This is a genomic window from Marinobacterium sp. xm-g-48 (assembly GCF_013282925.1).
GTDB lineage: Bacteria > Pseudomonadota > Gammaproteobacteria > Pseudomonadales > Balneatricaceae > Marinobacterium_E.
Genome location: NZ_WBYQ01000004.1, coordinates 115,343 through 214,014, shown reverse-complemented (window position 1 = coordinate 214,014; position 98,672 = coordinate 115,343). Strand labels below are relative to the sequence as shown.

Here is a 98,672-nt window from a genome sequence, read left to right as displayed (position 1 = left end):
GTAATACCGGTACGGGGCTGAGTGTCTCTAACCCGATCTCTATCGATACCCTGGGTCCTGTCGCAGAGCTTAGCTCTAGCGTGCTCTACAACGGTAACCGTCTGATCACCATCGATTTTGGTGAGCAGGTCACTGACTTCGATGTGAACGACATTGTCGTGACTAACGGCATTAAAGTGACCAGTGGCTTTACTGAAGTTCAAGCCGGTCAGGTCTACACCCTGGAAGTCGCTCCCACCGCGGCAGCACAGGATAACCCTACCGGCGATGTGACTGTCACGCTGCGCAAAGGCACGATGACCGATAGCCTGGGTAACCTCAATGCAGAGCAGTCGATTGCGCGTCCTTGGGATATCCGTGCGCCTGAAATTACTCGTATCAATGCCGAGAGTGGTTCCTACACTGCCGGCGATACCATCGCGATTGCCGTCACATATGACGAAGTGGTGAACGTTGATGCCGTCAACGGCACACCCTTCCTTGCCCTAAACAACGGCCAGGTGGCTGAGTACGTTCGCGGAAGTGAGTCCAACACACTGGTGTTTGAGTACACCGTGGTACAGAACGATCAGGTCGATGCGCTGAATGTGCAGGCACTGGTTAAAGACGGTGCCAACATTACCGACAATGCGGGTAACGACGCAAAAACATACATCACGCCGGGTGCCAACCTCTCGAACCATGCAGTGGTTGAAATTGATGGCGTTGCGCCAACGATTGTCACCATCTCTGCGGTTGAAGATGCACTTTACTTGGCGGGTGATAGCGTAGAACTGACCGTTCAGTTCAGCGAAAACGTCTACATCGACTTTACCAACGGTTCACCGATCCTTGCACTGAGCAACGGTGCGGTTGCTGAGTATGTGGATGGCGATGGTTCAAGCTTCCTGAACTTCCGCTACACCGTTCAGCCAAATGACTTTGATACAACCGATCTGGATGTACATGCTCTGATCACTAACGGATCGGTGTTCAGGGACATCTCCGGCAACGAAGCCAATATGGCGATCCTGAGTGATAACAGCCGATTGGCGTACCGCTCGGATGTGGTGGTTGATGCAGCGACACCTTACATCAAAACCATCTCTGCCAATGCCGGTCACTACAACGAAGGCGAGATCATCGATATCGCCCTGGGTTGGAACAAGCCGGTTGAGATGAACGATGCGCTGGGTACCCCAGAGCTGAAACTAAGCAATGGCGAAATCGCCACCTACAACGCCGCAGCCTCTACACCAACACGCCTAGTCTTCAGCTATGCCGTTCAAGCGACTGATTTTGAGTCGGACGCACTGGCGATTGCTGAACTGCGCACCAACTACGCCACCTTCAACGGCGTTGTTGCTGGTGAATCTGCGGATCTGACCCTGCCAAATGGCGGTGCGATTGCGCAGGCTGAGGGTGGGATCTTTATCGATCTGACGCTACCAGAAGTAGAGTCTATCAGCGTTCTCGACGAGAACGGTTCCGCAGATCTGAGTGCAGGCGAAGCTGCAACGCTGACAATTACGTTCAACGGTGCAGTGAAAGAGCTGCGCCCAGAGTTCTTCAATGTAGAAAACGGTTCAATCGGCGAGTTTGAAACAACTGACAACGTCACTTGGACTGCCGTATTCACGCCACTCAAAGATACTCAAGCCGGTGAACAATCTCTCAGCTTGAATCTCAATCTGGTCTCAGACCTAGCCGGTAACTTCGGCGAAGGCGATTCGCCAGCGGCTAGCTACACCTTGGATAGCGCTTACCCAACCGTGACCATCCGCTCGGATGCGGACGGCATCGTTAATGGCGATGTGCGCATGGTGGTGAACTTCTCTGAATCGGTACAGGATTTTGACCTGACTAAACTGTCAGTCGAAGGCGGTACCATTGATCAGTTAAGCCTGGAGACCCCCGATAACTCGGGTCGTCCTGAAGGCGAATACAGCTTTGTTGTGACCCCCGATCGCAATAGCACGCAGCCGATTAAAGTGCGCGTGATGGATGGCGTTGTCACTGATGAGGCCGGCAACCCCAACAAAGCGTCGGATGTTCTGCTACAGCCAGTCGATACGGTAAAAGCCAAGATCGAAGGTATCCATGCAGAGGCCGGTGCCTATGCGGTGGGTGATACCGTTCAGTTGACCGTGAAGTTTACTGAAGAAGTGGCACTCGAGGACCGTCCGGACGATCCGGATAGCCCGCGTCTGCCGACCCTTTTCCTCAATAATGGTGAGCTCGCGACGTATGTCTCAGGTTCAGGTTCTGATGAGTGGGTGTTCGAATACACCTACAGCGCAGACCACGCGGAAGGTCACCCACTGCAGGTGATCACCTTCCTTGAGAATGACAAACTGGTGGTGGATGAGGCCGGTAATCGCGCTAACACCATCTTAGGTTCGAATAACCGTCTGCAGGAATCGGTAGTCGTAGATGGTACCGAGCCCGTGGTACTGGGCTTTAGCTCAGTCGAAGCGACCTACAACAGCACCGAAGCGTCTGAAAATGGCATGTACAACATCGGTGATGTGATCTGGATTAAATTGACCGCTTCAGAGTGGCTCAATGTGGATACCACCGAAGGGCGTCCAACGTTACTGCTCGAAAACGGCGGCACCGCGACCTACGTATCGGGTACCGGTTCGAACACACTGCTGTTCCGCTACGACGTGCAGGATGATGATCTGTCGACAGACTCATTGACGGTTGCGTCGGTCAGCTTCAATGACGGGCTAATTACTGATGCTGCGGGCAACGCACTGGTCGCCGATAGCTTCAACAATGCGATTGTTGCAGGCCATGTGAAACCTCAGGTTGAAGTGGATACCGATGCACCGATTGTTGAGACGGTTAGCATTGTTGAGACAGTAGCTATTAACGATACTGGCGCCACTGTTGACGCAACCAACGACGGTTACTACAGCGCCGGCACCACCATCGCCTTCGAAGTGAAATTTGATGATGTGATCAATGTCGATACCTCTGAAGCGATCGATGGCAGTCCAGTACTGGCACTGAGCAACGGTCAGCTCGCCACCTATGTGGAGGGCGATGGCACCGATACGCTGCGCTTTGAGTACACCGTATCCGCAGACGATATCAATACCACCGATCTTGAAGTCCTGGGTCTTGCCGAGCAGGGCGCCGTACTCACCGATGATGCAGGTAACCCTGCACTCGTTGAGATGGTCACTGACCGTCGCAACTACACTACGGCGGTGGTGGATACCCATGGCCCAGAGTCTGTAGGTACGAGTGATAGCTTTACCGAAAACGCGGATGGTGAGGACATTGTTCGCACCCTCGAGACGCTCAGCTACACCTTCGAATTTAACGAGATGATGGATCTGCTGCTGGCCACTGTTGCGGGCGTTGATCCAAGCATTGATCCAGCGGATACCGCCACCATTGAGCAGATCGTGGCGGACAATCAGGCGGAGATCCTGAGCTACTTCAGTGTCACCCTCGAAGAGGTTGATCCTGCTATTCACGTGCGTGTGGATGGCGATGGCGATCTGCTGTCAGACGTAAATGACGGTCTAGTGGCGACTAACTTCCGCTTCGAGAGCAACGAAGATGGCACGCTGGATCTGACCAAGTTTACTGTCGATGTGACAACCCCAGACCGTACTTATGCCGATCTGCATGTAGGACTCAATACCGAGAAGTTCGTCGACTTCGCACAGAACGAGCCGATGGATGCGACCATTGTGGCGACTCAGCGCGTGGATACTCAGTCATTCGATCTGACTGCGATTCCTGTGGCGGGTCTATTCATAACCGATACTTCAACCGTACGAGTATTGGATGCCAATGGCGAAGAACTCGTCGCTCAGGTCATCCTGAATCCAGAAACCGGACAAGCCTCGGTTCGGGTGTCACCGAATGAAGCCTACCCAGGTGGCTACCGTGGTCCAGTGTTAGTGGAAGTTATTGATAGCGATCCTGACGCAGACTACATAGACGAATTCACTGGTCAGGGCGTCTCGCTGGCGAAAGAGGGTGAAACCGTTGCTATGCGCGCGATGTTCAACATCGTTGAGCCAGGCGAAGTGACTGTAACCGTATCACCGGTTACTGAGCTAGCTGTGAAAAAACTGCAAGAGACCATGGCCTCCGAGAGTGTTAGCACTTTTGATGTGGCCAAGGTAAATGAATATAACAGTGGTATCGGCCGAATCTTTGGCATAGACGATATCGTTAAAACTGCGGCGACCGTGGTTAACTCAGCGACTGTTGAAGCTCAGACCGGTGTTGATGTCACGGACTTTAATGCTACTGACGGTATTGATGCGTCTGAGAAGTACGGCCAGGTGCTGGCGATGCTGTCTGCGCGTGACAGCGCCACAGGTTCACTCACCAACACGATCACTGACCTTGCGGCTGACATTAAAGTTGCCAGCCTGGGCAAGAGCACCGCGATTGCAATTACACAGTCCGGCGCTGACAAACTGGCGGATACGCTCAAGTCGATTGAGACTGCAGCGGTTACTGCAGATCCTGAAGTTGTTGATCAGAGCGTAGAGCTTAATGATTCAGGCGTTAACACGGGCCTTATCGATGTCTCCTACATCGAGTCCGCAGCGGGTAACAGCTACGGTATTAACCTCGATGAAGCGAAAGAGACGCGCGTGCCCGTTAAAGGCGCAGCTGAAGGTGATACCGTGTTTGTTCAGTGGGGTGTTAACACCGCGACTGGCGAACCGAATCTAATCGAATACGTTGTCACAGCTGACGACGTCGCAGAAGATGGAGCAGTTACTGTTCCTGTCAGTATCGATGCTATTGCGCTGCAGATGGACTCGAAAGAGGTACCCATCCGCACGGCAGTGATCAAACCGGATGCGGTTGATATCGAGGGTAACCCGGTTACAGCGCCGAGTGAATCTGACTTCACGGCACCGGTATTGTTACAGGTCGATATCATTCCACCTGAAACGACGGTTGAGGCTCCAACTGCCGAGACTCCATTTGAGGTGTCCGGTGCCATTGAGGGTCTTAACGCGGGTGATGACTTCTTCATCCTGATCAACAACAGTGCTGACGAGCGCTTCAAGTACAAGGTCGAAAGCACATTCTTGGGCGATGAAGATGCCGAGCTCCCAGCGGGCTTGAGCCTTGAGAACATCGTCTACGACGAGATCGGCGATACTTGGGCGTTTGACTGGTCGTTTGACCTGACTCAGGCGATCTCCGTCGCTGAATTGGCTGCTGCTGAAGCGGACCCAGATTACACGCCGGTACCTACTTTCTCTGAAGAGAGCGAGACAGCGGTCTTCCAGGTCGATGCAGCAACTTCAGACTTGGTGGGTAACGCCGCCGAAGATAATTCACGCAACGAGTTCATCATCGGTACCGCGAGCGATCTAGTTGATAGCGACACCGAAGTCACCTTTATGGATCAGGTGCTCGATCGCCTGACTGAGCGCTATGAAGATGAGGCAGTCGATACGCGCTCTGAAATTCAGACCATTGCGAATGCCGTTAACAATCTGGAGGCGATTGCCGCTTTTGATGCGGCGGCTCTTTCAGGCAGTTTAGTAGCCGAACGCCAGAGTTTAGTGCTATCCGCAGACGGTTCCGTTGCTCCTGGTCAGTTTGCGCTGAACCTTGGCGGTGACGCCGTTGACGTTGATCTGTCAGGTGTCGCGAACCCAAGCGTATTGGACATTGTCGATGCGATCCGTGCTGAGTCCGGTTACGCCGATAAGAACTACACCGTCGCGCTGAGCGCTGATGGTAATAGCGTTGAAATTAGCTACAAAGCCTTTGGCCCACAGCCAGAGTCGAGTGCTATTTCAACACTGACTGAGACACTTTCTGCCGCTCCGATCGATTCAACCATCGATGTGGCCGGTGATATCGCTAATTTTGCGGTTCAAAGCATTGCGGTGGACGGTGCCGCTGTCGAAAACGGCTTTGCCGTTTCCCCAGGACAAATCCGTCTATCGTTTGGTGGTGTCAACCTTGATCTGACCGCTGCTGAAGGCGATCTGATTACTGATCTACTGGCCGATGCGCAAGCCGCTCCGGCGTATGCAGACCTGCCATTTACCCTAGCGGTTAATGATGCCGGTGATAGTTTGGTAGGCACATGGAAGCAGGTCGGTACGATCAGCGACACCCTGTCCCTGAACCGTGACTATGAACAGACCACTGAGACCTCAGTGGACGCGACCAGCAGCACCGATGGTGATGCGGGTATCAGCACGGCAGAGTTGCAGTCACTCGATATCCAGAATGTCGATGACTCTAAACTGCGCGCGATTAACAAAGCACTGGCTGAGAACCTGGCGCAGATTAAATCTGAGCCGAGCATCACCTTTGCTGACCAGACACTGGCTGCCGGTGATGACACTACCGTTACGCTGAGTTTCCCAACTCGTGTGGGACAGGTGCCCGATGATGTCCTGGCCCTGGTGGGTGGTGACCTGAGCACGGAAGGGGTAGAGGGTGCACCGATCTGGAGTACTGTTGACGGTATTAACTGGACAGCCACCTTTACTGCCAGCATTGCGATCAACAACACTTCACTGCGCTACGAGCCGGTGCTCGATGAGGACGGCGTGCAGGTGCTGGATGCCAATGGCGATCCTAAACTGGCGGTGATTCCAACCGTCGATGCCGATGGAAACCCAACCGGTGAGTATGAATCGATCGGTCTCAACGATCTGCGTCAGGTATCACTGGTGGAAGCACTGGTGAACCGTGTGACCGATGCGTCGGATACGGTGAAAGCCTTTGCCAGCGAGCAGGGTGATACCCCTGCGGCATTGCCGTCGGTGCAGGACTTCGCTGATATGTCAGTAGAAGGCGTGGCCGATGACAACCTCAGCGCGGTACAAGATGCCCTGAGCACCGTACGTGATCGCTTTGAGGGCGAGGGTGACCTCTTTACCCAGATCGAAACCGTTGTGGATAGCTACAACGCGGTATTCGATACCGTGTATGCCGAAACAGAACAACCGACCCCTGTCGATCTGATTGAAGATCTAAACAACATTGGTGTTAGTAACCTGAGCAGCGATGCTGCGCGTGCTGAAGACCAGACCACGCTGTTGCAGGGCGCCCTGCGTGAAGTTGCCGCAGCTAAAACAGATATTACTGACGGTGCGACTGCAGCCGAACAACAAGCAGACATGATCAACTCGGTAGCGAAGCTCGAGAGCTTTGTGACTAGCGTTGAGAACGTCCTTGCCCGTGCCAACGGTGAAACCGTGGATGTCGACGGCACAGCTACGCCTGTGGCTGTTAGCGATGCAGACCTGACTGCGCTGGGCTTTGGAGACCTGTTACAGGATGAGTCCGCCAATAGTCGACTGAGCGCCTTGCAGAAAGTCCTGCTGGATCAGTCTGAAGGCGAGGGCAGCGACGCCATCGTTAACTACGCGGATCTGAAAGCGGTTCTTAACACTGCTTCGGATGCCTTCGATGCGATCGTGGGTCTCACTGCAACTGCTCAAGATACAACCCATGCAGATGCCGATGCGCGTGCAGCGGCAGTTACTGCAGCCTTGGCTGAGGTCGATGCCGACAGCTTCCAGAACATGGGTATCGATGGTGTGACCGATGTAAATATCGGGTCGATGACCGGCGATGAGATGGCAGCGGCCGTTAAAGACGCGCTGTCCAATACCCCGAATGACATTGTCAGCCTTGAAGCGATTCAAGCGGTGGTGGATAGCTACAGCGATATTTTGGCAACCGCACAGGATGATGCGGGCACCATTGAGGTGGTCGATCTGACTAACATTGGTGTCACGCTTGAAGCGGGTACCGAAGAGGCCGTGGCGGAACTAGCCAGCGGCATCATTGCGACCTTCGGTACGGCGGATGTGTCAAGCGTCAGCGACGTACAGGCGAAGATCGATGCGATCAACTCGGTGTTTGCGAATACCCTGCGTACGTCTGATACAGACACTGAGAACACTACAGTTGTGTCAAAAGACGAGCTACATACACTTGGCTTTGATGGCGCAACCGATGATAACCTGGATGCGATCCAGCGCGTGCTGAGCGATCAGAGCGATGAGTCTGACGTGAAGTCGTACGCGGATCTGAAACAGTTGATCGACAATGCTGTAAATGCGCATGCCGATATTCTTGCAGCGGCAACAACTGATGATCTGACCGATATCGACACCACCGACTACACCAACATGGGTATCGACGGTGTTAGCGGCGACCTATCTGATGGTGATGACACCAACGACGGTAACCTCGCAGCAATCAACGATGCGTTGATCAATACCGATAACAGCCTCACTACTGCCGAAAGCGTGCAAGAGGTAGTAGACAGCTACAACACCATCCTTGAGACCGCGACCAACGACAGCGGCACCATTGACGTGGCCGATCTGACTAATATCGGTGTCGAGCTAGAAGCTGGCACTGAAGCGGCTGTGGCAGAACTCACCTCTGGCGTGATTGCGAGTCTGGGTTACTCAGAAGTTGATACTGTGGCAGAGACGCAGGACATCGTGGATGCGATCGATGCGGTGTTTGCCAACACGCTGCGCACTTCAGACGATGATGCGACACACACTACGGTTGTCTCTAAAGAGCAGCTGCATACGCTGGGCTTTGTCGGTGCGACCGATGACAACCTGGATGCCATCCAGCGCGTATTGAGCGATCAGACCGATGAGTCTGATGTGAAAGATTACGCAGCCCTAAAACAGCTGATCGACGCTGCGATTGCAGCACACAGTGACATTCTCACTGCTGCATCGACCGATGACCTTACCGGCATTGACGAGGCTGATTATGCGGCAATGGGCATCGATGGGGTTGATACCGACAACCTCAGCTCGATCAACGATGCGCTGATCAATACTACGAATACACTGGATACTGCTGCCTCAATCCAAGAGGTGGTGGATAGCTACAACCACATTCTGGATCTGCGTGCCGATGGCAGCGGTATCACGCTGGATGCGGCTGACTTTACCGACCTGGGTGTGACACTGAAAGCGGATAACGCGAATCAGGCTGAACAGCTAGCTTACCTGCAAGAGATCGTCGCAAGTGATCTGGGAAGCGGTGATATCACGACTGTATCGGGTCTGCAGGCGCTGGCTAACGCTACTTCTGATCTGATCGATCTGATCCAGGGCAACAGCCCCGATAGCGATGGCACTGAGGGTCTGACTATTGAGCAGTGGGCACTCTTGGGTGTGACGGCGGCTGATGCCGAAGAGGTGGCGATGCTGAATGCTCGCTTGGCTCTGACCGCAGATGATCTGTCTGATGTCACTAACCTGGCGACTGATCTTGCGGCACGCGTGGAGGAGTCACGCAATGCACTGGCGAAGATCGAAGCCTACGCGAACGCCGATGGTGCGTCTGATTTTGATGCGGATGGTACCACGTCACCAACAGATACAGACGATATACCGACTGTCCAAGACTACAGCTTTATCGGTGTAGTCGACTATGATGCGGGCAACAGTACGCGCGTTTCCATCGATGCGACGAACATCGCGACCATCAACGAACTCTTTGCCGCAGCCCTTGTGGGTGCTGATGAGGGTGATGACCCAGCCTCAACCCGCACTGAAGTACAGGCAGTCATCGATGGCGCAGCGGATCGCTTAGGCGCGTTTGCGAAGATCGTCGCCTACGCCGAAGCGAATGTGCTAACTCCAGCAGATAGCTCGCTGATCCCAACCGCGGCCGACTTTGCGCTCTGTGGCGCAAGCGGTGTGGCGGATAACAACAACATTCCAGCGCTGCTGACTAAGTTGGCAGCGATGGGTTCTAGCAGCAACGGTCTAGCGGTGGATACCACCCCAGAACTGCAGGCCTTCGTGAAACAGGTGGCGATCGAGAAGATCAAAGCCTGGACCGATACTGATGGCGGCAACGGTGCTGCACCGATCCTGCAGGATTACCTCAACGCGGATCTGGTAAGCTACGACGACAGCGCGATCACTGAAGCGATGGTGCCTGCACTGAACGAACTCTTTGCCGGTAGCCTAACCGCTGCAGGCGATGCCGATGACCAAGCTGAACAGCAGCAGGTTATCGATGGTGCAGCGGCCATGCTCGCCGCGATGGCGAAGATCGCCAACTACGCTGAAGCAGATGGCGCGATCGACCTTGATGGCGATGCCGATACCGGCGATGCCAACGGTTACGATCACCTCACCGTCGCTGACTTTGAAGCGGCGGGTATCAGCGGTGTAGCTGACGGAACTGACCTCTCTGTAGGGACAGGTACGTCTACATCAGCGAGCGGTTACAACAACCTCGAGGCTGTACTGAATAAACTGGCTGACAGCGGTATTAAGTACCTCAATGCTGACACACTTGAAGAGGTGCAGGCATTGGTCGCGAATGTTGCGGCTGAGAAGATCGCTTACTACGCCGATCAAGATGGTCAGTGGCCAGCGGTTAGCGAGAGTTATGCGCTCTACACAGATGTGCGAGCAGATGCTGGTGGCAACGCCTTCTTCATTGATGGCACAGAAGCGCCAACACTGGATCTGAAACCGGGTACTTACACCTTCGATCTGTCACAGGCTTCGATGGCCGGTACCGATCTGGCCTTTAGTATCAACGCTGATGGCTCTGGCGGTCTGCCAGCCGGTGTTACCTTGGTTACCACGGGCACCGCTGGTCAAGCGGGTGCCTCTGCCGTACTGACCGTGCCACAGGGCTATGAAGGTACGCTGCACTACATTGATGCTAACTCAATGGTCACTGGCGGTAGCGCCGTTGCTGAGAAGCTCTACTTTGCTCCTGAGGTGCAGGACTACACCAACGCAGGCCTTGTCGATCCAAACGACAATGCGATCACAGCGCAGCACCTGCCGTTCGTGAACGCGATCTTTGCCAAAGATAGCGTTGGTCACACCGACGATGCACCGAACAACCTGTTCGATGCCGATGACGCCACCAGCCAACAGGCGGCGATCGACGCTTACGGCGCCAATATGCTGTCGCTGATGAAGTTCGTCGACTACATGCTGACCGAAAATGGCGTGGTTAAAGCGGACTTCAGCCTGGCTGACTTCACCAATGCAGGGCTATTGCGTGTCGATGGCAGCAGCATGAGCGGTGTGCTGGATCGTCTGCCGGGTTATGAAGTGTCCGACACCTTGGACCGCGATGCACTGAACTCAGTGGATAAGATCCAAGCGTTTATCTCGCGCGCGATTATCGCTGAGTACAATGATGATCCTGCCAACAATCAGGCGCCAGTGGGTGCAGACTATGTGGCAGCGGGTATCAACGGTGCTGATGACGATAACGCAGCGGCGATGAACTACCAGGTAGCGCAGATAGCTTCCGGTAGCTACAGCGATAGCATCTCTGCGATCGAAGCACTGGTTACACCTGCAAACACCGCCATCAACAAGCTGGCAACCTTCGATCTCGATCATATTGATCCGATCAGCAACGATAGCCAGATCGTTATCGGTCGCAGCCATGACGGCACCAACTTTGTCGCACAGACCCTGACACTGGCGGACTTCGGTGATTACGCCGATCCAAGCAGCGATGCGCAGGCGTCAATCAAAATTACTGCGCTGCCTGCAGCGGGAACGCTTGAGCTTGATGGTACAGTAGTATCTCAAAATGACAGCATCAGTGTGGCTGACATTAACGATGGCAAACTGACTTACACACCAGCGAGTACAAATGCTGCAACCTCACTCGACTTCTCAGTCATTGATGCTGATGGCAACGAGAGCGCTGAAGACTACACCTTGTCGATCGATCGCGAGGACTTCAGTCCTGCAGTCGGTATTGCAAACTCGGGTCTGGTACAAGCAGATACCGGTGTATACAGCGGTGGTCTTTATGTTAACGATGCGCTAACTGGCTTTGAAAGTATGAGCAGCCTGCGTGTGGTGATCACCGCCACAGGTGGCGATGTGAAGATCGGTAACCTGAGTGGGGCTACTCAAATTCAAATTGGCTTCGATTACGCGACAACCGGCGGCGATGAGATCTGTATTGAAGGTACACAGGCACAGATCAATGCGGCACTGAAAACCTTGCAGACCAAGATCACCAGCGGTAACGAGAAGGTCGATATCTCGATTGATGTTCAGCCGGGTGGCATGGTTTACAACCCTGAGAATGACCATTTCTATGAGTACGTCGCGAGCTCAGGTATCACCTGGGATAACGCTAAAGCGGCGGCTGAAGGTCGAACATTCGAGGGTATGACAGGGTATCTGGCCACTCCAACTAGTGCGAATGAAAATGCGTTTATCGCGTCAAAAGTGAGTGCGCAAGCCTGGATTGGCGCCAGTGACGTGGCTAGTGAGGGCGTTTGGAAGTGGATGACCGGTCCTGAGGCTGGGACTCAATTTTGGCAAGGCGCCTCAGGCGGTTCAGCAGTCAATGGCGAGTACGCGAACTGGGCGAGTGGTGAACCGAACGATTCAGGTGGCGAGGACCATGCACACTACCTGAGCAGTGGGATGTGGAACGATTTCCGCTTTAACAATAGCTCAATTCAGGGCTACATGGTTGAATACGGCGGTATGCCAAACGACGTCCCGACCGTTAAAGCAGGTGTTAAAACACTGACCGTTTATGCCACCGAAGCACTCGGCAACGTCTCTATGACCGTTTCAGACTTCGAGCAAGCGGGCGTAACCGGCGTGACGACTGACAATCTAGCCTCTATCAACCAGGTGTTGAGTGGTAAGTCAGCAGCAGACGTAGATACCAACCCAGAGCTGCAGTCTGTGGTGAATGGTGTCATCTCCGCGATCGCGAAGATCGAAGATTTCAATAACGGCGCTAATGGTGTCACAACACTTGATGTGGCTGACTATGAAGCTGCGGGTATCGTGGGCGTTGCAGCCGGCAACAAAGATGCGTTTAACAGCGCTATCCAGGCTCTGAACACGGGTGGCGCGAACACGACCGCTGAAATTCAGGCTGCCGTGGCACAGGTGCGTATTGAAACCTATGCCGATGCGACTGACGCCACTGGCCTGGAAGTACCTACAGTTGCGGATTACCACGCGCTGGGCATCTATGCCGTAGATGCATCTAACCTTGCGTGGGTGAATAGCTTCGCCCTTGATGCAGCATCGGACCTTGCAGACAACACCGCTGAGATCGAGCTACTGGTACAAGAAGCGCTTGAGATGAAACCGTACTTCGATGCGGTCGCTAAGATCAGTGCTTACGCTGACTCTGACGGTAATGGCACGGTACCGACACTTGAAGATTACGTGGCGGCACAAGTTAAGGGTGTCAACGAGTACAACCTCGGCATGGCGAACGCACTCTTTGCTGATAGCGCAGTGGGTACTGGCGACACAACGCTGGCAGGCACTCAGTCTGAGCAGCAGTCGGTGATTAACGCCGCATCCACAGAGCTCTCGTCTTACGCGAAGATTGTCTCTTACGCAGCCAATAATGGTGGCGAAATTCCAACGGCGACTGACTACAGCAATATTGGCCTGGCAGCATTCCCGTCCGAGTATGTGGCTAAACTCAATGCGCTACTTCTCACTCAGCCAATTGGCCGTGCCGAAGTAGATGAGCTGTCTGAGATCGAGGCCTTGGCGTCTCGCATCAAGATTACCGAATACGCTAACGCCAATGGTTTTGCCATTGATGGTACAACCGACCTGGCTGGCGACTTCGTACCTTCTATTACCGATTACGAAAATCTGGGGATTACTCAGATATTCAACGGTACTCAGATGGTCGATATCGATGCCAATAACCTCGAGCAGGTCAACGACGTGATGCGTATGCGCTACGTTGGTGACGGCGCTCGTGTCGATGTGATCGACAACGCTACCGATGCTGCGAGCAACGAAACCAACCTGGCGTACGCAAATACTGTTGATACTGCAGCAGAGATTGAGGATGCCATCCGTCTAGCGATGGGTGAGACGGTCGATTCTGGCAACAGCAGTTTCGGCTTGCGTGCGGCGGCACTCGATAAGATCGCTGCATTCGCAGAAACGGTCAGCAACCTTGCTGATCAAGCGGCTTACGATGCCTATGTGGCTGACAGCGGTAATGCTGCCAGCATTCCATCAGCCGATGACTACAACAATGCCGGTGTACTAGGTATTACCAACAGTACCGCCGAAATCAATGAATCGCTCGCAGCAGCAATTAACACCAAACTCTTTACTGGTGGTGCCAACGGCACGGTGAACACGGTCGTTGAATTGCAGCCGTTTGTCGATTCTGCTAATGAGATCGTCAACAAAATTGGCGCTTGGGCTGAGCCTGACTTGTCTGGAATTATGGGCACGGTTCAGAACTTTATCTCTCTAATACCTGAATTTGAAAACGCAGGCTTTGATACTGTCTCGGGTAATGATATCAATGGTTGGACAACCTATATCGGAGAGGTGAACCTTGGTGTAACTGTTTTGGCAGGTTTTGTGTCACCTGTGGAGTCGAATGTTGGGGCAGATACAACTGCGATAGGTAAAAATGGCACTAACTACCTGACTGATTTGCCTTATGACTGGAACCAAGACGGTCCTGCGACGGTAAGCGTTGTAGATGATCCGGATGCCTCGGGTCGCGGTAATGTCTTGTCAGTAGATACTGGTGTACAGTCCTTGGGTACCAGCTTGGTTAGAAGCGGCTATGTAGGCTCGACACAATACACGACGGGCACGAACGGAAATTATCCTTACGGAATTATTCACGGCCCAGCGATCTACAGTAATGAAGCAATTGAGCTTACTGCAGGTGCGACAATATCGGTAGATTGGAAGGCGACTGCTGCAGGTGATGCCGCGGACGTTTTGGGTTATTTGGTGAACGTTAACGATGGTTCAACTATCAAGCTGCTTGATTACACCAGCCCGAACGATACGACTGAAACATCTTGGCAAACCAAAACTGTTACTGTTCCTGCTGATGCAACTGGTAGCTACAAGTTTGTGTTTGTTGGTGGTTCTTTCGACTACTCTGGAGGCCAAGGCGTAGGCGCAGAATTCCTTATTGATAACATTGATGTTCGTTACATCACCTCACCCTACGAATTTAATGGCCTGGTAAATTCAAACGGTGCAGATGATTGGCAGGCAGCACAGGCGCTATTCGATAAGCTGGCTTACAGTGATAACTCGGATGCACTTGTATATTCATCATCAGTAGATCCAAGCCAGGATAACCCGCTGCAGGTGGGTTGGTATGACATGGGTGATATGGGTGTTGAGCCATCAGTACTCGATCACTTCATAATTCATGCAGCGAACACTACGGGTGATTACAGCAAACTGCCTGCTGATTTCGATATTATGGGTTGGGATAACAACGCTGGTGAATGGGAAGTTATTAAGACCTTCAGCAGTGATCTGACCTCAGCGACGCAAACAACCGTAGGTAGCCTGTCTGCTGCCGAAATACAGCAGATTGTATTGCCCGCACTTAAAGCAAACACGATCTACGACCTGAATGTGGGCGGCGTTACGCTATCGATCACATCAGATACTGATCCGACCGTTGCTGAAATAGCTGCGGCGTTCAATAGCGCGGCGACTTCTGCCTCAGCGGCCTTTACGGTAACTGAGTCAGCGTCTGGAACAGGCTTAGATATCACATGGACAGCAGCAGGTGTCGTTACAGATACCGCACGCTTCATGATGTCTGCTGATAACTACGAAGCTTCAAATGGATCATCACTGACATTTGATGTTTCAGATGTCGACGCCAAGGCTTATACGGGCTTTAAGATCAATGTTCGAGAGGCCTTCGGTGGTGCTGGCATTGAGATGACCGAGCTAGAGTTGAAGGCTGCGGCGATAGACTATGCGGATCTTCCGTCTGGTTCTGAACCCACTTATCAGGACTATAACGCCATCGGCTTCACCGAGGTGGATGCTAATAATGTTGCCGATATCAACGCACTGGTCTTTGCCAAAGAGAGCGCGGCCGATGTGTCTACCTTGCCGCAGATCAAGCCGGTCATTGATACCTACTTGGATGCCATGGGCCGCATTGAGGCTTTCGCGAATGGCGATGGTGCAGCCGACACAGATGGCGATTTCACTGCTGATACAGGTGAAACAGGCGTACCGACCGTAGCGGATTATCAGGCTATTGGTATGCGCTTCGTTGTGAACAGCGATGGCCTCAATGTGCCAATCTCAAACGACAATATAGCAGCCATCAATGAGGTCATCGCTGGTGCGAGCTACGGCGACGATTCTGGCGATACCGCCATCACAACAGCTGCCGAACTGCGTGCCGTATTGAATTCAGGTGCTATTGCTGCTCGCTTAGCTGCGATTGCAAAAATCTCTGAGTTGGCGACGGTTATCCCTAACAGTGTTACCCTCGCAGACGACACGACTACACCAACTGTGGGCAATACTGATACGGTAAATCTGACGCTCACGGGTCCTTATGGGGCAGCCCAAGTTCTGACGGCAACGATGACCTCTGAGAGTGGCTGGGGTGGCATAGCTGCCGAGCTATCGGCAGACCTTGGTGCCAACTCAGGTTTTGTCATCACTGCTGCAGCAACCGGAGGTCTTACGATTACCCGGGCTGACGGCGCAACCTTCAGTGTTGCTGTCAACGACGGTACAGGCGATTGGTCGCTCAGTGACGGTAATTCGAACACGTTGAGTCTGTCCTCAGGCACGGCTGCGGGTATTGTTACGGTCAACGGCGATGGGTCGGCTCCGTCAGTAGCGGACTTCACTGCTGCTGGTGTCACAACTGTAAGCATTGCGAATATTGCTGAAGTTGTTGAATACATAGTTGCTGGTAGTGCTGATAGTGAGTTTGATACATCGAAGGAGATCAGCTCAGTTGTCACTGCACTTGATGCATTAAAACTCATTACTGATTACGCCGAAGCAGACGGCACAGGTACCGCACCAGATGCGAATGACTTCGCCTCTATAGGTGTTTCCAGCTATGACTCTGCCGGTACGGCTAAAACTATTGATGCTAGCAACATTGACGCGATCAGAGAGTTACTCAAAGAGACGTCAGTGGGTACGCAGGGATCGGATACTTATACTCTGACTGACGCAGCCAGCATTCAGTCAATGCTTAATTCTGCATCGATTGTCGCGAGGCTGGATGCCATCGCTAAGATCGCGGCCTATGCCGAGGATAGTATTACTAACGCAATCCCAGATGTGGCGGATTATGCAGCCTTGGGTATTACTTTGGATAGCAATGCGCTTAATTCTGCTAATGCTAGCATTGAAGTAGCGACCGCTGCGACGGCAGATACCTTGGCTGAAATCAGTGCGTTGATGCCGGCAGTCCCCTACATCGGAATGATCGGGAGTTTTGTTGACCCTAGCGAGACCGTAACGTTGAACGTTGGCGACAGCATTGAGTTCGTTGTCATGACTACAACACCGCTTGATCACACTGCAGGTGGTGTTGTGCAAGCAACACTAGACAACGGTGCGACTGTTTTGATGCGTCCCGAATACGACCAAGAATTCGGTAGGACAGCTCTATTTGGCGTTTACACAGTAGCGGTAGGTGATGGCACATCTACTGATCTTGATATTACTGGGTTTAGTGCTGTTAACGGACAATCACTCCCTGTCTCAAGTAATGGCACGCCGTTGGAGCTCGCTATTCCAGCAGGGGTTGCATCTCTTGCAAGCCGATTTGATATCGTTGTAACTGACTACGAGCCACCAAGAATTGAATCGCTCAGTTTCGCTTCAGATACAGGTCTGTTTAATGACGACCTTGTGACTGCAACGGCGTATCAAAGCGACACAACGAACGGCGCGCTCACGGGTAGCTTCAGCCCTGTATTGGACGCTGCGAATAAATTCGTAGCCATAAGTACAGTTTTCGACGGGCAGACGGTTTACGATGCTGACTCGAGTTTTAAGAACTCTCTAAGCGCGTTGGATAATGGAGATGATCAGCTTTTCTCGGATCCGCTGTTAGGGCAGTGGTTGTCCGACAGTAGCAGTTTTCAGATTGTTGTAGACAACGAGAATGCAACTATTGCTGACGGGACATATAGTCTGACATTCAGTGTTGGATCGGGTACGTCTCAAACTCTGTCCTACACTTCTTCTAGTGGCACTGTTGGCGACTTATTGGATGGTCTATTCGTAACCAATAATACGTTGAATACAGTCGGGTTTGAGACTACTCGTGGAAGTAGTGGCTTTAATGTTCAGCGCTTCTCTGGTGAAGACTTTACCGTGAGCCTGTCTCAAGACTTGCTTAATTTGGGGGTTTTGAAACAACGTGAGTTTGTTCAAAACACTGGTGAAGTTGACACACTGATTACTGGTTCAGTCTCGGTAACTAATGGAGCAACGGACTACAATGCGTCATTTACCACAGAGGTCAAACAAGGGGCATTGGCGACTGTGACCCAACATGGCGACGGCAGCAACCCGGAAATTCAAACAGTCAACTTCCAGGTTGACATTGGGGGGGATGGACGACGCCAGTTTACGGGGGACCTTCGTTTTGGTTCCACTATTGTGGAGCTGGCATGGGGATTCAATTCTACAAGCACAGATAGCGATATTGTCTCCGCGTTGCAAGGTTCACTGGATACAGCTTTTGGTGCTAACAATCCAGATCGACCTACGTTGACACTTGGGTCAATAGGGGCTGCTGATTCGAACGGTCATGCTTTGGTTGATATGACATTTACTTGGAATCATAACAGTAATGCAAACGTCGGCTATCAGCTGCTAGTTGACGATGGTAGATCAGAAGTGGTCGTTGAACAGAGCTTTGATTTCACCCTTGATCAAACTGCTGCTAATTCACCAGTTCTTAGTGGTGCGAGTTCAAATGCTTTGACAGCCAGCGAAGGCACAAGTATCGATATTACCGGCGTTGAAACCGGCGAATATCTGTACTTCATTGAGGCGAATGCATATGCAGGGCTCACTGATGTTTCAACAAACTCAGACCAACACATGCAAGACATATTTGCGCTTTCTTCAGAGAAGTGGACGCGTGTTCTAGTGGGTGAAAACGTCACGACAACTGATACGGTAAGCTTTACAGTGGATGGATTAATGGACGGTAGTTATAAGCTAGTTGCGATGGATCTGGCGGGTAATTTCAGTGCTGTATCGTCAGATACATTAACTGTCACTGGAAGCTCCGCTGTGAATACTGACCTTGATGTTGCTATGAACGCCATTACTGACACTAGTGATGGTGACGGCTCAACCGTCGAGCTATTGCTCGATATCAACGAAGCTGTCGCTGGTGATACTGTCGAGATATGGATCGATGGTGTTAAGGTTGACGAGCATGAATTGACAGCAGCAGAAGTGACCGTTGGATCAGCAAGCGTTGCTATTGATGTCGATGCTAACGGCGCTGATACAGGTACATTGAATGATGTTAATGTACAGATTGCAGTTCGACACGGTAGTTTTGATACACAAACTGAAACAGAGGACTCGACTGTTAATTACACTTGGAGTTGATGAGAAAAGACGGAGCTCTCGGATTAAAAGCCCACCTGAAAAGGTGGGCTTTTTTATTTATATCAATGACTTGATGGTAGTAATGGCGTTTTGATTACCGCGTGACAATCTGTCAAAATAATCTGTGACATATTTGACACAAATGACAAAAAGGAGTATTTTTTGTCACAATCGTGTCAATTTATATTGACTCAGTTAAACCCGCTTCGGCGGCCTAAACCGAGTGTTGGATATGTTTTTTAGAACTGTTTTGTCAGGTGTAACAGCGTCGCTGCTTTTGGTTGGTGCAACCCATGTCTCGGCGCAGACAATGGATGAGTTGCTCGCCGAACTGCGTTCATGCTCGCCGGAGCTGATTTCGAGAGATGCAGCGGTGAGTGTTGCTGCCGGTAATGTCGAGGCGGAAAAAGCTAAACGTCTGCCCAGTTTCTCGCTCTCCGCTAACGGCAAATACTTGGCTGACAGCTCCAATGACAACAGTTTGGATGCGTCAGCGCGCTACACGCTGATGTCTTTTGGTAAGTTTGAAGCGAACGAGGCTTTTGCCGAGCGTAAGTTGCAGGTTGAGCAGCTAAATAGCTATGAGACGGGTCTGCAGAAACTTGCAGAGCTGCTGCAACGCAAGTCCAGTTTCAACCGACTCTCGAACGATATATCTACGCTACAAACCATCGTCGGTATGCAGCAAGAGGTGTTAGATAGGGTAGAGCGTCGCTCCAACGTGGCACTCTCATCTGAGAGCGATAAGAATGCGGTGTTCTCCAAGGTTTGGCAGAACAAAAACCGAATCAATGAGAATCGTCTGCAGCAGCAGTTGGTAAAAACTGAACTGGATCTGCTGGCCTGCACCGAGAATCTGCAGCTGCTAACGCTGGATGTACTGCCCATGGAAGACGGGCTGGCAGACCCGTTGACGCAAGAGTTTGTAAACAGCTCTATCGCCGCGCTGGACGCTCGTTTAGAGAGCAAAGTAGCTGAGCTGGAAGCCAATAAACTGTCGCTACGACCCGACGTGGATCTCGTTGGGTCAGTACCTGTTGATGATACTGCCAAGGACAATTCCAGCCTCGGTATTGAGATGAATGTCTCATACGGCAACATGGGGCGGGTAGAAGCCGCACGTGCTGTGGCGTTGGAAGCGGAAGTGGAGGCGTTGCGCTTTGAACGTGAGGTGAGTAACGCACGTCGTATCCGCAACCTTGTAAGCCTAGAGCAGCGTATTATGGCGTTGCGTGACGAGGTCATCCCGAATCAGCAACTCGCGATTGATACCGTCGGCATGAAACTCGCCTCAAAAGAGCGTCTTTTCAAAGCGGGGCGTGTCTCCCTGTTTGAGTTGCTATCGGCCTATGATGAGCTGCTAAGCGCCCAGCTCGATCTCAATAAATTCCAAGCAGAGCTGCAGCAGGCGCAGATTGATCGTGCCAGCTCGCTGGACTTCATCTACCGCTAGGGTCTGATATGAAGCGCCTCTCTGCTCGCCTCAACCTTCTGCTAGCACTGCTGTTTTCAGCAGTGCCAAGTGCTGTGTGGGCACTGGAGCAGGGCTTTGCCGTAGAGGCGAACTCAGAGGTGCGTCTGAGTGTGAATGGCGAAACGCTGAGCGTTGAGCAACTCTCTGATATGTTCTCGATTGAGCGCGTCGGTGACTTTGATAAATATCTTGCCCTGGAGGGAGCCTTTAATGGCTCTGAAGTGCTCGAACTCCAGGCCTTTGCAGTTGACGCCGCCGGTAACCGATCTGCAGAGCCGTCTCGATTAGAGTTAGCCTCGCTAGACACCACAGCTCCGGAAGCGCCTGAAATCGCACAGATCGCAAACAACTTCTCTGAACGATACACCAACGGTTTTGAACTGCCGGCTGGTTCAGTACCGATTCTCAGTGTTAATGGACTTCTGGTTGAGCAGCAGCACCATAGCGATTGGTTTGAGATTACTCAGGGTGCTGAAGTAGAGCAGTATGTCGCGCGTCCGGGGCTGTTTGATGGCACCGAAGTGGTTGAAGTTGCAGCCTATCAAGTAGACACAATGGGCAATGAGAGCCCAGTCTCTGAGACGCTGACGTTGCTACCCATCGATACGCTATCGCCGGGTGCCCCCAGAATTTTGACGCTTGATCAACTGCTGGCTGAATCGGCGCCGGCTTTTGAATCGGAGCCGCTAGAGATCGTGGTTAGTGCCGATTTGCCGGTGCAGAAGCCGGTTGTTTCCGCTCAATCTGTTATTGCTGAGTCCGTGACAGAAGATGCTGTTGATCTTGCCCCACAGCTTAAGTCAGAAAAACAGTCTGTAATCGCGAAGATGCCACAGCCTGAAGCTGACACAGCTGAGGATCTGCAAGTGGTTGAATCGGCACCTGCTGGCGCGCCAACCAAGCAACTTGACGAACTCGAAGATATCGACGCGCTGGTCGCTCGAATTCTTGATGAGGCGCCAAAAGTTCAGAGCGAAGCCGCTCCAGCAGAGCCTATCGAACTGAATACTCAGGTGCACAAAGCACAGTTGACGGTGACTGCTGTAAGCGCAGTGAAACAGGCTGTTGACCTACCTGTTGAAGCCTTTCAGGCACAAGAGGGGAGGGGAGAGTCTGCAAGTGAAAATCTAGAGCTTATCGACGCCTCCACGACGATTCTGCCCGAGGCTAGGCTTGCAGCACCTGCAGAAACGCAGAACGAGCTCTCGATAACAACCCATACTCCACCAAGCGGTATCAGCCTTATTCAATCCGAGGTGCCCGGCGAAATGTTAGCCGCGACTAACGGCATCGATCCGTTTGAGGTATTGAACGTTCCATATACACCGCCTGAGGTTGATTTAAAGCCCAAACTACCGCCACTTAAACCTGCGCCGATAACTCGGGTGTTCGATCTTCGCACAGCTGACGATACCCAGCGCTTAATCGACTGGATGCGGCTTGAATCAGATGAAATCAGTTGCCCGATATTAGAGACGGCCGACGGTGGAACGCTTGACGAGATTCTTAGTTGCCTCGATCGTTTGGGTTACCCGCAAGCGCAGACGGTTGAGTTACCAGACGGAATACGGATCGATACCGGACAGAAGATGCGCATTGAATCGGTCGGCATCCATCAAGTGCTGGATGCCGAGATTGCGTTGAGTCCTGATTTTCTTGCTGACCTTAACGGTAAACCCCTCAGTAAAGCCGAGCATGTTAAGGCGATAGATCGCCTTGACTATCTCGGTTTTGTGCGTGACGGATCATTTGATTATTACGCGCGCATTCCGGGTGTCTACGATGCGGAAGTCGTCGGTGAGGCGGGGGAGAGCGACCTCAGCGTTGGGGCAAGTTTAACAACAGGCGGTAAGCTTTTTGGGGCGCTCGACGGGCGCCATTTTTTCGATTACCAAGGCTTACGCTACCTCGACTACCGAGTTGGCAGTAATATCGACGGGCAGTATGAGATTGATCTGGCCGTCCCTGTCTATTACAACCTGAACAACCAGCTTGATTTGGAGTTTAGTACCCGCCCACAAGAGTTCCGCTTTTTCGATTCACGAGCGACAGAGCTCAGTTCGCGATGGCGTGATTTTTCAGGTGGAGATGGCCTACATCTGACTGAGATAAAAGTTAGTGGCGAGGTCCATCAGACAGAGGTTAAATCGCAAGCAGCATCGGCAGGGCAATCCGTGGCCGACCAGATGCTGCTCAGCGCAAAAGCGGTCTTTGAGGCGCGGCCCGGTTGGACAGAGGGTGACGGACTGACACTGTCCATCGGGCTCGCCCAGAATTTGGATCGCGGTTCCGGATACGGGCGTACGGATATCGACTACGACACCGGATCTATCCCGCTTGCTGATACTGGCCTAGCTCTGAATGCACGAGTAGGGGCTTCGGCGATTAGCGGTGATATGGCTTCAGTGCCTCTGAGTCAGCGTCTCTATTTAGGGGGCGCTGATTCTGTACGTGGGGTGACCGCCTCATATCTGGGCGGGGAGACAAATCTAGCGTCGAGCGGCGGCTCTACGCGGGTTGTTTCGCAAGTTGAGCTCTCCAAACCGGTTACCCTCTTCGACCAGCAAGTTGACTTAGGCGTGCATCTGGACGCGGGCAGTGTAAGTGGTGGAAATCTATCGCGTGACCGTTCAGCAATCTCTGCAGGCTTATTCGGGCGGGTTAATATCAGTGAGGATACTTCGGTCTATGCTCATCTCAGTCGAGCGAACGTTGATCAGAACGAGCGCTCAGCTTTTGGGCTCGCAATTGTTAAAAAGTTCTAACCTCGCGGCTGTACAATTTCACTTCGGTCAAAATACTTTAGTGGTTCTTGAACGCTCTCTCGCTCATCCTTTGTCCCCCTGAAAACCTGAACTACCTCTACATACTCCAGTCGGTTATAGCTTACTCGCATGGCGAGTTTAGCGTAGGCATCGAAGGGGTTTAGCGCGGGCACATCATACTGAAATTTGCGTGCCTCTTTGCTCGGGGAGAGGGTGAATACATCAATCGAGAAGGACTTCGAGCGTGCCAGTTTTCTGCGCTGCTCGTTACTCTCTGGGAAGAGTTGTCGCTCTATCTCGTGCTGCGATTCCGCGCGTAGATGACCGGTGGCGACTAACGCGCTCACAAAGCCATTTAGCTCCCAGCGCCAATTCTGATCATCAAGTGAACGGGGACACTTATCCAACAGAGATCGAAGGATTTCAGACGATTCAACCCTAAGGTGTTGTCGGATCAATTTGACGATAGCAATCGGTGAAATCATGTAGCCCCCAGACGCACTACCTCCAGATTAGTACAGATTTTTAAAAAGCGCGTTGTGGTAATTACACGTTGATATTTTTCATGGGGTTGGGTCACACTATGGCCCTATCAATGAAGGATTGAGCCCACATGACCCAAGCTATAAAGATACTCGCTGTTGATGACGATGAACTCATCCTAAACTATATCAAGAGTACACTCTCTCCAAACTATCAAGTGATTACGACGCCTAGCGCTCACCAAGCGTTTGAGATGATCATCCGCTTCCGGCCAGATCTGCTCATTACGGACATTGTTATGGATGAGTTAGATGGACTTGCTCTTTCGTCCTTAGTTCGAGTGGCGCGGGGCAGCTCAGATATCCCTATCATTGTCTTGTCAGCGCATGACAATGACGAGATTCGTGCTGAGCTTGCTGAGAACGAGATCAATCTCTTCCTGCAGAAGCCTTGCCGTGCATCTGAGCTGCTTGAGTCTGTGAAAGCGCTTATAGAGGGATGAGCCTTTGAGTGCCGCTAAGTCTCCGCCAAGATCACAGATTACAAGCTACTTATACAAACATCCCTATCTCTTTGTACTGTTAATCGTCGCTGCCTCTATTGCTCTGTCTGTAGCACTCACCCTGCTGGTAGGTGTCGATATCGGCACAAAAACAATACTGTTGCCCGCGATCATTTCGTCGCTAGTAGGCGGGGTTTCTGTTGGATACTCGAGGAAATATATTGAGAAAACTGCACTTTTGTCGTCTCAAGTTGAACTTCTTGACCGGGTAGCGGACTCCCTTAATTTCGCGGTCGATATCATCAAGAATCCAAATGATTCAGCGGAGGTTCTCGGAGATCAGGTTCATCGTTTCCTCGGCGAGCCGGCAGAGTCGCAACTGACCTTTGCGGATTTGGTTGATCGTATTCACCCGAATGACATAGAGGCTTTTACTGTCCGGAATGAAGAGTTTTTCAACTCTGAGCTTCAGGAAGACGGAGTGTTAACGGACGAGTTGGAGTGTCGTATTCGTCGTGTCGACGGTGAGTACAGATGTACACGTATCAACCGTGTGTTGACTGTTCGGGTTGACACACGATTTTGTTACGTTCAGTACTCCGACATTGAGGAACTGAGGCAACGGGCAGCCGAACTTGAAAAGCTGGCCCACGATCGAGCAGATAACCTTGTAACCGTTAGCCACGAGATTCGAACACCGCTCAACGCAATTCTAGGGCTAACGGATCTGATGTTGGCTACACGGCTCACCAAAACACAACAAGAGTACCTCTCGAAGATATCGGGTGCGGCCGACACGCTGGAGTCATTAGTGCGCAACCTGCTGGACTTGCGTCGTTTAGAGAGTGGGCAGTTGCATGTAGAGCCGGAACCCGAGCTAGTTGAAAACTTGCTGGACAACTTTGTGGCGCTGCATCAACCGGTTGCTGAGAACAGCGGACTGCGATTTATGGTCGACTTTTCTCCCATGCTTCCGCGAAAAATCGAGATAGATGCCCAGCTTTTAGGCCAGATCGTCAATAACCTGCTGCGCAATGCGGTAAAGTTTACCGACGAGGGCTTGGTAATGCTCTCTGCCGGCTTCAAAAAGAGCTCAGCCTCTCAAGGAGACCTGGTTATCGAGGTAAGTGATACGGGTGTAGGTATAAAACCCTCGCGTCACGAATCTATTTTCGAGCAGTTTGAACGCGGCGGTGCTGGTAATACAACTGAGGGGGCTGGGCTTGGTTTGGCACTTGTAAAGAGACTCTGTAAGTTGATGGACGGGGAGGTAAGGCTGCAATCTGAATTGGGAGTAGGATCTAAATTCAGTATCAGCATCCCAGTTAAAGTCAGCTATGCCGAACCGATCGTGGATAAAGCTTATCTAAAGTCGATCAAGCGTGTGACGGTGTTATTGGTTGAGCGACGTGGGCTCGCCGCAGATCACATAAAAGCGGTGCTCAAACCTTGGGTTGCAGACGTGCAGGTTGTAGTTGACCTTGATGAAGCGACGGGTGCCCTGGCAAAGCAAGCATTTGATGTGGTTCTCTTTGGACATGTTCTCGGATTGGACCAGTTGGAGCAGTTTATCAACGATCTACAAAGGCAGTTTGGGAATAGGCTGCGTCTGGTTGCGATTTCCAAGCTCGAAGGCTTGAATCCCCGCTTATTCAGTCTAGTAACGGGTGTTGTTGTAGCCCCGTTCAGTCTAAAACAGTTCGCCTGTATTTTGGGCGATACGAGACAGGCTGGCCCACTTGTAGCAGAATGTCATGCCAATCTGGCTGCTGAGGTCAGTTCACTTATTTTGCTGAGAGATCTACGCATCCTTGTGGCTGAGGATAACGAGATCAATCAGCAAGTGATTAGCGAACATTTGCGTCAGCGCGGTGCAGAGGTCACTTTAGTTGGCGATGGTAAGCAAGCAATTGACGCGCTGACTCGCAGCGATTACGACCTTATATTGATGGATATCGAAATGCCTGTGCTCGATGGCTTTGAGGCGACTGAGCGCATCAAAGCAGAGCCGGGTTGGAAAAACATCCCCATTATCCCCGTATCTGCTGGAGTAACTGCCTCGCAGAAAGAGCGGGCCACCAGCGTTGGTATGCAAGGCTTTGTGGGTAAGCCCTACAAAATCGATGAGCTTCTGAGGGCTATTGAAACTGTGATGGTGGACAAAGATTTTGCACCGGTGCAGGCAGATTTGGGCTTTGAAGATGATTCAAACCTCTCTTCTCCTGAATCTAAGGTGTTCGAATTCGCTGAATTCGATTTCGAAGAGGCGCGAGATTACTGGCCGACGTCCGAATCACTAATCTCTAACTTACAACTCTTTATCGAGAAGTACCCTGTTGCTAATGATTTGTTTGATGGCGTGAGTGATGAAGAGTCTGGCAAGCTCGCACACACGTTGAAGGGTGCCGCCGGCTTTCTTGGTATGGCGCGCTACTCAAACCGGCTGAATGAACTGAGCTTGGCCTTCAAAAACGGATCTGCCACTGCTGACATGGTTTCGGATGTTAGGGCACAGCATAAGCGAGTTCTTTCAGAGGTTGAGTCGTTTTTGTCCATGCTTGAGTAGGCATTCGTGACTTTTGCTGTATGTGGTTAGCGACGTTGGCACAAAAGTACGCGAGATCCTCGCTTTTGGCATAAACTGTGCTAAGTTTGTCATATGTCCCTGAAATAGGGCGGCTTAACATGAAATATTGGGGGTTTTCATGTCAACTCAGTCATCACTCGATTACGTAGCAGTTCTTTCTAAAGTTGCTCAGACACCTGACCGAGTCCTCTTGTTGGGCGATCTCGGATCAGGACAAGCCGTAGCAGCCTTTACCCTACACCGCGGCAGCGCTCGCAAAGATCAAGCCTTTGAAGTCATCCGCTGTACTGGACTCACTGAAGAACAGTTTGCTGCAGAGCTCTGCGGTGTTGCCGATCGCTCTGGCGACATTGTTCGTTTGGGTGCTCTGGCAAAATCTGACGGTGGTACCCTTTGTTTGATCGGCGTGGACGATCTTTCCCAGCAGTCTCAAGCTGTGTTGGTACGCGCGCTGGAAGAGTCGACTTATTACCCTGTCGGGGGGGCGTAGCCTGAATTTTTTGACACGCGTATTGTTACCGCACCAACACACAACTTGCGTGCCAAGATCGAGAGTGGGCAGTTTCGCATGGATCTGTACCACCTCCTTAACGAGCAGATTATTCACATTCCAAGTCTTAATGACCGTCGCTCTGAGATGGCTACACTAGTTAGCCATCTGCTCTCAGAACTCGGTGCTGCTGGTCGTATGCTGAGCAGTGATGCGATCGAGCTTCTCAAAGCGCACAAATTTACTGGAGGTTTCCGTGAACTGCGCAACATCCTGAAGCGCGCAACTAGCTGGTTTGATGATGCAGAAATTGATGCAAACATGCTGAGTTACGTCATGTTTGATGGCAAGGATGAGAGCGCTGCGCGCACTGTCTCATCCAATGACTTCCGTCGTGAGCGTGTCGTTAAAAGCATCGAACCGACTGCCAACGCTGAACCGATCTCGGCCAGGCCTGTACCACCGCCTGCTACTGGATCACTGAGCTTGAAAGAGCAGGAGCGTCAGTACTGGGAGGGCTTGATGCACCAGGTGCAGGGCAATAAGCAGAAAGCTGCTGACATCGCCGGCATTAGTCTTCGGACGCTCTACCGTCGATTGGAGTCTGCGGGGCTTTAATTCATAGGGGTTAGACCCCGTTTTTCGCTAAACCAATTTCTTAGAAGCCGAATTAAGCGGATATTGAAGGTAATAAGGCTCTATAAATAGTTTTAAAGGTAATTAGGGGGATTACAAGTACCTTAGCCGCACACACTAAGCTAGCAAGAACGATAATAAAACTGCAAATAAAAATTGGAAGAAAGACTTTCCCGAGACCTCATAACAAGATTACCAACGCGGTGCCCGCTATAACGACATTAATGCCCGCAATGTGCCGACTCCAGTAGATCACACCTTCCGTCCGCTTTAGGGAAATCTCTCCGGTTGCGAAAGAGCTGCTATGTGCGCCTTGCAGCTATCAGAAAAATGGCAGCTAATGTCCGGAATTTGCGCAGTCGTTCCCAAATTTATCGAGATCACTTGTTCACGCGGTTCCAGGGGTTAAAGCACGTTCTTCAATTCCGAGCAGCTAAATGCCAATCCCGATACTTGAAGTCATTTGTTTCGCTTCGTTCGTTAGCTGGGCTAACGTCCGCTTCTGAGGATTTTTTCAGTAGCCTTTGGGTCGCTGTTTACACTTTGCAACTATTCGTTGTTTTAGGATAGGGTCTGGAATGTGCCGGTTTCAGCCTTTTATTTAATGAAAAAATTTACTACTGAATCAGTGTCTAGTCTTACCAAAGAAAGCATAGCGAGCAGCTAATTCGCTAGGTTAATTACTTCTGCTTGGTTTCTGAGTCATTCTGATAGTAGCTATCTTCATAGTACCTCCCCTTGATGGCTAGTACCTTTTCTAACCAGCGGTTGTAGTGTTTCCATATGAAGAAACCAGGTGTCATTACCACCATGATAGCGACCATTAAGCCTGCGCCTTTATGAGATTCTGGGAACTGTTCTGTAATCAGACTGAATAGTGATAGTCGCTCAGCGACTAGGTACCAACAGCCCAAGCCAATCAGGCCAACGGCTATTCCAATGTGGTGAAGTTTTTTACTGTCGAGCATGTTTTTCAGAACCCCAAAGATAAGCTGTGCTGAGAATAGAGGTTTCAAGGGCGATTTTAAATGTTAATCGCGAAATACTCCCTGAATTAGGTTCACTCAAGCGGTCAGAATTGTTAACTTATGCTTCAATTCATTATCCAGGAAATCGCCAGTCGATGTTCAATCCCTTTTCTCTTTTTGTTGGCTGGCGCTACACCCGAGCAAACCGCTCGAACTACTTCATATCCTTTATCAGTTTAGTTTCTACGCTCGGACTGATGCTCGGTGTGGCCGCATTGATTCTAGTACTGAGTGTCATGAACGGCTTTGATCGTGAGTTGAAAGAGCGGATACTTGGTATGGTTCCACAGGCTACTATCAATGGTTACAACGCTCCGTTAGATAAATGGCAACCACTACGTGAAACGCTTTTGACTGCGTCTGACGTCGAGGGGGTGGCACCCTTTGTTCAGGCACAAGGGATGCTGACCGCCTCCGGTCGTGTCCAGCCTGTATTGGTATCGGGTATTGATCCAAAACTGGAAGAGAGTGTTTCGATAGCCGCCGGTCAGATGACTCTTGGTGACCTGAACTCACTTGAAGCTGGGAAATATCAGATTGTTTTGGGGGAGCTTCTTGCTAAGTTTTTAGGCGTATCGGTCGGTGATAAGGTCAATCTGGTTTTGCCTGAAGCGTCAGTGAGTGTGGCCGGTGTTATTCCGCGTTTAAAACGCTTTACTGTGTCCGGTATTTTCTCAGTCGGTGCTGAGTTAGATGCCAATTTTGCTTTTGTTCACCTTCAGGATGCAGCCCGCTTGAAACGAATTAAGGGTGACGCCGTTGAAGGGCTTAGGATTAAATTCAATGACCTGTTCAGTGCGCCTACACGAGTCTATGAACTTGCCCGAGAGTTGAACCATCCAGTCTACACCTCTGACTGGACTCGAACTCATGGCAATCTATTTCAAGCGATTCAGCTAGAGAAACGAATGATCGGACTGCTTCTGTTTCTGATCGTCTTTGTTGCCGGCTTTAACATCGTCTCGACGCTGGTTATGGTCGTTACCGATAAGCGCTCCGACATCGCAATATTGCGCACTCTGGGCGCGAAGCCAGGGATGATATTGAGGATCTTTATGATTCAAGGATCCCTTATAGGGTTGCTAGGGACTCTGCTTGGAGCCATTTTAGGCATTATTTTAGCGCTGACTGTCTCTGATCTGGTGGCTTGGATAGAGTCGGTGTTAGGTATTCAATTCCTCTCTTCGGAGGTCTACTTCATCAGCTATCTACCCTCTGAGCTTCAATTAGGGGATGTCTCGCTGGTGATTGGTGTGACTCTTGCGATGAGCTTCCTAGCCACGCTCTATCCTGCTTGGCGCGCGGCTAAGGTTGAACCTGCGGAGGCGCTTCGATATGAGTAATGTCTTGGTTGCAAACCAGCTATGCCGCTCTTTTGATGAAGCGGAGCGTCAATTGATCATCATTAATGATCTGAACCTGTCTGTAGCTGCCGGTGAGCGTCTGGCCATCATCGGCTCCTCGGGTAGTGGTAAGAGTACGTTGCTCAACCTATTGGCGGGGCTGGATACACCAACCGCTGGTGAGGTGGTTATCGCAGGTGAATCGATTGGTCGGCTTTCCGAGCATCGCCGCGCTGAACTGCGTAACTCGCAACTCGGTTTTGTGTTTCAGTTTCACCACCTGCTGCCGGAGTTTTCTGCGTTAGAGAACATTGCCATACCTCAACTGTTGGCGGGGGTATCTGTTGATGCCGCTCAGAAGCGTGCAGCTTATCTTCTTGATCAGGTAGGTCTCTCATCACGTGCTCAACATAAACCCGCCAAGTTGAGTGGGGGAGAGCGCCAACGCGTCGCGATTGCCCGTGCTTTGGCAAACACACCCGCCTGTGTTTTGATGGATGAACCTACCGGTAATCTTGATCCTCATACCGCCGAAGATGTTGAGCAGCATCTACTGAGACTCAATCAGGAGCAGGGCGTGGCACAGATTGTCGTCACTCATGATCATGCGTTGGCAAAACGGATGGATCGTGTGCTTGAATTGAAAGAGGGGCGTTTAGTCGAGACTAGTGTTTGCTAGCACGAGCCTTTAGTAAACGTTTCTGCCAACGGCGTCGCACTTGCCAAATCCACAAGCGGTTGATGGCTATATAACTGATCCCAGACAATAGCAATCCACAGATAAGAGAGCCCGTCAGCAGGGGCCACCAGATCGTTGCGAGCTCTGAGTGGATGGTGTGTAACTCCCAACTGATGTTGACCGGCGGCGTTCCTAAAATCCAAGCCCCAATCTTATAGGTCGTATAAAAAATAGGTGGCATGGTGATAGGGTTGGTTAACCAAACGAGCCCGATCGAAATGGGTAGGTTTGAGCCAATCCAGAGTGCCAAAAAAGCGGCCACAAGCATCTGACCAGGAATGGGAAGAAAAGCACAGAAAATACCCACCAAGAACGCTTTAGCGGCGGACTTTCGAGTCAAATGGAATAGGTCTGGGTTGTGCAGATGTTCACCAAGCCATTTAAGATGCTTATGACTTTTTAAAGCATCCTGTTTCGGCATGTAACGCTTTAACAGCTTACGTGGCATCCCTGAACAACCTATGAAATTATTTGGAAGTCAGATTATGCCCTTCGATTATTAATAAACCAACCTGCTATTACTGAAACTTCTGCTAGATTGAATAAATAATTTGGCTTGGATCAAGGATGATCAGTTTTCTCTTAGCAGTGCTCGGGCACGCCTATCTACCCTCTATCAGTTGGGGATCCTATTTTTTTATTATCTTAACCCTAGGAACGGTTGGCCTGTGGTGGGGCTCTACTACACTTAGATCTCATCTGCTGTTTGCTCTAATAGGTTTTGTGGTGGCCCAGTGGCATGCAGTCGATGGGCTCTCTAAAACCTTACCAATAAGCGTTGAGCCAGAAGAGTTTGAGATTGAAGGGACAGTCATCAACTTACAGCCTCAGGGTTCAGGGGGCTTTCAATCGCTGCTATTGGATATAGAGAGTGCACCTGTTCAATTGATGAGAGTCGAGCGTGTGCGACTTGGGCTATACGACTCTGAGGTGAGAATAGCGGCTGGCGATCGCATTAAAGTGCTGGCCAAGGTGGGTCCACTGAATGCCTACCAAAATGAGTTCAGTCCGGATCGACGCAGAAGAGAGTTTGCACAGGGGATCGGCGGGTCAGGGTATGTCAAACAGCTGATAAAACATGAGCAGAATAGTTCCATTCGGCAACGGGTACATGATTGGCTACATCATAATATGAGCCAATCGACATCCGCTCTGATGTCCGCCCTTGTTTTGGGTTACAGAGGAGATCTAGATGACAGTCAGTGGGAGCTTCTTAGGGTCAGTGGAACCGTCCATTTAGCGGTTGTTAGCGGATTACATCTAGGGGTGATGTGTTTAACAGGCCTTCTATTGGGTAGGTTGGTTGTGGTGACGATCCAGTACTTGGGTGTTAGGCCCAACTCGATAATACAAACCCTGCCCGTTTTATGTGCGATCAGTTTAGCCTCTTTTTATCTCTGGTTTGGTGGCTTTGGTGTGCCGCTTCAGAGAGCTTGGATCATGGCGATCTGCTTGTTGCTGCCGCAGTTGTTTGCAAGGCGAATAGACCCCATGAAACGACTTAAAATTGCACTTTTTTTGGTACTGGTTTATGAGCCTCTATCGATTTTAGAGATCGGCTTTTGGCTTTCGTTCAGTCTGGTAGGGTTGTTGATTCAGTTCGCCAATTGGCGCAATGGCTACTCAAGGCTGATACAGATCTTCGCAGTACAGCTCTTTTTAACCCTATTAATGTTGCCAATTCTGCTCTTTGGCTTAGGGCAGTTTAACTTGGGTGGTGCACTGTCCAACCTTTGGGCGATCCCCTATGTCTCACTCTTTGTTGCACTGTTACCCCTAACGCTAGCGCTGGTTGGAATCTTTGAGCCGATCTTGGCGTTCTATGAAATTTGGGCTTCAGGGTTTTGGCATGGACTCTCTTTCCATTCGCTAGTTGGTTTGCATGCTCAGTGGCAAACTCCCGCGATATTTGGACTCTTCGTGAGTTTGCTTGCTCTGGTTTTGCTGTTTCTACCTGGACGTCTCAAAGTGTTGAGTCTACTGCTTCTGCTGCCGTTGCTCACTCCCAAACAGAATCGGCCCGATGCGAGTGAGTTTGTCGTTCGTCTACTGGATGTGGGACAGGGTCTATCAATCTTAATTGAGACCCGAGAGGGAGTGACGGTCTATGATTTAGCGGCTAAAAGTCGAAGCGGTTGGATCGCAGCTCAAGCTACTCTCTTTCCAACTCTCAGGGCTCTAGGCTACAGAGAGTTAGACCTGATTGTTAGTCATTCAGACGTTGATCACAGTGGAGGCTTAGAGAGAACCTTGAAGCAGTTTTCAGTACCACGATTCTATTCAGGCCAGCCCGCTTTAACGGGAGGCACTGCCTGTGCATCACAAAACTGGAAAAAGGGGGAGGTTCGTTTTCAGCTCTATGCCCTAAAGAACCAGCAATCCGATAATGATCAAAGTTGTGTTCTGCACATCGAAAATGGTCGTTGCTCAATATTGATTGCAGGAGATATGTCCAGCCGTGCAGAAATCGAGTTGCTCAATCAGCATCGATTAGCCCCTGTGACTTGGTTGGTCTTATCCCACCACGGTAGCCATAGCTCTTCTTCAGGTGTCTGGTTGGATCAACTTTTGCCGGAGGCTGCGATCGCATCGCGAGGCAAACACAATCGTTTTGGGCATCCTAATGAGTCAGTAAAACAGCGATTGGCCGATCGAGGCATCACCCTTTTGGATACAGCGGAGCAGGGTGAAATAGTATTAACAGCGACCCAAGATCAGTGTCTAAGTGACTCTTTTGCAAACTTATATCCCCGTTATTGGCGAACTCATTAATGCTGCGATACTATGGGATTTTTATAGGCCGTCTAGGCTGGTCAATCTGTCTTTTTGAGGTTTTTCGTTGTTAGAGTTAATTTCCGCTGGTGGTTGGTTGATGCTACCGATTTTAGCCTGTTCAATTCTTGCACTTGCTATCACGGTTGAGCGTTTGATGGCCTTAAGGGCTGATAGGATTTTACCACCGGGTCTGCTAGCCGATGTCTGGGGGCTCTATAAAGGTGGGCAGCTGACTAATGATCGTCTCAAAGAGATCAGAGAGGCGAGTGCATTAGGATCACTGATTGTCGCTGGATTGATTAACGCGGGCTCCGGTCGCGATGTGATGAAAGAGTCCATTACCGATGCAGCCAGTGACGCCATTCATCAGATGGATAGATTTTTAAACAGTCTAGGTACTGTCGCGGTCATTACCCCTCTGTTGGGTCTGTTAGGGACTGTGATCGGCATGATTAAAGTCTTCTCCCAGATCATGATTTCCGGCACGGGTAACGCTAACCTTTTGGCCGGAGGTATCTCCGAAGCCCTGATCACAACAGCAGCCGGTTTGACAGTTGCCATCCCTGCGTTGGTAGCGCACCGCTTCTTGCAACGTCGTGTATCGACGCTGGTGTTGGCAATGGAGCAGGAGTCGGTCAAGTTGGTCGATATTATCCATGGTGATCGCAAAGTGGATCTTAAATAGGGCGCTCTGTGAATTTTCCAAGACCTCAATCGGAAGAGATATCCATCAACCTAACCCCATTGATTGATGTGGTCTTCCTGCTGCTGATCTTTTTTATGGTGTCGACCACCTTTACTAAAGAGACCCAGCTTAAAGTGGACCTCCCTCAAGCAACGACAGACCAGATGGCTCAGGTCGATATGCTTGAGATCATCATCAAGGCCGATGGTAGCTTCGCAATCAACGATAAAGCATTGGTCAATGCGCAGCCTAAAACTCTTAGGGCGGCAGTGCTAAAAGAGAGTGGTGGTGATCTTACAACCCCTCTAAAGATTTCCGCCGATGCATCGACTCCTCACCAAGCGGTCATTACCGCCATGGATGTAGCAGCAAACTTAGGGTTTTCTCAATTGAGTCTTACGACCAGAGAGATCGACTAAGTTGATTGAGAATGCTTGGTATCAGAAAGCAGGCTGGCTAGTTCTACTGCGTCCCTTATCACTGCTCTATCGTTTCATCTCTAAACGCCGCCGTGTGCGTCTGACCGAGCAGGCGGTCACAATGGATGTGCCGGTTGTCGTGGTCGGTAATATCAGTGTCGGTGGTACCGGTAAAACTCCCCTCTTAATCTATTTGGTAACCCTAGCAAAATCCTTGGGGTTCAACCCCGGTGTGGTCAGTCGTGGATACGGTGGTCAGGCAACAAGTTATCCTATGCAAGTGTCTGACCAGACCTCGCCAGAGTTGGTGGGGGATGAGCCGCAGATGATCTTCGAGAAGACAGGCGTGCCTGTCGTCGTTGATCCGAATCGAGTCTCTGCATGCCAGCATCTTCTTGACCAACACTCGGTCGATATCATCTTCAGTGATGATGGTCTGCAGCATTATCTAATGGGACGCCAGTTCGAAATTGCGGTGATCGACTCTGTGCGAGGGTTAGGTAACCAACAGTTGATGCCGGAAGGGCCTTTAAGAGAAGAGCTGTCGCGCTTAAATGAAGTTGATCTGGTTGTGTTGAATGGTGAAGGCCCTTTTAGCTATCCAGGTGCGCTTACCTATCGTCTAAGCCCTACTGCGTTTAGACATCTAGCATCGGGTGAACAAAAATCGCTTCAGATCGATCAATTTGGTAGCAAAACAGTCTATGCATTAGCGGGTATCGGTAACCCTTCACGGTTTTTTGATACCCTAATGGGGCTGGGCTTAGAGCTTAAAACCATCCCTTTAAGGGATCACGCACCGATTACTCAAGAGCTGCTCGATCAATACCGCTCATTGCCATTGGTGATGACCGATAAAGATGCAGTAAAATGTCACTCTATCGCCCCAGATAATTGTTGGGCGCTTTCAGTAGAGGCGGAATTTGCACCCAAAGAGGCGGAGCACTTGGCCCAATTACTGAAACGTGTTGTTAACCCTAACGGAGAATAAAATGGATCCTAAACTTCTCGATATCCTTGTTTGCCCTGTCAGCAAAGCCCCTTTGGAGTGGGATAAGGAGAGTGATGAGTTAGTCTGTCGCACCAGTGGTTTAGCTTATCCTATCCGTGATGGCATTCCGGTGATGCTTGAGAGCGAAGCTCGCACTCTAAGCAGCGAAGAGCGTCTTCCGGAGTAGCCTTAATGAGTTTCACTGTCGTTATTCCGGCGCGCTATGCATCTACCCGTTTTCCAGGTAAGCCTTTGGTTGAGCTGGCCGGTAAAACGATGGTGCAACACGTCTATGAACGGTCACTGGAGAGTGGTGCTAGCCGTGTCATCGTCGCAACCGATGACCCAAGAATTGAGTCGGTAGCCAAAGGCTTTGGTGCTGAGGTCTGTATGACCTCGGCGGATCACCCTTCAGGCACCGATAGACTTCAAGAGGTCGTTAATAAAATTGGTTTGGCGGATCATGAAATTGTCGTCAATGTTCAGGGTGATGAGCCTCTAATTCCAGCAAAGTTGATCGATCAAGTTGCGGATAACCTTGCGGCACATCAAGATGCAGGCATCTCAACATTAGCAGAACCTATCGAGACGAAAACCGACCTTTTGAATCCTAATGTGGTCAAGGTTGTGACGGACATTCGCGGCATGGCGCTCTATTTTTCGCGAGCTCCGATCGCTTGGCCGCGAGATAGGATGGCCAATGATGAGCTACCTGAAACTCTGCCTTCTCTATTTGCTTGGCGCCGTCATATTGGTATCTACGCCTACCGTGTAGGATTTCTTAATGCTTATGTTCAATGGTCACCTGCACCCATTGAAAAGACAGAATCCCTTGAGCAATTGCGTGCTCTATTCAATGGTGTTTCGATTCATGTAGCCAACGCCGTCGAGGCTCCACCAGCGGGCGTTGATACCCCTGAGGACCTTGAAAGACTTAAGCGGATAATGGAAGGCCAGTAGGTTATTTGCATCAGTAAGGGTGGTGTTTGCAATGATTAGAGTGTTGTTTGTCTGTTTAGGTAATATTTGCCGCTCCCCATCAGCTGACGCTATTTTTCGTAAAAAATTGGATGATCACCCTTGGTTAGCCAATCGAGTTGAAGTCGATTCAGCGGGAACCGCTGCATGGCATGTGGGCAACCCGCCAGACCCTCGCTCTGTCAAAGTGGGGGCTGAGCGTGGATACGATTTAACGCCTTTGCGTGCAAGGCAAGCGACACCTGCTGACTTTGAACGCTTTGACTACATCCTGGCAATGGATGAGACCAATCTGGATAACTTGCAGGCTATTGCGCCGAATCACTACTCTGGCCACCTGAGCCTGTTTCTCGATTTTGCAGGGAAGAGTGGGGCAGAAGTACCAGACCCCTATTATGGTGAGGGTGACTCAGGTTTTCATGAGGTGGTTGATCTGATTGAAGCGGCATCCGATGGCTTAATCAAGCAGTTAGAGGTGAGACTCGCCTAATGCTCACCATACACTCCTGGCATGATTTAACGGCGTTCAACACTTTGGCGATGCCGGCTAAAGCTCAATTTTTTGCTGAGTTATCTGACTTAAATGACCTCCCTGAACTGCTCGATTTTATTGCTCAGCAGGATCTTCCCACTCTGTGGATAGGCGGTGGCAGTAACCTGGTGTTGGCAGATAAAGTGCCGGGTTGCGTTGTTCATATTTCAACGAAAGGCATTGAGATACTATCAGACTCAGAAGAGTCGGTTTTAATTAAAGTGGCCGCTGGAGAGAGCTGGCATAGCCTAGTGACTCACTGTCTGGAAAATGAGTGGTATGGTCTAGAGAATCTTGCACTGATTCCAGGTTCGGTCGGTGCATCTCCTGTGCAAAACATCGGAGCCTATGGTGTTGAAGTAGCGGATTTGATCGATCAGGTAGAGGTGTTTGATACGCTATCCAACTCCTTTAAAGTCATGCAGAAAGCGGACTGTCAGTTTGCCTACCGTGACTCGCTGTTCAAGCGAAACCCAGGCCGTTTCATTATCACTTCAGTGCTTTTCAGCCTATCTAAACAATTTGAAGCTAAATGTTCTTATGCGGCACTTCAAGGTTGGTTAGATGCCCAAGGGGTTAAAAAGCTGAGCGCTCATGCGATTTTTGACGCAGTGGTTGCTGTGCGCCAATCTAAACTGCCGAATCCTGAAGAGCTCCCTAATGCGGGCAGTTTCTTTAAGAATCCTGTTGTCTCAATTGAGTGCTTTGAGAGTTTGCGTCAAATCTATCCAGAGATTCCAAACTACCCAGATGCTTCTGGAGTTAAGCTTGCTGCGGGTTGGTTGATCGATCAGTGCGGTTGGAAAGGTCTCTATCGTGAACGAGTGGGTGTTCATAAGGATCAGGCCCTCGTGATCGTAAATCATGCGGGTGGGTCGCGTCAGGATATTGATGAACTAGCCGATGATATTAAACAGAGCGTGTTGGATCGTTTCTCTGTGCGCCTAGAGCAAGAGCCGATCGCCTATCCCTAGCGTGAGCAGAAATTAAACCCAAAAAAAAGCAGCCCATGGGCTGCTTTTCTATTGGAATTGTGCGGTTATTCAGCGGCCTCTGCTTGACGACGCTTCAATCGAGGATCGTTTGCAGCGCGACGGCGGCGACGAGGTTTTTCCTCCTCTTCGCTCGCTTCTGCTTCAGCAGGTGCTTCTTCAACCGCTTCTTCTACTGCTGCTGCGGGCTCTTCATTAGCTGAAGGCTCTTCATTGGCTGAGGGCTCTTCATTGGCTGAGGGCTCTTCATTGGCTGAAGGCTCTACAGCAGGAGTAAGATCCAACTCAACCTGTGTCTCAGTGACTGTTTCAGTCGTAGCTTCAACTTCATTGGCTGCGTTTTCAGCTGGCTCGTCAGCAGTTACTTCCGGATCTTGTTCACCTGCCGTTGTATTTTCTGCAGGCTCTTCAACAGCAGTTTCAGTAGCTTGGCTCTCTGTCTCAGTAGCAGCTGTTTGCTCTACAGTGGTTTCTGGCACTTCTTTAGCGGCTGGCGCTTCAGTAGAGATCGCTGTTTCAGATGCTTTTGGGGTTTCAGCTGAGGCTTCCACAGTAACTTCTTCTGATACGGCTTCTAGCGGTGCATTGAGTAACTCCTCTGGGATAGGGTTGCTACGTTCAGCACTGCGCTCTTCATTCGCGCGGCGACGACGGCCACGGTTTTTACTGCGTGGTGGCAGTTCCGTTTCGCTATTGTTGTTAGAGTTGAACTCTTCATTGCCATTTTCTGAACGACGATCACGATCACGATCACGGCCACCGCGACGGCGACGGCGTGAACGGCCAGAGCGCTGCTCGTCACTCGATGAACTTTTGTCGTTATCACCGATGGTCGGCAGGTTGTTCTCCGTCTCAACCGTAATGACTTCGTCCGAATCACGACGCTCACGACGATCGTTACGGCGATTGTTGCCACGGCGGCGATCGTTACGGTTGTTGTTGCGACGACGGTTGTTGCGGTTGCCATCGCGGTCAGAACCTTTCTTGTCATCACGGCGAGTGCTCTTTTTATCGTCCTCTTTGTCAGAATCGGATAGACCAAACAGATCTTTAATCGCTGCAATAATACGCTCGCCCAATGACTTGTTAGCGACGGGCTTGCGACTAGTCTGCTGACGTTTCTGTTGGCGAGCTGGCTCCGCTTTTACTTCAGAGCTTTCGCTCTTCGGTGCTGGTGGGGCAGACGAGTTTAAAACGCCTTGCACAGCGGCTTGCTCACGCGGAACGACCGGAAGTGGTTTGTCGGTAGGATCTTCGACTGGCTGTTCTGGTTGCAGCGTGTAGCTTGCATCATTCACGGTAGTAATGGTGTGATCATCGCGCAAACGAACTACTTCGTAGTGTGGTGTTTCCATATTTGGATTAGGGACCACAACGATGCGAACATTTTGACGCAATTCAACAGCGTGCACTTGATGACGCTTCTCGTTAAGTAGGAAGGTCGCTACGCTGACTGGAAGAATCGCGCGAATCTGAGAGGTGCGATCTTTAGACGCTTCCTCTTCAAGAATACGCAGAATAGAGAGTGCCAGAGATTCAATATCACGGATGTAGCCTTGACCATTACAGCGAGGGCAGACGTGACCGCGACTCTCTGCCAGCGATGGGCGCAGGCGTTGACGTGACATCTCTAAAAGACCAAAGCGTGAGATGCGACCCATCTGAACGCGTGCGCGGTCTAGCTTGAGTGCATCGTTAAGGCGTTTTTCAACTTCGCGCTGGTTTTTGATTGGCGTCATATCGATGAAGTCGATAACCACTAGACCACCCATGTCGCGAAGACGGAGCTGGCGAGCAATCTCATCAGCCGCTTCAAGGTTGGTGTTCAGAGCAGTCTCTTCAATATCACCACCCTTAGTTGCGCGAGCGGAGTTGATATCGATTGAAACCAGAGCTTCTGTCGGATCGATAACAATCGAACCGCCAGAGGGGAGCTTCACTTCACGTTCAAATGCTGATTCGATCTGTGTCTCGATCTGGAATCGGTTGAACAGTGGTACAGACTCTTTGTAAAGCTTGATACGATTTTCGTAAGTTGGCATTACCTGACGAACGAACAGCTGAGCTTGTTCAAATACTTTCGGCTCGTCGATCAGCACTTCACCGATGTCATCGCGTAGATAGTCGCGAATAGCACGAATAACGACGTTGCTCTCTTGATAGATCAGGAATGGAGCAGGGCGATCATCAACTTCAGTAATCGCAGTCCAAACCGTAGCAAGGTAGTTAAGATCCCACTGCAGCTCTTCAGTCGAACGACCAATGCCGGCGGTGCGAACGATGACGCCCATGCCTTTAGGAATGTCCAGGCCGTTCATAGCCGCTTTAAGTTCAGAGCGTTCATCACCTTCAATGCGGCGCGAAATACCACCTGCACGAGGGTTGTTAGGCATTAGAACCATGTAACGACCGGCAAGGCTAATAAAGGTTGTCAGAGCGGCACCTTTATTGCCGCGCTCCTCTTTATCCACCTGGACGATGACTTCGGTACCCTCTTTGACAAGATCTTTGATGCTTGGACGCTGGCCGCGTTCAGGCGATGAAACAAAGTACTCTTTAGCGATCTCTTTTAGGGGTAGGAAACCGTGACGTTCGGCACCGTAATCGACAAATGCAGCTTCCAGGCTGGCTTCTACGCGGCTGATACGGCCTTTGTAGATGTTTGCCTTCTTCTGCACGCGGGAGTTGGATTCAATATCCAAATCGAACATGCGCTGTCCATCGACAAGCGCAACACGCAACTCTTCTTGTTGAGTCGCGTTGATTAACATGCGTTTCATTTTAGCGTTCTCTTAACGCAACGCATCTTTGACGGGCAACAAACCTGTGTCCTGGCTTTATAGAAGCAATAGCTAATCTCCAGTACGCTCTGCACCGGATAATTAGGTTATCTTCAGCGATGGAGGAAACATCAACCAATATCGTTATCGATTCTAGCTGTGGCTGCTGCTCTGCCCAATTTACTCAACGTGGAGTGGGAGGCTGCAGGTTCCTGGTTGATGTGCGTCTCCATCCTTCAGCCGAGGGCTGTTGTTCAGCACTCGTGAAAAATACGTCGCTATTTATAAATTTTTTCAGCCATTACATGGCTATTCAAGCTGGGTAACTACCGCCACATTGTGAGTGAATCACTGTTCGCTCTAGTGGGGTGTGAATAAAAATGAAGCCTTCTTCATCCAGCAGCGGTAGAATATAGCAACTTACTGGTTTTTCAGCAATTTATTTTACCCACACATCATGCCTTCAAATCCCCCTAAGTCCGGCTTTTTGAATAAAGTTCAGTTTGTTGATATCGATGCCGATCAAGCGGGTCAACGTATCGACAACTTCTTGCGAACCTTTCTTAAAGGGGCGCCAAAAACGCTGATCTACAGGCTGTTGCGCAAGGGTGAGATTCGAGTTAACAAAAAACGCACCAAACCTGATTATAAGCTTCAAGCGATGGATCAAATACGCATCGCTCCGATTCGCCTTCCAGAAAAAGGGGAGAGTGCCCCTGTCAGTGATCAGTTACTCGAATTGCTAGAACGTTCAGTGGTCTATGAGACTGACTCTCTGCTGATCATCAATAAACCCTCGGGCATAGCGGTGCATGGTGGTAGCGGCGTCTCTTTAGGGCTGATTGAGGCGGTTAGAAAATTGCGCCCAGATGCGCGTTTTTTAGAGCTGATTCACCGAATCGATCGTGACACCTCGGGTTGCATCATGATTGCTAAAAAACGCTCGATGTTGCGTTACATGCACGATGCGTTTAGGGAGCGTCGCGTGCATAAGATCTATCAGGCACTGGTTGTGGGTCGTTGGGATGCTAAGCACAAACAGATCAATGCACCCCTGCTGCGAGATGAGCACCGATCAGGTGAACGAACCGTTCGTGTCTCCCTTGAGGGTAAACCATCGGTTACAAATTTTTCAGTGCTGCGTCGATTTGGTGATGTTGCAACGCTGGTGGAAGCTCGACCTAAAACCGGTCGTACTCACCAGATTAGAGTGCACACCCAATATACGGGTCATCCGATTGTGGGTGATGTTAAGTACACGTCAGATGAGAACAACGCTGAATTTAAAAAGCTGGGTTTTAAACGATTGATGCTTCATGCCGCCGGCCTCAGGTTCACTCTGCCTGATGGCGAAGAATTAGAAGTGCGTGCTCCATTAGATGATAGTTTGTTAAGATTGTTGGACAATTTATAGTTCGTTGCAGTTGAACGATAAGGTAAAGATGAGCGAGTTGGATCTTAAAGTAGTTGAGTTAGCAGAAGAGTTGTTGGCCGAAGGTCAATTGCCGACGGATGTTGTAATTTCTGAACGACTGGGTCTCTCCAGGGACGAGGCTAATGCGGCATTAAGTCATTGGGCGCAGAGCTTGAGTTATGCTCGTCTGCCAGAGGTGCGTGCCAGTGCAAAGTTACACAACTCGGTACCTGACTCACTGAGCAAAGGCATTGAGCAGATTTGGGATCTTGCACTGCAAGAGGCGATGGCCGAGCTGCGAGTCGAGTTGCAGAGTGAACGAGCGGGTGATGAAGAGGATCGCAAGGCGACCCGCGACATGGTTCGTGATGCGGAGGCGCTCTATCGTGATTTGGAAGTAAAGTACCGCGCACAAACTCAGCAGATGGATAAGAGTGAACAGGCCCTTCGAGCGATTGAAGCTGAAATGGGCGTGCTTAAAGCCAACATTGCCAGTGAGATCAATCAACGTAAAAAGGCTGAACAGGTTCGTACTAACCTAGAGACCGAATTGAACCAGCTTCGTAAGATGCACGAAGATGCCAAGAAAACCTTTGATGCACGTATCAAAGCGGAGCAGCAGCAGGCATTGGAGAACGTTACCCGTGCTGAGGTTGAAGCTCGTCACTATCGTAATGCGCTTGAAAAGCTTCGTGATGAGGGCACTCGAACAGAGTCAGAGCTGACGCGTTCAGTTCATGAAAACCAGGCTCAGATAGCGAAGAAAGATGCACGTCTTGAGATGCAAGAGAAGACCATCAGCGATCTGGAGCGTGATCTGAACGAACTAAAAGAGAACATGACATCGGCCAGTCGTGATATCTCGAATATCAACTCTAAGCTGCTGCGTGAAACTAACGCCAACCGTCGTTTGGAAGCTCAGATTAAAGAGCGCGATGATCAGGTTCGTGTACTGAATCAGAAGTTGACGGTCGCAGCAACGGAAGCTGCAAAGCGCGAAAGCGTGCTTCGTCAGCAGCTCAAAGAGAAAGATGAATCGCTGACGCGCGCTACCGCTCGAGTGAACTCACTGGAGAAGCGTATTACTCAGCAGGAAGATCAGATTCGCCGACTCAATGCTCGCCTTTAGTCGTGTATAAGGATATAGCCTTTTGCTTTAGCTTATTCTCTAGTGTTATATTTGGCTTATTAATAGATATCAACGCCGACTAAGGGCGATTGGCTAATAATTGGCTAATAATTGGCTATAAATTGGAGCAATAGATGAAACTTCAGCAGCTGCGTTACATTTGGGAAGTCTCTAAACACGACCTCAATGTCTCTGCTACGGCACAAAGCCTATACACATCGCAACCAGGTATCTCTAAGCAGATCCGTCTACTAGAAGATGAACTGGGTGTTGAAGTGTTCGCTCGTAGTGGTAAGCACCTGACGCGCGTTACACCTGCTGGTAAAGCGATTCTTGAGATCTCAGGAGAGATTCTCCAGAAAGTGGACTCTATTCGCCAGATTGCTCAAGAGTTCAGCGATGAGCGTAAAGGCAGCCTATCGGTAGCCACCACTCACACACAGGCACGTTACGCTCTGCCTCCTGTGATTAATGAATTCATCAAAATGTATCCTGAAGTTGCGCTTCATATGCACCAGGGTACACCTACTCAAATTTCTGAGATGGCCGCCGATGGTACTGTCGATTTCGCGATTGCGACGGAAGCGATGGGCAGCTACTCAGATCTAATTATGATGCCTTGCTACAGCTGGAACCGTTCAGTGGTCGTACCTAAAGATCACCCGCTTGCGCAAGGTGGCGAGTTAACTCTAGAGAAGTTAGCTTCTTATCCAATTGTTACCTATACCTTTGGTTTTACCGGTCGTGGCAAGTTGGATGAAGCGTTTAAAGAGCAAGGTCTCGATCCTAAAGTGGTCTTCACTGCGGTGGATTCGGACGTTATCAAAACCTACGTTCGCCTAGGGTTGGGTGTAGGTATCATTGCCAGCATGGCGGTCGATCAGCAGCTAGATCAGGATCTGGTAGCGATCGATGCATCTCATCTGTTTGAGCCCTCTATCACTCGAATCGGTTTCCGTCGTGGCACCTTCCTTCGCGGTTACATGTTCGACTTCATTCAGAAGTTTGCTCCACACATTACTCACGACGTTCTTGAAAAAGTTCAAGCCTGTAGCGGTCGTGCTGAAGTGGATGAGCTGTTCCAGGATATACAGATCCCTTCGATGTAAGGCCATAGGTCTAATGAACCTCTAATATTGTCGTCTTTCGTTTGAAAGGCGGCGACTAAATCGCTAGAGTAGCCTCTCAATTTTTAAAGGAGAGCCTAGCGTGGAACTAGCATGTCTTGATCTTGAAGGGGTCCTAATCCCTGAAATCTGGATCGCATTTGCCGAAGAGACTGGTATCGAGGAGTTAAAAGCAACGACTCGTGATATCCCTGATTACGATGTGTTGATGAAGCAGCGCCTTCGTATTCTTGATGAGCACGGTCTAACCCTTCCTCAGATCCAAGAGACCATTGCTAAGCTGAGCCCACTTCCAGGCGCTAAAGAGTTCACCGATTGGTTGCGTGAGCGTTTCCAGCTGGTGATTCTTTCCGATACCTTCTATGAGTTTGCAGCACCGTTGATGGCTCAATTGGGTTACCCAACGCTGCTTTGTCACCGACTTGAGACAGACGAAAACGGTCGTATAACTGACTACACGCTTCGTCAGCGCGACCCTAAGCGTCAATCAGTGCGTGCTTTCCAACTGCTTAATTACCGTGTTATCGCTGCAGGCGACTCTTACAACGACACGACTATGTTGGCTCAAGCTGAGCAGGGCATTCTTTTCCATGCTCCGCAGAACGTCATTGAAGAGTTCCCGCAATTCCCAGCGGTACACACCTACGAAGATCTTAAGAAAGAGTTTCTAGCGGCAAGTAACCGCAATCTCTCCCTTTAAAACTGCCTATTGGGGGTAGCATTAGCTGCCCCTACTTATCCCGAGTAGTGCTTACCATGAGTCGACTATCAGATAGTCACTGTCATTCAGACACTCTAGCCCATGCAGGTTATCAGCACGCTTATCGCATTTATCGTCACCCAGAATCTGAAGGTGGTCGCCGACTGCTGTTAATCCACGGCGCTGGTGTGGCGGGTCGATATACTTGGGAAGCGATGCAGCACTTTCTTGATGGCTGGGGTGAAATCCTTGTACCTGATTTACGAGGGGCAGGTGAGACCGTCAGTGATGATGGAGTAGAGCACCCCTTCAGTGTCAATGACCTGGTGTCGGATATGACCCACCTAGTGGATCATTTAGGCTGGCATGAGTTCGATCTAGCGGGCTATTCTCTTGGGGGCTTGGTGTCACTGTTGTTAAAACAGAACCTCAGAGATCGGGTGCGCAAACAGTTCCTGCTTGAGAGTGCGCTGCTCGATCGTCATGATTGGCAAGAGACCGTCTCCATTCGTCAATCCTTCTCTGCCGCGGCTAAAAGCCTACGCAATACAGAGGGTGATGAAGGGATTCGAACCTTTCTTGATACCATTTCGCCCAATCGTAAGGTGAGTGAAGCGGTTGAAAAAATGACTTTGCAGCGTTTGGGCGAGCGTCGACTGGGTTTTGCTAACTCTCTAGACGCCGTTACCAATGCGGCCCTGTTCATCGATCGAGAGAGACTGCTAGCGGCTCAAGGGGATGTCAGCAGTTTTATAGGTGGATTGAGTGTCGAGCCGATGCATCAACTGCATCAGCACCTGTCAGACAGTATGCGTAATTGGCACTACCATTTTGTGGCAGGGACAGATCACTCCCTACCTTATCAAAAGCCTCGTCAGATCGCCCGTATCATGAATGAGGAGTTAAAGCGCTATTTAAAAGGCTACTGAATTGCTAAAAATCCATTGATTAGCATCTGAACAGCGATCGAGATCAATATCATACCCATCAGACGTTCTATCGCTTTCAAGCCACGTTTGCCGAGTATTCTATAGAGTGATTGTCCTGCGATTAAAATCACCGCGGTTGCCACCCAGCTGATCAGAAGGGCAATTAGCCAGTCGACACTGCGACTCGGTTCGCTCTCTGCTAAAAGTACCAGTGTTGCCAGTATTGAAGGGCCAGCGATCATTGGCGTAGCCAAGGGGACCACTAGCGGTTCGCTATCATCCTCATCATCGCCCATAACACCACCACGGGATGGGAAGATCATTCGGATTGCAATAATCAGTAGTACTAAACCGCCAGAGATAGAGACCGCCTCTTTAGAGAGCGATAACAGTTTTAACAGTGCCGAGCCGCTGTATAAGAAGATCAGCATTAGGATTAAGGCGATCACTAACTCCCTGAGTAGTACCTTGATACGTCTGGCGGGGTCGACCTTTTTAAGAATGGATAACACCACAGGTATATTGCCCAACGGATCCATGATTAAGAAGAGCATCAATGCTGCAGCGTAGGTATCCATATTTCACTCCTGCTTATATCCGACTGATCAGTCGAGATAACAAAATTGTCGACAATGTTAGCCTTTTGGTTGATTGTCAGCCTATATAAAGCGGGTTATTCTACATTGCACAATCAGATTGTCGACAATATTTATGACCATTGAACCGCTTTACGCTTCAGAATCACAACAGAGTAGCACGCTTGCAGACCGAGTGTGTCATGAAATTATTACTGCGATTGTGAAGGGTGAAATTCCAGCGGGCGCTAAAATTTCTGAACCAGAACTGGCTAAAACCTACGGTATTTCGCGAGGCCCACTTCGTGAAGCGATACGTCGTTTAGAGGGGCTGCGTCTGGTTGAGCGAAAGCCTCATATTGGCGCGCGTGTTGTTCAGTTAAGTGTCAAAGAGCTGTTGGAAATCTATCGCGTTCGTGAAGCGCTAGAGGGTATGGCGTGCCGTTTAGCCGCGACCGTTATGCCGCAAGAGGAGATCAACCAGCTTCGTGCTCTGCTAGATCAGCATCAGTCAGGTATCGAAGAGCAAGAGGGACAGGCCTACTTTCAGAAAGAGGGCGATCTCGATTTTCACTACCGAATTGTGATGGCGTCTGGTAACTCAAAACTTCAAGAGTTATTAGCGGCCGATCTATACCACTTGGTGCGAATGTATCGTTTCCAATTCAGTCTTTCCAGTTCTCGTCCCACCATGGCTTTACGTGAGCACCATCAAATATTGGATGCCATTGAAGCGCGTGATGAAGAGCTGGCCGAACTTTTAATGCGTCGTCACATCAGTGCATCAAGACGCAATATCGAATCTAAATTAAATCAACCCTAAGGAGAGATAGAGATGACTCAGTCGATGTCCCCAGGTGCTAAGTTCCGTAAGGCACTAGCCGATAACAAGCCACTTCAAGTTGTGGGTACTTTCAACGCATACAACGCAATGATGGCAACACGTGTTGGTCACCAAGCGATCTATCTCTCTGGTGGTGGTATTGCAAACGCCTCTTACGGCCTACCTGATCTAGGTATGACCTCATTGAACGATGTGATGGAAGATGTACGTCGTGTAACAGCAGCCTGTGATACGCCTCTGATGGTTGATATCGATACAGGTTGGGGTGGTGCATTCAACATCGCACGTACGGTTAAAGAGATGATTCGTGGTGGCGCAGCGGCGTGTCACCTTGAAGACCAGGTTGCTCAGAAGCGTTGTGGTCACCGTCCAAACAAAGAGATCGTCTCTCTAGAAGAGATGGTTGATCGTGTTAAAGCGGCCGTTGATGCTAAAACAGACGATGACTTCTTTATCATTGCCCGTACCGATGCATTCCAGATGGAAGGTCTTAACGCAGCCGTTGAACGTGCACAAGCCTGTTTAGAAGCGGGTGCTGACGGTATCTTCGCTGAAGCGGTTCATACGCTTGAAGACTATAAAGCCTTCTCTCAGGGTATTAACGGTGGACACCTACTTGCGAACATCACTGAATTTGGTGCGACACCTCTATTCAATAAAGAGGAGTTGGCAGAGAACGGTTGTACGATGGTTCTTTACCCACTGTCTGGTTTCCGTGCAGCAAACAAAGCCTCTTTGAACGTTTACGAAGCGCTACTGCGTGATGGCGATCAGAAAGCCGTTGTGGATACGATGCAGACTCGCATGGATCTTTACGATTTCTTGAACTACCACGACTTTGAACAGAAGCTAGATGCTCTGTTCCAAGAAGGTAAAAACAAGTAACTAATCCCTAACTCTCGGATCTGTTGTTCTGTCGCAGGTCCATGTCATTCAAGGAGAAAGAGATGGCTGAAGCAAAAAAATTAAGTGGTGCAGGTCTGCGTGGTCAATCTGCGGGTGAAACGGCACTCTGTACGGTTGGTAAATCGGGCGCTGGTCTTACTTACCGCGGCTACGATATTAAAGAGTTGGCTGACAATGCGCAGTTTGAGGAGGTTGCCTACCTTCTTCTATACGGCAAACTGCCTAACCAAGCGGAACTGGATGCTTATAAAGCACGTCTGAAAGGCATGCGCGCACTTCCAGCAGCGCTTAAAACGGTTCTAGAGAACATCCCTAAAAATGCTCATCCAATGGATGTGATGCGTACCGGTGTCTCTATGTTGGGTAACCTTGAGACAGAGATGGACTTTAGCGAACAGCACGATCACATCGATCGCATGCTGGCGGTATTCCCTGGCATCATCAACTACTGGTACAACTTTGCTCACAAAGGCATCCGAGTTGAGACAGAGACAGACGCAGACTCTATTGCAGAGCAGTTCCTATGGACGCTTCACAATAAAAAACCAGAGCCGCTGCACGTCGATGTTATGCACGCCTCTTTGATCCTTTACGCAGAGCATGAGTTCAATGCCTCAACCTTTACGGCTCGTGTCTGTGCGTCAACGCTGTCTGACATTCACAGCTGTGTGACCGGTGCCATCGGTTCACTGCGTGGTCCTTTGCATGGCGGCGCTAACGAAGCGGCGATGGCGATGATCGAAAACTGGAAATCTGCTGACGAAGCAGAGGAAGCGATCATGGGTATGTTGGCTCGTAAAGATAAGATCATGGGCTTTGGTCACGCGATCTACCGCGAGTCAGATCCACGTAACGCGATCATCAAAGAGTGGTCTGAAAAACTCTCTAAACAGGTAGGTGATACGCACCTTTACGCTGTTTCTGAGCGTGTTGAAGCGGTCATGTGGCGTGAGAAGAAACTCTTCTGTAACGCGGACTTCTTCCACGCATCGGCTTACCACTTCATGGGTATCCCTACTGAACTGTTCACGCCGATCTTTGTCTGTTCGCGCGTAGCGGGTTGGACTGCTCACGTCATCGAACAGCGTGCAAACAACCGTATTATCCGTCCTTCTGCAGACTACACTGGCCCTGAGTCGGCTGAGTGGGTTGCGATTGAAGACCGTGCCTAATTAAGAGTAGGAACTTGAAATGATGAATACTCAATACCGTAAATCTTTAACTGGCACGACGCTCGACTACTTCGATACTCGTGCAGCGGTTGAAGCAATTGAAGCTGGCGCTTATGCGAAGCTTCCCTACACATCGCGTGTATTGGCAGAACAGTTGGTTCGCCGTTGTGAGCCGGACGCTCTAACTGATTCGCTAAAACAGCTAATCGAGCGTAAGCGTGACCTCGATTTCCCTTGGTACCCAGCGCGTGTTGTCTGTCATGACATTCTTGGTCAAACAGCACTGGTTGACCTAGCAGGTCTGCGTGATGCGATTGCGGATCAGGGTGGTGACCCATCTAAGGTTAACCCTGTCGTGCCAACTCAGCTGATTGTTGACCACTCGTTGGCAGTAGAGGCACCAGGCTTTGATCCAGAAGCGTTCGATAAGAACCGTGCGATTGAAGATCGTCGTAACGAAGACCGTTTCCACTTTATCGACTGGACCAAGACTGCGTTTGAAAACGTTGATGTAATTCCAGCCGGTAACGGCATCATGCACCAGATCAACCTTGAGAAGATGTCTCCGGTTATTCAGGCGCGTGATGGGGTTGCCTACCCTGATACCTGTGTCGGTACTGACTCGCACACGCCTCACGTTGATGCACTGGGTGTTATCGCGATCGGTGTCGGTGGTCTTGAAGCTGAAACTGTTATGCTGGGTCACCCATCAATGATGCGTCTTCCAGACATCGTGGGTGTGAAGCTAACGGGTAAACGTAATCCAGGAATCACTGCGACTGATATCGTATTGGCTCTGACTGAGTTCCTACGTCAGGAGCGTGTCGTTGGTGCATACCTTGAGTTCTTCGGCGAAGGCGCTGATTCACTATCGATTGGTGACCGTGCGACTATCTCGAACATGACTCCAGAGTTTGGTGCAACGGCTGCGATGTTCTACATCGATGGCCAGACGATCGACTACCTAAAACTGACGGGTCGTGAACCAGAGCAGGTTGCACTGGTTGAGCAGTACGCTAAAGAGACTGGCCTATGGGCGACCGATCTTGTTACGGCTGAATACGAGCGAGTTCTTGAGTTTGATCTATCAACTGTTGTCCGTAACATGGCAGGTCCATCAAACCCACACCGTCGTCTACCAACTTCGGATCTAACCAATCGCGGTATCGCTGACGAAGCGAAATTGGCTGCAGCGAAAGCGGAAGAGGCTGATGGCCTGCTACCAGATGGCGCAGTGATCATCGCAGCGATCACTTCATGTACCAACACCTCTAACCCCCGCAACGTTGTTGCTGCAGGTCTTGTTGCTAAACGTGCTAACGAGCTTGGCCTTGTGCGCAAGCCTTGGGTTAAATCGTCATTTGCTCCAGGTTCAAAAGTTGCAAAACTTTACCTAGAAGAGGCGGGTCTTCTTCCAGAACTTGAGAAGATGGGCTTCGGTATCGTGGCATACGCTTGTACAACCTGTAACGGTATGTCGGGTGCGCTTGATCCTGTGATTCAGCAAGAGATTATTGATCGTGACCTCTACGCGACAGCTGTACTATCGGGTAACCGTAACTTCGACGGCCGTATCCACCCATACGCTAAGCAGGCATTCCTAGCATCACCACCACTTGTCGTTGCTTACGCGATTGCCGGTACGATGCGTTTTGATATCGAAAACGATGTATTGGGTACGGATACCAACGGTAACCCAGTAACGCTTAAAGATATCTGGCCATCAGATGAAGAGATCGATGCGATTGTCGCTAAGGCCGTTAAGCCAGAGCAGTTCCAGCAGATCTACATCCCTATGTTTGACCTAGGTGAAGCTGAGAAAGCGCCAAGCCCACTTTACGACTGGCGTGAAATGTCGACCTACATTCGTCGCCCTCCATACTGGGAAGGTGCGTTGGCAGGTGAGCGTACGCTAAAAGGTATGCTTCCATTGGCAGTGTTAGGTGACAACATCACAACTGACCACCTATCGCCATCGAATGCGATTCTTGCGTCGTCTGCAGCGGGTGAATACCTTGCTAAGATGGGTCTTCCAGAAGAGGACTTCAACTCATACGCAACTCACCGTGGTGACCACCTAACAGCACAGCGCGCAACCTTCGCTAACCCGAAACTGTTGAATGAGATGTGTCGTGATGAGAACGGCGAGATCATTCAGGGTTCTCTAGCTCGTCTAGAACCTCAGGGTGAACAGATGCGCATGTGGGAAGTGATTGAGACTTACATGGAGCGCAAGCAGAACCTAATCATCGTTGCTGGCGCTGACTACGGTCAGGGCTCATCACGTGACTGGGCGGCTAAAGGTGTTCGCCTAGCGGGTGTTGAAGCGATCGTTGCTGAAGGTTTCGAGCGTATTCACCGTACTAACCTAGTCGGTATGGGCGTACTACCTCTTCAATTCAAAGAGGGCGAAACACGTCATACTTACGGTATTGATGGTACTGAGTCGTACGATGTGGAAGGTGAGATCGCGCCACGTGCAGATCTAACGCTGATCATCAATCGTCGTAACGGTGAACAGGTTCGCGTACCAGTGACCTGTCGTCTTGATACGGCTGCAGAAGTTCGTGTCTATAAAGCTGGTGGTGTGTTGCAACGCTTTGCTCAAGATTTTCTTGAGGGCAATGCATAAGCAATTGGCTAACTACAAGGGGTCGCATCGCGGCCCTTTTTTAAATTAAGGGAGATGTTTGAAATGGCATTTGTTCCTCAAATTCAGGTTCGCGCTACCTACATGCGTGGCGGTACATCTAAGGGTGTTTTCTTCAATCTGAAGGATTTACCAGATGCGTGTCAGGTTCCAGGTGAAGCGCGCGATAAGTTGTTAATGCGTGTCATTGGTAGCCCAGATCCATACGGTGCTCAAATTGATGGTATGGGTGGTGCGACTTCATCGACATCGAAGACGGTTATCGTCTCAAAAAGCACCATGCCAGATCATGATGTTGACTACCTTTTTGGTCAGGTCGCGATCGATCGTCCATTTATGGATTGGTCAGGTAACTGCGGTAACCTATCGGCGGCTATTGGCCCTTTTGCTATTCATGAAGGGCTAATCGACCCAGCTAAGATTCCTGAAAACGGCATCTGCGAAGTCAAAATTTGGCAGGCCAACATCAAGAAGACCATCATCGGTAAAGTCCAGATCACTAATGGTCAGGTACAAGAGACAGGTGACTTCGAGCTTGATGGTGTCACTTTCCCCGCAGCTGAGATTGAAGTGTCGTTCATGGATCCAGCCGATGGCGAAGGTTCTATGTTCCCAACAGGTAATCTTGTCGATGATCTTGAAGTTCCTGGTGTGGGTACTTTTAAAGCGACAATGATCAACTCAGGTATCCCAACCATCTTCCTCAATGCAGAAGAGATTGGTTACCAAGGTACTGAGCTTCGTGAAGCGATCAATAATGATCCTGAAGCGCTAGCGCGTTTTGAAACCATGCGTGCCCACGGTGCGCTAAAGATGGGTCTAATCACGGATCTTAAAGAGGCTGAGACGCGTCAACATACCCCTAAAATTGCTTTTGTCTCACCACCAAAGAACTACACAGCGTCTAGTGGTAAAGAGATCACAACGGATGATGTAGATGTTCTAGTTCGTGCACTGTCTATGGGTAAACTTCATCACGCGATGATGGGTACAGCGGCAGTTGCTATCGCAACGGCAGCAGCAGTACCGGGTACGCTGGTTAACCTCGCTGCCGGTGGCGGAGAGCGCGATGCCGTTCGCTTTGGTCACCCATCGGGTACCTTGCGTGTCGGTGCAAAAGCGGAAGAGGTGAATGGTGAGTGGACTGCTAAAGCCGCCATCATGAGCCGAAGTGCGCGTCTTCTAATGACGGGTTCTGTGCATGTTCCAGGGGATACCTTTTAGTCTCTGGAAAATGCTGAAAGTGCCGATGTCAGGCTGAAGGCCTGGCACGGTAACTGCGTAGTGGGTTAGTACCCAGGTGACAGGCCTTCAGCCTGTCATCCGCCCTTTCTTCATTCACCACTAAACAAGTGAATTTCACTCCGCAAAACAGCATATAATTGATCCTTTCCATCGGGTTAACGTATTGTTTATATTGAATAACGTTTATAACCAGACCACAGGATCTTTTGATCATGCCACTTCAACTTAGCGACACCTCTCTTCTTATCTCTAAAGCGTTTATTAATGGTCAGTGGGTAGACTCACATTCCGGCGAAACATTCGCCGTGACCAATCCAGCTACTGGAGAGTTACTTGCTGAAGTTCCCGATATGGATGAGGTCGATACTCAACGAGCTATCGACGCGGCCGATGCTGCTTGGGCCGATTGGAAAGCCGTTCCGTGCAAACAGAAAGCTAATCTTATCCGTCGTTGGTTTGATTTGGTCATGGAGAATCAGGAAGATCTAGCGCGTTTGATGACAGCAGAACAGGGTAAGCCTCTTGCAGAAGCGCGTGGTGAGGTCGCTTACGGCGCGAGCTACATCGAGTGGTTCGCTGAAGAGGCCAAGCGTGTTTATGGTGATACCATTCCTGCAGCTACGGGTGATAAGCGTTTAGTTGTTATCAAACAGCCAGTCGGTGTAGTGGGTGCAATCACTCCTTGGAACTTCCCGAATGCCATGATTGCGCGCAAGATTGCACCAGCGCTAGCAGCGGGATGTCCAGTGGTTGCTAAACCGGCAGAAGATACACCGCTTTCATCTCTCGCACTGGCAGAACTTGCAGCACGAGCAGGTATCCCTACGGGTCTTATCAACATTGTGACAAGCTCGAGAGCTAAAGCGGCTGCCGTAGGCAGTGCGCTTACGAGTTCAGATAAAGTTCGTAAAATTTCCTTCACTGGTTCGACGCAGGTCGGCAAGATTCTAATGAAACAAGCCGCCGACAGCGTCAAAAAAGTCAGTATGGAGCTGGGAGGAAATGCCCCCTTCGTCGTTTTTGATGATGCTGATTTGGATGCGGCTATCGAAGGTGTGATTGCATCTAAGTATCGAAACACTGGCCAAACCTGTGTCTGCGCAAACCGTATTATTGTCCAAAGCGGTATCTATGAGTCATTCCTTCAAAAGCTCGCTGAGCGTGTTTCAGCCTTTAAAGTGGGTAACGGTCTTGAAGTGGACGACGCTGTTCAAGGTCCTCTGATCAACCAAGCTGCGGTCGACAAGGTTGAACGACACATCAAAGACGCGGTAGAGAAGGGGGCTCGGATTGTATTAGGTGGAAAGCCCCATGCACTGGGTGGCACCTTCTTTGAGCCGACCATACTGGCTGACATCACAACCGATATGTGTGTGACTTACGAAGAGACCTTTGGTCCTGTGGCACCTATCTACAAGTTTGAAACAGAAGAGGAGGCCATCGCACTGGCAAATGACACAGAATTCGGCTTGGCAGCCTATTTCTACAGTCGCGATATTGGCCGTGTCTGGCGTGTTGCTGAAGCACTGGATGTTGGGATTGTGGGCATCAATGAAGGGATTATCTCTTCAGAAATGGCACCCTTTGGTGGGGTTAAACAGAGTGGCCAAGGTCGAGAAGGGTCTAAGTACGGTCTGGATGACTACCTAGAGATTAAATACCTCTGTATGGGTGGCATATAATTATGCCCACTAAAAGCCCTCTTGTCAGAGGGCTTTTTCTTTTACAGTTTCCAGCTAGGATCTTTCTGATCGATCAAACGGATCAACGCCGGCCACTCAGGGTGTCTAACTTTTGCATTGGCTTGAGCTTCGCCGCCTTCGAACTGATGACGAGTTTTTCGAATGATCTCTTCATCAATTGGGTTCAGGTTGCCTGCTGCCATAGCAGCCAATTGCACCTGTGCATTTCTAATGAAAGCAAAGTGTCTTACAAAGGCCCAGGTACAAGTTGGGCCTGCTGTGAGAAGACCGTGGTTCTTGAGAACAAGCGTGTGGTTGGTATCACCCATTGCAGCCGCTAGCCGTGGTCCCTCAGAGCCATCCAGAACGATCCCTTCAAAGTCATGATAGCCAGTGCGTTCGAAGAACTGACAACCCTCTTGTGTAACAGGAATTAACGGTGAATCCAGCGCACACAGTGACTGTGAAACTGGCTCGTGTGTATGCAATATACAGTGCAGATCGGGGCGGGCTTTATGAATCGTTGAGTGAATGGTGTAGCCTGCTTTGTTGACGTTCCATTCACTTTCAGAAAGGGCGTTACCATCAATATCGATCTTAATCAGGTCTGATGCGCGCATTTCATCATAACGAACCCCGAATGGGTTGATTAAAAACTCATCAGTTCCAGGAATACGCAGGCTGATATGGTTGTAGACAATGAATGTCCAGCCAAAGTGATCAACCATTCTGTAGGTCGCTGCGAGTTGAAGGCGGGCTTGCCATTCAGTGTCACTCATTCCTTCAGGTGCATCGGGTAGATCTACCTGAAATCTTGGATCGTTACTCATGTTCTGTCCTTTTATTTATTCGGTGTCGAGCGTTTCAATATTTTTAATCAATTTGTGAAGGGTCCCAACAAATTGAACTAATTCACTCTCATCAATCTCTTTTACGACTCTCTCATGACGATCAAGCACCACGTCCAAGAAGCGTTGATGTAGTGCCCAACCCTTTTCACTAAGTGACCAGCGTTTTTGCTTGCCTTTGGGTGTGGCTGTTTCACCAATGAGCAGATTTTGTGAGTCCAGTTTAGCCATGGCTCGACTGGCCGCTGCCTTATCTATGCTGATCAGGGAGCAGACTTCAGCTGCCTTTTGGTTTGGCTGATAAGCCAGAGATGCGAGAACCCGCATCTCAACTGAGCCCAAACCAAATTGCGATAGGTACTGGCTTGATGAGTAGCTTGTCAGCCTATTGGCGATCACAGAGATAAGGTGTTGAAGGTATCGATCATAGTCGAGAACTTCATGCCCCTCTCTGTGTCGAATAATGTCCAATTTATCTGACATTAACTTTCAAACGCAGCCTGAGGCTTTTCGCCCATGACTGTTGTGCGATGCAGTTCACGACGGAACCCATCGTAATCATTAAACGCGCGGTGAAGACAGATGCGGTTGTCCCAAATGGCGACAGTATCCTCTTCCCAGCGTAAACGACAACAGAAGAACTCTTGCGTTGCGTGCTCGTGTAGGAATTTAAGCAGAGGTTCTGACTCGCGGCGCTCCATTCCCTCGATATTGACTGAGTAGACACCATCAACATAGAGTGACACTTGACCAGATTCTGGATGCTTGCGAACCATCGGATGGAAGTTTCCGCGCATCATCGCGTCGATATCAATTTCTAACTCGATATCGGTCATTGAAGTCATATTCTTTGTCTGTTCAACCACTTTTTTCATCGAGCCTATAACGCGGTCAGCAGCCATATGAACCTTTAGCGGCGCTAGCATCTTTTTCATGCCAGCAGACAGGCTCTCATACGCCATCACTGAGTTGTACCAGATGGTATCACCACCATAGGGTGGAATTTCGATGCCGTGAAGTACACTGATTGATGGTGGTCTTTCTAGAAAGGCTGAATCGGTATGGTGACCACCGCCAAAGATGATTTTAGATTTGGTATCAGCCTCTTTGATAACAGGTTGTACATCTGGGAAGCCAGGAAGACCTGTGGTGTAAGCATCGGTACCTAACTCGCCAAAGCGCTTTGTAAACTCCAACTGATCAGCAGGGGAGAGGTTCTGCTTACGCAAGAAGATCATCTTGTGGTGCCAGAGTGCCTCTTTGAGCTCCTCAAAGGCTTCGTCATCAAGATCTTTTAACTGAACATCCAGTACCTCAGCACCCATTGATGAAGCCAGTGGTAGTGTTTTGATCTGTTTACCTTGATATGGATGGTTTTTGTAAGGCTGATCGTCATGAATTAGATCGGTATCCATTGAACTCATTGCTTCTCTCCGATGGTGTTATTTATTGTGAAATGAACAATAGATCCAAAAAGTTGATATGTCAACTTTTTGGTTTTTACATAATGAGGGCAGATAAAAGTGATCTCTTTTTTTGTGCATTGCGAAAGCTAAATTTAATTCCCCGCAGGATCCGCTATAATCCGCATCTGATTTTAAGATAGAGGCTTTGAATAATGTCGACTCAGGCACTTATTTCGCAGTTACAAACCATTGTTGGTAAGAAGTACGCAATAACCGAATCTGATCGTGTGGCGCCTTACGCTACCGGTTTTCGTCTGGGTGGTGGTAGTGCATTAGCTGTCGTTCGTCCTGGAACCTTGGTTGAGGTTTGGCACTGTCTGCAAGCCTGTGTCAAAGCGGATGTGATCGTCATTATGCAGGCCGCGAATACCGGTTTGACCGGTGGCTCTACTCCCAATGGTGACGATTACGATCGTCCTATCGTGATCATCAGTACCATGCGCATCGACTCTATTCACCTGATTGATCAGGGCAAACAGATTGTGGGTCTTGCGGGTTCTACGCTTTTTGGTCTGGAAGATCGCCTGCGTCCATACGGTCGTGAGCCTCACTCTGTCATCGGTTCCTCATGTATTGGTGCGTCTATTGTCGGTGGTATCTGTAACAACTCTGGCGGTGCGTTAGTTCAGCGTGGTCCTGCTTACACAGAGATGTCTATCTTTGCTCAGATCAATGCCGACGGTGAGTTGGAGTTGGTGAACAATCTAGGAATCAACTTGGGTGATACACCTGAGGAGATGCTCGAAAATCTTCAGTACGAGCGTTATCGCGCTGATGATGTCCAGTACCCAGATCTGCTGGGTTCCGATAACGAGTACAACGATCGTATTCGTGATATTGATGCTGAGACACCCTCTCGCTACAACAATGATGGTCGTCGTCTGCACGAAGCGTCTGGTTGTGCCGGTAAATTGGCCGTCTTTGCTGTGCGTATGGATACCTTCGAGATTCCAAAGAAACAGCAGGTGTTCTACGTTGGTACTAATGACCCTGCGGTTATGGAGCAGATGCGTCGCGATATCTTGTCGACCTTTAAGAATCTGCCTATCGCCGGTGAGTACATTCACCGTACCTGTTATGACGTCTCTAAGAAGTACGGTAAAGATTCGTTCATCGTGATCGACAAACTCGGTGCTTCCTACATGCCTAAGATGTTTGCGATTAAACGCACCGTTGATCGTTGGACCAATAAGCTAGGCTTTTTACCGAAAAACTTCTCGGACAAGATGCTGCAGTGGATGAGCTACCTATGGCCAAATCATCTACCCGCTAGCATGGAAGAGTATCGTGATCGCTTTGAACACCACTGGATTCTCGAAACAGGGAATGAGTGTGTCGATGAGATGCGCGCTTACCTTAATGAGTTCTTTAAAACGAACGAAGGTGAGTATTTCGAGTGTACTGAGCGCGAAGCAGAGCAGGCCATACTGCACCGTTTTGTTGCCGGTGGTGCGATTGGACGTAATAAAATCATGGAAGGCGATAAGCTAGGTGCGGTCATGACCATCGATGTGGCCTTTCCTCGTAATGAGCGCGACTGGTTTGAAACGCTGCCACAAGAGCTAGCGGATCAAATTGCCGTTAAGGTCTACTATGGTCACTTCTTCTGCCACGTCATGCACCAGAACTACATCATGAAACCAGGTGTTGATGCCAAAGCGGTTAAGAACCAGATTTTGGATACCTTTGATGCGCGTGGTGCTGAATACCCAGCGGAACATAACGTTGGTCATGAGTATGCTGCGAAAGAGGCGCTTAAAGAGTTCTACCGTAGTCTGGATCCAACCAATGGATTCAACGCAGGTATCGGTCAAACCAGTAAATTGAAATACTGGGGTGAGTCATCTTGTGGTTGTGGCAGCGATCATCACTGATCCGCTGAAATGAAAAAGGGAAGCGTAACCGCTTCCCTTTTTTGTATCCGATCGATGCTTATCGAGTTTTTAGAATCTCAGCAAGCTGATCATTCATCTCAATCAGTGAGCTTTCGGTCGTCTCCCAGTTGATACAGGCATCCGTCACCGATACACCGTATTTCAATTCACTGAGATCTGAAGGGATCGACTGGTTGCCCTCATTAATGTGCGACTCGATCATAAGACCGATGATTGAGCGGTTGCCCTGAACGATCTGATGCATTGCATCCTTAGCCACCAGTGGCTGGCGGTTGTGATCTTTGTTTGAGTTAGCGTGGCTACAGTCGATCATAATGTTCTGTGGCAGCTTCGCTTTCTCTAACGCTTGCTCTGTTAGATTGACGCTGACGGTGTCGTAGTTGGCACGTCCCGCACCACCACGAAGTACGACATGACTGTATTGGTTACCACGAGTGCGGACGATGGATACCTGACCTTCTGAGTTGATCCCCAAGAAACTGTGAGGGTGGCTGACCGATTGCATCGCATTAATAGCAACATCTAAGCTTCCGTCAGTCCCGTTTTTAAAGCCAACGGCACAAGATAGGCCTGAGGACATTTCACGGTGGGTTTGCGATTCAGTGGTACGCGCGCCAATGGCTGACCAAGTAATAAGGTCCTGCATGTACTGTGGTGAGATTGGATCCAATGCTTCAGTCGCCAGAGGAAGGCCCATCTCAGCTAGATCAAGCAGTAACTTACGACCAATGCGAAGACCCTCTTCAATCTCAAAGCTGTCGTTCATATGAGGGTCGTTGATCAACCCTTTCCAACCGACGGTGGTACGTGGTTTTTCAAAGTAAACTCGCATCACTAGGTAGAGTGAATCTTTTACTTGCTCTTGCAGCTTCAATAGGCGACGACCATATTCGATCGCGGCTTCTGGATCGTGAATAGAGCAAGGGCCTACCACGATGAACAGGCGCTTATCTTCGCGCTTAAGAATCTGTTTGATGGTGTTGCGGCCGGCCATCACGCTCGCGGCAGCTTTATCAGACAGAGGTAACTCTTTTTTAAGCTGATTGGGTGTGACCAGTGGGTCATTTGATTCGACGTTTAAATCGTCAATACGAGTATCGGTCATGGGTTAAATCCGAATAATCCTTTGAAAGAAGAGCGTTTGTAACACAGTCAATGGTCTGGTTTAAGGGCTCTGTCAGTATAAAATACGAATTTTAGTGATCTATGACCGACAAAACGGAATAATAGCTCTAACTGTGTAATTTAAATCTTCGTTATTGCGATAGATAAGTTTTAATGCGAGGACTTTGTGCGTTCTATCAAATTCACACTCAGCCTGTTAATGGCGTTCATATTGTCACTGTCAGGCGCCAATGCGTCTCTGTTTGGTGGTAACAGTGATGAGCCGTTAGAGGTTGAACAGGCGTTTAAATTCAGTGCTCAGCAACTGGATGCTAACCGCTTTCTATTGGTATGGGATATTGAGCCTCGTTACTACCTCTACCAAGATCGAATCGAGTTAACCCTTCCAGAAGGGGTTAGCCAAGTTAGCCGATCCGATTCCGCGACTGATACTAAAGAGGATCCTGTCTTTGGTGTTGTAGAGGTCTTTCATGATCGCGCTGAGGTGACCGTTGAGCTGGCGCGTCAAACCACTGCAGCGGCTGAGGGTCAATTTGATGTCAGCTACCAAGGTTGCTGGGAAGGGGGAATCTGTTATCCACCGGTGACTGGTGTGGTTGCCTACACTGGTCTATCGGAGGCTTTACAGGCTGCAAAAACGGCTCCTGCTGACGCAACTACGACAGAGATTGTCAGTGAGCAGGATCAGTTCTTACAAACCCTATCAGGTAACTCCACTTGGACTTTGATCGGCGTCTTCTTTTTAGCGGGTTTGGCTCTATCGTTGACGCCCTGTGTATTCCCGATGATTCCGATTCTGTCGGGCATTATTGCCGGTCATGGTCACAACACTAATGCCAAGCATGGTTTAGCCTTGTCGATCATCTATGTGCTGGCTATGGCGGTGACCTACACAATCGCTGGGGTGCTGGCAGGAGTGTTTGGAGCGAATCTGCAAGCGGCACTTCAGGCTCCTGCCGTAATTGCTGTATTCAGTCTTCTGTTTGTTCTGTTAGCAGGCTCTATGTTTGGCTTTTACGAGCTGCAGATGCCGTCCTCTGTTCAAACCTGGTTGAGTCGCAATTCTGATAAACAGAAAGGTGGCAGTTATGTTGGTGTGGCTGTTATGGGCTTCCTCTCTGCACTGATTGTGGGTCCCTGTATGGCTGCTCCGTTGGCGGGCGCTTTGATCTATATTGGTCAAACGGGTGATCCTGTTATTGGCGGGTTAGCACTATTCTCACTGTCGATTGGTATGGGTATTCCTCTGATATTGATCGGCACCTCTGCAGCCAAGTACATGCCACGTGCGGGTCTTTGGATGGAGAGTGTCAAAGCCGGTTTTGGTGTCGTTCTTCTTTTGATGGCGGTTTGGATGTTAGATCGCATCGTGCCGGTTGAGGTGACGATGGGATTGGTCGCGCTGATCCTAATCATCACCTCTGTCTTTATGGGTGTCTTTGAAAGCCACGCCTCAGAAGTTCATGGCGTTAAGAAGATTGCCAAAGGGGTAGGGGTTATCCTGCTCGTTTACGGTGCCTCTTTAACTCTAGGACTTCTGTCCGGTGGTAAGAGTTTGATCTACCCATTGAAAGGCCTCGTATCGACAAGTGAAGCCACGACTGCAGCGAAGATTGAGTTTGTAACCGTGACCAATCCAACCGATTTAGACGCTCAATTGAGCCTGGCTAAATCGAGAGGACAGGCTGTTTTACTGGATTACTACGCGGATTGGTGTGTCTCCTGTAAGGAGCTGGATTACGTCACTTTCGCTGACTCAGCCGTTCAGAACAGGATGGCGCAAATGTTGCTGGTAAAAGTAGATGTGACGGCTAATGATGAAGCGTCGAAGCAGCTTACAAAGCGCTATGAAGTACTTGGTCCGCCAACGCTTATCTTTTATGATGGACTTGGTCAGTATCGAAAAGAGTTAACTCTGGTGGGTGTACCCTCGCCAGAACAGTTTTTACAAATGAGCAATCAACTTTAAGCAATAACTGAGCTTAGGCAAGACAATTGTCCTGCTCTTTGGAGTGATGAAAATGAAAAAAAGTACTCTGTTTGCAGCCCTTCTGTTGACCCCTGTCGTAGCACTTGCTGCCGACGCGGATAACGGCAAGGAGCTTTATGATGAAACCTATTTTGAGCGAGAGATTAACGGCGAAATGCGTGATGATGTGACCTGCGCAACCTGTCACGAACCTGCCTTTTACACTCGTTCAGACCGTATGGCTTCCAGCTATAAAAATCTTGAACAGGCTTGGGTTCAGGGCTGTAACGACAAGATGAATGTCGGCTGGTTCCCGGAAGAGGTTGCCGATGTTACGGCTTACCTCAACAAGACCTACTACAAGTTCCCACAAGAGTAGTCATTAATTTTAGTTGCTAAAGAGCCAGCAAATAGCTGGCTCTTCTGTTTCTAGCTATCTATCGAATGAACTCTCTACTGATCTCTTTAAACTTAGGATGATCGGCACGCTTTAACCACTCAAACATCACCATCTCTTTTGAAACCAGGGTCACTTGGTTTTGTTGCATTCGCTTAAGAGCCAGCACTTTATCCTCGGCCTTTCGTGAACTGACAGCGTCTTCGACCACAAAAACCTGAAATCCCATTTCACTAAGTTCTAAGACTGTTTGAAGAACACAGACATGTGTCTCCATGCCTGCAATGATGATCTGTTTGCGCTCCCACTGATTCAACGCGGTTTTTATCTGTGGTTCACTTACGCATGAAAAGCTCTGTTTTTCGAACCGCTCAGCCTTACCTTCAAGAAGCGATAGTAGCGACTCTTCAGTGGCTCCAAGACCTTGTGGATACTGTTCAGAGTAGGCGATGGGTATCTCAAGAAGTTGCGCCACCTCAACCAGTGCGACGGTATTAGCGAGGGTCTGTTCTGGTGATTGCACAGCCGGTAGCAACCTCCCCTGAACATCAATTACGAATAGCGTGCAGTTATCTCTGTCGATCAGTGCCATACTGGTTAACCTTTATAGAGTTCGGGCCAATATTGTTCGACGACAGGCGAGTCTTCAGCGTAGGTGTGGCAGCTGTTGAGTTGCGCGGAAACCGGTGATTCAGCCGTGCTTTTTGCTAATCGATGGCGCTCTTGAAAGGTGACTTGTATGGCCGTTGTCGCTACTGGACCTAATAGCTCAACCAGGTGTGTACAGCCTTGAATGCCGCCAAACAGATCTCTCACCTTTTTGGTAAAGCCGGGTCTAATCGACTCTCCCTCTAACTGTTTATATACCGGTGCGATACCTGGACACATTGTGTAGGGGGTGGCATCCATCGTGGTTTCAACGGCGTGTATGTTCAGATCAAGATCAACAGTCAGGCGGATCGCCATATCGTGCAGTGGGTCGCCCGCTTTTAAGATAAATTCACTTAATGGCATCTCATCAGCTTTGGTATCGACGAGATGGCCTTCAATATCCCAAAGCCCATCTTCACGCTGATAGCCAGTGCAGGTGACCTGTCGTGTATGGCGATGCGTCCTCGCAGCCGGTGTGGGTAGTGGCATGATAGGCTCCTAAACAATGCGTCGATTGAGATTAGCATCGGCCATGATGCGTGTACTGATCTCTTCAATCGAGAAGTTGGTGGTATTGATCGATTGCATATTGTTCTGGCGGAAATAGCGCTCAGCCGTGCGAGTCTCAAGATCGCATTGGTCGAGTGACGAGTATCGGCTGTTTGGGCGTCTCTCATTACGAATCGCGGCAAGCTGGAACGGATCGATGGTCAATCCATACAGCTTTTCACGGTGCTGCTTAAGAATATCGGGTAGATCTTCACCGCCCATATCCTCTTCGGTCAGTGGGTAGTTGGCGGCGCGAATACCGTACTGCAGTGCCATGTAGAGGCAGGTGGGTGTTTTACCGCAACGGGAGACACCTACTAGGATAATGTCAGCCTCTTTGTACTGCTGAGTTCTGGCGCCGTCATCGTTATCCAACGCAAAGTTAACCGAATCGATACGGGCCTTGTAGCGATCAATTTGGTTAATCGCGTGTGATTTACCAACCGTGTAGGTCGATGCGGTATCGAGCTCGGATTCAAGCGGTTTTAAAAAGGTCGAGAAGATGTCGATGTTGTAGGACTCAGCATCAGCGATCATTGCGCGGTACTCTGCATTAACAAAGGTATCGAACACAATTGGACGATGTCCGTCTTGTTTGCCTGTTTCGTTAATGCGTTGAATAACGGCTTCGACCTTTTCGGGTGTATCGATGTAGGGAAGGGTGATCTCTTCAAACTCTACCGACTCAAATTGGCTAAGCAGACTGTTACCAAGAACTTCAGCTGTGATGCCGGTTCCGTCCGATATAAAGAAAGCGGTGCGCTTCATTTTGGATACTCAATTCGACTAAATTCAATGCCCTATACTAGAGTTTTTGTAGCGAAATTACATTTTTAAAAGGGGGTTTTATTTCTCTTTTCTTCCTCTAGTATGGCGTGTATTGGGTAGTAAATACTCAGTTTAACGACCAAAGTTTAGGAGATAGTGCTTTGACAGAATACGTGATTCGTCTTGATCAGGCGCGCATGACCGATGTGGAAAAAGTAGGTGGTAAGAATGCCTCTCTTGGTGAAATGATCAGTCAATTGAGTGAAGCCGGTGTGCGTGTACCGGGTGGCTTTGCCACGACTGCCGAAGCGTATCGAGAGTTCCTAGCCTATGGTGGTTTGGCGGATCGTATTAATGCACGTCTTGATGAGCTGGATGCAGATGATACGCGTGCATTGGCGGAAACTGGCGGTCAGATTCGTCAGTGGATTATGGATGCGGATTTTCAACCTGAATTGGATGCTGCGATCGAAACAGCTTACGCAGAGATGTTGGATGGCCAAGCTGAGATCAGTGTCGCAGTGCGCTCATCGGCGACTGCAGAAGATTTGCCAGATGCCTCTTTTGCTGGCCAGCAAGAGACCTTCCTAAATATTAAAGGCCTAGATAATGTTAAACACGCGATCAAAGAGGTGTTTGCTTCCCTATATAACGATCGCGCCATCTCTTACCGAGTTCACAAAGGATTTACTCACGCTGAAGTAGCGCTATCTGCGGGTATTTAACGCATGGTTCGCAGTGAGACCGGCGCATCGGGCGTTCTCTTCTCATTGGACACAGAATCAGGTTTCCAGCACGTTGTCTTCATCACCGCCGCGTACGGTTTGGGCGAAACCGTTGTTCAGGGCGCAGTTAACCCTGATGAGTTCTACGTCTACAAACCCACTCTAAAGCAGAACGCTCCTGCGATTCTTCGTCGTACCATGGGCTCTAAAGCGATCAAGATGATCTACACGGATGAGCACAGTGCGGGTAAGGCGGTAGAGACGGTCGATGTCTCTTATGCGGATCGCAACCGTTTCTGTGTGACGGATGAAGAGGTAGAAGAGTTGGCGCGCATTGCCGTCATCATTGAGAACCACTACGGCCGTCCAATGGATGTCGAGTGGGCTCGTGATGGGGATGATGGTCAGCTTTACATCGTTCAGGCTCGTCCAGAAACGGTTCGCAGTCAGACACAAAAAACCGTGATCGAACGCTACCTGATGAAAGAGAAGGGTCAGGTCCTCGTTGAAGGTCGTTCGATTGGTCACCGAATTGGCGCCGGTGTTGTTCGTCTTGTTAAGTCACTTGATGAGATGCACACCGTTCAGGATGGTGATGTGTTGGTAACGGATATGACCGACCCAGATTGGGAGCCGGTTATGAAACGTGCATCAGCGATCGTAACGAACCGTGGTGGTCGTACCTGTCACGCGGCGATCATTGCACGTGAGTTAGGTATTCCTGCTATCGTGGGCTGTGGTGATGCAACCTCTGCACTGACTGACGGCCAAGAGGTGACTGTTAGCTGTGCAGAAGGTGATACAGGCTACGTCTACGCGGGTTGTCTAGACTTTGAACACACTACAAACAATGTTGAACAGATGCCATCGCTGCCGTTCGACATTATGATGAACGTGGGTAACCCAGACCGTGCCTTTGACTTCCAATCACTGCCGAATGCTGGTGTTGGTCTGGCGCGTTTAGAGTTCATTATCAACCGAATGATTGGTGTTCACCCGAAAGCGTTGATTAATCTAGAGGAGCAACCACGTGATGTGCGTCAGGTTATTGAACGCCGCATCGCAGGTTACAAATCGCCTGTTGATTTCTACGTTGATAAATTGACTGAGGGTATCTCAACGCTTGCGGCCGCTTTCTACCCTAAGAAAGTGATCGTTCGTATGTCGGACTTCAAATCCAATGAGTACGGTCACCTGATCGGTGGTCAATCGTTCGAACCGCATGAAGAGAACCCAATGCTTGGTTTCCGTGGTGCTGCTCGCTACATCTCTGAAGACTTCCGTGACTGTTTTGAGCTGGAGTGTCGTGCATTGAAACGTGTCCGTGATGAGATGCGTCTAACCAATGTTGAGATCATGGTGCCGTTCGTACGCACACCAGGCGAGGCAAAACAGGTCGTAGATCTGTTGGCGGAGAATGGGCTTCAGCGCGGACAGAACGGTCTTAAGTTGATCATGATGTGTGAAATCCCATCCAACGCACTACTCGCTGACCAGTTCCTTGAGTACTTTGACGGCTTCTCAATTGGTTCGAACGACCTGACTCAGCTGACACTCGGCTTGGACCGTGATTCGGGCCTTATTGCGCATCTGTTCGATGAGCGAAACGAAGCGGTTAAGCGTCTTCTTGAGATGGCGATTACCGCCTGTAAGGCGCAGGGTAAATATGTGGGTATCTGTGGACAAGGACCTTCGGACCACCCTGATCTTGCCCGTTGGTTGATGCAGCAGGGTATCGACAGTGTGTCACTCAACCCTGATTCAGTCATGGATACCTGGTTCTACTTGGCGAATGACAAAGCCTAAAAGAGGCTAAATCCTTAAAAACGGTCAGGATTCACTCCCTGGCCGTTTTTCGTTCTGGCCTAACCGGTTATCATAGGGTTTTTAATATTGGGAGAGAGGCGTGTTTGAACTCGGTAAGCGCAATCAATTAACGGTGTTGCGAGAGAGTCCATACGGTGTCTATTTAGAGACAGGTGATGGTGGCGGCATACTGCTCCCTCGAAGTGAAGTGCCTGAAGGTACTAAGCCTGGCGATAAGCTGCGTGTGTTTGTCTACCTTGACTCCCAAGATCAAGAGATCGCGACCTTGGCGCATCCCAAAGCGGAAGTGGGTCAATTCGCTCGACTGCGTGTTAAAGAGACCACGCCGATAGGTGCTTTCCTGGATTGGGGACTATCTAAAGATCTGCTGCTGCCTTTCTCAGAGCAGCAGCGTGATGTGACGGAAGGTCTGTGGGTGAATGTCTTCATCTACATTGATAACTCGAACCGTATCGCGGCCTCAATGAAAACGGATCGTTATCTTGAGTCCAACCCAACCGACCTAAACAAAGAGATGCTGGTTGAAATGCTGCCCTGGCGTATGACTGACTTAGGCATGCTCTGCATCATCAATGATCGCTATGAAGGCCTTATCCATCGTCAAGACCTCACTCAGCATTTGAAATTGGGTCAGCGTCTGACGGGCTATGTTAAGCAGGTTCGTGAGGATGGACAGATTGACCTTATGCTGACGCCACCTGGTTATAAACGAGTCGGGTCTGTTGCCGATAAGCTGTTGGCTGAGTTGGAGGCGAACAGCGGCTTCTGTCCACTGGGTGATAAGAGTCCGCCTGAAGCGATTAATGCCCGTTTTGGTTGCAGTAAAAAAGCCTACAAAATGGCGATTGGTCAGCTGTTGAAAGAGGGCAAGATCCAAATTGAAGCGGATGGCCTTCGTTTAAAATCTTAAAATCTATCAGGAGAAATCGATGGAAGATCTACTACCCGAACTGTGCGATCGCTATGAAGATGATGTGCGCATTCTTGAACCGATGTTTGGTAACTTTGGCGGTCGTGAACGCTTTAGCGGAAAGATCGTGACGATCAAAGCGTTTGAAGATAACTCCTTGGTTCGTGAACAAGTTGCGCTACCTGGTGAAGGTCGAGTGCTGGTAGTTGATAGCGGTGGCTCTATGCGTCGCGCGATGTTGGGCGACATGCTGGCTGAGAAAGCAGTCAAGAATGGCTGGTCGGGTATTGTTATCTACGGCTGTATCCGTGACGTGAATGCCATTGGTGATCTTGACCTAGGTGTTCAAGCGTTGGGCTGCCACCCGTTGAAGACCGAGAAAAAAGGGGCGGGCGAATTAAATGTCACGCTTCGTTTTGGCGGTGTTGATTTCATTCCGGGTGAATATCTCTACGCTGATAACAACGGTCTGCTGGTTAGCGAAAAAGAGTTAACGATTGATTGAAAATTAACCAGCATAGGTCTATTATCCACAGCCCGTTCTTAGTTGAGCGGCTGTAATTTTTTCTATTTTATAAGTTGTTGTTTTTAAACAGATTTAAAATTTTTTCAAAAAAAGTTACAGATTCACGGAACTAAAAGACTTCACAGAGGGTCTACTGTTCTACAAGCAGGGCATTTTTTAAGCCCTATTTGGTAAATCACCAGCTTGAAAGCCTCTAAATGAGCAGTTATTACTGCTGACCGCAGCCTGGAACTCCCCCTTTATCCGGCCTGCGGTTTTTTATTGCCTTAAAGAACCTTGTCGTAGCGTGCTTTAAGAATCATTACACGTTCAATGTAGCGCTCTGTCTCGGGATAGGGTGGTATGCCTTGGTAACGTTTCACAGCCGTTGGCCCTGCGTTGTAGGCTGCTAGGGCCAATTTTGTGTCACCAAACTGCTCTAGCTGCTCTTTTAGGTATTGGCTCCCGGCAAAGATGTTCGCGCTAGGATCCTGTCGGTTCTCGACACCTAGGGAGAGTGCTGTCTTTTTCATTAGCTGCATCAAACCCATTGCCCCTTGTGAAGAGAGCGCGTTGCTTTTGAATGCCGACTCCGCATGAATCACGGCGCGAATAAGAGATTCGTCAACCTTGACTTGGTTGGCGGCGATTTGTGTAATGCTGCGAAAGTCTCGAGTGTTTAGAGGCACAGTGTGCCAATCGATTGATGGGTTTGACCGGCAGGCATAACAGTCAAATTTGAGTATTTCATAATGAGTGGTCTGTTTAGGGCGTCGATCGCTGAACGAGAGCACGCCTGACTCGTTGCGAAATTTATAGATGGTCTGCGAACTCTCACTTTTCGCAGAGGTGCTGTAGACTGAGCTGACTATCAGCAGTGTCGACAGCAGTGTTAGACGCTTGTTTAAATACATAATGCTCAAACTTTGAGGTTTACGTGAAGTATAGGCTACTTATTTTCGATTGGGATGGAACTTTAATCGATTCTCAAGCGCGTATCGTATCCAGTTTTCAGGGCGCTACGCGTGAGCTAGGTCTAAGAATCCCCAGTGATGAGTCAGTGCGAGATATTATTGGCCTTGGCTTGCCAGAGGCTATTCTTAAAGTCATGCCTGAATGTGATGCCGCAACGCGAGAGCTCATTCGGCAGGGTTACAGTAAACACTATCTAGAGGTTGATCAGACACCCACGGCGCTATTTGACGGTGCATTTGATGGACTGGGGCTACTCAAACAGCATGGCTATCGACTCTCGGTCGCGACTGGAAAAAGCCGCCGTGGTTTGGATCGCGTCCTGTCTGATACAGAGTTGGCGGGCCATTTTGAACTGACCAAGTGTGCTGATGAGACGGCATCCAAGCCAGATCCTTTGATGCTGCATGAGATCCTAGAAGAGACAGGTTTGGATGCTAGCGAAGTCCTTATGATTGGTGACACCAGTTATGATTTGGAGATGGCGCGCAGTGCGGGTATTGATCGAGTGGCTATGAGCTATGGGGTGCATGAGGTGGATGATCTGCATGCCTTTGAACCGTTGCAGGTGTTTGATCATTTTAATGAGTTAGTGGATTGGTTAAGGAGTTAATGTGGAACACAATCCTTGGGGTGAAAAGCCTAGTGATTCAAAAGAGAGTATTGAGCAGGCTAGTGGAACGGTTGTGCAAACTAATGAGAAGAGTGATCAGCCTGCTGTAGACAGTACCGATTCAAAAAGCTGGCGCTTGCTTGAAAAGCTGGTTGATAACGTCAACCGTGAGCAGCGCCGATCTCGCCGTTGGGGCATCTTCTTCAAGTCTCTGACCTTTATCTATCTGTTTGGTATCGCAGGCTTTTTTCTGTGGAGTGAGAAGTTCGCCTCCATTGAGGAGATCTCTAAGCCACATGTGGCAGTGGTTCAAGTGCGTGGCGTTATTTCAGACAGCAGCGAAGCCAGTGCTGATCTGTTGATCACCTCTCTGCGCGATGCGTTTGAGGCATCTGACAGTCTCGGTGTTATTGTGCGTATTAACAGCCCGGGTGGTAGTCCTGTTCAAGCCGGTTACGTCTATGATGAGATTGTTCGACTCCGTGCACTCTATCCTGATAAGGCGGTGATGGCCGTTATTACCGATATTGGCGCCAGTGGCGGTTATTACCTAGCCAGTGCCGCGGACGCTATCTATGCGGATAAAGCCAGCCTGGTAGGTTCAATTGGGGTCATTTCAAGTGGATTTGGTTTTGTCGATTTGATGGAGAAGCTAGGGGTTGAACGCCGTGCTCTTACCGCAGGCGACAGCAAAGCACTGCTAGACCCTTTCCAGCCGCTCTCGGATCAACAGAAGCGCTTTTGGCAATCTGTGTTGGATACTACTCACCAACAGTTTATTGACGCTGTGAAGCAGGGTAGGGGTGATCGTCTTGCTGATAACCCTGAGCTGTTCTCTGGACTAATCTGGACAGGTGAACAGGCCGTTGAATTGGGTTTGATTGATGGGTTAGGCAGTGCTAGCTCTGTTGCTCGCGAACAGTTTAATACCGATCATCTAATTGATTACAGCTACCGTCCAAACGCGGTTGAACGCTTGGCAGAGCGTCTAGGTGTTGGGGTGGCCAGTCAGGTTATGAACACTCTCGGTATAACGAGCTCTATCCAGTTCAAATAGATCGCTAATAGCGTCTATTTTAGAAGCGGGTTGATGCCCGCTTCTAGTAATAGATGGTTTAACCCAATCAGTGGCAGGCCAATTAGAGTATTAGGGTCTCTGCTCTCAATCGACTCAAACAGAGTGATACCTAACCCCTCGCATTTAAAACTGCCTGCGCAGTCCAGCGGTTGCTCGCGATCAATGTAAGCTGTGATCTCTGCGTCTGACAGTTCTCTAAAGGTCACGACAACCTCTTCTAGATACTCTCTAGTCTCCTCAGTTTGGCTGTTGAAAAGCGCCAAAGAGGTTAGAAAGCTGACACGCCGACCGCTGCACAAAGAGAGCTGGGTAATCGCTCTCTCTTTGGTTAAAGGTTTGCCAAGAATCAGCTGGTCAAGCGTAGCCAGTTGATCAGACCCTATAATCCAGTGTGCAGGGAACTCTTTAGCTAACGCCTTGGCTTTCAGTTGGGCTAAACGAGCCGCACAAGCCTCTGGAGACTCACCGGCTATTGGCGTCTCATCGATGTCGGGAGAGGCGTGTTCAAACTCATTTAAAATGCGAGACAGTAGTTCGCGGCGATATTTTGAGCTTGAGGCTAAAACGATCGGTAATTGGTGGCTTTTCATCGATATTCCGCTGCGATTTTGTGCAGATTGGGCTTTTGTTAGCTAAAGAGGCTCTAACCTAACAAATATCCTCAATTAATGGCATATATTCCTTTACAGTTGGGCTTCAGATCCCTAGAATTGCGCGCTTATGTCGAACGGCCCTCTTCCGAAAAAAGTCGACCCTCGGAAACTTGCCGAGCGGGAAGCAGTTTTAACAGGCACTATTGCATTGCAATCTATGCCTCAGCTCTGCTCCTTGCTGGTCAGTCCCTGTGGTGATGTCAATGTAGAACTGGCTTTTGCCCTTGATGAGCAGAAGCTAAGAACTGTGACCGGACAAGCGAACGTTGAAGTTCAGCAACAGTGTCAACGTTGCTTGGAGCCAGTGACATTGCAATTGGAAGCAGAGTTCAGTTTAGCCGTTGTGTTAAACGAAGAGCAGGCCAAGAATTTGCCCCGTTACTATGATCCTCTACTGTTAGAGGATGATGTAAATCTTGCAGATTTGGTCGGAGAAGAGTTGATACTGAGTTTACCAGCCGTCTGTTATCATGATGACTGTTCAGTAAAAATGTCCTTCGGCGAAGATGAGATACCTGCGGAGCAGATTGAAAAACCGAATCCATTTAGTGTGCTAGCGAGCCTTAAGAAGTAGCGCTAGTAAAGTAAGATCCAGGAGTAAAAACCATGGCAGTACAGCAGAACAAAAAGTCTCGTTCACGTCGCGATATGCGCCGTTCACACGATGCACTTAGCAACCCAACTCTTTCAGTTGAACAGACTACTGGTGAGACTCACCGTCGTCACCACATGACAGCTGACGGTTTCTACCGCGGTCGTCAGGTTGTTGCAAAAGGCGACGAGTAAGTCTTAGCCGTGCAACACAGTTATTGCATCGCTGTTGATGCAATGGGCGGGGACTTCGGTCCCCGTATTACTGTTGAGGCCTCCCTCGCAGTTCTTAAAGATCACCCTGATCTATCGATTACCCTTGTGGGTGATCAAGAGCAGATCGCTCCCTATCTTCCTAAAGACGCTAATTCACAGTTAAGCCTTGTGCATGCTTCATCGGTTATTACGGCCGATATGAGGGTAATTTCCGCTCTGCGTGAAGGCTCGGACAGCTCAATGCAGTTAGCTCTGGATCAGCTCGCATCAGGTTCGGCCTGTGCCGTTGTGAGTGCTGGCAATACGGGGGCTTTGATGGCCCTTGCGAGACGCACCTTGGGAATGATTCAGGGGATCGATCGTCCCGCTATCTCTGCAGCTATGCCGACCTTGAAAGGCGAGTGTCAGGTCGTCGATTTGGGCGCTAACTTAGACTCTTCCCCAGAGATGCTAAAGCAGTTTGCTGTGTTGGGGCGCGCTTTGGTGCGGGTTACAACAAGTAGAGATCCAAAAATTGGTCTGCTTAACGTAGGCTCTGAAGAGACCAAGGGCAACGAGACGCTTCGTGAAGCGAGTGCTCAGATAGCGGAACTTCCAGAGGTGAACTACATCGGCTTTGTTGAAGGCGCTGATCTGTTTGTTGGTGAAGCGGATTTGATCGTCTGTGATGGTCTGGTCGGTAACGTGGCCCTAAAGAGTAGCGAAGGGGTCGCTAAGCTGCTAGCTCATCGACTGCGCCAGGTGTTTGCAGGTTCACTCTACAGTAAAGTCATCGCATGGCTGGCTAGCCCAATGCTGACAGCCCTGACTAAATCGCTCGATTCAGGTCAAAGAAATGGTGCACTGTTTTTAGGTTTGAATGGTCTGGTCGTTAAAAGTCATGGTGCTGCGAACGCTAATGACTTTAAGGCGGCTTTGGAAAACACTTTGAATATGCTCAAAGCCAATCTGTCTAAGCAGTTAGCGGATCAGGTTGCTCGCGATCTAAACAGTTCCCCTTAAGGGTTCAGATATTCCTCATATGATGTAAACTCCGTACTAGGATTTTTTATGGAGTTAATCTCCGCTAGTTAATCGAGGACAACATGTCTCAATCACTTGCATTGGTCTTCCCAGGCCAAGGTTCACAATCACTCGGTATGTTGAGTGATCTAGCTGCACAGCACTCTATTATCACGGATACGTTTAAAGAGGCTTCTGAAGCCTTAGGTCAGGATCTTTGGGCTATTGCTCAAGAGGGGCCTGAAGCGGTTCTTAATAGCACTGAGAATACACAACCTGTTCTGCTGACTTCGAGTGTTGCTCTGTGGCGTCTATGGCAACAGCAGGGTGGTGAAGCTCCATCAGTAGTCGCAGGCCACTCGTTGGGTGAATACTCTGCACTAGTTTGTGCTGGTGCTATCTCTTTGGCTGACGGTGTGCGTTTAGTTCGCCTTCGTGGCGAATTGATGCAGGCTGCGGTTCCTGCTGGTACTGGGGCGATGGCGGCAATTCTTGGTCTTGATGACGCGGCTGTTGTGGCTGCTTGTGAGCAAGCCGCTCAAGGTGCAGTGGTCTCTGCAGTTAACTTTAACTGCCCAGGTCAGGTCGTAATTGCCGGTGAGAAAGCAGCGGTTGAGCGTGGTGTGGAAGCTTGTAAAGAGTCGGGTGCTAAACGTGCAGTAGAGCTACCTGTATCGGTGCCTTCTCACTGTGCTTTGATGCAGCCAGCAGCTGAGAAGTTGGCTGAAGCATTGGCAAAGATTGAGATTACACTGCCAGCGATTAAACTCATTCACAACGTCAATGCATCGACCTGTGAAGATGTTGCTGAATTGCGTGATCTGTTGGTGCAGCAGCTGTACAGTCCAGTGCGTTGGACTGAGAGCGTACAAGCAATGTTAGCACTGGGTGTTGATCGCACCGTTGAGTGTGGTCCAGGTAAAGTTCTGTCGGGTCTGAATAAGAAAGTCGATCGCGCATTAACCGTTTTGAATATTGGTGATTCTGCGGGTCTAGACAAAGCCCTAGAAGCACAAAATAGCTAAGGATTAAAAGATGAGTTTAGAAAATAAAGTTGCGCTAGTAACAGGTGCTACCCGCGGTATCGGTAAAGCGATCGCAGAGAATCTCGCTGCACAGGGCGCTACCGTTCTTGGAACAGCAACGAGTGAAGGTGGTGCTAGTGCAATCACTGAATACTTAGCTGCAGCCGGTAATGCGGGTAAAGGTTATGTACTAAACGTCTCTGATAAAGAGTCGGTTGATGCGGTACTGGCACAGATCCAAGAGGAGTTCGGTGCGGTTACCATTCTGGTCAACAATGCTGGTATTACTAAAGACAACCTGATGATGCGTATGAAGGATGATGAGTGGGATTCTGTGCTGAATACCAATCTTTCGTCAGTCTACCGCATGGTTAAAGGTGTTCTACGCGGCATGACAAAAGCGCGCTGGGGTCGTGTGGTCAGCGTCAGCTCTGTTGTGGCCTCTATGGGTAACGCGGGTCAAGCAAACTACGCAGCAGCTAAAGCAGGTATGGAAGGTTTCTCACGTGCATTGGCTCGTGAATTAGGTAGTCGTAACGTGACGGTCAACTGTGTTGCGCCTGGTTTCATCGATACCGATATGACGGCTGATCTACCTGAAGCACATAAAGAGATGCTGCAGTCTCAGATATCACTGTCACGTCTAGGTAAGCCTGAAGAGATCGCAGCAGTCGTTGGTTTCTTATGCAGCGAATCTGGCGGTTATGTGACCGGTGAAACGATCCAGGTCAACGGTGGTATGTACATGGGTTAAAACCCCCGTTTAGGTGTGGTTTTTTACCGTATAAAAGGTTGTAATTTCCATCAGATAGCGGATAATTGCACCCAGTTAACAATTGTTGCTTATCTTTTATGTAAGCAGCGGTTTTCTAAAATTCCCAAAGTGTCAGTATAGATACAGTGGGCGTTGAAACATTATAGGAATCGATATGAGCAATATTGAAGATCGCGTTAAGAAAATTATCGCCGAGCAACTTGGTGTTAAAGAAGAAGAAGTGACTAACGAAGCTTCTTTCGTAGAAGACCTCGGTGCTGATTCACTTGACACTGTTGAACTAGTAATGGCTCTTGAAGAGGAATTCGAAACTGAAATTCCTGATGAAGAAGCTGAGAAAATCACTACAGTTCAGCTAGCAATCGACTACGTTAACGCTAACCAGTAATCGGTTCTACGTACGTTCGAAAAGCCGCACCTGCCTAGAGTAGTTGCGGCTTTTCTTTTATTAGCCCATCGGAGAGTTTTAGATGTCGCGCAATCGAGTTGTAGTCACAGGTCTTGGTCTATTAACACCTGTTGGTCAAACGGTCGATGACACTTGGTCAAATATTCTTGCGGGAAAGAGTGGTGCAGGCCCAATTGAGCATTTTGATGCTTCGGCTTTCAGCACACGTTTCTCATCATCTGTTAAAGATTTTCAACTAGAGCCTTACCTCAACCCTAAAGAGGCTCGTAAGATGGATCTGTTCATTCAATACGGCATGGTGGCTGCTATTCAAGCAGTTGAAGATTCCGGTATTGAAGTCTCAGAAGAGAATGCACCACGCATTGGTTGTGCCATTGGCTCCGGCATCGGTGGTCTACCAATGATTGAAAACACACACGACATACTGAATAAGTCAGGCCCTCGTCGAGTCTCTCCATTTTTCGTTCCTGGCAGTATCATCAATATGATCGCAGGTAACCTAGCCATTAAATATGGCTTCCGTGGACCGAATATTGCGATCACAACCGCCTGTACAACCGGTACCCACAACATTGGTCATGCGATGCGCATGATTCAATACGGTGATGCTGATGTGATGATCGCAGGTGGCTCTGAGATGGCGACAACGCCACTTGGTTTGGGTGGTTTTGCCGCTGCGCGTGCCTTGTCGAGTCGTAACGACGATCCACAAGCAGCAAGTCGTCCATGGGATCGTGATCGTGATGGGTTTGTGCTGGGTGATGGTGCCGGAATGTTGGTACTTGAGTCCTATGAGCATGCTAAAGCGCGTGGTGCGAAGATCTACTGTGAGTTGAGTGGCTTTGGTATGAGTGATGACGCCTACCACATGACTTCACCACCAGAGGATGGTGCCGGTGCTGCTCTGTCGATGACTAATGCGATTAAAGATTCCGGTCTGAACGTCGATCAAATCAACTACATCAATGCACACGGCACATCGACTCCGGCGGGTGATATTGCGGAATCCAATGCGGCTAAAGCGGTATTGGGAAGCGCTGCTTCAGATGTCCGTATGAGCTCGACTAAATCTATGATAGGTCACCTATTAGGGGCTGCAGGTGCTGTCGAAGCAGCCTTCTGTGTGCTGGCTCTTCGTGATCAAGTAGCGCCGCCTACGATCAACTTGGATAACCCAAGTGAAGGCTGTGACCTTAACTATGTGGCTCACACGGCCCAAGAGGCGAAGCTATTTGCCGCTATGTCCAACTCATTTGGCTTTGGTGGTACCAACGGTACACTCGTCTTTAACAAGATCTAGCGACCGTTGAGTCGGGTGCCTATCGGCCCCGACTCATACTGATTGCTAATACTCATTGGGTTTAGGTTTGTTAAAACGAACAGTCATAGTATTTGTTGCTTTTTTTATGGTGCTTGCCTCTGTTGGGTGGAGCCAATATCAGTCCGTTCTTGATCTTCCTAAACAGCGTCTAGCGCTCCAGCAACCAACCACCTTGACGGTTCCTACTGGCTATACGGCCTCACGCTTGGTTCAAGAGCTATCCGATCGTCACTGGTTGGATGAGCCGTTCAAACTTAAGTTACTGTTTAAGCTTCAGCCAGAACTCACCAAGTTGCGCAGCGGCGAGTATGAGGTAAGGGTGGGTGATACCCTAGAGACCCTGCTTGATCGTCTCATATCGGGTCGATCTGTGCAGTATCGAGTGACCCTTATTGAGGGGGCAACCGTTAAAGAGATGCTGGCCTCTCTTGCAGACAATGAACTGCTTGAGAAAACATTGAGTGCTACGGATGCCGCCAGTTTGTCGACTGAACTGGGCCTCAATGTCGATTCATCTGAAGGCCTATTTTTAGCCGAGACCTACTATTTTGAGCGGGGTACAACGGACAAAGAACTGCTGCTTCGTGCACACAGAATGCTTAATGATGTGTTAGATAAGCATTGGCAGAGTCGTGATATAACATTGCCGCTTGAGAGTTCCTACGAAGCCCTTATTCTGGCATCTATCATCGAGAAAGAGACGGGTTTGAGTAGTGAGCGGGGGCAGATCTCGGGTGTCTTCATTCGTCGTCTGAATCGGGGTATGCGACTGCAGACCGATCCAACCGTGATCTATGGCTTAGGTGAGCGTTATCAGGGCAATCTGACACGTAAGCATTTAAAAGAGTCGACACCCTATAACACTTATAGAATTCCAGCGCTCCCTCCTACGCCAATTGCATTGGTAGGGGAGGATGCGATTGTCGCAGCGCTTAATCCTGAGCCTGGTAAGGCGCTCTATTTTGTCGCCAAAGGTGACGGTTCGCACCAGTTTTCAGATACACTAGAGCAACACAATCGCGCCGTAAGAGAGTATCAATTGAAACGTCGCAAAGATTATCGTTCTACACCAGAGGCCAACTAATGCAAGGCAAGTTCATTACACTCGAAGGTGGTGAAGGGGTCGGTAAAACGACCAACTTAGACTACATTCAAGACTGTCTCGAATCGTCCGGTATCGATCTGGTCGTGACACGTGAACCGGGTGGAACTGAATTGGCTGAACAGGTTCGTGAGCTGCTTTTGACCCCGCGATCTGAATCGATGTCCGAGATGACAGAACTCCTTCTTGTCTTTGCTGCTCGAGCACAGCATGTTGAGACCCTCATTAAACCCGCTTTGGCTGAAGGTAAATGGGTGCTTTGTGATCGTTTTATCGATGCGACTCATGCTTATCAGGGTGGTGGCCGAGCGATGAATCAAACGACTATTGATCAGCTAGAGTCGTTGGTGTTGTCCGATCTTCAACCCGACTTAACCCTACTGCTAGACCTACCGGTTGAGGTAGGTATGAGCCGTGCGCGTGCACGAGCTGCGCTCGATCGCTTCGAACAAGAGGAGATGAGCTTCTTTGGTCGTGTACGCGATCGTTACCTAGAGCGTGCAGCAACTTCAAACGGACGCATTCGAATTATTGATGCAGAGCCTGCCATTCCTCAGGTTCAAGCTCAAATTGCGGCGGTGCTGCGTGAGTTTGGAGTTGCATTGTGAGCATTCTTCCTTGGCAGGCAGAGTATTGGCAGCGTATTGATCAGTTGATCGCTGATAATAAGTTACCTCATGCGCTGTTATTGGCTGGGCATAAAGGGGTGGGTAAACGTGCCTTTGCTGAGCACCTCGCTAAACGCTTGCTCTGTAATAACCCTAGGGGTTCAGAACCCTGTGGTCAATGTAAAACCTGTGAGCTGATTCAGCACGAGACGCATCCGGACCTGCTTCACCTCTCACCTGAAGAGGCTGGTAAGGTGATTAAAGTTGATCAGGTGCGCGAAACCATTGATCGCTTACACGGCACTGCGCAGCAGGGTGGTTATCGCGTCTTGATCATCGACCCTGCAGAAGAGATGAATATCTCTGCGGCCAATGCTCTGTTGAAAACCCTCGAAGAGCCTGGCAATAACACACTCATCCTGTTGATTGCTCACCAGTTAGGTCAGGTGATGCCGACCATTCGTAGTCGTTGTCAAAGAATTGAATTTAGTCTGCCTGAAGCTGGTTTAGCGACTGATTGGCTGGCCGAAAAGCTTCAGCTACCTCCTGAAAAAGCCAAAGGTTACTTGGGGTTAGCGCAAGGAGCTCCATTAACAGCTTACGAATGGAAGTCCGGTGGTGCGATTGATCTTCGTGCCAATTTTTTGGGTGGCTTGGCCGATCTGTTGCGTGCTCGAGTCAGTCCAGTCGCCTTGGCAGAGAAATACCAAAAAGAGGATCTGCGTCTGCCTCTAATTTGGTGGCAATCTCTGTTGGGTGATATTGTAAGAATTCAGATTGCGCAGGATGAACAGCCTCGCATCAATTTGGATATGCGTAAGATGGTGGATTCAGTTGCAAAACAGGCGAATGCAAGCCGTGTACTGAAACTCTATGAGTCAGTTCAAGTTGAATTAAACGCGATCCAACGCCACCTAAACCCCAATAAGCAGCTACTATTAGAGAAACTGTTTTTTGATTGGAAAGAGTTGAGTGTTAAGTAATGGTTGAGACAGTTAAATCAGAAAATCACGGCATCCTCGGACTCGTTATACATACGAAAGAGGATCTCTATCGTGCTTACATGCCGTTTTTAGAGCGTGGTGGTCTGTTTATACCAACCAAAGATCAGTACGAGCTAGGCGAAGAGATCTTCCTGCTGCTATCGCTAATGGGCGAGCCTGATAAGATCCCTGTCACCGGCAAAGTGGTTTGGCAAACACCTAAGAATGCGCAGGGCGGTAAAGTGCCGGGGATTGGTATTCAACTCTCATCTGACGAGACTGAGCTGCTTAAGAAGATTGATACCTACCTTGCGGGTGCACACGAATCAGGCCGTCAAACGCTTACCATTTAATTTTCATCGTTTTCAAAGTTTACAATCATGTTCATCGATTCTCATTGTCACTTAGACCGTTTAGATCTCTCCAAACATAACGATTCACTGACTGAGCTGCTTAATGATGCACGTCAACGCGGTGTCTCTAAAATGCTCTGTGTCGGTATCGATATGAATCTCTACCCTGCGATGTTAGAGGCAATAGAGGGGCAGTCTGATGTCTACGCTTCGGTTGGCATTCACCCATGCCACGTCGAAGAGAGTCCTTGGAATGAGGCTCAGATTCGCCAAGCGGTTGCGGCAAATCAGCGTGTCGTCGCCTTAGGTGAGACTGGACTCGATTTCTTCTATAAGACGGATACCAAAGAGCAGCAGGTAGAGAGTTTTGCTAACCACTTAAAGCTGGGAAGTGAGTTGGATCTCCCCGTCATCATTCACACACGTGAAGCGAGAGAAGAGACGCTTGAGGTGATGCAGGAGCATGCGGATCCAAAGACTGCTGGGGTGATGCACTGTTTTACAGAGACGATGGAGATGGCGATGCGCTCAATTGAGCTCGGCTTTATGATCTCTTTCTCAGGCATTATCACCTTTAAGAACGCCGCAGATCTTCGCGAGGTCGTTAAAGCGGTCCCACTGGATAAGTTCCTCATTGAGACCGATTCACCCTATCTAGCGCCTGTACCTTATCGCGGTAAACCGAACCAACCAGGTTACGTCGCAGAAGTCGCACAGTGCGTTGCTGATCTTAAAGGGCTACGAGTAGAAGAGGTGGCTGAACGTTCAGCGGCTAACTTCCACCGTTTGTTCAAAAAAGCGGCTTAGGCTTAGCTAACCTACAGACAGTTGTCCGGTTTAGGCAGTCCTGCAATCAGGGCAATACGCTTTACCGGGCTACCCTCGCCAGGAAAGAGCTGCATTAGGTAGATACTTTTCCCTTTATCAGCCCCCAGATGCAGTGTGGTGTATTTGATGAACGGACGCATCGCAGGGGATAGTTCAAACTCTTGATAGAACTGACGCATCAGGTCAATCAATTCCCAGTGAGCTTCTGTAAGCTCTAGATCAATGCTCTCTGCAAAGGACTCAGCCAGCTCAACATTCCACTGAGTTAAATTTTCTAGGTACCCTTCGGCATCCAATGGGTAGCTAACACCGTTAACCAGCAGATCACTCATTAGAACCAACTCACAGAGCGCGGATACTGAATCGTCAGATCGACAAACCCACCATCGCTACAGGTCGGTAATGAACTAAGGACCCCACGAGCCTGGCAATCGCACTCTAAAACCGTCGCGGGGCAGGGTAGTTCTTGTAATGAACGGCTTAAGCCTTCAGAAGCCCAGTAGACGCCATTTTCGATAAGAAGTAGATGATCATCAGCCTGCAGTAGCTCAAGGCATGCCTGAAGCTTGTTGGGGCTGTTAGGCGGTGTATTGACGATGTAGAGAGTGCCTCTGATCTTGTCGTTGGAGCTAGACATGGAAAATATGATCCTGTTGGCGAATGAGTAGTGCGATCTCAGAACGACTCAACGCTTTTGCCGGCAGAGCAAGCTTGTCTTGAGTAATGCCTCGCTCCTCTAAAGAGTCAGCACAATAGAACAGATCCTCTACATCGTAGAGCGGAAGCGCCTGCTGCATGGCGGAAAGGTTTTTCTGCTCTATCACTGCTGGGTTTTGATCCGGTAGCAGTTGGAACACGCCATCACCCTGAAACAGAAGAGAGACCTTCTGATCAAACAGAGCGGCAGCCAGTGCAAGGTCAGTTGCCTCTCGGGCTTGAGCGCTTCCATAAGGTGCTGAAGAGGTGATCACAAGAAACTGTTTCATGAACCAGCCCCAAAGGTAACGACACGGTCAGATTCCACCGCACTGGCGACTAGCTGCCCCAGACCCGATAGATCATAGCCGTCCGCTAAATTGTCACCCGTCTTGCTGTAGCGGCTACTCTCCGCTGAGTTAATAACCCCACGCCGTACCGCCGCCGCAATGCAGACAACAGCATCCAGTGAGTGTTGAGTAACAAACTGCTGCCACTGCTCAGGCAGGTTTAACTCATCTTGTGGAGCAACACTGTGACTCGTCGCATTGTGAACCCCAGCACCATAAAAAAATAGGCGCTCAATGCTATGACCCGCCTTCAAAAGCGTACGAGCAAAGCGCAAAGCGGTATGGCTGCTCTGATGATCGATCGGCGCGGATTGAATGATGAGGGTGTATTTCATGGTGAGAATTCTAACAACTTATTTTTGATAGGCACATCTTTGTGGGTGTTTTGTTATTGAAGATCAAAAGCACTTCTATCCGACTGACGTCGGCTAGCCTTCTTCTGTTTTCAGCAATGTTGCCGGTGACTGGCTCTCAGCCTGTCATCCGCTGGTAGAATTTATCAGATAATCCGGAAAACACCGATAAAGCAGATGACAGGCTAAAGCCAGTCACTGGTGCTTGAAGATATATCTTTATGAACATCAATCGCGGCCTTTTCAAGACCGCTCCAACAGTGCCAGACTCGAATCTCGTGCCAGTCGCCCCCGTCCGACTGAGAGCGAGCACGGTGTTCTTTTTCGTTAAGACGTTGAAAGGATCGAGCCCCGGATGGGCGAGAGTTTCAGCGCCTGCACGGAGCAGGCTCTTTATAAATGAGAATCTAGCTATTAGCACCAGTGACTGGCTTTAGCCTGTCATCTGCTATATCGGTGTTTTCCAGATTGGTAATAAAGCCTACCTGCGGTTGACAGGCTGAAGGCCAGTTAAGTCCAGGGATGGTCTATATGCAGTCATTGCAGGAGCAAATTACTGCCACCGAAAAGATCGCCACATCTTCGATATGCCTCCAACAAAAAATCCCCGCTATTGCGGGGATTTTAAAAGAAACTCAAACAACAAATTAGTCGTCGTTAAACGCACCCACTAGGCTCAGTAGGTGAACAAACAAGTTGTAGACGTTTAGGTAGAGACCCACCGTCGCCATGATGTAGTTGGTGTAGGTACCGTTGATGATGTTGCTTGTATCGTACAGAAGGAAGCCTGCCATTAGGAAAACAACCGCAGCAGAGAAAGCAAGCTGCATGCCTGATACATCCACACCGAAGAGAGGCAGGATGAACATCGCAAGCATTGCTACGATCAGTACGATAGAGCCCGCAGCCAGGAATCCACCCATGAAGCTAAAATCACGGCGGCTAGACATGACGTAGCCCGTTAGACCGAAGAAGGTTACAGCAGTCATACCCAGAGCCGTCGCTACAATTTGACCGCCATTCGGTAGTGCTAGGTAGGAGTTAAGGATTGGTCCTAGACCAAAACCCATTAGACCTGTGAAAAGGAAGGTCAATGGAAGTGCAGCGGCTGTATTCTGCTTCTTGTTGATGACAAAAAGCATAATGAAGCTGACGATGATGCTTCCTAGGTAGACGATAAACGGTGGGTTGATCGCCATAGAGATAACGGCAGTGACGGTACTGAATACCATGGTCATCGCAAGCAGCATGTATGTGTTGCGAATCATTTTATTGGTATCGCGTACGGCACCCTGTGCTTGTGTGTTGATACTGTCGTAAGTGGCCATAATGTCCTCTTCTCGTTGCTGGTTTGGTTCGGTTTATTACAACCTGAACGCTTTAGTTTTATAGCTCTTTATAATGTTGAGCATTTTACTCAAGATTTCAAGTTTTTAGTTATGATTTTTAACCTTAACCCCCAGTAAATATGGGGCTTTTAAGTAATATCGATTGGTTCGAAGTGGATGCTTAAATGATTCAATGCCGGTACAATTCTGCAATAAATTTTTATTAAAGGGTTGTTGGGTTTGGCACAAGCACACGAGAGTTTTCAATTTATCCGTTCAGAAATGATCAACTCGCTCGGAATCGAAATGAGCGAGTATGAGCACAAGGCGACAGGGGCTAAGCACTTCCACCTTGCAACTGATTATGATGAAAACGTCTTCTTAGTGGCCTTCAGAACCATGCCTGAAGATTCAACCGGGGTGGCTCATATCCTCGAACATACAGCGCTTTGTGGTAGTGAGCGTTTTCCTGTTCGTGATCCCTTCTTCATGATGACTCGCCGTTCACTGAATACCTTCATGAACGCGTTTACCAGCAGCGATTGGACTGCGTACCCCTTTGCCAGCCAGAACCGTAAAGACTTTTTCAATCTCTTGGATGTCTATCTTGATGCTGCATTTTTCCCGCGTCTCGACCCATTAGATTTTGCGCAAGAGGGACACCGTGTAGAGCTAGCGGAAGCGGGTAATCCAGAGTCGGACCTGCTCTTTAAAGGAGTCGTATTCAACGAGATGAAGGGGGCCATGAGCTCAACCACATCGGTGCTGTGGCAAACCGTCTCTAAATACCTTTTCCCAACGACGACCTACCACTACAACTCGGGCGGAGAACCTGCGGATATTCCAGATCTGACATACGATCAGTTAAAAGCCTTTCATGAGACCCACTATCACCCAAGTAATGCCATTGTCATGACCTTTGGTGATATTCCCGTTGACGAATTACAGCGTCGCTTTGAAGAGCAGGCGTTTAATCGTTTTGAACGACTCGATTCTGAATTAAGTGTGCCTGATGAGAAGCGTTACTTTGCCCCGATCAAGGTAGAAGAGGCCTACCCACTCGATCAGGGTGAGACAGAGGGTAAGACCCATCATGTCATTGGTTGGTTGACCAAACCGTCGATCGATCTTAAGGCAGAGCTTGAGGGGCAACTTCTGTCACGCGTTCTGTTGGATAATTCCAGTTCACCCCTGCGAGCCGCTCTAGAGTCAACAGATTTAGGAGCTGCACCTTCACCGCTTTGTGGTATCGAGGACTCTAATCGCGAAATGTCATTCCTCTGTGGTATCGAGGGGAGTGAGCCTGAGCGAGCGGCGCAGTTTGAGCAGCTGGTGTTGGATACGCTGCAAGAGGTGGTTGATCAGGGTGTTGATCCATCCGTTGTGGCCGCCCAACTGCACCAGTTGGAGCTTCAACAACGAGAAATTACTGGTGATCACTACCCCTTTGGTATGTCGCTAATCCTAGCCTCCCTATCAAATGCGATTCACCGTGGTGATGCCATTGCGAGCCTCAATATTGACTCTGTTCTGGATCAACTACGAGAGGAGATTAAAGACCCTCAGTTCATTCCGAATCTAGTAAAAACTTGGTTGCTCGATAACCCGCACCGTGTGCTACTCACTCTAAGGCCTGATACCGAATTGAGTCAGCGTAAAGATCAGGCTGAGGCGGATCGTCTGGCCCAATACAAACAGAGTTTGAGTCGTGAAGCGTTAGAGTCGATCGATGCGCTCGCTAAACAGCTCGAAGAGCGTCAAACCCAAGCCGATGACCCTTCACTGCTGCCAAAAGTGACTTTAGAGGATGTTCCTGTTGAATGTCACTTCCCGGTAGGTGATCAGGTCAATGATTCCACTACTTGGTTTACAGCCGGCACCAATGGCATCGTCTACCAACAGCTGCTGTTTGATCTGCCAGAACTAACGGCAAGGCAGCAGACCCTTCTACCACTCTACACTCAGTGTCTAACGGAATTGGGTAGTGCTGGCCGAACCTACAAAGAGCACCAGGCATTGGAGAGCGCCATTAGTGGTGGTATCTCTGCTTCTATCAATGCCCGAGCAGCGACCGATGATGCGACACAACTGCGCGCTATTCTGACCTTATCTGGCAAAGGGTTAGTTGTTAATCAAGCGGCACTCTCTGAGTTGATGGCCGATATGTTGGTTTCAGCACCTTTTAATGAGACGGCTCGTATTGCTGAGTTGCTCAATCAGAACGCGTCTCGAAAAGAGCAGTCTGTTACCGGTCAGGGGCACTCGTTAGCGATTTTGGCCGCCAGTGCTGGTTTGGCACCTGGGGCTGGTTTCTCTCACGCCTCTAGAGGTTTGCCATCGATTAAATTGGCCCGTGAGTTGGCTGATCAATCCAGTGATGAAAGCCAGTTGAACGCCTTGGCTGAAGAGCTTAGAGGCATTCACCAAGTGATTATGGCCTCTAGCCCTAAAGCGCTATTAGTGGCGGATTCAGAGCATAAAGAGAGCTGTCTGCGCCAGTTTGAAAAAGAGTTTGCGCGTCTATCCTCTGGCTCGATCGATAAGCCTTTCCAGGTATCGACTGAAGCGCCAGTGAAGCAGCAGGCTTGGATCGTTAATACACAGGTTAACTTCTGTGCCAAGGTCTTCAGGACCGTCACCGTAGCGCATCCAGATGCCGCCGCGTTGACCGTTGCAGGTGAGATTCTACGAAACGGTTACCTGCACCGTGCCATTCGAGAGCAGGGCGGTGCTTACGGTTCAGGTGCCAGCCAAGACAGTGGTGACGGGCTATTCCGCTTCTACAGCTACCGTGATCCCAACAGCATCGAGACGATCAACCACTTCGATCAATCAGTGGCTTGGTTGCTTGACGGTGGTGCGGATTCTGAGAAGTTGGAAGAGGCTATCTTGGGTGTGATCAGTTCGATCGATAAACCGGGTTCACCGGCAGGCGAAGCCAAAGCGACCTACCTGAATGCACTCTTTGGCCGTACACCAGAACAACGCATGGAGTATCGCTCAAGAGTGTTAGCTGTGACTTTGGGTGATATTGAGCGAGTGGTTAATCAGTATCTATCAAACCCTGAAGAGGGCTATGAAGCGATTGTGACCAGCGCTAAAACAGCAGAGACTCTCTCTGACAACTACCAGCGATTCTCATTGTGAGTGAGCAGGGTGCAAACCAGCTCTTAAAAGGGGTTCTGTTAGTTATTTTTGCAGAAGCGGTCTTGGTGGCTACCGGTGTGTTAATTCGAACCGTCGCTGAGGCGCTCTCGGTTGCGCAGCTGGTCTTCTTACGAAACGCTTTTGGTCTGCTCATTATGCTGCCACTGGTGTTGGGTGCGAAGGGGATTTCGCTGAAAACCTCACGCATCAACCTTCATTTGGGTAGGGCTCTGGTTGGTGTCTCTGCCATGTCCTGTCTCTACTATGGCTGGACTCATCTTCCACTAGGTACGGCAGCCCTGTTAAAACAGACGGCACCGCTGTTCATGCCACTGCTGGCGCTCTGGTTCTTGAAAGAGAAGATCCACCCCATCCTGTTTTGGTCCCTGCCGATCGGGTTTATTGGGGTAGCACTGGTCCTTAATCCAGCCAATGCCGGTCTGCAACTGGCGGTTTTGATAGGTCTTGCTGGTGCAGTGCTTGGCGCTCAAGCGAAGATCTTCGTGCGTAAAATGAAAGATACAGAACCCTCTCGCAGGGTGGTCTTCTACTTCTCGCTATTTGCGTCTCTATTCAGTGCGCCCTTTGCACTGCAGGGTTGGGTTGCACTGGGTTGGTTTGAGTTAGCGGGGGTCATTGGAATCGCTGCGCTATCGACCTTGGCGCAACTCTCAATGACTAAGGCATACCATAGCGCCCCCGCTGGTTATCTTGGGCCATTCACCTACAGCTCAGTCATCATAGCCAGTCTGGTCGGTTGGTTGTTGTGGGATGAGACTCTAGCAACCTTAACGATTGCCGGTATGGGGTTGATTGTGTTGGGTGGGGTGATGACGTTGAAAGCGAAAGCCTAGTTTGGGCAGATTGCCGGTGACTGGCTTTAGCCTGTCACCCGCTCTTTTAGTTTACTGCCAAGCTCTGCACGTAATTTAAAAGCGGATGACAGGCTAAAGCCTGTCACCAGTACGTTGGAGCCTTATCGAAGATGAGGCGATCTTTTTTCGCGACCTTTTCAAGATCGCTCCAACAAAAAAACCGCGGCAAGCCGCGGTTTTTTTATTCACGCTAACCCTTAGGCATCGATGATGCTGTTTAGAGTCTCACTTGGGCGCATAACCTTAGTTACAACGTCTAGCGGTGCATGGTAGTAACCCTGAAGATCCGCTGGGTTGCCTTGAACGGCTGCTAGCTCTTCTAGGATTTTCGCTTCGTTAGCGCTTAGATCTTCAGCAACTTTAGCGAAGGTTGCTGCTAGCTCTTTATCTTCTTCCTGCTGTGCAAGTTCCTGTGCCCAGTAAAGGCCTAGGTAGAAGTGGCTTCCGCGGTTGTCCAGTTCACCAGTACGACGAGAGGGTGACTTACCACGCTCAAGTAGTGTTTCAGTTGCACGATCGAGTGCTGCTGCAAGAACTTTAGCACGTGGTTTGTTCTCTTTGATGCCTAGCTCTTCTAGTGAGACACCGATTGCAAGGAATTCACCTAAAGAGTCCCAACGTAGGTGGTTCTCTTCGACAACCTGCTGTACGTGCTTAGGTGCAGAACCACCAGCGCCTGTTTCGTACATACCGCCGCCCGCAAGCATTGGAACAACGGATAGCATCTTAGCAGAAGTGCCTAGCTCCATGATTGGGAATAGGTCGGTTAGGTAGTCACGAAGTACGTTACCGGTAACAGAGATGGTATCCATGCCACGGATTAGACGCTCACAAGTAGAGCGCATCGCGCGTACGTAAGACATGATGCGAAGATCTAGACCTTCAGTGTCGTGTTCTTGTAGGTAGAGTTCTACCTTCTTACGAAGTTCACGGTCGTGGGCACGTTCAGCGTCTAGCCAGAAGATCGCAGGAGTGTCTGATTGACGTGAACGAGTCACAGCCAATTTAACCCAGTCACGGATCGCAGCATCTTTGGTCTGACACGCACGCCAGATATCACCTTTCTCAACTTTGTGGCCCATCAATACAGTGCCGTCTTCAGCAACGACGCGCATGATGCCATCCTCTTCCATTTCGAAGGTCTTATCGTGCGAACCGTACTCTTCCGCTTTCATCGCCATTAGACCGACGTTTGGAACGGTACCCATAGTCGTTGGATCGAACGCACCGTGCGTTTTACAGAAGTTGATCATCTCCTGGTAGATACGAGCGTAAGTCGATTCAGGCATGACCGCTTTAGTGTCTTTAGTCTTGCCGTCAGGGCCCCACATCTTACCTGAGTTACGGATCATCGCAGGCATAGAGGCGTCGACGATAACGTCTGAAGGTACGTGAAGGTTAGTGATGCCTTTAACGGAATCAACCATCGCCATTTCTGGGCGGTGCAGTGCAGCTGCGTGGATATCTTCTAGGATCTCTTCACGCTTAGAGTTAGGCAGTGTTTCAAGCTTATCAAGAATGTTACCCATACCGTTGTTAGGGTTAACACCTAGCTCTTCAAACAGCTCGCCCCACTTGTCCCATACCTCTTTGTAGAAGACAGTCACAGCGTGACCAAATACGATAGGGTGAGAGACTTTCATCATGGTCGCTTTTACGTGAAGTGACCACATAACGCCAGACTCTTTACAGTCTTGTAGAGTCTCTTCGAAGAAATTGCGAAGCGCTTTAGCGCTCATGAACATGCCGTCAAGCACTTCACCTTTCTGAAGGTCTAGCTCTTTCTTAACGGTGATGTTGCCATCGCCACAGATGAACTCGATACGGACCTTAGTGTCCTTCTCCATCGTTACAGACTGTTCGCTTGAGAAGAAGTCGCCGCCGTTCATGTAGTCAGCGTGCGTACGTGACGCTTTGCTCCATTGCCCCATGCTGTGTGGGTGCTTGCGTGCAAAGGCTTTAACAGCCGCTGGAGCACGACGGTCTGAGTTACCCTGACGTAGTACAGGGTTAACAGCGGAACCTAGAATCTTAGAGTAACGATCACGGATCTCGATCTCTTTGTCGTTACGTGGCTCATCTGGGAATTCAGGTACGTGGTAGCCCTGGCCCTGAAGTTCAGCAATTGCAGCTTTCAACTGAGGTACAGAGGCTGAGATGTTTGGTAGTTTGATCAGGTTAAGGTTTGGATCAGAGGTCATGTTACCTAGTTGTGCTAGACCGTCTTCAACCTTCTGTTGATCGTTAAGGTACTCGGGGAAAGAGGAGAGGATACGTCCTGCTAGTGAGATGTCGCAGAGTTCAACATTAATGTCTGCGGTTTTAGCAAACTTACGTACGATCGGTAGTAGTGATGCTGTCGCAAGTGCTGGTGCTTCGTCAGTGAGTGTGTAGACGATGGTACTTGGTTTTTTAGCCATTCTAGTCCCCAAATGTTAACGGTAGGATTCCATCAAATTGAAGTTTGTGACCTCAATTTATTTCCTTCGGAATCTGCGGTGATAGTTTCGCAGCGCGCATTATACTGGGGTGTGTAGTTATTTTACAGAGCGGGACTAAGACTTAAGGTGTAGGAGTGCTAGGTCGATTTGGATCAAGTTAAGTCGGGAAAGTTATAAGGTGGTTTGGCGTGGTTTATCCAGAGGTTTTGCTAAGACCGGGTGACTGGCTTTAGCCTGTCATCCGCTGTCTGGTGTTCGCAGAGGTTCTGGAAAACGCTGGTGATGCCGATGACAGGCTAAAGCCAGTCACGGGCACTTTGGTGTAAGTTCATCACAACGTTGAGAGGCCTTAGGTTCGCGGTTTCCCCTTCGGGGGATTCGATCCTACACTCGGGTTTTGTAGCAGATTATCTACAAGGCAGTGTTGTAGGAGCGAATTTGAGCGAAGCGAAAAACCGCGAATAATCATAATGGTGCCGATCAAGGTACGGGTGACAGGCCTTCAGCCTGTCACCGCATTCAAATCACGTGCTTTTACAACGACTCCGGCTCATACCCTAGATTCGGTGCCAACCAGCGCTCAGCTTCTGACAACTCCATCCCTTTACGATGAGCGTAGTCCTCTACCTGGTCTTCGCTGATCTTGGCAACACCAAAGTACTTCGCCTCAGGGTGGCTGAAGTACCATCCGCTGACAGCGGCGGTGGGTAGCATGGCAAAGCTATCAGTCAGCGTCATGCCGACCTGCTGCTCGACATCCAGAAGCTCCCACAGTAACCCTTTTTCGGTGTGGTCAGGGCAGGCTGGGTAGCCAGGTGCTGGGCGAATGCCAACATACTCTTCGCGAATCAACGCTTCGTTATCGAGAGACTCTTCAGAAGCATAGCCCCAATAATCCCTGCGGACATCTGCGTGGAGTTTCTCGGCAAGCGCTTCGGCAAGACGGTCAGCGAGGGCTTTAACCATAATCGACTGGTAGTCGTCATGGTCTTTTTCGAACTCGGCCACCATCTCGTCAACACCAATGCCCGCCGTGACGGCAAAGGCGCCTAGATAGTCCGGTGTACCACTCTCTTTACTCGTAATGTAGTCCGACAGACAGTGGTTGTATCGACCTTCAATCTTTTGCGTCTGCTGACGTAAGTGGTGAACCGTCGTTAATAGCTCAGTCCGACTCTCGTCCTTGTAGAGTTCGATGTCATCACCGACGCGGTTAGCTGGGAATAGCCCAACGACAGCGCGTGCCTCTAACAGTTTTTCCGAAACAATCTTATTTAGCATCGATTTGGCATCTTCAAACAGTTTAGTTGCCTGTTCGCCAACAATCTCATCGGTCAGGATGCGAGGGTATTTGCCGGCCAGCTCCCAAGATTGGAAGAAGGGTGTCCAGTCAATGAACTCAAGCAGTGATTCCAGTGGAATATTATTGAGGGTGTGGATGCCAGGTTTGTTGGGTACTGGCGGTAGGTAGCCTTCCCAGTTTACCGGTTCTGCATTTGCACGAGCCGCATCGATGTTGACGCGACGCTGCTCATTTTGACGGGCCAGGTGACGCTCACGAACCGCCTGGTACTCTTCACGAGTGTCGGCAATGAACTGCTCTTTACGCTCTTTCGAGAGTAGGGCAGAGGCAACACCGACCGAACGTGATGCGTTGGTTACGTGCACCACTTGGTTGTTCTGGTAGCTAGGTTCAATCTTAACTGCAGTGTGTGCTTTTGACGTGGTTGCGCCACCGATCAACAGCGGTATGTCAAAGCCTTGGCGCTGCATCTCTTTAGCAACATGCACCATCTCATCCAGTGACGGTGTGATCAGTCCAGACAGACCTATAATATCGGCGTTCTCTTCGCGGGCTGTTTTCAGAATGGTCTCTGCAGGGACCATGACACCGAGGTCGATGATCTCAAAGTTGTTACACTGCAGTACCACCCCAACGATATTCTTACCGATGTCGTGCACGTCACCTTTTACGGTCGCCATGATCACTTTGCCGGCTGAACTCGACTCGCTGCCATCTTTCTCCGCCTCAATGTAAGGCATCAGATAGGCAACCGCTTTCTTCATAACGCGGGCCGATTTCACCACCTGAGGCAGGAACATCTTACCGGCGCCAAACAGATCACCTACAACGCCCATACCATCCATTAATGGACCTTCGATGACGTGCAGTGGACGATCGTACAGGTGACGACACTCTTCGGTATCTTCATCGATGTAATCGGCAATGCCTTTGACTAGGGCGTGCGATAGGCGCTCTTGGACAGGCAGTTCACGCCATGCCAAATCAGCCCCGTTCGCTTGAGTGGCCGCATCACCTCGATACTGTTCAGCGTGCTCGAGCATTCGCTCGGTACCGTCTTCGCGACGGTTAAGTACGATATCTTCAACATGCTCACGCAGCGCTTCAGGTAGGTCGTCATAGATCGCCAACTGACCCGCATTGACGATACCCATGTCCATGCCCTGTTTGATGGCGTGGTAGAGGAATACACAGTGGATCGCTTCGCGGACCTTGTCGTTACCACGGAACGAGAACGAGACGTTGGAGACACCGCCCGAGATCATAGCGTGCGGTAGGTTCTTTTTGATCCAACCAGTCGCCTCAATAAAGTCGACTGCGTAGTTGTCGTGCTCTTCGATGCCGGTAGCAATGGCAAAGATGTTCGGATCAAAAATGATATCTTCTGGTGGGAAACCTACGGTATCGACCAGCACGCGATAAGAGCGCTCACAGATCTCAATCTTGCGCTCATAGGTGTCGGCTTGACCCACTTCATCAAAGGCCATCACGACCACCGCAGCACCGTAGCGACGAATCAGCTTGGCTTGAGCTATGAACTTCTCTTCACCCTCTTTGAGTGAGATGGAGTTAACAACGCCTTTACCTTGTATGCGTTTTAGACCCTCTTCGATGATCTCCCATTTAGAGGAGTCGAGCATGATCGGCACACGTGAGATATCTGGCTCGGATGCAATCAGATTGAGGAAGCGAATCATGGCCGCTTCGGCATCCAGCATCCCCTCATCCATATTGATGTCGATGATCTGTGCACCGTTATCTACCTGCTGACGAGCGACCTCTAGTGCTGTCTCGTAGTCACCCTCTTTAATGAGTCGGCGGAAACGAGCAGAGCCGGTGACGTTGGTCCGTTCACCGACGTTAACGAACAGAGTCTCAGCTCCAATGTTTAGAGGCTCTAGGCCGGCTAGGCGACACTCTATCGGTAGATCTGGAATCTGACGTGGCGCTTTAGAGATGATCCCTTCGCGAATGACGCGTATATGATCTGGGGTTGTGCCACAACAGCCACCCACCACATTGACGAAGCCAGAGTCGACCCATTCGGCAATTTCGCTCAGCATCTCTTCAGGAGATTCGTCATATTCACCAAAGGCGTTGGGTAGACCCGCGTTAGGGTGAACAGAGACATAGGTATCCGCTATACGAGAGAGCTCCTCAACGTACTGGCGTAACTCTTTAGGGCCTAGCGCACAGTTCAAACCGATGGTGAGTGGTTTAGCGTGACGAAGAGAGTTCCAGAACGCCTCGGTCGTTTGGCCAGAGAGCGTGCGGCCTGAAGCGTCAGTGATGGTGCCACTGATCATCAATGGGAGTCTTAGATTGTGATCGTCAAAGTACTGCTCACAGGCAAAAACGGCCGCTTTAGCGTTCAAGGTATCGAAGATGGTTTCGATCAGAATCAGGTCTGCACCACCGGTGATCAAACCATCAAGCGACTCGGTGTACGCTTCAACCAGTTGATCAAAGGTGATGTTACGAAAACCGGGATCGTTTACATCGGGTGAAATGGTAGCGGTGCGGTTGGTCGGGCCAAGTACACCTGCAACAAAACGAGGGCGGTCTGGTGTCTCGGCCGTCATGCGATCCGCAGCACGACGTGCCACTTTAGCCGCTTCGACATTGATCTCGTGGTTGATCGATTCCATCTCATAGTCGGCCATCGCGATGGTGGTCGCGTTGAATGAGTTGGTTTCAATAATGTCGGCGCCCGCTTTGAGGTACTCGTAGTGAATATCTTCGATGATCTTGGGTTGCGTTAACACCAATAGATCATTGTTACCTTTGACGTCACAGTGCCAATCTGCAAAGCGCTCACCACGGTAGTCGGCTTCTTCTAGCTTGTACCCCTGGATCATCGTACCCATGCCACCATCCAGAATAAGGATGCGCTCTTTGAGTAGCTGTTTTAGTAGTTGATCTGTTGCAGAATAGTCACGCACGCTGTCACGCCTTTTATCTAAACGAATTTTGAGGCGCATATTCTATAACAAGTTGATTGGAATGGTTTTGATTGCATTTCATCTTTGACTGAAATCAGCTCATGTTTAACCTGAATTGACGTTGAATATTGTTAGAACGATTACGCAGGTGCAAAATTTAGATGATAAGAGTAAAATCGCGACCTCGTTCGACTCAGGGATAGAATCCCCAACCAATTCATGGGTTATAGATATGCTACAAACTTTCTTAAAAGCGAAGCTGCACCGCGTGACAGCCACTCATGCTGAACTGCACTACGAAGGCTCTTGCGCCATTGATCAGGACCTTTTAGATGCTTCAGGTATTCATGAGTATGAGAAAATTGAGATCTATAACATCAACAACGGCGAACGTTTTTCGACCTACGTTATCAGTGCAGAGCGTGGCAGCGGTGTAATCTCTGTGAACGGTGCTGCGGCTCATAAAGCGAACAAGGGCGACCTACTTATTATTGCCGCTTACGTCCAGCTAGATAGTTCAGAGCTGGATGGCTTCCAACCAACGCTCTGTTACTTTGAAGGCGCTAAGTTTGATGAGGTAGACGGAGTCTCCGATGAAGAGATCCGCGCTCGTAACAAGTTGACCGGTGTGAAAAAAGCGATTCCTGTTCAGCCTGCTTCAATGTAAGTCGTTTCTAGAAGTAAAAAAAACCCGCCAAGTAGCGGGTTTTTTTGTGTTCAATGTTGGTGTTACTTGTTGGCGTAAGTGCCCGGAAGCGCTCGAGCGACTGCACCTGTTACGACCGCTGCAAGAACGACCTTCACTGCGTCACCTGGAATGTAGACCCACATGATCATCAGTGACTCAAGCCATGTACGTCCAGTGACCAGTTTGAATCCAGCAATACCAAATAGGTACATCACGACAATACCGCCCACCAGAGCACCAATGCCGGCTGCAATGGTGAGGGAGAATTTACCTGAGAGTGAGCGTGTCAGAAGACCCGCTGTGAACGCAGCAAATGGGAAGGCGAACAGGAAACCAGCAGTAGGGCCTGCAAAGACGCCAAGACCGCCACGACCACCGGCCAAGAGGTTAGCACCCAGAGCCACGACGACTAGGAACAGAATCATCGATAGAGCACCGTTACGTGCGCCCAAGATCGTGCCCGCTAGCATAACGCCCAGCGATTGAGCTGAGATGGGAACACCCGTCGCAAATGGGATCGGTGGGATAAAGCCCAGTGCTGCTAGCAGCGCCGCGAAGATTGCAATTTGAACAATCTGTTTGTCTTTCGTTATTTCACTCACAGTGACTCCTTTTGAGTTGCTTGAAGCCGAAATGGCTCTCTAGTTTTTAATTTTTGGTATGCCGCCACGAGCAGCGACCGCTTCAGCCACCTGATCAGACATTCTTAGTGCCTGTACCACTAATGGGGCTATAATTTGCCAATAACGACGTTGTCCACCACGTGCTCGCCATGCCGCTAACAGGGCATGCATAAACGAGACCAACACAGGAACAAAGCGTATCAGTAAAGAGAGTGCAAACGCGATTCGTTGGGTCTCAACACCCAGCCATCGAAGTGGCGTTAGCAAAAATTGAAAAACCGCGTTCATCTCATCCATGCGCGTAGTCATGCTGATGGCATTGGCCAGTAGGATTAGTACCAACATGCGACCCAGTAGTATCCAAGCCTCGGCAAGCCCCATGGTCCAATACTGCAAGGCAAAGATTGCCAGCATCATCCAGAATAGCGGTTTCAAAAGTTTCAGTTGCGCCATGCCAGATCTACCCAAGCTGGCGTAGATCCCCAGCGTAACAGCAACGGCTAATGAGATGATTCCTACCTCTTTTACGGGATAGAGCAGAACCGTGGTGATGGCTAAACATAAAAGCTTAAACCCGGCCGGCAGACGGTGCAGCCAGGATATTTGTGCAAGGTATAGGCTCATCATGACTCTGCAGTCTCAACAGCATGTCGCTTATAGTCATTGATCACCTCTTCAATGGAGCCATCTTTTACGACTCCTTGATCACCTATCCATACCAGTCGATCAAACCCGTCAAAACCATCTAGCTCGTGACTGATCATAATGACCTGCTGGGACAGACTGCTGATCACTTTCTGAAGCTGATATCGAGTGGGTAGATCAAGTGCAGAGAAGGGTTCATCGAAGACAATGACTTTAGGCTTCAATAGAAGCACCGAGAAAATACAGATCAACTGCTTTTGCCCTTCAGACAGGCTGTGGACCGGAAGATCTTTCCAATCCAGTCGATCATGCTCTTTTAATAGTGCGAGTGCTTCGGCTTCTGACTCTGACTTATCTTTGCCCTGGTTTTGCAGACCAAAGATCAACTCTTCAAGTACGGTAGGGAAGATCAGTTGGTGATCTGGATTTTGAAATACAAAGCCGACTTCAGTCGACATGGCGGCAGGCCCTTTCGATGGGTCTTTACCGTTGATGCTGATGGTGCCGCTGTCGGCGGTAAGTAAACCGTTAAGCAGGCGAATCAGGCTGCTTTTGCCGCTGCCATTAAACCCGATAATACCAATGCGTGACTCATTAAGTGACAGCGAAAGATCATCGAAGATAGTACGTCCTTCTCTTGTCAGAGTGACGTGGCTTAGCTCTATGGATGGGGTGTGCATTGGCAAAAGGTATGTAACTTTTCAAAATGTGGACGCAGAGTAGCCTATGCTTTCGAACAAATCCAACCCAAATCGGGCTGTAGTAGAACTACATGCTGGCGATAAAAGCACCTTAAATCTACTTATCTGGTTATAAGGATGGATAGGATTGTCGACAATATCGCCATAAGTCGTAAATAAATCCGCAATCTTTTCCGGTAAAGTGTCGACAATCTTATTTTAGAAAAGTGCTCATATCGAGCGTCTAAAAATAATCACATCTCGTCAGTTAATGAGGAATGAGTATGTCTTACCTAAGCGAATACACGAAGTCGATCGAACAACCAGAAGCGTTTTGGGCTGAGAAAGCGGCTGATCTGCCATGGTTCAAAGCACCACAAACGATTCTTTCGAAAGATGAGAACGGTATCGATCGTTGGTTTGCTGATGGTGAGATGAACACCTCTTATATGGCTGTTGACTATCATGTCGAACAGGGTCGCG

The 98,672-nt window shown here is 49.7% G+C and carries 75 protein-coding genes and 1 pseudogene (1 of these 76 cut by a window edge); 52 read left to right on the top strand and 24 right to left on the bottom strand.

All coding sequences use genetic code 11. From position 1 onward, the window contains the following. Positions 1-80 precede the first annotated feature (80 nt). The 3 genes from XMG48_RS08590 (at position 81) to XMG48_RS08580 (ending at position 23,621) form a co-directional block, all read left to right on the top strand. The gene (locus tag XMG48_RS08590; RefSeq protein WP_217363837.1) at positions 81-19,382 is read left to right on the top strand and encodes an Ig-like domain-containing protein; all 19,302 of its coding nucleotides are present in this window, start codon (positions 81-83) and stop codon (positions 19,380-19,382) included. Positions 19,383-19,614: 232 nt separating this feature from the next. After that, positions 19,615-20,835, top strand: a complete 1,221-nt coding sequence (locus XMG48_RS08585; protein ID WP_173481649.1) for a TolC family protein — start codon at positions 19,615-19,617, stop codon at positions 20,833-20,835. Between the two features lie 8 nt (positions 20,836-20,843). Beyond that, the gene (locus XMG48_RS08580) at positions 20,844-23,621 is read left to right on the top strand and encodes a BamA/TamA family outer membrane protein (RefSeq protein WP_173481648.1); all 2,778 of its coding nucleotides are present in this window, start codon (positions 20,844-20,846) and stop codon (positions 23,619-23,621) included. Here the strand turns inward: XMG48_RS08580 and XMG48_RS08575 are convergent. Next, on the bottom strand, positions 23,618-24,106 hold the full coding sequence (locus tag XMG48_RS08575; RefSeq protein ID WP_173481647.1) for a hypothetical protein: 489 nt from the start codon (positions 24,104-24,106) through the stop codon (positions 23,618-23,620). The two genes, XMG48_RS08580 and XMG48_RS08575, sit on opposite strands and share 4 nt — an antisense overlap. Positions 24,107-24,234: 128 nt before the next feature. Here XMG48_RS08575 and XMG48_RS08570 point away from each other — a divergent pair, with 128 nt between their 5' ends. From XMG48_RS08570 to XMG48_RS08555, 4 genes are all read left to right on the top strand, one after another. After that, on the top strand, positions 24,235-24,606 hold the full coding sequence (locus XMG48_RS08570; protein ID WP_173481646.1) for a response regulator: 372 nt from the start codon (positions 24,235-24,237) through the stop codon (positions 24,604-24,606). 4 nt (positions 24,607-24,610) lie between these two features. Then, positions 24,611-27,172 (top strand): response regulator, encoded by a 2,562-nt coding sequence (locus XMG48_RS08565; RefSeq protein WP_173481645.1) that lies wholly within the window; start codon positions 24,611-24,613, stop codon positions 27,170-27,172. Positions 27,173-27,311: 139 nt separating this feature from the next. Next, a complete protein-coding gene (locus XMG48_RS08560; protein ID WP_173481644.1) occupies positions 27,312-27,683 on the top strand; it encodes a sigma 54-interacting transcriptional regulator in 372 nt (123 codons plus the stop codon). Between the two features lie 78 nt (positions 27,684-27,761). Next, positions 27,762-28,301 carry a helix-turn-helix domain-containing protein gene (locus XMG48_RS08555; protein WP_173481643.1) on the top strand — a complete coding sequence of 180 codons (540 nt, stop codon included), beginning with the start codon at positions 27,762-27,764 and terminating at the stop codon, positions 28,299-28,301. A 698-nt stretch (positions 28,302-28,999) separates the two neighbouring features. On the opposite strand, the gene XMG48_RS08550 is transcribed toward XMG48_RS08555, so the two are convergent. Then, positions 29,000-29,287 carry a hypothetical protein gene (locus tag XMG48_RS08550; protein WP_173481482.1) on the bottom strand — a complete coding sequence of 96 codons (288 nt, stop codon included), beginning with the start codon at positions 29,285-29,287 and terminating at the stop codon, positions 29,000-29,002. A gap of 155 nt (positions 29,288-29,442) precedes the next feature. On the opposite strand from XMG48_RS08550, the gene XMG48_RS08545 reads away from it, so the two are divergent. Further along, on the top strand, positions 29,443-30,690 hold the full coding sequence (locus XMG48_RS08545; protein WP_173481642.1) for a lipoprotein-releasing ABC transporter permease subunit: 1,248 nt from the start codon (positions 29,443-29,445) through the stop codon (positions 30,688-30,690). Then, complete coding sequence (locus XMG48_RS08540) at positions 30,683-31,369, top strand: ABC transporter ATP-binding protein (RefSeq protein ID WP_173481641.1); 687 nt, start codon at positions 30,683-30,685, stop codon at positions 31,367-31,369. Before XMG48_RS08545 ends, XMG48_RS08540 begins: the two co-directional genes overlap by 8 nt. Here the strand turns inward: XMG48_RS08540 and XMG48_RS08535 are convergent. Next, positions 31,356-31,877 carry a DUF2062 domain-containing protein gene (locus tag XMG48_RS08535; protein WP_173481640.1) on the bottom strand — a complete coding sequence of 174 codons (522 nt, stop codon included), beginning with the start codon at positions 31,875-31,877 and terminating at the stop codon, positions 31,356-31,358. The genes XMG48_RS08540 and XMG48_RS08535 overlap by 14 nt on opposite strands. A gap of 119 nt (positions 31,878-31,996) precedes the next feature. On the opposite strand from XMG48_RS08535, the gene XMG48_RS08530 reads away from it, so the two are divergent. The 8 genes from XMG48_RS08530 (at position 31,997) to murB (ending at position 38,783) form a co-directional block, all read left to right on the top strand. Then, the gene (locus XMG48_RS08530) at positions 31,997-34,201 is read left to right on the top strand and encodes a DNA internalization-related competence protein ComEC/Rec2 (RefSeq protein ID WP_173481639.1); all 2,205 of its coding nucleotides are present in this window, start codon (positions 31,997-31,999) and stop codon (positions 34,199-34,201) included. Positions 34,202-34,268: 67 nt separating this feature from the next. Then, entirely contained in the window at positions 34,269-34,889 is a 621-nt protein-coding gene (locus XMG48_RS08525) for a MotA/TolQ/ExbB proton channel family protein (RefSeq protein WP_173481638.1), read from the top strand. Positions 34,890-34,897: 8 nt separating this feature from the next. After that, a complete protein-coding gene (locus tag XMG48_RS08520; protein ID WP_173481637.1) occupies positions 34,898-35,308 on the top strand; it encodes a biopolymer transporter ExbD in 411 nt (136 codons plus the stop codon). Between the two features lies 1 nt (position 35,309). Then, positions 35,310-36,299, top strand: a complete 990-nt coding sequence (lpxK, locus tag XMG48_RS08515) for a tetraacyldisaccharide 4'-kinase (protein WP_173481636.1) — start codon at positions 35,310-35,312, stop codon at positions 36,297-36,299. Position 36,300: 1 nt separating this feature from the next. Next, positions 36,301-36,486, top strand: coding sequence for a Trm112 family protein (locus XMG48_RS08510; protein WP_173481635.1), 186 nt, complete (start codon positions 36,301-36,303; stop codon positions 36,484-36,486). A 5-nt stretch (positions 36,487-36,491) separates the two neighbouring features. Continuing rightward, positions 36,492-37,259 (top strand): 3-deoxy-manno-octulosonate cytidylyltransferase, encoded by a 768-nt coding sequence (kdsB, locus tag XMG48_RS08505; RefSeq protein ID WP_173481634.1) that lies wholly within the window; start codon positions 36,492-36,494, stop codon positions 37,257-37,259. 31 nt (positions 37,260-37,290) lie between these two features. After that, the gene (locus XMG48_RS08500) at positions 37,291-37,767 is read left to right on the top strand and encodes a low molecular weight protein-tyrosine-phosphatase (RefSeq protein WP_173481633.1); all 477 of its coding nucleotides are present in this window, start codon (positions 37,291-37,293) and stop codon (positions 37,765-37,767) included. Next, positions 37,767-38,783: a UDP-N-acetylmuramate dehydrogenase gene (gene murB / locus XMG48_RS08495; RefSeq protein WP_173481632.1), complete on the top strand. Its 1,017-nt coding sequence runs from the start codon at positions 37,767-37,769 to the stop codon at positions 38,781-38,783. Before XMG48_RS08500 ends, murB begins: the two co-directional genes overlap by 1 nt. Positions 38,784-38,848: 65 nt before the next feature. Here the strand turns inward: murB and rne are convergent, their stop codons facing one another. Continuing rightward, positions 38,849-41,581, bottom strand: a complete 2,733-nt coding sequence (gene rne, locus XMG48_RS08490) for a ribonuclease E (protein ID WP_173481631.1) — start codon at positions 41,579-41,581, stop codon at positions 38,849-38,851. Positions 41,582-42,068: 487 nt separating this feature from the next. On the opposite strand from rne, the gene rluC reads away from it, so the two are divergent. The 5 genes from rluC to XMG48_RS08465 all read left to right on the top strand — a co-directional run bounded on the left by rluC (position 42,069) and on the right by XMG48_RS08465 (position 46,880). Further along, positions 42,069-42,995 carry a 23S rRNA pseudouridine(955/2504/2580) synthase RluC gene (gene rluC / locus XMG48_RS08485; RefSeq protein WP_254443612.1) on the top strand — a complete coding sequence of 309 codons (927 nt, stop codon included), beginning with the start codon at positions 42,069-42,071 and terminating at the stop codon, positions 42,993-42,995. A gap of 28 nt (positions 42,996-43,023) precedes the next feature. Beyond that, a complete protein-coding gene (locus XMG48_RS08480; protein ID WP_173481629.1) occupies positions 43,024-44,124 on the top strand; it encodes a DNA-binding protein in 1,101 nt (366 codons plus the stop codon). A 134-nt stretch (positions 44,125-44,258) separates the two neighbouring features. Then, positions 44,259-45,233, top strand: a complete 975-nt coding sequence (cysB, locus tag XMG48_RS08475) for an HTH-type transcriptional regulator CysB (protein WP_173481628.1) — start codon at positions 44,259-44,261, stop codon at positions 45,231-45,233. A 100-nt stretch (positions 45,234-45,333) separates the two neighbouring features. Next, on the top strand, positions 45,334-45,951 hold the full coding sequence (gene thrH, locus XMG48_RS08470) for a bifunctional phosphoserine phosphatase/homoserine phosphotransferase ThrH (RefSeq protein WP_173481627.1): 618 nt from the start codon (positions 45,334-45,336) through the stop codon (positions 45,949-45,951). A 56-nt stretch (positions 45,952-46,007) separates the two neighbouring features. Next, on the top strand, positions 46,008-46,880 hold the full coding sequence (locus XMG48_RS08465) for an alpha/beta fold hydrolase (protein ID WP_173481626.1): 873 nt from the start codon (positions 46,008-46,010) through the stop codon (positions 46,878-46,880). On the opposite strand, the gene XMG48_RS08460 is transcribed toward XMG48_RS08465, so the two are convergent. Continuing rightward, complete coding sequence (locus XMG48_RS08460) at positions 46,874-47,458, bottom strand: YhgN family NAAT transporter (RefSeq protein WP_173481625.1); 585 nt, start codon at positions 47,456-47,458, stop codon at positions 46,874-46,876. The two genes, XMG48_RS08465 and XMG48_RS08460, sit on opposite strands and share 7 nt — an antisense overlap. A 133-nt stretch (positions 47,459-47,591) precedes the next feature. On the opposite strand from XMG48_RS08460, the gene XMG48_RS08455 reads away from it, so the two are divergent. The 6 genes from XMG48_RS08455 (at position 47,592) to XMG48_RS08430 (ending at position 55,954) form a co-directional block, all read left to right on the top strand. Next, positions 47,592-48,278 (top strand): GntR family transcriptional regulator, encoded by a 687-nt coding sequence (locus XMG48_RS08455; RefSeq protein ID WP_173481624.1) that lies wholly within the window; start codon positions 47,592-47,594, stop codon positions 48,276-48,278. A gap of 12 nt (positions 48,279-48,290) precedes the next feature. Beyond that, positions 48,291-49,184, top strand: coding sequence for a methylisocitrate lyase (prpB, locus tag XMG48_RS08450; RefSeq protein ID WP_173481623.1), 894 nt, complete (start codon positions 48,291-48,293; stop codon positions 49,182-49,184). 62 nt (positions 49,185-49,246) lie between these two features. Continuing rightward, positions 49,247-50,377: a 2-methylcitrate synthase gene (gene prpC, locus XMG48_RS08445; protein WP_173481622.1), complete on the top strand. Its 1,131-nt coding sequence runs from the start codon at positions 49,247-49,249 to the stop codon at positions 50,375-50,377. Positions 50,378-50,399: 22 nt separating this feature from the next. Beyond that, the gene (gene acnD / locus XMG48_RS08440) at positions 50,400-53,009 is read left to right on the top strand and encodes a Fe/S-dependent 2-methylisocitrate dehydratase AcnD (protein WP_173481659.1); all 2,610 of its coding nucleotides are present in this window, start codon (positions 50,400-50,402) and stop codon (positions 53,007-53,009) included. Positions 53,010-53,072: 63 nt separating this feature from the next. Further along, positions 53,073-54,251 carry a 2-methylaconitate cis-trans isomerase PrpF gene (gene prpF, locus XMG48_RS08435; protein WP_173481621.1) on the top strand — a complete coding sequence of 393 codons (1,179 nt, stop codon included), beginning with the start codon at positions 53,073-53,075 and terminating at the stop codon, positions 54,249-54,251. A 233-nt stretch (positions 54,252-54,484) separates the two neighbouring features. Further along, positions 54,485-55,954 (top strand): NAD-dependent succinate-semialdehyde dehydrogenase, encoded by a 1,470-nt coding sequence (locus XMG48_RS08430; RefSeq protein WP_173481620.1) that lies wholly within the window; start codon positions 54,485-54,487, stop codon positions 55,952-55,954. Between the two features lie 41 nt (positions 55,955-55,995). On the opposite strand, the gene XMG48_RS08425 is transcribed toward XMG48_RS08430, so the two are convergent. The 3 genes from XMG48_RS08425 to XMG48_RS08415 are packed head-to-tail and all read right to left on the bottom strand — an operon-like array spanning position 55,996 to position 58,226. Further along, entirely contained in the window at positions 55,996-56,784 is a 789-nt protein-coding gene (locus tag XMG48_RS08425) for a class II aldolase/adducin family protein (protein ID WP_173481619.1), read from the bottom strand. A gap of 15 nt (positions 56,785-56,799) precedes the next feature. Then, a complete protein-coding gene (locus XMG48_RS08420) occupies positions 56,800-57,285 on the bottom strand; it encodes a MarR family winged helix-turn-helix transcriptional regulator (RefSeq protein ID WP_173481618.1) in 486 nt (161 codons plus the stop codon). After that, positions 57,285-58,226, bottom strand: coding sequence for a TauD/TfdA family dioxygenase (locus tag XMG48_RS08415; protein WP_173481617.1), 942 nt, complete (start codon positions 58,224-58,226; stop codon positions 57,285-57,287). Before XMG48_RS08415 ends, XMG48_RS08420 begins: the two co-directional genes overlap by 1 nt. A 194-nt stretch (positions 58,227-58,420) precedes the next feature. On the opposite strand from XMG48_RS08415, the gene dld reads away from it, so the two are divergent. Next, positions 58,421-60,142: a D-lactate dehydrogenase gene (gene dld / locus XMG48_RS08410; RefSeq protein WP_173481616.1), complete on the top strand. Its 1,722-nt coding sequence runs from the start codon at positions 58,421-58,423 to the stop codon at positions 60,140-60,142. A gap of 58 nt (positions 60,143-60,200) precedes the next feature. Here dld and XMG48_RS08405 read toward each other — a convergent pair whose 3' ends face one another. Beyond that, positions 60,201-61,268: a 3-deoxy-7-phosphoheptulonate synthase gene (locus XMG48_RS08405; RefSeq protein ID WP_173481615.1), complete on the bottom strand. Its 1,068-nt coding sequence runs from the start codon at positions 61,266-61,268 to the stop codon at positions 60,201-60,203. A 186-nt stretch (positions 61,269-61,454) separates the two neighbouring features. Between XMG48_RS08405 and dsbD the strand changes: the two genes are divergently transcribed. Beyond that, positions 61,455-63,257 (top strand): protein-disulfide reductase DsbD, encoded by a 1,803-nt coding sequence (gene dsbD / locus XMG48_RS08400; protein WP_371731446.1) that lies wholly within the window; start codon positions 61,455-61,457, stop codon positions 63,255-63,257. 52 nt (positions 63,258-63,309) lie between these two features. Then, entirely contained in the window at positions 63,310-63,636 is a 327-nt protein-coding gene (locus XMG48_RS08395) for a hypothetical protein (RefSeq protein ID WP_173481614.1), read from the top strand. Between the two features lie 58 nt (positions 63,637-63,694). Here the strand turns inward: XMG48_RS08395 and XMG48_RS08390 are convergent, their stop codons facing one another. The 3 genes from XMG48_RS08390 to XMG48_RS08380 are packed head-to-tail and all read right to left on the bottom strand — an operon-like array spanning position 63,695 to position 65,622. Beyond that, on the bottom strand, positions 63,695-64,246 hold the full coding sequence (locus XMG48_RS08390; protein ID WP_173481613.1) for a hydrolase: 552 nt from the start codon (positions 64,244-64,246) through the stop codon (positions 63,695-63,697). Positions 64,247-64,251: 5 nt separating this feature from the next. Then, positions 64,252-64,794, bottom strand: a complete 543-nt coding sequence (locus XMG48_RS08385; RefSeq protein WP_173481612.1) for a DUF2889 domain-containing protein — start codon at positions 64,792-64,794, stop codon at positions 64,252-64,254. Positions 64,795-64,803: 9 nt separating this feature from the next. Next, complete coding sequence (locus tag XMG48_RS08380) at positions 64,804-65,622, bottom strand: pyruvate, water dikinase regulatory protein (protein ID WP_173481611.1); 819 nt, start codon at positions 65,620-65,622, stop codon at positions 64,804-64,806. A gap of 161 nt (positions 65,623-65,783) precedes the next feature. On the opposite strand from XMG48_RS08380, the pseudogene ppsA reads away from it, so the two are divergent. The 3 genes and pseudogenes from ppsA to rraA all read left to right on the top strand — a co-directional run bounded on the left by ppsA (position 65,784) and on the right by rraA (position 69,589). Then, a pseudogene (gene ppsA, locus XMG48_RS08375) lies at positions 65,784-68,153 on the top strand (phosphoenolpyruvate synthase). Positions 68,154-68,253: 100 nt separating this feature from the next. Continuing rightward, entirely contained in the window at positions 68,254-69,084 is an 831-nt protein-coding gene (locus XMG48_RS12205) for a S1-like domain-containing RNA-binding protein (protein WP_173481610.1), read from the top strand. Positions 69,085-69,103: 19 nt separating this feature from the next. Then, on the top strand, positions 69,104-69,589 hold the full coding sequence (rraA, locus tag XMG48_RS08365) for a ribonuclease E activity regulator RraA (RefSeq protein WP_173481609.1): 486 nt from the start codon (positions 69,104-69,106) through the stop codon (positions 69,587-69,589). A gap of 287 nt (positions 69,590-69,876) precedes the next feature. On the opposite strand, the gene XMG48_RS08360 is transcribed toward rraA, so the two are convergent. Continuing rightward, positions 69,877-70,503, bottom strand: a complete 627-nt coding sequence (locus XMG48_RS08360; RefSeq protein ID WP_173481608.1) for a lytic transglycosylase domain-containing protein — start codon at positions 70,501-70,503, stop codon at positions 69,877-69,879. A gap of 23 nt (positions 70,504-70,526) precedes the next feature. On the opposite strand from XMG48_RS08360, the gene XMG48_RS08355 reads away from it, so the two are divergent. Next, on the top strand, positions 70,527-71,174 hold the full coding sequence (locus XMG48_RS08355) for an HAD-IA family hydrolase (protein ID WP_173481607.1): 648 nt from the start codon (positions 70,527-70,529) through the stop codon (positions 71,172-71,174). Between the two features lies 1 nt (position 71,175). Continuing rightward, positions 71,176-72,231, top strand: a complete 1,056-nt coding sequence (locus tag XMG48_RS08350; RefSeq protein WP_173481606.1) for a S49 family peptidase — start codon at positions 71,176-71,178, stop codon at positions 72,229-72,231. 14 nt (positions 72,232-72,245) lie between these two features. Here the strand turns inward: XMG48_RS08350 and XMG48_RS08345 are convergent, their stop codons facing one another. Continuing rightward, positions 72,246-72,842, bottom strand: a complete 597-nt coding sequence (locus XMG48_RS08345; RefSeq protein WP_173481605.1) for a nucleoside triphosphate pyrophosphatase — start codon at positions 72,840-72,842, stop codon at positions 72,246-72,248. Positions 72,843-72,972: 130 nt separating this feature from the next. On the opposite strand from XMG48_RS08345, the gene XMG48_RS08340 reads away from it, so the two are divergent. From XMG48_RS08340 to XMG48_RS08285, 12 genes are all read left to right on the top strand, one after another. Continuing rightward, positions 72,973-73,479 carry a YceD family protein gene (locus XMG48_RS08340; RefSeq protein ID WP_173481604.1) on the top strand — a complete coding sequence of 169 codons (507 nt, stop codon included), beginning with the start codon at positions 72,973-72,975 and terminating at the stop codon, positions 73,477-73,479. A gap of 32 nt (positions 73,480-73,511) precedes the next feature. Continuing rightward, entirely contained in the window at positions 73,512-73,691 is a 180-nt protein-coding gene (gene rpmF, locus XMG48_RS08335; protein ID WP_173481603.1) for a 50S ribosomal protein L32, read from the top strand. A 9-nt stretch (positions 73,692-73,700) separates the two neighbouring features. Next, positions 73,701-74,714: a phosphate acyltransferase PlsX gene (gene plsX, locus XMG48_RS08330; RefSeq protein ID WP_173481602.1), complete on the top strand. Its 1,014-nt coding sequence runs from the start codon at positions 73,701-73,703 to the stop codon at positions 74,712-74,714. Positions 74,715-74,797: 83 nt separating this feature from the next. Continuing rightward, positions 74,798-75,739 (top strand): ACP S-malonyltransferase, encoded by a 942-nt coding sequence (fabD, locus tag XMG48_RS08325; RefSeq protein ID WP_173481601.1) that lies wholly within the window; start codon positions 74,798-74,800, stop codon positions 75,737-75,739. 10 nt (positions 75,740-75,749) lie between these two features. Further along, positions 75,750-76,493, top strand: coding sequence for a 3-oxoacyl-ACP reductase FabG (fabG, locus tag XMG48_RS08320; RefSeq protein WP_173481600.1), 744 nt, complete (start codon positions 75,750-75,752; stop codon positions 76,491-76,493). A 175-nt stretch (positions 76,494-76,668) separates the two neighbouring features. Further along, a complete protein-coding gene (gene acpP / locus XMG48_RS08315; protein ID WP_173481599.1) occupies positions 76,669-76,902 on the top strand; it encodes an acyl carrier protein in 234 nt (77 codons plus the stop codon). An 82-nt stretch (positions 76,903-76,984) separates the two neighbouring features. Then, the gene (fabF, locus tag XMG48_RS08310) at positions 76,985-78,223 is read left to right on the top strand and encodes a beta-ketoacyl-ACP synthase II (protein ID WP_173481598.1); all 1,239 of its coding nucleotides are present in this window, start codon (positions 76,985-76,987) and stop codon (positions 78,221-78,223) included. A 67-nt stretch (positions 78,224-78,290) separates the two neighbouring features. Then, entirely contained in the window at positions 78,291-79,328 is a 1,038-nt protein-coding gene (gene mltG, locus XMG48_RS08305) for an endolytic transglycosylase MltG (protein ID WP_173481597.1), read from the top strand. Beyond that, complete coding sequence (tmk, locus tag XMG48_RS08300) at positions 79,328-79,954, top strand: dTMP kinase (RefSeq protein ID WP_173481596.1); 627 nt, start codon at positions 79,328-79,330, stop codon at positions 79,952-79,954. Before mltG ends, tmk begins: the two co-directional genes overlap by 1 nt. Further along, on the top strand, positions 79,951-80,937 hold the full coding sequence (locus XMG48_RS08295; protein WP_173481595.1) for a DNA polymerase III subunit delta': 987 nt from the start codon (positions 79,951-79,953) through the stop codon (positions 80,935-80,937). Before tmk ends, XMG48_RS08295 begins: the two co-directional genes overlap by 4 nt. After that, positions 80,937-81,290, top strand: coding sequence for a PilZ domain-containing protein (locus tag XMG48_RS08290; RefSeq protein WP_173481594.1), 354 nt, complete (start codon positions 80,937-80,939; stop codon positions 81,288-81,290). The genes XMG48_RS08295 and XMG48_RS08290 overlap by 1 nt, the downstream gene beginning before the upstream one ends. Before the next feature lie 27 nt (positions 81,291-81,317). Continuing rightward, complete coding sequence (locus tag XMG48_RS08285; RefSeq protein ID WP_173481593.1) at positions 81,318-82,097, top strand: TatD family hydrolase; 780 nt, start codon at positions 81,318-81,320, stop codon at positions 82,095-82,097. An 11-nt stretch (positions 82,098-82,108) separates the two neighbouring features. Here XMG48_RS08285 and XMG48_RS08280 read toward each other — a convergent pair whose 3' ends face one another. The 5 genes from XMG48_RS08280 to XMG48_RS08260 all read right to left on the bottom strand — a co-directional run bounded on the left by XMG48_RS08280 (position 82,109) and on the right by XMG48_RS08260 (position 84,845). Next, positions 82,109-82,450 (bottom strand): TusE/DsrC/DsvC family sulfur relay protein, encoded by a 342-nt coding sequence (locus tag XMG48_RS08280; RefSeq protein ID WP_173481592.1) that lies wholly within the window; start codon positions 82,448-82,450, stop codon positions 82,109-82,111. Continuing rightward, a complete protein-coding gene (tusB, locus tag XMG48_RS08275; protein WP_173481591.1) occupies positions 82,450-82,755 on the bottom strand; it encodes a sulfurtransferase complex subunit TusB in 306 nt (101 codons plus the stop codon). Before tusB ends, XMG48_RS08280 begins: the two co-directional genes overlap by 1 nt. Further along, a complete protein-coding gene (gene tusC / locus XMG48_RS08270; protein WP_173481590.1) occupies positions 82,748-83,104 on the bottom strand; it encodes a sulfurtransferase complex subunit TusC in 357 nt (118 codons plus the stop codon). Before tusC ends, tusB begins: the two co-directional genes overlap by 8 nt. Next, positions 83,101-83,499 (bottom strand): sulfurtransferase complex subunit TusD, encoded by a 399-nt coding sequence (gene tusD, locus XMG48_RS08265; protein WP_173481589.1) that lies wholly within the window; start codon positions 83,497-83,499, stop codon positions 83,101-83,103. Before tusD ends, tusC begins: the two co-directional genes overlap by 4 nt. Before the next feature lie 665 nt (positions 83,500-84,164). Continuing rightward, positions 84,165-84,845, bottom strand: a complete 681-nt coding sequence (locus XMG48_RS08260; protein WP_173481588.1) for a Bax inhibitor-1/YccA family protein — start codon at positions 84,843-84,845, stop codon at positions 84,165-84,167. Between the two features lie 240 nt (positions 84,846-85,085). Between XMG48_RS08260 and XMG48_RS08255 the strand changes: the two genes are divergently transcribed. Both XMG48_RS08255 and XMG48_RS08250 read left to right on the top strand, forming a co-directional pair. After that, positions 85,086-87,992, top strand: a complete 2,907-nt coding sequence (locus XMG48_RS08255; RefSeq protein WP_371731445.1) for an insulinase family protein — start codon at positions 85,086-85,088, stop codon at positions 87,990-87,992. Then, complete coding sequence (locus XMG48_RS08250; protein WP_173481587.1) at positions 87,989-88,846, top strand: DMT family transporter; 858 nt, start codon at positions 87,989-87,991, stop codon at positions 88,844-88,846. Before XMG48_RS08255 ends, XMG48_RS08250 begins: the two co-directional genes overlap by 4 nt. A 218-nt stretch (positions 88,847-89,064) precedes the next feature. Here the strand turns inward: XMG48_RS08250 and XMG48_RS08245 are convergent, their stop codons facing one another. Together XMG48_RS08245 and metH are read right to left on the bottom strand one after the other, a co-directional pair. Beyond that, complete coding sequence (locus XMG48_RS08245; protein WP_173481586.1) at positions 89,065-91,287, bottom strand: NADP-dependent isocitrate dehydrogenase; 2,223 nt, start codon at positions 91,285-91,287, stop codon at positions 89,065-89,067. A 555-nt stretch (positions 91,288-91,842) separates the two neighbouring features. Further along, on the bottom strand, positions 91,843-95,553 hold the full coding sequence (gene metH / locus XMG48_RS08240) for a methionine synthase (protein ID WP_371731444.1): 3,711 nt from the start codon (positions 95,551-95,553) through the stop codon (positions 91,843-91,845). Between the two features lie 232 nt (positions 95,554-95,785). Here metH and panD point away from each other — a divergent pair, with 232 nt between their 5' ends. After that, positions 95,786-96,220 carry an aspartate 1-decarboxylase gene (panD, locus tag XMG48_RS08235; protein WP_173481584.1) on the top strand — a complete coding sequence of 145 codons (435 nt, stop codon included), beginning with the start codon at positions 95,786-95,788 and terminating at the stop codon, positions 96,218-96,220. Positions 96,221-96,282: 62 nt separating this feature from the next. On the opposite strand, the gene XMG48_RS08230 is transcribed toward panD, so the two are convergent. The 3 genes from XMG48_RS08230 to XMG48_RS08220 are packed head-to-tail and all read right to left on the bottom strand — an operon-like array spanning position 96,283 to position 98,189. Beyond that, positions 96,283-96,843, bottom strand: coding sequence for a biotin transporter BioY (locus tag XMG48_RS08230; protein ID WP_371731443.1), 561 nt, complete (start codon positions 96,841-96,843; stop codon positions 96,283-96,285). A 39-nt stretch (positions 96,844-96,882) separates the two neighbouring features. Continuing rightward, entirely contained in the window at positions 96,883-97,491 is a 609-nt protein-coding gene (locus XMG48_RS08225; RefSeq protein ID WP_173481583.1) for an energy-coupling factor transporter transmembrane protein EcfT, read from the bottom strand. Then, positions 97,488-98,189 (bottom strand): energy-coupling factor ABC transporter ATP-binding protein, encoded by a 702-nt coding sequence (locus XMG48_RS08220; protein WP_173481582.1) that lies wholly within the window; start codon positions 98,187-98,189, stop codon positions 97,488-97,490. Before XMG48_RS08220 ends, XMG48_RS08225 begins: the two co-directional genes overlap by 4 nt. Before the next feature lie 284 nt (positions 98,190-98,473). On the opposite strand from XMG48_RS08220, the gene XMG48_RS08215 reads away from it, so the two are divergent. Then, positions 98,474-98,672 carry the 5' portion of a propionyl-CoA synthetase gene (locus XMG48_RS08215; protein ID WP_173481581.1) on the top strand. 1,694 nt of this gene lie beyond the right edge of the window, so 199 of the gene's 1,893 nt are visible here — the first part of the coding sequence; it begins with the start codon at positions 98,474-98,476; the stop codon falls past the right edge of the window.

Bases quoted from the DNA above. Each gene is read 5' to 3' on its own strand.
- XMG48_RS08585 (WP_173481649.1), top strand. From the start codon at position 19,615: ATGTTTTTTAGAACTGTTTTGTCAGGTGTAACAGCGTCGCTGCTTTTG.
- XMG48_RS08580 (WP_173481648.1), top strand. From the start codon at position 20,844: ATGAAGCGCCTCTCTGCTCGCCTCAACCTTCTGCTAGCACTGCTGTTT.
- XMG48_RS08575 (WP_173481647.1), bottom strand. From the start codon at position 24,106: ATGATTTCACCGATTGCTATCGTCAAATTGATCCGACAACACCTTAGG.
- XMG48_RS08570 (WP_173481646.1), top strand. From the start codon at position 24,235: ATGACCCAAGCTATAAAGATACTCGCTGTTGATGACGATGAACTCATC.
- XMG48_RS08560 (WP_173481644.1), top strand. From the start codon at position 27,312: ATGTCAACTCAGTCATCACTCGATTACGTAGCAGTTCTTTCTAAAGTT.
- XMG48_RS08555 (WP_173481643.1), top strand. From the start codon at position 27,762: ATGGATCTGTACCACCTCCTTAACGAGCAGATTATTCACATTCCAAGT.
- XMG48_RS08550 (WP_173481482.1), bottom strand. From the start codon at position 29,287: ATGCTCGACAGTAAAAAACTTCACCACATTGGAATAGCCGTTGGCCTG.
- XMG48_RS08545 (WP_173481642.1), top strand. From the start codon at position 29,443: ATGTTCAATCCCTTTTCTCTTTTTGTTGGCTGGCGCTACACCCGAGCA.
- XMG48_RS08540 (WP_173481641.1), top strand. From the start codon at position 30,683: ATGAGTAATGTCTTGGTTGCAAACCAGCTATGCCGCTCTTTTGATGAA.
- XMG48_RS08535 (WP_173481640.1), bottom strand. From the start codon at position 31,877: ATGCCACGTAAGCTGTTAAAGCGTTACATGCCGAAACAGGATGCTTTA.
- XMG48_RS08530 (WP_173481639.1), top strand. From the start codon at position 31,997: ATGATCAGTTTTCTCTTAGCAGTGCTCGGGCACGCCTATCTACCCTCT.
- XMG48_RS08510 (WP_173481635.1), top strand. From the start codon at position 36,301: ATGGATCCTAAACTTCTCGATATCCTTGTTTGCCCTGTCAGCAAAGCC.
- kdsB (WP_173481634.1), top strand. From the start codon at position 36,492: ATGAGTTTCACTGTCGTTATTCCGGCGCGCTATGCATCTACCCGTTTT.
- XMG48_RS08500 (WP_173481633.1), top strand. From the start codon at position 37,291: ATGATTAGAGTGTTGTTTGTCTGTTTAGGTAATATTTGCCGCTCCCCA.
- murB (WP_173481632.1), top strand. From the start codon at position 37,767: ATGCTCACCATACACTCCTGGCATGATTTAACGGCGTTCAACACTTTG.
- rne (WP_173481631.1), bottom strand. From the start codon at position 41,581: ATGAAACGCATGTTAATCAACGCGACTCAACAAGAAGAGTTGCGTGTT.
- XMG48_RS08480 (WP_173481629.1), top strand. From the start codon at position 43,024: ATGAGCGAGTTGGATCTTAAAGTAGTTGAGTTAGCAGAAGAGTTGTTG.
- cysB (WP_173481628.1), top strand. From the start codon at position 44,259: ATGAAACTTCAGCAGCTGCGTTACATTTGGGAAGTCTCTAAACACGAC.
- XMG48_RS08465 (WP_173481626.1), top strand. From the start codon at position 46,008: ATGAGTCGACTATCAGATAGTCACTGTCATTCAGACACTCTAGCCCAT.
- XMG48_RS08460 (WP_173481625.1), bottom strand. From the start codon at position 47,458: ATGGATACCTACGCTGCAGCATTGATGCTCTTCTTAATCATGGATCCG.
- XMG48_RS08455 (WP_173481624.1), top strand. From the start codon at position 47,592: ATGACCATTGAACCGCTTTACGCTTCAGAATCACAACAGAGTAGCACG.
- prpB (WP_173481623.1), top strand. From the start codon at position 48,291: ATGACTCAGTCGATGTCCCCAGGTGCTAAGTTCCGTAAGGCACTAGCC.
- prpC (WP_173481622.1), top strand. From the start codon at position 49,247: ATGGCTGAAGCAAAAAAATTAAGTGGTGCAGGTCTGCGTGGTCAATCT.
- acnD (WP_173481659.1), top strand. From the start codon at position 50,400: ATGAATACTCAATACCGTAAATCTTTAACTGGCACGACGCTCGACTAC.
- prpF (WP_173481621.1), top strand. From the start codon at position 53,073: ATGGCATTTGTTCCTCAAATTCAGGTTCGCGCTACCTACATGCGTGGC.
- XMG48_RS08430 (WP_173481620.1), top strand. From the start codon at position 54,485: ATGCCACTTCAACTTAGCGACACCTCTCTTCTTATCTCTAAAGCGTTT.
- XMG48_RS08425 (WP_173481619.1), bottom strand. From the start codon at position 56,784: ATGAGTAACGATCCAAGATTTCAGGTAGATCTACCCGATGCACCTGAA.
- XMG48_RS08420 (WP_173481618.1), bottom strand. From the start codon at position 57,285: ATGTCAGATAAATTGGACATTATTCGACACAGAGAGGGGCATGAAGTT.
- XMG48_RS08415 (WP_173481617.1), bottom strand. From the start codon at position 58,226: ATGAGTTCAATGGATACCGATCTAATTCATGACGATCAGCCTTACAAA.
- dld (WP_173481616.1), top strand. From the start codon at position 58,421: ATGTCGACTCAGGCACTTATTTCGCAGTTACAAACCATTGTTGGTAAG.
- XMG48_RS08405 (WP_173481615.1), bottom strand. From the start codon at position 61,268: ATGACCGATACTCGTATTGACGATTTAAACGTCGAATCAAATGACCCA.
- XMG48_RS08395 (WP_173481614.1), top strand. From the start codon at position 63,310: ATGAAAAAAAGTACTCTGTTTGCAGCCCTTCTGTTGACCCCTGTCGTA.
- XMG48_RS08390 (WP_173481613.1), bottom strand. From the start codon at position 64,246: ATGGCACTGATCGACAGAGATAACTGCACGCTATTCGTAATTGATGTT.
- XMG48_RS08385 (WP_173481612.1), bottom strand. From the start codon at position 64,794: ATGCCACTACCCACACCGGCTGCGAGGACGCATCGCCATACACGACAG.
- XMG48_RS08380 (WP_173481611.1), bottom strand. From the start codon at position 65,622: ATGAAGCGCACCGCTTTCTTTATATCGGACGGAACCGGCATCACAGCT.
- rraA (WP_173481609.1), top strand. From the start codon at position 69,104: ATGGAAGATCTACTACCCGAACTGTGCGATCGCTATGAAGATGATGTG.
- XMG48_RS08360 (WP_173481608.1), bottom strand. From the start codon at position 70,503: ATGTATTTAAACAAGCGTCTAACACTGCTGTCGACACTGCTGATAGTC.
- XMG48_RS08345 (WP_173481605.1), bottom strand. From the start codon at position 72,842: ATGAAAAGCCACCAATTACCGATCGTTTTAGCCTCAAGCTCAAAATAT.
- XMG48_RS08340 (WP_173481604.1), top strand. From the start codon at position 72,973: ATGTCGAACGGCCCTCTTCCGAAAAAAGTCGACCCTCGGAAACTTGCC.
- rpmF (WP_173481603.1), top strand. From the start codon at position 73,512: ATGGCAGTACAGCAGAACAAAAAGTCTCGTTCACGTCGCGATATGCGC.
- fabD (WP_173481601.1), top strand. From the start codon at position 74,798: ATGTCTCAATCACTTGCATTGGTCTTCCCAGGCCAAGGTTCACAATCA.
- fabG (WP_173481600.1), top strand. From the start codon at position 75,750: ATGAGTTTAGAAAATAAAGTTGCGCTAGTAACAGGTGCTACCCGCGGT.
- acpP (WP_173481599.1), top strand. From the start codon at position 76,669: ATGAGCAATATTGAAGATCGCGTTAAGAAAATTATCGCCGAGCAACTT.
- fabF (WP_173481598.1), top strand. From the start codon at position 76,985: ATGTCGCGCAATCGAGTTGTAGTCACAGGTCTTGGTCTATTAACACCT.
- tmk (WP_173481596.1), top strand. From the start codon at position 79,328: ATGCAAGGCAAGTTCATTACACTCGAAGGTGGTGAAGGGGTCGGTAAA.
- XMG48_RS08290 (WP_173481594.1), top strand. From the start codon at position 80,937: ATGGTTGAGACAGTTAAATCAGAAAATCACGGCATCCTCGGACTCGTT.
- XMG48_RS08285 (WP_173481593.1), top strand. From the start codon at position 81,318: ATGTTCATCGATTCTCATTGTCACTTAGACCGTTTAGATCTCTCCAAA.
- XMG48_RS08280 (WP_173481592.1), bottom strand. From the start codon at position 82,450: ATGAGTGATCTGCTGGTTAACGGTGTTAGCTACCCATTGGATGCCGAA.
- tusB (WP_173481591.1), bottom strand. From the start codon at position 82,755: ATGTCTAGCTCCAACGACAAGATCAGAGGCACTCTCTACATCGTCAAT.
- tusC (WP_173481590.1), bottom strand. From the start codon at position 83,104: ATGAAACAGTTTCTTGTGATCACCTCTTCAGCACCTTATGGAAGCGCT.
- tusD (WP_173481589.1), bottom strand. From the start codon at position 83,499: ATGAAATACACCCTCATCATTCAATCCGCGCCGATCGATCATCAGAGC.
- XMG48_RS08260 (WP_173481588.1), bottom strand. From the start codon at position 84,845: ATGGCCACTTACGACAGTATCAACACACAAGCACAGGGTGCCGTACGC.
- XMG48_RS08245 (WP_173481586.1), bottom strand. From the start codon at position 91,287: ATGGCTAAAAAACCAAGTACCATCGTCTACACACTCACTGACGAAGCA.
- panD (WP_173481584.1), top strand. From the start codon at position 95,786: ATGCTACAAACTTTCTTAAAAGCGAAGCTGCACCGCGTGACAGCCACT.
- XMG48_RS08225 (WP_173481583.1), bottom strand. From the start codon at position 97,491: ATGATGAGCCTATACCTTGCACAAATATCCTGGCTGCACCGTCTGCCG.
- XMG48_RS08220 (WP_173481582.1), bottom strand. From the start codon at position 98,189: ATGCACACCCCATCCATAGAGCTAAGCCACGTCACTCTGACAAGAGAA.